Genomic DNA, 115,343 nt, shown 5'->3' on the forward strand with positions numbered 1-115,343 from the left:
ATTATCTGCGACTGTTAAACCTCTCTTATTACCTATGTTAGACAAACCGACAAAGCCTACTTTGCTATACCAAGCATATTGAACACAACAAAAAGTCCACAGATATATCTGTAACCCTTTGATACCTTTAGACAGCCTATTTTTTTAGTGGGTAGTTTCAGTGAGCAGTTATGAGAGCTCCGTCGCTTTTGAGCGATAAATTGTCTATATCTTAAAGACCAGATACGCTCTCAAATTCCAATATTTATATTATTGCAAATTTTATACGACCCATTGTCTCGCCTTTTTGGTAACGATATTTGCTTAATGTTACCGATAGCATGGGTGATTTTTAGACACACTATTTAAAAAACTGTTTTGGTATGACCATGATATATCTTGCACCTATTTGCTCTACCACATCTACTGTCATTAGACGCTGGGGACCGTCCTTATTAGCGGTGCCACTCTGTGTGCTATTGATAGGCTGTGATAGTGCCTCCTCGAATTCTGATCAAGACATGAGGACTAAAGCTTCATTTGTCGACGCATCAGCAGAGTCTGCTCCGCAGAGCACATCAGAAGAGATAGAAAGCAACAGTATGTCTGAGTCAAATTCTGATGACAGTTTGAATGAATCTACAGAAGGGCAATCACTTATTGCTGCTGCTCAATCCAGTAATGAGGGGCATATGCACCCTTCTACTATACACTCAGAATCGAACAGTAGTGCGCTACAAGCCACGCTAATAGGTGATTATGGCGGTATGGTGCCTTGTGAAGACTGCGATAGTATCGATGTCACTTTGAACCTATTTTCTGATGGCTCTGTACTAAAATCCAGCACCCATCACGATGCTGAACAACAGCGCGCACCGTTACTTGAGTCTGGCGTCTATCGTCAAGATAAAGACAAAATTACCATTGTATATGAAGACAAACATATTGAGTCTTATTATATTCAAGACAATCATCTGATTTTGATAGATGAGCAAAAAAACCTAAATAATGACTATACGTTGTCACGTAAATAGACAGCCAGTGCTTGGTATGCTGCCAAATAAGACAGCATTTATCAGCTAGATAACGCCTACTTGTTAGGCGTTTTTTGTTGGTCATCGACCAGCGTTTACTTTACAATGATCGCTTGTCTGCCAGACTACTGCCATGGCAATGACTGATTAAAACGTTAGTTACAATTGATAACAGCTCAGCACCCAAAACTTTATTTTTACTCTCTCTATTTCACTTATTCAAGCTCTTACGGAACGTCTATGCATATTCATATTCTTGGTATTTGTGGTACTTTTATGGGCTCGCTGGCATTATTAGCGCGTGAACTTGGGCATACCGTTACTGGCTCAGATACCAACGTATATCCTCCTATGTCTACCCAACTTGAAAATGCGGGAGTCACTATTGAAGAAGGCTATCTCGTAAAGCATTTGCAACCAGCGCCAGACTTGGTCGTTGTTGGTAATGCGATGAAGCGTGGCATGGATGTGATTGAATATATGCTAGATACGGGTCTGCGCTACACGTCAGGTCCGCAGTTTTTGTCAGAGCAAGTGCTGCAATCGCGCCACGTGATAGCGGTTGCTGGTACTCATGGTAAGACAACAACGACAACCATGCTTGCTTGGATACTGCATTACGCTGGTATCGATACAGGGTTTTTAATTGGCGGTGTGCCACTGGTCAATACCACTGATGAGCACTTACAGCAGGTATTTGCACACAGCAGCTATCTAGGGGCAGAAAAAACTGACGATGATACGACAGTCCCTTCTGGTTATTTTGTCATTGAAGCTGATGAGTACGATTCTGCGTTTTTTGATAAACGTTCAAAATTCGTTCATTATCGTCCGCGCACCGCTATCTTGAACAACCTAGAATTTGATCACGCCGATGTTTTTGCTGATTTGAATGCGATCCAAACGCAGTTTCATCATATGGTACGTATGATTCCAAGCACTGGAAAAATTATCATGCCTGCAGCAACAATCAGCTTAGAAGATACGTTAGCAAAAGGCGTTTGGACCCCTATCTGGCGTACTGCTGTCATCGATACGACCGCATCTAATACCAGTAAAAACGACCGTACGCTTAAAAACAATAGCGAGTGGCAAGCGGAACTCATTCGCGAAGATGGCAGTCAATTTCAAGTGAGCTTTGCTGCTGATAAAGAAGTAGCTGTCATCGACTGGGGCATGAGTGGTATTCATAACGTCAATAATGCCTTGGTTGCCGTCGCGGCCGCTTATGATGTCGGTGTCAGCATCTCTACCGCTTGCGCCGCATTATCGGCTTTTGCTGGTATCAAACGCCGGATGGAGTTGATCGGTGATGTAAACGATGTCTTAGTCTTTGATGACTTTGCCCATCACCCTACTGCGATTACCACAACATTAGACGGTGCCAAAAAGAAACTGGCTGGCAGACGTATTTGGGCGATTATTGAGCCGCGCAGTAATACCATGAAAATGGGTATTCACCAAGACAGCTTGGCTGAGTCAGCTGCCCTCGCTGACTATACATTGTGGTATGAGCCAGCGGGACTGGAATGGGGTTTGAGAGAAGTCATCGAACAAGCCACGGCTACAAGTGACTCCATCATTAACCAGCACGTAATGTCTAGTGTCGATACTATTATTGAGCATATCAGTAGTCATGCTCAAGCAGGTGATGCAATAGTCGTGATGTCTAACGGTGGTTTTGAGGGGATTCATCAGCGTCTATTAACGGCATTGCGTGATAAATAAACGATCGATTTAACCCTAAACCCTAAAATTAGTATCTAAAAAATTAGTATTAAACAAAAGCGTGGCCGTCTGATAAACGGGCTGCGCTTTTTTTTATTTAATTCCCTATCCTTATCAAATTCTTCTGTCGTGGCTAAATGATTGATACGCCATTCTGTTAGCACCATGGCTACCTTTGTAACCTTCCGTTTACCTATTGCACCTACGTAATAGCAAATCTGACTTTTTCCTCACATAGGCCCTACACAGGTAACATTTTTTGCTTACTCTTGCGTTTGAGGAATCTTTACAATGGAGTTATTAAATTAGCAACATATTATAAATATTCATAATTTAGGAGAATAACATGAGTTTTATTTGGATGATTATCGTCGGTTTGGTTGCAGGTTTATTGGCACGTGCTATTAAGCCAGGTAGTGACCCTATGGGCTGGATCATGACGATCGTATTGGGTATCGTCGGTGCCATGTTAGGTGGCTTCCTAGCGAGCTTAATTGGTATCAACGCAGATGGCGGTTTTACTGGTCTTATCTTCTCAGTTATCGGTGCGATCATCTTGCTATTCTTGTATGAAATGATTGTAAACAAACGCCGTGCATAATTACCGAATAGATAGAATATCTACAAAAAAGCCTTGCGTTAAGTGAGGCTTTTTTGTGTCCAGATACCTATAAAAATCTTTAATTTGTGAATGTATGAGACGTGATATAGACGGGAAAGTATTGATAAGCATTACTTTTGTCCCCATTTATCTTATAATATCAACCCTATTTTGTCCCTATCATTGAGGTGAGCGTTATGGCACTACTCCCTATCTTAAGTTACCCAGATCCCCGCTTGCGCACGATTGCCAAGCCAGTCAAGGAAGTGACTGCTGAAATCAAAACCTTAATCTCAGACATGATTGAGACAATGTATGATGCTCAGGGCATTGGCCTTGCTGCAAGCCAGGTCGATCGTCATATTCAGCTAATCGTGATGGATTTGTCTGAAGACAAAAATGCGCCAAGAGTGTTTATTAATCCAAAGGTCACGCCATTGGTAGAAGAAAAACAACCGTACGAAGAAGGCTGTCTTTCGGTCCCAGATGTCTACGACAAAGTCGAGCGCCCTAATAAAGTACGTATCGAAGCATTAGACGAGAACGGCGACGTCATTGACGAAGTGGTAGAAGGCTTGCTTGCCGTCTGCATCCAACACGAAATGGATCATCTCAACGGCGTGATATTCGTCGATTATCTGTCTCGTTTGAAACAGACACGTGCCCGTGATAAAGTTCGTAAAGTCCTTAAGATACGCGAAAAGCAAGGCGCCCAGTCCGCTGAGCAGCAGTCACAACCCATCAGTTCTTAATCTTTTATTCTGAATACAATGATGCTTACCGTGGATATTATGATCTAATATCCACGATTTGACGTTCACTTTTCTAGCAGATACTACTCTCACCAAAGGTTTACTACTATGACCATGATCAAAATTGACCAATATTTTGACCCTGCCAGCTGGCAGAAATTTACCAAAGCTGCTGAGGGTCGTGAGACCCCGTTTTTAGTGGTCGACCTAAGTCGTATCGAGACCAAATATCATGAAATGGTCAGCCTGTTCCCAAACGCCAAATTGCATTATGCGATGAAAGCCAGTCCTGCGGTTGAAGTTATCAATCTGCTGGCAAAGCTTGGCTCCAACTTTGACTGTGCCTCTATCTATGAGCTGGATCGTGTGCTGGATTGCGGTGTTGAGCCATCGCGCATTTCTTATGGTAACACCATCAAAAAAGCCGACCATGTTAAGTATGCTTTTGAAAAAGGTATCGATCTGTACGCGACCGACTCAGAAGCCGATCTTAAAAATATCGCCAAACATGCACCTGGTTCTAAAGTATTTGTGCGCATATTGGTACAAGGATCAGAGACAGCAGAATGGCCATTGTCACGTAAGTTTGGCTGTCACCCTAATATGGCCATTGATTTGCTTATTCAAGCACGCGAGCTTGGCTTGGTACCTTATGGTATCTCGTTCCATGTGGGTAGCCAGCAAAAAGACGTTGCGGCATGGGATGATGCATTAGCCAAAGTTAAATATATGTTTGACTGGATGAAGAACGAAGAAGGCATCAAGCTACAAATGATCAATCTAGGTGGCGGCTTCCCAACCAACTACATCAGCGAAGTCAATCCTATTAAGGTCTATGCAGAAGAGATTACCAGCTATTTGACTGATGACTATAATGATGATGAGATGCCTGAGATTATTTTAGAACCAGGTCGTTCACTCGTCGGTGGTTCAGGTGTCTTGGTTAGTGATGTGGTACTGATCTCTCGCAAATCAGACACAGATTTGGCGCGCTGGGTATATACGGATGTTGGTTTATTCCAAGGCTTAATCGAGACGCTAGGCGAAGCCATCAAATATCCTGTTTATACTCCCAAAATGGAAACGTCTACCAGTGAAGGGACGGTCGTACTGGCAGGACCAACCTGTGACTCAACCGATATTATGTACGAAGAAGCAGGTTATCAGTTGCCAGAAGAGCTTGAGATTGGTGACAAAATCTATTGGCTCACCACGGGTGCTTATACCAACTCGTATTCATCAGTAGAGTTTAACGGCTTCCCGCCGCTTGAAGTGGTTTATATTGACTAGTCTTTAGACCTATTATCTATAGAGAAGCGCGGTGCTATTAATAACAGCACCGCGCTTTTTTGTGTTTGGCTATTTTGCGTATTCGCTATTGAACCAGCAGAGCTATCGGTACACTATTAATGCTATTGGTCGTTCGACTGCCGCTGCTGGTTGAGCGTTGTGAAATCTCACCAATCGTCACCCACTGTCCGCGCGGCACAATGATTGTATTGTTCAGACTTTGACCTTGAATGCTATTATTGCTCGTGCCGTGCCTATTGTAGGATGAGTTGGATCGCGCCAGTCGCTCTTCAACTTGTGACAACCTCACTTCGACTTGACCATTCGGTAGTAGACGCGGTGTGACAGCAATGCCTTGCGTCGTTGGCAGTAGTACTTGCTGCTGAATAATAATCTGCGCGCTTGTCTGACGGTCAGCTGGATAGTGATAATTTGGTTGAATAGTGGCACGATAGCTTTGTGTCAATGAATAGAGCGTACCTGTACTGATACTAGCGGCACTACCAGACAGCGTTTGTACTTGATACAAGCTACTACCTTGTTGCTGGCGGTTATATTGATTGATTACGCCTGCACCTTGGATACCGCGATTGGTAATAATAACCTGACCCTGACGAATATTATCCTGAACACTGCTACTATTGCCAACACGCACAGCGACTGTGAGCGCTTGTGGCTGACGGTCAATCTGCGTGAGTAGCTGCTGTATCATTTGATAATTGCGGGGTGTTGTTATTAGTACTAGCTTACCTTGGTAGATGCTGACGGTGCCGCCATCAGCGCTATTATTGAGTTGTTGCCTTACCACTGGCAGTAGCGACACGCTGCCATAAGTGTCAATCACATAGGTTTGGACGTTACTGGCTTGTACGGTGATTGGTAGGACAGCCAGACTTAGGGCAAACGCGGGCAAGCTTATATTTTTGGTAATATTCACCTTAAGAATGGTACTAGCCAATTCGTGCTTTATACGACTCACCTGCATCTCCTCACCTTTTTTAAGTCATCGTCAATGCGCTCTAATCATTCAACCCCAGCACATCTTGCATATTGTATTGCCCAACGGCTTGCTCGGTCACCCAAGTTGCGGCACGTACAGCACCTGCGGCAAAAGTCATGCGCTCTCGTGCGCGGTGAGTAATCTCGACCACCTCGCCATCTGCGATGAACATCACCGTATGATCGCCTACGATCTCTCCACCGCGTACGGCATGAATACCAATCGTGCCCGACTCACGCTCACCCGTTTGTCCTTCGCGTCCGTAGATAGCGACGTCTTTTAGATTCTGTCCGCGCGCCTCTGCGACGGCTTCTGCCATCATATATGCCGTGCCAGATGGTGCATCGATTTTGTGTTTGTGATGCGCTTCGATGATCTCTACGTCAGCATCGTTACCAAATGCTTTGGCTGCCATACCAAGTAGTTTCAATGACAGGTTAACGCCTGTTGAATAGTTACCTGCATAGACGATAGCGATTTTTTCACTGGCTTTTGCCAATACCTGCTCTTGCGCCTCATTAAATCCTGTGGTGCCAATGACCATCGCGACATTATGCTCGGCACAAACTTGCATGTTTTTTTCGGTCGCATCAGGCAAGCTAAAGTCAATCAGCACATCGATGTCATTGATCACAGCTTCTAATTCGTCAACGATTTGCACCTCTAAACGTCCGATAGCTGCCACCTCGCCTGCATCCGCGCCGACGAGACTCGATCCTTGGCGCTCAATCGCTGCATTCAGGATGGTCTTAGGATTATTTTGTACCGCTTCGATAAGCATACGACCCATACGACCACCTGCACCGATCACACCAACTTTAATGGTTTGTTCTGTTGTTTGTTGACTCATATCGCTACCTTACATACTTTATATTTGGTGGGTTATTTTTGAATATCATTTATCGTCAGTTTAACAAATATCGTTAACTGAGTGGTTTTTTATCAGCACAAGAAAAAGCCCAAAGGTTTCATGTGAAACCTTTGGGCTTACTCTCAGTATGGCTATCTAGCAACAGTCTGTCTTAGTTAAATAATCAGTCAAACAAATCGCCAATCTTTTTAAAGAAGGATTTTTTATGTGGCGACTGCTGATGCTTACTGTCATCATCTAACGTATCTTGGAACTGACGCAATAGATCTTTTTGCTCACGAGTCAGATTGACAGGGGTTTCGATGACCACACGGCAGATCAAGTCGCCTTTCATCGTGGTGCGTACTGGCGTCACGCCTTTGCCGCGTACACGTAGCAGTTTGCCACTCTGCGTCCCTTCTGCCACTTTGATTTTTACTTTACCATCCAAGGTTGGAATTTCAACTTCTTTACCAAGTGCGGCATCCGTGATACTGACTGGTACATCCATATAGAGATCGGCGCCTTGACGAGTAAAGACGTTGTGTGGTTTGACACGTACTTCAACATACAAGTCGCCGTTCTGTACGCCTGCACCGCCAGCCTCGCCTTCACCTGCCAGACGGACGCGATCTCCATCGTCAACACCCGCTGGGATAGATACTTCTAGCGTGCGTGATTTGTCTTTGACGCCATTACCATGACAGTCAGGGCAAGGGTTTTTGATTTGCTTACCAGAGCCGCCACACTGCGGACAAGTCTGCTGCACGGCAAAGAAACCTTGCTGCATACGAACTTGACCCTGACCATGACACATCTCACAGGTCACGACATCAGAGGCATCTTTGGCACCTTTACCATCACAGGTATCACATGGCGCTGGCGCTGTGAAACTGATTTCTTTTTTGCAGCCGCGTACTGCTTCTTCTAATGTCAGCTCGATCACATAGCGCAAGTCAGAGCCGCGACGCGAACGTCCACCACCGCCGCCACGTGATTGGCCAAAGATATCACCAAAGTTACCAAAAATATCACCAAAGATGTCTTGGAAGTTGCCGCCGCCTGCACCGCCAAAGCCGCCGCCACCCATGCCATTTTCAAAGGCAGCATGACCCATGCGGTCATACGCTGAGCGCTTTTCTTCATCGCTCAGTACTTCATAAGCCATTGACGCTTCTTTGAATTTTTCATCGGCATCAGGGTCATCAGAGTTGCGATCTGGATGATATTTCATGGCAAGCTTGCGGTAGGCTCGCTTGATCTCCTTGCTATCAGCGGTTTTGCTGACACCCAATACTTCATAAAAATCGCGCTTACTCATGGTTTCTCCTATCATCTTCACAGTGCCACCGGCTCGTCAAATCATCAGCATTAAACATCGACAGTTTCAATTTCATACATAATCCTGCGATAAGGTTTCACATGAAACATATCAAAGGATGGACATACGCGATTGTAACGAGCAAATACGGTGAGGGCTGATTAGCCAAATCAATTATAAAAAGTTTGCGCTATTTATGGAGATGGTCTGCTGATTTATCAAGCGTTTAAGTCATGAAATTCAGAGTTGAGGTCTTGAGTCGGCGGTATACACGATTTATTAAGATTATTACAAAGCTTTTCATACCTGAATAATGACGAGTCGTGCTAGTATTTATCGCCATATCTACGGTCATTTATCCCTATAATGACAATGTTTGCGACAAGGTTCCCGTCTTATGAAAAAGCTGATTGTTTTATTGATTGTCATTGCCGTAGCCGTCTATGCAGGCTCTCCTTACTATAGTGCTTATCAGCTTAAAAATGCCTACGATGCCAGAGACGGGGCCAAGATCGCAGCCGCCATAGACTATGAGCAAGTGCGCCCAAGCATCCAACATCAGCTGACTGACCAATTTGCCACGACCATGACAAAGTACCCACTGATTGCTGAGCTGGGCGGAGACGCATTAACTCAAGCAGCCGATGGCTTTATTACAAAGGCCGTCGATGGTGCCATCACGCCGCAAAATATCGAAAAGGTCATTAACACTCAGGGTCAAGCCAATACAGCAACCAAAGAGCTGGCGGCGGCATGGGCCATCGCAAGCGATCAGGTCGATCTCAGAAACCTCATTCAAAGCTTGATCATTCAACGCGGCGACGTCGATGCGGTGGTCAAGAGCCAAATCCAGCAAGTCATGAAAAAACAAGCCGCGGAGCTTGAGCAACAAGCCGCACAAGGCAACGATAGCGATAAGCCAACACTGAGCTACTGCGGTATCAATTGCTTTGCTATCAGCGGTCAAATCAAAGGCTATCCGCTCACGATAGAGATGCAGCGCCAAGGCTTGATTGAGTGGAAGATCGTCGATATTGTCTTGCCATAGACGAATTGAGACCGCTTTTGGTATTCAACATTTTGATGAGTCAAACGATAAAAACCGCTTTATGAATCAGCTCATAAAGCGGTTTTTTGTGGCGTGATTTAAAATCTTTATTCACTAAAATGTGAACGACGCTAATGTGATTATTCGATACCTAAAAATTCTAAAAACTCAGGACTCTCAAAACTTGCCTGATACAGCACGCCATCCTCACGGTAGATAGCAGGTGTTGCTATCACCGCCAGTCCAGCGGCTTTTTCGCGATTGGGCGTCACGTGATCGACGTTACAGCTCGCTGGTGCAGGTGTCATCTCACCTTGCAGCATCGCCTTATCGAATGCCTGACGACGACTGCTCTCGCTACCTTGGCACCAGATACCACGCATTTGCTCAGGGGACTGCTCGTATATCGGATAGCCAATGATTTTTACCGTGACGCCTTTGGCATTGAGCATGGATATTTGCTGATGCAATCGACGGCAATACGGGCAGTTGACGTCATCAGCCACATAAATCACCGCCCTCTCAGGACTGGTCGCTGGATAAGTAATCAGTTGGCTTTCATCCAATGTCGCAAACACCGATTGATTTTTGCGTCGTTCAAACTTCTCATCGAGCCCGATAAACTGACCGTTTTTGATCACTGATATCTCACCGTCAGTGATGTACTGCGCATCGTCCGATAACAAGAAAGGCACCCCTTCTAGCGTTGCGCCCCAAATCACGCCCGGTACAGCCGTATAAAAGAACGGCGTTTTGGCGCTCATATTTTTGAGCGCACGCGTATTTTTGAGCAGCACCGATTTGACTGTTGCACTGACAGGCTTGCCTACCTGCGCACTCGTGCTGCGTACTGGTGTTTTGGTCACTACCCGCTTGCTTGGATTCTTTTTTAACTCACCTTGGATGACATAACGACCATCTTCGGTGATGTGCAATGGCGGCTGTTCAGCCAAATTTACCTGATACATATTGGGTAATTTGGACGGCGCAATGGAGGTAATCTGCGTTTTGATACCGGCTTGGGTCAGCACTTGGCGCAACCGCTTATCGACCGTTGCACTTACCGCTTTGCTCGTCTGCATGCTTTGATTGTTTTGGTTCAATTGGGTGCGTGTCGCATCCGCTGAGTTTGACTGAGCACAAGCCGTGGTTGCGAGTAGTACAAGGCTAATCAGGCTTACCGAATTAAAGGCAGATAGTTTCACAAAAGCAGTCCTCGTTAATGACTCATAAATTCTGTACTTGATAATATCTATCTTGATTGACCATCATAATATTATGTAAAAAAATAGATTGAGATATCAGACAGACTGTATCACAAGGAAGGTTTACACAAATGATTAGCGGCGCAATTTTGCAAAATTGCTACCCAGCTTTAAGAGATAGGCAACACAAGCAGACCGCAGAAATAGTGAAAGAGAATCACAAACATAAATAGCTGACAACAAAAAGCAGCACACGGTGTCGTGGCTGCTAATGAATTTAAAACGATGATTTAAACAGTAGTATGGATGCGCATACTACAGCAGTCAGAGACTAGAACTTGGCGACTTCTTCTGGCGTTAAGAAACGACTGTCGCCTTTCTCTAGGCCATCTAGATTGATATGACCGATACTGGCGCGGTGCAGCTCCGTCACTCGATTGCCAAAGTAACCCATCATGCGTTTGACTTGATGGTATTTGCCCTGCTCTAGTGTCAGACGGGCGTGTGTTTCATCGATGAACTCAAGCGTAGCAGGTTTGGTCGGCTCATAGTCGCCTTCTAACAAGATACCTTCAGCGACTTTTTTCACCGCCTTTTCTTGAGCATCGCTATCCATCGGCGATGCTAGGGTCAGCTCATAGACCTTGGCGTGCTCATGTTTAGGACTGGTGACACGGTGTAGCCAGCCGCCATCATCACTCATGAGTAGCGCGCCGGTGGTGTCGACATCGAGACGGCCAGCGATACGCAAGCTGCCCAGCTCTGGTACGGCAATCAGCTCAGTGACAATTGGGTATTCTTTGGCTTTTAGCGTACACTCAAAGCCTTCAGGTTTGTACAGCAAGATATAGCGATTGCCTGTTGCAACTGACAGCGGCTCGCCTGCCCACATCACCTCATCGTTGATGACATCGACATGTAGCCCTGGGTCTTTGACCACTTGATCGTTGACGGTGATCTCGCCGGCGTGCATGATCTTTTTTGATTCTTTACGCGACAGCTCGGTGGCTTTACTAATGAATTTATCTAAACGCATACTATTTACTACCATCGGTTTTATGATACCAGCCCTAAATCAGAAACTAACGACGCCAGCACTCAGCCATGAGCGCCTCGTTATCTTCGATGGTTAGAAATGGTACTATAATGAAAAATAAAATGAATACTGCGGCCAATATGGACGACAGTGACAGTTAGCTAAGTTTACCATATCCAACCTAAGCCTGATGAAATATGAGCTATCAAACCCTAAAACGCGCCGTCACCGCGCGCCTAGAAATTAAGAAATCTGAGTTTATTGCTTACGCGTATCCGGTGATCTCGCGTGAAGAGGCTATGTTTCACGTGGAACATCTGCGCGAACAATATCCAGATGCACGGCATTTTTGCTGGGGCTACATCATTGGTGACCCTGACAATACGACCAGTGCTGGTTTTGACGACGATGGCGAGCCAAGCGGCACCGCAGGCAGACCAATATTAAATGTCTTGCAACATAAGTCCATCGGCAACGTGATCATCGTCGTGGTGCGTTACTTTGGCGGTATCAAGCTAGGTGCTGGCGGTCTGACGCGCGCTTATGCAGGCGCGGCCCAAGCCGCGGTCGATCAGATGATATTGCAACCTTACGTGCCGATGACGCAAGTGCAAATACTAGCGGACTTTGCGACTGAAGCTCAGTGTCGCTATGTGGTCGAGAGCTTGAAAGGTGGTGTTGATGATGTCGCTTATAGTAAGCAAGTTACTTTGACTGTAACTATCGCAGAGGCCGATATTGAGACCTTAAAAACTGAACTAGCGATGGCAGGTAGAGTGATAGAACCCGCAGATTAGTATGTTCTAAAGAAGTAAACTGAGCTTAACTAAACAATACAGTAATCATCTGTTCACTGAGCCGTTCACCGAAAGCTGTTGGAAGCTTGCTGCGAGCTTAGTATGATGACAAATTCGTTAAATTAATGATTCATAGACTTAGTCTTATAAAACTGTTTTGTTTCACGTGAAACTAGCTATTTAAATCATACTCATATTTTCTATTTATACTTTTATTTTACAATTGTAGAAACCCTACTATGACGACCTTTACTTATACCCCCTTTAAGCCGCCCTTTTGGCTAACCAATCCACACTTGCAAAGCATCTTGCCCAAGTTTTTTGCGCCAAAAGCACCAACTTATCGCCGCGAAGTCGAAAAAGACTCTTTGGATGAAAGCGATATTGCCTACGATTTTTATGATGCGCATCCTATAGAACATTCAGAAAACTCAGAAAATTGTGAATTTGAACAAACGCCATTAATCGTTTTGTTCCACGGTATGGAAGGCAGTAGCGATAGCCATTATGCCCGCGCTCTGGCTTATCAGATGCACGCGCAAGGCTGGCACTTTGTGGTGGCACATTTTCGTAGTTGTGGTGGTATTCCTGCTAATGGCAGAGTTTTTTATAATGCGGGTGATACCGATGAAGTACATCACGCGCTGCAAAATCTAAAGCAGCAATACGCCAATATCTATGCGGTCGGTGTCTCTTTAGGTGGCAATGCACTGGCAAAATATATGGGCGAATACGGCGAGAAAGCGCTCTGTAAAGGCGCGGCTGTTATCTCTGCGCCAGTCGATATGTCATCAGCAGCGCTCAGTATGCATAGCTTTTTAAGTCATCGTATTTATACGCCTTATTTGCTTAATCCAATTATCAAAAAAGCCTTGGCAAACGACATTACTCAAGAGGAGATCGACTCGATCAAAGCGGTCAATCGCATCAGTGACTTTGATGATATCTTTACCGCGCCGCGTCATGGCTACCGCTCTAACAACCACTACTATCAAGCCTCGTCCGCCCTTCCCTATTTGATCAAAGTGACCAAGCCTTTATTACTCATCAGTGCAAAGGACGATCCGTTTATTGGCTTTACCGCGACACCAAACGATGTCTCTGATAGCGTCACTATCTTAGATACTGAGCACGGTGGACATATCGGCTATTTGCGTTATCGCTCAGATAAAGGTCGAGCAAAAAATAATACTAATGGCAAGTCTTCAAAATTTGATATCAACTGGATACCCGAAACGGTTAGTGCTTACTTCAATTGGATTGGGGTCGAGTCACGTAAAAAACAGGCCTAAGTAGCCCTGACAATAGCTCCTAATCTAACGATTTTTAATAATGCCCTTTAAACCTTCGAGACGACTTTATGTACCCATTTATCCGTTATGCCAGCACCATCGCTCATGCCGCCTTAAAAGCAAAAAAGGGCGATACCTTAACTCTAAAAGAGACCAGCGAGATTCAGTTTCGCTGTCGCCTGACGGATATCGATAACTTCTTGGAGATGAATAACGGTCGCGTATTCACGCTGTATGATTTGGGGCGTATGGATTTTGCGGTGCGTAGCGGACTTGGCACGCAGCTGCTAAAACAGCGTTGGGGTCTGGTCATCGCTGGCAGTACCATCCAATATCGCAAGCGTATTCGCGCCTTTGAAAAAGTCACGCTAAAAACCAAAATCGTCGGTATCGATGCGCGCTGGCTCTATATTGAGCAATCCATGTGGGTCAAAGGCAAACCTTGCTCCTCTGCGCTACTGCGTACAGGCGTGACCAAAGGTGGTCGGGTGATTGACACGGCACAAGTACTGGCCGCATTGGGCAAGTCTGACTGGGACCTACCGCCAGCGGGCTATGTTGCTGAATGGATAGAGAGCGATCGTGATCGTCCATGGCCACCGGAAGATTGATTTGGTTGAAGTTAAAAAGTCATAACTTAGTTTCTCAAACTAGATTATGACTTTTTTATATTCAAGCATATTTGACCCGAAACTCTTCAACCTTTTGTAGTATCTCATCCACTGTACTTTGTAGCTCTGGTCCCATACGTAAATACTCTTGCTGGCGTTCGTCTTTGAGTAATGAAACTGTAGCGTAGTAAATAGGTTTAAACTGTTCTTTAAGATGCTTGAATCTATTCATTAGCTCATAAATTATTTCTAATTGGTTTTTTTTAATCAAAAGTAACAGTAAATTTTCAAAAAAATCAAAAGACATTGAACTTTCTTCAAATATGAATCCTTGACTTCTCAAAACTTCCAAACTACTTCTAAAATCTTCAAACTCATCAAACCATAGCTGTATATATGCCTGAAAAACCATAAATATGGGGCTATCAAACCTTGCTTCTGACTTTGTTTCATTAACTATTATTCGACCAACGCTCTTAGCACTTGTGTATTCTATATCGATTATGTTTACTAATAACATTAAGCGACTCATAGAAGATTTTTTTGACTTCTGAAGAATGTTAGAAATAACTTTATTCTTTAAATATTCATCTTTATTAAGAAATTCATAGACAATTTCTAATACTATTAGATTTTCAGCAGTACCAACATCTAGTTTTAATATTTCTTCAATGTTATATTTTGCCTCTTCATATCTTTTAATTTCTATATTATAGAAGCAGTTCTCTAGGTTAGTTTTATAAGTCTCCCACTCTTCAGACTTAATTAAGTTATTATAGTATGGTTTTAAATAAATATTTACTCCAGCCTTTAAAGTCTCATCTATATGTTCGCTAGCTAATAAAGCATTAATATATACTTCTTTAGTTTTTTTCAATTTAAACCCATCAATTTCATCTATATCTATGTAAGGTATAGCTATTTCAACCAACTTTATATTTAGTTCATTCTTATCATACCAACTCTCTAAAAACCTCGTAAGCCATAATACTCGACGCTTATCTGTTTGACTCCCATAGCGCATCAAATACCAAATATTAAAAAATCGCTCCTTAACAATATAAAGATGGTTTTTAGTGCTTGTCTCAATCTTATCGACTATCCACTGTTGCTGTAGCTTGACCAACTGTGCAGATACGGTCTTACTTGGTAGGCGCGTTTGTTCTGCGATTTCTTTGGTACTCATCGCATCCCAATTCATAGCAATGGCGTGTACGATAGCTTTTTGCTGGCGTGATAAATCATCCATTCGATGCTTGTATAATGGTGTGGTCTTATCTATCGTTTCCTCTAAGTAAGCATAGCTGCTCTCTTTTGCCCCTTCCATAATGATTTGAAATAGCAAAACAATAGTGCGCGGTACACCATCCGTTAAACGTCTGACCGCTTCTATACGTTCAGGGTGCTCAGTAATGATTTCTTCAATCGTTTTGACTGCTTCTTCACCAGTTTGTTTCGCCAAAGAGCGCAGAAGCTCGTGCATTTCTGCTTCACTAATAGATTTTAGATTAACCAATTTAAAAAACTGATAAAAGGGCGCGGCACCATCAAAATGTGCTTCCAGCAATTGACTAGAACCACCAATCAAACGAATTTGTGGATGTAAGCTGAGCACTTCTCGCAGTTGTGCATGTTCAATCTCGTCAAATTCTTTAAATAGCTCTCCTAGGTTATCTACAAAGACAATGATCTTTTGATTATTATTCTCTAAATAAAAACGTATGGTTTCCCAAGCAACTTCAGCATTATCATCCAAACCTGAAAGTCGTTCAAACAGCTCAGTGTATAGCTCAGAGTCATATTCTGATAGTTTTTCAGCGATACGCAGCCAAAAGGTAAATAGAGATAATATTCCATACTCCTCTTCATTTAAAAGAATAGGGATTAGCCACTTGTTTAAGGTATCATCTTCAGCAACAGCATAAGCTATACGTGATAATAGCGTTGTCTTGCCAGCACCGCGCACACCTTGGATCAGATAGTGCGTTTCAGGGTTTTTCATTGACCCTTTTTGGATATCTTTCCAAATTCGTTGATATTCTTTTTTGCGTATACTGAACCCTGCTTTTAATAACTGTGCATCTATATTTTGCGTGTTATAAAGTAGGACTGAATGACTTTTTGTATTATTTTCCATAACGAACCCACCAGCGTTTGAGTAAGGGTGATGTGAATTGGTAAGTATCGTCTTCTGAGTGATAGAGGTAGCCTTCATGTTTAAGGCAGGTTAAGACATAACTGGCATTGATATGATCTTTATAGTCCTCATGTTGGCTCAAGTTAAAAATTTCGCTATAAGGCAATGCTCCACTATGATCAGAAACCAGGGTCAATGTTGATTCGGCAAATATCCTTTCTAGCTTTTCTAATCGATTTAAGCGTTCACGCCAATGAGAAAACTTCGTTTTGGTTTCTTGTTCAAACAACTGATCAATACAACTTACAATGTCTTGTTCTTCTAACAACTGCTCATCTTCATAGTTATCAAGTATTTCTTCACATACCAGTGCAAGATAGTACGGCATATTCCATCCTACTTGCTCAATGATAATATTTTTCAAGTCATCAGTTAAGACTCGTTCAGATGATTTTTTAAAATAGAAATCTATGAAATTCTTAGCTTCTAAAGCTGATAATGGATTGATCGTTGTATGGACAAAGACATTAATTAAATTGCTTAGATTGAGTTTTTTGGCAACAGTATCTAGTCCAATAGATCCTGTGAAGATAAAACGTACTTTTTTATTAAAATCGATATCTTGGCATATCTCTCTAATACCTGATAAAAACTTGATAGCCGCCATTTCACCATGCTGCTTGTAAATATTGATAAGCACATCAGGAAACTCATCAATAGCAATTATCAAAGTTATCTCTGTATCGCTCAAACTATCCATTAAAATTTGTCGAATGATGTCTGTATTGATGGCACAAGGTTCATCAGTATTCCTCTTGTCGGCTGCTACCTTTACACCAAATGCTTCTACCGAGAGATCAATATCAAGTTTACTGAACCAGCCTTTCACTTTTGTAGAAACACTAGCCGTATTGGTAACGAACTCTGACTGCGTAATAGATTTCAATAGCTTTCTATAAAACTCTTGCTCATCTATACAGTCTTGGACGTAGCTATAGATAAGAGCATAGCCTTCTTTAGGGTTATCCTTTAGATGGTGTATTAATGAAGACTTGCCTACTCGTCTTGGAGCAAGCAGCAACAAATGATCGCCCTGAGCAAGCTTGCGCCATATTACTCTTTCATCTTTTGGACGTGGAAAGTAGTTGTTGCCATAGACTACGTTACCTACACTCATCTTCATTCCTTATTATGACTACAGTACTATAGTCATAATACTTAACTACAAAATCGTAGTCAAATATTTTAACTACAAATCTGTAGTCACCCCCCCTTATTCAGCAACTAAATAAACACTATCCAACACGCGCACCGCCTACCTCTGCTACAGTAAGTCATGCAAATATCCTAATAAAAAGGAGCCATTCATGAGCTTACTCAATACGCTTAACCTCATCTATCCGATTATCCAAGCGCCAATGGCAGGCGGTGCTACTACCCCTGAGCTGATTGCAAGTGTCAGTAACTTTGGTGGACTGGGTTCATTAGGCGCTGGTATGACCGCGCCAGATGTTTTGGATAGCCAAATCAATACGATTAAGACCCTGACCGACCGTCCTTTTATGGTCAATCTGATGGTGCTATCTGAGCAGGAGTCGAGCAGCTTTGATACCGCCATGCCGAATTGGTTGATTAATTATTACCAAGAGCAGAATATAGAATTTACGCTACCCACGCGTCCAGCACAGAGCTTTGCTGAACAGTTGCAAGTCCTCTATGACAACCCTGTACCTGTCGCCAGTTTTACTTTTGGTATTATCAGTGCCGATCAAGTTGAGCGTCTACAAAGTGTTGGCACACACGTCATCGGTACGGCAAACCACCCATTGGAAGCCAAAGCATGGAGCGATATTGGCGCAGATGCGGTGTGCGCGCAAGGAGCAGAAGCTGGCGGTCATCGCGGTGGCTGGTTGCCGCAAAGCGAAACCGATCCATTAGGATTATTGACGCTGATTAGCCAAACGCACGCTTGCACAGATATTCCGTTGATTGCCGCAGGTGGCATTATGACGGGACAGGATATCAAGGCAGTACAAGCGGCAGGAGCCGAACTTGCGCAAATGGGAACGGCATTTTTGACCACAGATCAATGCGGTATTAATGATACGTATAAACAAGCGCTCATTGATGCCAGTCAAAGGTTACGCAGTACTGAGACGCGCTTAACACGACTGTTCTCAGGTAAGCTTGCTCGTGGTCTTTTAAACGATTATTTGCGTGATTTTGCTCAATTTGAGAGTGCAGATGCGCTACCGCCCTACCCGCAATTCAATGCCATGACTAAATTTATGCGAACGGATGCGGCCAAGCGTTTGGACGCCGAGCATCTGTCGTTATGGGCAGGGCAAGGCGTCACGTTAGTCAGAGACGAAAGTACAGACGCCTTACTGACACGATTAACAAAAGACTTGTGAATTACTGACCCTTCAGCGTTGCACGAAACCCTTTATAGTCATCAGCCGTCTTTGTGGCCGCCTCTATCATCGGTACGTGACCGATATCTTCCATCATAATGACTTGCGCTTGCGGGATGATGTCTTTGATCACATTGACCGTTTCAGGTTTGATGACTTGATCTTTATCACCCCAAACCACGAGCGTTGGGATATGATAGTTCGCGATGATTTGAGCGCGCTCCTCGACACTATCAGTGACGATTTGTTCAAGGATTTTGGCGTCCAACTCCTTATTATTGATACGCTCTTGCGCGAATACCGCTTTGACTGACTTGGGCAAATAAGGCGGCTTATACATGACAAAATCGTACATCTTATAGAAGTCTTCTTTGCTATTGATCAGCAATGGGTTGTTCTCAAGGGTTGCGCCCTCAAGCGATTTTGGCACGCCTGCTGACCAAAATCCTGCGCTATCGACAAGCCACAGACTCTTGACGTCTTTTGGGTACTTTGCGGCATAAGCGACACTGATCGCGCCGCCCATCGAGTTACCGCCGATGTGAATATTGCTTGCTAATCTCTTAGCTTGCAACAGCTCATGTAAGCGCGTGGCCTGTGCCTGTGAGCGATAGTCTGCGCTCATAGGTTTGCTCGACTCACCAAAACCCAGCAGATCAGGAATGATCAGATGATAGTCCTTTAATTCGTCAGCGATACGGGTGAAGTTGTCCTTATTACCGCCAAAACCGTGAATGAGGAGTAAGGGCTCGCCTGTTAGGTTGGCGTTTTCGGCATAAACTAACTTGTCGCCAGAAGCTAGCGTAAATGATTTGACATCCAGATCAGACTTATTGCGCTCATATTGGATAATTTTTTGAGTGGTGTTAACGGCAAGCGTATTGGGCGCTGTGGTACAGCCTACGATAGAGAGACTAAATAGTGCGGCAAGGCCTAAGCGTTTGAATAGCATGGAGGCATCCTTGTTTAGAATTAAGGTGGAAATAAAATCTAACTTTGATTTTAGCGCTAAACTTGTGCCTAGATTTTTTAATTTATAACTTTCTAGCCAAGATAGCTTAAGCATTGTCATTTATAATAGGAGCGCTTTATAGCAGTAGTGGTTATAACTACAACCCTAAGCTCACTATCTATTCTCAATTAAACCCAACTGACACTCATCAAAGCCCAATCAAAGTGGCATAGAAGGATGCACCTTGAGCGACACGAGTACGCCCTCCAGTAAATCGCGTGACCTTACCAAAGGGTCTATCGCCAAAACCATGCTCTTATTTGCCTTGCCAACCCTTGGATCGTCAGCGCTACAATCGTTGAACGGCTCCATCAACGCTGTCTGGGTTGGGCGCTTTTTAGGAGAAGAGGCGCTCGCTGCAACAGCGAACGGCAACATTTTGATGTTTATACTCATCTCCTTTGTCTTTGGTTTTGGTATGGCGTCTACTATTTTGATTGGTCAGGCCATGGGACGCCGTGATGAGACGATGGTCAAAAGGACCATGGGCACGGCGCTCGGCAGTATTATTCCGATCAGTATAGTGGTGTCAGCAGGAGGATGGATATTTGCGCCAATGCTGCTAGATTTGCTTGGCACGCCAGCCAGTGCGGTGGATCTGGCTCTGACCTATCTACGGATGATTTTTGCTGCGATGCCCATCACGCTCACGTTTACGCTGATCATGATGGCACTGCGCGGGACGGGCGATTCTACGACGCCGCTTTGGTTTATCATTATATCGGTGGTGATCGATCTGATTTTGACGCCGACGCTGATTTTGGGTCTAGGGCCTTTTCCTGAATGGGGTATATTTGGCTCGGCTTTTGCCACCGCCGCTGCAAACACGCTCGCGCTTATTGGTATGGTTATCACGATGTACATGCGCGGCTCTGTGTTGACACTCAGCATGCCAGAGCTGCGCTTTTTGCGCGCAGACCGAGATATTTTAAAATCGATGTTTTCAAAAGGCTTACCGATGGGCCTACAGATGATTGTCATCTCTTCGGCGGCATTGACGATGCTGTCATTAATCAACCGTGAAGGGGTACAGACTACCGCTGCCTATAGTGCTACCCAACAGCTGTGGACATACGTGCAGATGCCTGCAATGGCACTAAGTGCCGCAGCCAGCGCGATGGTTGCACAGAATATCGGTGCCAATCAATGGGCCAGAGTCTCAGATATCACCCGATGGGGACTCATCTTTAACGTGATATTGACAGGCGCAATTATCGCGGTGCTGACGATGTTTGATGGTACTATTTTGGGCTTTTTTCTGGGCAGTGATAGCGAGGCGTTGCCCATCGGAGAACACATTCAGCTCATGGCAACATGGGGTTTTATCTTTTTTGGAATAGCGCAAGTGCTGTTTGGCACCATGCGGGCGAACGGCTATGTGATTTGGCCATTGGTCGTTATGGCGATCTCCATGTACCCCGTGCGCCTTGGATTTGCGTTTGGGCTTTATCCCCTACTCGGTAAGGACGCGCTTTGGCTGTCATTTCCAGCAGGCATGGTAGCCACGGCTCTAATGGGGGCAGGACTATATCTGTATGGCGGATGGCGCAAGGGCAAGAACTTGGTCGCAGAAGAAGCGGCTCAAGGGAGCGAAGGATATCGTGTAAATGGCGGTACCTCTGCGTCGTGTCGTGACATCACCCCGACGACGGTATGGAAGCTGCTCCCTGTGCGCCGTATCACAAGGTTACACCGACGACTTCGTAAACGACTCTACAGGCACCGTATGATCAAGAACAGTAAAGGATCATAGCGTGGTTTATAGATACGATTAGCTCAAGCGCGCTTAATCATTACGGCTTTTGTTCGTTGGTATTTGGTATTTGATATTTGATATTTGGTATCACCTTGACTGAATAAAACGCACCGTATATAAAAACCTTTTCTGGGTTAAGCATTGGCTACTAACACATTACAATGCTATATCAGCCAATAAAAAATCTACCGCAGCGGCGGCATGAATCGCTGTGGTATCAAATACAGGGATTGGGCTGTCGTCTTGCGTGATCAACAGGCCAATCTCAGTACAGCCTAGTATCACCCCCTCTGCTCCTTGCTCAGCAAGCTTAGTTATGACATCGATATAATATTCGCGTGAGCTGTCTTTGAACTTACCGACGCACAGCTCTTTTTTGATGATACGGTGTATCTCTGCCCGCTCATCCTCGGCAGGTATCAACACTTCTAGCCCTGCATCAATCAGACACTGCTTATAAAAATCTTGAGTCATCGTAAACTGCGTACCCAGTAACACTATTTTGCCGATATTTTGTACTTTGATGGCATCGATAGTGGCATCTGCAATATGAATCAATGGCAGGTCTGTGGCTGATTGTACATCGTCGAATAATTTGTGCATGGTGTTAGAAGCGATCACAATTCCTTGTGCGCCAGCCGCTTGTAGACGCTTGCCGCTACTCGCCATCATCGCGCCCAGCTCGTCCCATTCACCCGTTTCTTGTAGCGTATTGATAGGACCAAAATCGACACTATGGATCAGTAAATCTGCTGAATGCAATCCACCCAATTCAGCTTTGATGCCTTCATTAATAATGCGATAGTAGCTTTCAGTACTCTCCCAACTCATACCGCCAATAATGCCGAGTGTTCGCTGTGCTTGGTCTGCCATTTTATTGTCCTATTTATCGTTTAGTCTTACTTATCATAGATTATCGTAGCAAAAGTTACTCTCTAGAAGAGCGCATTATCTAGAGATATTGTTTTTCTCAAGATAAAAAGATGGTTATGAATCTATAGCAAACCTGACGATTGATAATAACGATTTTACCAGTCCGTCATCACGGAGTATCATGAGCGCTGCTATCACTTGTAGGACAATCGAAACTATGGCCAACTTCCCCACCATCAGAATACGCACCCGCCGCAAATACTATCGCCTGATCTTTACCGGTCTTATGGCGATGATGATGTCACTGATTATCTCATCGGCGCTGATGCTCATTAAGGTGGGCTTTATTGATGGTTTTTTTACCGAGCTGATGCACTCATGGGGACTGGCCTTTATCGTGGCGTGGCCCAGCGCGTATTTTTGTGCTTATATGGTGCAGGAGCATATCCTTAGTCGCATTGAGTTTTATTAAGCCCCTATTTTATTAAGCCCCTATATAGTCAATCTCTTTTCATATAGCGCCGTGTCATTGACGGCTCAAGCACTATGTCTGTACATGATCAGTATGGCGACTGCTCATCTTTATCAAATGCAGCAATCCATATCTATGCTGTCAAGACAATGACTGAGCATTTAATCCACCTGAAACAAAACCATACATAACGTTATCATCTATTTACTAGACGACCAGTCTATTGTTATCTATAGTATGACCCATACTGATTATATTTAAACCAGATCACACAGTACGATAGCTACACCATAATGTGATGCTCTGGGTCCTACACACATAACAACAAATAATTGATTAAGGATAATTTATGCGCGCTGCTATTTATGATCACTTTGGCAAACCTTCCGACGTACTGAGCGTGGGCGAGCGTCCTATGCCGCAGCCTGCTGCCAACGAAGTCCGTATCAAAACCATCCTCTCACCCATTCATAACCACGACATGCTAACGGTCAGCGGGCAATACGGCTACAAGCCAGAAATGCCAGCGGTTGGCGGTAGTGAAGCGTTAGGAATTATTGATGCGGTCGGTGATGAGGTCACAGACCTAAGCGTCGGTCAGCGCGTGGCCTGTGCCAGTGTGCACGAAACATGGGCAGAGTATTTTGTCGCCCCTGCCAACATGGTATTTGTCATCCCTGATAGGATCGAAGACGAACTGGCCGCGCAGCTGATTGCTATGCCACTGTCTGCATTAATGCTGCTTGAATTCCTAGAAGTAGATAGTGGACAATGGATCATCCATAATGCGGCTAATGGTGCTGTTGGTAAAACACTAGCCATGCTGGCAGCGGCACGCGGTGTGAACACCATTAATCTCGTACGTAGCAAAGACTCGTTAGAAGAGCTGACCGCGCTAGATATCAAAAACAATGTCGTCACTGCTGATGATGACTGGCAAGACCAAGTCCGCGCTATCATTGGTGAAAACAAGATCACCGCTGCTGTGGACTCCGTCGGTGGTGAATCAAGCAATGAGCTGCTATCGCTACTCGGTAGCAACGGCACGTTGGTCTCGTTTGGTATTATGTCAGGTAAACCAATGCAACTAGACGCTGGCAGCCTGATCTTTAAGCAAGCTATCGTCAAAGGCTTCTGGGGCAGCAAAACCAGCCAAGAAATGGATCTGGACAACAAACAGCGTCTGATTGATGAACTACTAGAGCGCGCGACCAACGGCAATCTAAAATTACCAATTGAAGCGGTTTATGGGCTTGATGAGATTACCAAAGCCGTCTCAGGTGATGGGCAATCTGGCAAAAAAGGTAAGGTACTATTAAAACCTTAGTACCTTTAAAGTACTGTCAAAACTATAATTTACACACTAACCTTTCAATGACTATTATCATCAGAGGTAGCATAAAATAAGAAGAAGCCCGTTTGTATTTATCCTAAAGTACAGTGGGATTTTTTTGCTTTAGTGGCTTTGCAGTCATGAGATAATGATGCATGCGATAGTTAAGCCATGACTCATGAACATAAACAATAAAACGTAATAGGGATATCACTATGTCAAACGAGAAAACGTTTAAAGCCTTAGTCGTTGAAGAAACTAACGACGGCGAATTCAAAAAAAGCATTCAAGAGCGCAAAGTCATTGACTTACCAGAGAATGACTTGCTCATCGAAGTGCATTATTCATCATTGAACTTCAAAGATGCCATGTCAGCCACGGGCAATAAAAGAATCACCAGAAACTATCCGCATACCCCTGGTATTGACGCGGCAGGTGTCGTCGTCAGTGACAAATCAGGCACGTTTAGCGCAGGGCAAGAAGTGTTGGTATTCGGCTATGATCTCGGCATGGACACCGCAGGCGGGCTTGGCCAGATAATCTCGATACCCGCTGATTGGGCGATAGAATGTCCAAAATCATTAACATTAAAAGAAGCAATGATATACGGCACAGGCGGTTTGACAGCGGCTTTGAGCATTCAAAAATTAGAAAAAATGGGCGCAAAACCCAGTGATGGCCCAGTCGCGGTCACAGGAGCCACGGGCGGCGTGGGTAGTATCAGTATCGCGATATTAAGTCAATTGGGCTACGAGGTTATCGCCTTCTCAGGTAAGCCTGAACAAAGCGATTATCTAAAAGATCTTGGCGCAAGCGAAGTCCGTCATCGCGATACGATCAATGAAATCGGTAGCAAACCTATCGGCCGTGAGCTGTGGGCCAATGCCATTGATACGCTCGGTGGCGATTATCTAGCTAATTTGCTCAAGCAAACCAAAGCGGGCGGCGCAGTGACCAGTTGCGGCCTAGCGGGCGGTGCGGAGTTTTCGATGACGGTCATGCCATTTATCACCAGAGCAGTGTCATTATTGGGTATCGATTCGGTCTATATTCCATTGGACGATAAAAAGGCCATTTGGGAGCGCGTTTCAACCGATATGAAATTGCCTGACCTTGAGAGTTATGCTGAAGAAATTACCCTTGAGCAAACGCCTGAATACTTAGATCGCTTTGTTTCGAGTAAGGTGGTTGGGCGTTATGTGGTAAATGTGAAGGGTTAGGTAATATAGGATTTTATACAAAAACCACACCAAATTAAGGTTTAGTGTGGTTTTTTCATTTCGTGAATAGTAACCAAATAAGCGTACTAAATATTGCATTCGTAATTAAACCTCTTATTATTTCAGCTTTATTCTGGTTCCAATAATTGCTCATAAAAAGCATTGATCGTTCAACACTACTAACAAAAACAAAGCTCTTACTTGATAAATCTAAGTCTTCATCTAAATTTTTTTGAAGAAGGGATAATGAAACTATAAACTCTACTATAAAATAATCATAATATTCCGAAAAAGCTTTCTTTAATGATTTTTGGGTCTCTTCAGTTAGATCATTAAAGTCATCCACAGAAGATATTTCATCACTTATACTTGCATCTATATTTTTAGCTTCTACTATAAAACTTTCTGTTATCTCAGGTACTTCACCATAATCTTGTTGCCATATACTATCTTTTGGAAAATTCTTTAGTCTCGATATTGCCTTAAAAGACTCAAGATTACGCAAAGATTCAAACTGCTTAATAATACCAGCATATTCGGATATAGTTGATTCAGGAATAACTCTAGATGTCTGCAGCTCTCTCACAAGATTAGCAAACTCACTTCCATTAAATACCTTACCAACTGTATTGAGAGAATCTCTCAATGGCTCTATCGATTTTCTAAATTGACTGAATGATGCCATCATATCTTTATAGGAATCGGTCCCTCCCATACTTTGTATCACTCTATCTTTCATAGACAAAGTACTGTTGTAAGTACTTAATTCTTTTCTCGCTTCAAAAAACATATCTTGAAGCGATGCTGTATCTTGAAAACCTAAATCAGCAAATCTTTCCATCGTACTCTGATTTTCAAAGCTGGAAAAATCTAAGCCTGACTGTTGAAACGCTTTTCTAGCAATTTCTCCAACACTAGAAGTCGATCTTATATATTCATATTGACTAGCTACTGCCAACATATTTAATGAGTTTTTAGCTTTGTATAGAGGGTCTATCTGTTTTTGGATTTCATTAAAACTTTCCATTATTGACGGTTCAATCACACCCTCAAGCTGTTTCTTATCCATTTACGTATATCCTTTTTTCAGCTAACTATGAAAAACCATTAAAAGTAATTAGTATTTGAGGATTATTAATTACTTAATCAACTAAATTTCAGTTTTAAATATTCAAACTAAAAAAACACCCAACTAAGTTGAGTGCTTTTTTATTGACGACAAGCTGTATATCAATTCAAAAAATTACTTTGAAAAGCTTTTTAGATAAGTTTACGTAGTCTAAGATGGTAACAAGGCAACCGAGCGCAGATAGTACGTGTTTGTACGTCTAGCGAGGTTAACAAAGTTACCGTTTAAAATACTTAAACGGACTATTCCCACTCAATCGTCGCCGGCGGCTTGCTCGACACATCATACGTCACGCGTGAGACATCAGCGATTTCATTCATAATGCGATTCGATACTGTCTCAATCAAATCATACGGCAGATGGGCAAAGCGCGCAGTCATAAAGTCGACAGTTTCAACGGCACGTAGCGCGATGACCCACGCATAGCGGCGGCCATCACCGACCACGCCGACCGATTTGATTGGTTGGAAGACGGCAAAGGCTTGCGCGGTCTTATCATACCAGCCTGAACGCTCAAGCTCTTGCATAAAGATAGCATCTGCCAAACGCAAGACATCCGCGTATTCTTTTTTTACTTCACCAAGGATTCGTACGCCCAAACCTGGACCTGGGAATGGATGACGATAGATCATTTTGGCAGGTAAGCCTAAAGTAATACCAAGCTTGCGTACTTCATCTTTGAACAAATCACGTAGTGGCTCAATCAATTTAAAGCTTAAGTCATCTGGCAAACCGCCAACGTTATGATGGCTCTTAATGACGTGTGCTTTACCTTGATGTGACTTAGCAGATTCGATCACGTCTGGGTAAATCGTACCCTGTGCTAAGAACTCAACAACTTTACCATCGCTCTGCTCGCTCACTTGACGCGCACTATCAGCGAATACGTCGATGAAGGTTTTACCAATGATTTTGCGTTTTTTCTCTGGATCCGACTCGCCTGCTAGCGCATCTAAGAACAAATCTTCGGCATCAACACGGATGACTTTTACGCCCATGTTTTCTGCAAAAACTTGCATGACCTGATCGCCTTCATGCAGACGCAAGAGACCATTATCCACAAACACACAAGTCAGCTGATCGCCAATGGCTTTGTGCAATAGTGCTGCAACGACTGAGCTGTCCACTCCGCCCGATAGTCCGAGCAATACTTGCTTGTCACCGATTTGCTCTTTGAGCTGCGCAATACGCATATCGGCGATATTGTCTGGCGTCCACTCACCAGCACAATCGCAAATCTGATGGACAAAACGACCTAGCAGCGCTTGACCTTGTAGGGTGTGCGTCACTTCTGGGTGGAACTGTAGACCGTAGTATTGCTTGTCATCATTGGCCATAATCGCAATCGGGCAGCTTGGCGTACTAGCAATGATGTCAAAGCCTTCAGGCGCTTCGATGACTTTATCACCATGGCTCATCCAAACGTTTAGCTTGGCAGCCGCGCCGTCAGTCTTGCTGTCTTCAATACCGTCAGTCAGCTGCGAGTGACCATTTACTTCGATGGTCGCCGCACCAAACTCATGAATATCACTGGCATGAACCTGCCCGCCAAAACGATCTGCCATCGCTTGCATACCGTAGCAAATACCCAATACAGGCACGCCTAGGTCAAACACCGCGTCATTGATACGCGGGCTGTTATCTGCATGGACGCTCTCAGGGCCACCCGATAAGATGACGCCTTTTGCGCCAAAATCGATGATACGCTGAGTGTCGATGTCATAAGGGAACATCTCACAAAATACCCCAGAATCGCGCACACGGCGAGCGATTAACTGACTGTATTGCGAGCCAAAATCGAGGATTAAAATGCGGTCTTGCTTGATAGTTGGCGTCGATGATGCGGTCGTCATAAGGTGAGTATCCATCAATAAAAAATTGGTGCCCTATTTTAACAAGTTTAGCGCCATGAATGGCGGTTGATATGCGGTTTATTCTTAACTATTTTTTTCAAGCGTTGACGCACTCAACATAAGGACATGACTAAGACAGATTTTTGACGCCTATCGCTATAAACCTTCTATAAAACCTTATTCTATAGGTGTACATCTAGGCAATAACTAATGATTTTCTGTTTACGAGCAACCGCAGTAGGTTATTTGGCCAGTGCTACTGGTGTCCGTTCAACGGCGGTCCGTGAAGCAGCGATGGCAAGTGGCATGGGCTCGGTTTCTATGGGTAATGAATCCATGGCAAACGGTGTCAAATAGCTGGCCAATATCTTGATATTACCTGCGCTATTTTCCTTGTTTGCCTGCGATTTATCTCATTTTTATCACCATTTTTAAAATAGAGACACGCCCTAGCAAAACAATCTCGCTACGGCGGGATTTTTTTACGGTTATATTTCACTATTTTTCGCCAGTTATCCTTTTATACAAATTATACAAACTCCTCATCTCTATATTTTCGGTACTTCACTAAGTTTCTTAAGTTAATGACTGAAAAACTTACGTAACATTACGAGATAGCGCAGAAACTAACACTTAATAATCAATATGTTACCAAGCTTTGTATTACTATGAATTTGTTCTCTCAAGCGCCAATTAAATATTTCATTAAAACCAAAGCGCTATTTGTTGGCTCTGTTTCCATCGTCGACAGCACGATAACGATAAGAATAAAAGATTATGACTCCTTTAACGCCTGCGTCTCGTATGATGCAAAGTGTGCAAGATACTGTTTTTGCGCCCGTGTCATCTCAGTCGACTGCTGCCGCGATTACCTTTAGTTTTCAGCTAATGACACGAGCGGAGCCACCTGAGATTGTGATTGCAACCATTAAGTCGTTATTGGCTGTCAAACAGGCAGTGGATGAAATCTTAATTATTGATAATAACCATACGGATAAATCTCTTTATCAACCACTGGCCGCCTTTTGTGAATCGCTAGATGCCGCGCTCAACGTGCGCTTTTATCATATTGATGAGATTGCAGGCTACAAAGCGGGTGCGCTTAACTTGGCGCTGGCGTGGATGGACAGACGCTGTAGTCATATCGTGGTGGTGGATAGCGATTACGAAGCATTGCCGCATGCCCGTGAGGCGATGGTACAAGCCATTAACGACTATCCTGAGCACACACTATTACAGTTTCCGCAGTTTTATCGCAGCGCCCATCTTGAGGACATTCACAGCGAGCTGAATCATTACTTTAACCATCACCTATATCAGCCGCGCAATCGTATGCGCGCCTTATCGACAGGCACGTATGCGGTCATTCGCCGTCGTGATTTGCAGCAGCTGGGCGGCTGGTCGGGCGCATCAATCACCGAAGACGCACAGATGGGAGTGCTCATGCATCAGCATGATATGCGTAGCGCCTTTATTCCTACAGTGATTGCAACAGGACTGCTGCCCGCAACCTTGTGTGATTTATTGGCACAGCGTCAGCGCTGGGTATATGGCAATATGCAGATTTTTTGTCGCTATCTTGCCGCGCCATTGTTACGTCGTCTGCATCCTACGTATACTGCGAGTATGGCGACAACCAAACACAGCAAAGCTGAGCAGCGCCGTTATCAGCGCGCGCACTTGTCGCAGCTTAGTGCATGGGTCAATGGCACAGGGATTTTAATCCTGCTTCAGCTTATAACCGTGATGCTGATGGCGCTCACCTTGATAGTGGGGCACGACAGCACATGGGCGTTACCGATTTTGGCTGTCGTCTATGCAGGTTACGGCGTATTTTTACTACGTCGTCTGTGGGCATATTTACGCGACCAAGCGCCACTCACCCAGCAAATGCAGCGCGGCTATCGACACACCATCGCCAAACGCTTGCGCACATGGCTGATGCATTTAAACTTTTGGGAAGTGGGTGCGCTGTGCTGGTTGCCTGTATTGTGGGGACGGCAAAAACCCTTTGTGTGTACCCCAAAAATTGCTCCTGATGCCACGCAATCAGCGCTAAAGCACGCCAATCGCCGTGCCTTACCCAAATTACTATTGATGTTAAATGCGCTCACTGCCCTGTTGGTATCACCGCTGTCTGCGGCTTATTCACCGATATTATTTGCCTGCGCGCTCACCGTCTTTGGTTTAAAACTCATTGCCGCAAGACTTGCCTTAGCCAATTACAGCGCGGCCAGTGAGGCCGAGTACCTGCATTCTTTACCAGAACCATCAGCACCTTTTCCCTTATTAAATACAGAATATGTAAAACCATTAAACAGTCAAAAAATGCCCTTTATCGAGACGACTGATCGCGTACAAGATAAGCAGACCATTAACTTTTAACCTTTATTTTACTTTTTATTTTGCGCACATTTTTGTCCTGACTTTTACCTTTATTTTCAATAACAACAACCATAACAGCGGCGGCCATAACGATGATGAATAAACGCCGCCATAGGAAATATTATGACCCCTTTATCTTTACCCACTGCTTCTGCCACGCCGCAAAAGCGACCCTTAAGCATTGCTATCATTGCGCATTCTTTATACCCGATTGCTGAGCCTTACGCAGGTGGGCTTGAGATGATTACGCATCTGCTGTGTGACAAGCTGGTCGCGGCGGGGCACGAGGTGCTGCTTTATGCGCATGCTGACAGTCAGACGGAGGCGACCCTTGTACCGCTATTGTCGCGTCAAGAATTTGAGACGATGGTCTATCCAAACGAGCATGAGTCGGTGGCGATGGGCCGCGAGGAGATGTACCAATACCTCACCTATCAACATGCGCTACGCGATATTATCGAGCGTGACGGACGCGGCGAGATTGATGTGGTACACAATCACAGCTTGCATCACATTCCGATGATGATGGGTCAGGTCTTTGGCAAGCGCTTTTTTACCACTTTTCATACGCCGATTTTTCCGCATCTGCGTTTGGCATTATTGACCTTAAAATTGGGCACCGATACGCAATTTACCTCGATCAGTACCTGTCAGCAAAAACTGTTTGCCGAGTTTGTGCCATCTAAAGTGGTGTATAACGGTATTGATGTGGACTCTTTTGACGCGCAGCTGACACCTATTGATGACGAGGTGTATCTGTGGTATGGACGTATCTGCCCTGAAAAAGGCACGCATTTGGCAATGCAATATTGCTTGGCGGCGGGCAAACGCCTGATTATCGCAGGCCCCAAAAGCAATGCACAGTATTTTGAGCAGTTTGTCGCGCCGTTATTACTCCAAGACAAGCAGCAAGGCAGTGACTTGCTCGACTATGTCGGTCACAAAACCAAAGCAGAGATTAACCGTTATTTAGGTCAAGCGACGGCGATGCTGTTTACCAGTACGTGGGATGAGCCGTATGGGTTGATATTGGCAGAGAGTCTCGCCTGCGGCACGCCTGTGATTGGCTTTAATGTGGGTGCGTGCGCGGAGATTGTCACGTCTGAAACGGGCATTGTGGTCGCTAAAGAAGACAAAGCCGCCTTTATCAAAGCCTTTGATAATATCAAAACCATCTCGCGGGCGGCGTGCCGTGCGCGTGCCAAGTTATTTTGTGCTGATACCACGATGGTCGATGGCTATTTAGACTTGTATTATCAAACGCTGACACCAGAACAACAATCGCTATCCACAGCGCAAAAGCCCAATGCTGCCACGCCCAAGCATTTACCTTCGATGCCACCACCACAAGCGATGCCAAGTCTCGACACCTTGCCACAGCACGCCGAGGGTTAAGGGATGCGCATCGGCTATTACGCCCATCATCACGGCTCGGGGCATTGTCGGCAGGCGGACAAGCTGGCGGCGCTGTTGCCTGAGCCTGTGCGCGCGCAGTTCACGGTTTTTACTAGCGTGTCTGCGGCGGACTATAGCTTTAGCAATATCAGTGAAGCGCAAGTCGTCCGCCTCGCGCCTGAAGATGAGCGCGCAGACGATGTACTCAAAGGTCGCGCGGGACACTACTGGCAACCTGAGAGCTTACACTACTCCCCTGTGGGCAATCGCGATATCCAAGCGCGCAGCTATCAGCTGATACAGGCGCTAGACGCGCGGCAGATTGATCTGATGATCATCGATGTCAGCGTGGAAATTGCCATGCTGTGTCGCACAATCAGCATGCCGTATCTGTACGTGCGCCTGACTGGCGTGCGGGACGATACACCGCACGTAGAGGCTTTTAAAGGGGCGCTGGCAATGCTTGCACCGTATCCGCGCGCGCTTGAAGCGATAGACACGCCTGCATGGATGACGCAAAAAAGCCTATATTTGGACTTTATCGGTATAGCGCCCAGTACGGATTTAACCCGTTCCGAGTTTTTGACATTACTCAATGATTTAGCAGACGATGCTACGCCGTATCGTGAGGGCGCGCCTATTATCACGGTGATTAAAGGCTATGGCGGACACCAAGCCATCGATGCGCGCCTGCCCACATTGCGTGAGCTATTGCCCGATGCCTTTATCATCTCGCTCGGTCCTATTGCCGATGACATGCGCCACTTGGTCGATATTGCCACGCAGGTCAAAGACGTGCGCCCCTTTGTCATTCATAGCGATGCAATATTGATGGCGTGCGGGCTAAACAGCATCGCACAGGTCTATTACGAGCAGACGCCCATTATCGTACAGCCTGATGCGCGTCCACATGACGAGCAAGTCGCCACCGCCAATGCTTTGATTGCGCAAGGTCGGGCGCTCAGCTGGGATGATTTTTGTAAAACAATGCAAAATAATAACGGGCAGCTGCCTACGCCGACCGCTACCCTGCAAACAGTGTCTGATTTGGACACCTCGGCAGCCGCATTGATGCACAGCTTTGGCGACTACAGCGATACCAAGGCATGGTTTTACGAGTGGCTGTTGCCCAAACTTGCGCTGCGTCCTGAGCGTTAATATTCATTTAATAATAAGAAAAACTAAGCCTATGATGCATCACGACCCAATCTCCCCGAAGCGACCGACCGCCTCCCCGAAGCGACCGACCGCGCCTGTGAGCGTCATCACTACATGCTATGGACGCAACACGCACTTATACAATCTGCTTTCCGCCCTTGCCAACAGCAGTACGCCACCCGCCGAAGTCATCATCGTCAATGACGACGCCGACCCCAAGCGCCTAAACGAATATGCGCTGAACATCGTACAGATTCCAACCACGAATGATGGCAACGATAAGCAAGCGCGCTTTGATATCGGGCACAATCGCAATATCGGCGCCACGCACGCGAGCCATGATGCGCTGATATTCTTAGATGTCGATTGCTTGGTTGCGGTGGACAGCATCGCTGGACTGTATAGCAAGCTCATGGCGCACCCTGAGGCGCTGCTCATGGGACAGCCCAAATATCTGACGCGTCCGCTATCAGTCGCCGAATCTGCAGAACTTTCGGCTGGGTTATTAAACAATGCCACACTAGACACGCTCTCGGTATACAACCCCTACCGTCCCAACTTTGCGCCCACAGAATCACTTGCGCCCGCTGCGATGACGCAGACCGAGGACTTTGGCGCGTTCTGGAGCTTGTGCTTTGCCATCACGCGCCAGCAGTTTGAGGCGCTTGGCGGCTTTGACACCGCTTATGTCGGCTATGGCGCGGAGGACACCGATTTTGCGTTTCGCGCCCGCGCGTGCGGCATGCCGTTTTATCTGACTGCCGAAATCGTCTACCACCAGCAGCACAGCGTCTGCCGTCCGCCGCTGAACCACTTGGACAGCATCGTTATCAATGCCAATCGTTTTTATGATCAGTGGCAACATTGGCCTATGGGCGGCTGGCTGGGTGAGTTTGCCGAGCTTGGCTTGATTGAGTGGCAAGCGGCGCAGACAGCGCCGATTACGCTGCTACGTGCGCCTACGGAACAGGAGCTAGAAGAGTCGCATTATCCTGATGCGCCGTTTGTTTGAAGGTGGTTTTAGTGGTAGGTGGCGTGAAAGTGAAAGCGCTTAGATGATAGCTGCGCTTAAGCCTGCATGGCAAGCTATCTCCGATAGAGTAACTGTATAGATATTAAGGCTCAATGTTTATGACCGCTTGAGCTTTGGTGTGATAAGTATTTTTAGCTTTGTACAATTCAACATACATTCGCAGCTAGTTGTAGGAGAGTTGAAAAATTCCGAGGAAATGCACATCTTAAACTTTGTCCGAGTTTGCGACAAAGTAATTATAGTATTTTTGCGCCTCATCCTCTGAACCTAACGCAACGTCAATAAGCATTTGAAGACCCCATACTGGACCTGGAGTAACCTGCTCTAAATCTAGATCTTCAGGATAAGCCTCTGGGTCTATTGCCATATCTAGGTTTACAAACCACCAAATCTCTATCTTTCTCAATAAACCGACCATTTCTTCAAAAGTTTCTGTGACATCAAAGTCAATCCCAGACGAAGCAAATGTTAACATTTCATGAGCTAAGGTGTTGCGGCACCTTTTGATATACTCAAATTTCTCTAAATCTTCATCATCAATGGCACCCATGTCTCGTAGCCACATTAAAGATGCATAGAGTCGGCTTCTATTCAAGACAAGCACCTTTTCTTTATACTCAGCGCTAACAATCCTTCCATTTTCATCGAACCCATTAGTAAAAAAGCCTTTTATTTTTTCAACAATACTATTCTTGAGCATCTCGAAGCCCATCGAAAATATAGAGGCTGTAATGATATTTTTTTTAAGCGTCCTGGGGTGAAGTACACGCTCCCATGATGCTTTAACTTTTTCATCCATGTTTGATCTCGATTAATAGAATCAATAGTTTGCTTGTTTCACTAGGTCAGCAATAAGGCATTGCCCATTTTCTCAATAATGTCTTAATTTCCCAACCCCTTAAACGCCACCACTATCCGCGCCAAACCCGCTTCTAACAGCATGCGCGGACAGGCAACATTGATACGCATTTTGAGATGTCCTTCCTCACCATATTTTATTCCAGCATTGAGCTCCACTTTCGCAGCCCGCAGCGCGTCATACAGCTGCTCGTCGTCTTGACTATATGCTGAGCAATCCAGCCAAATCAGATAGGACGCTTCTGGTCGCATTACCTTGATATTGGGTAGATGTTCAGCGAAAAACTGCAAGGTAAACTCAATATTGTCCTCAATATAGGCAAGCAGTTGCGCCAGCCATTCACCGCCCTCACGATAGGCGCTTTGCATCGCCGCATAGGCGAACATATTGAGCTCATACTCATCGTTTAGATGCTGCTGGGCGTCAATTTTTTCTATCAGCGCGGCATCCTTAGCAAAAATCAGCGAGCCTTTGATCCCCGCGATATTAAAGGTCTTGGTCATCGAGGTCAGACTCACCACCTTGTGCTCATAACCTTGTGCCAGCGTTAAAAACGGTGTAAAGGTATGCCCACGCAAGGTCAAATCCTGATGAATCTCATCACTGACGATTGCCACATTATACTTTTTGCATAAGTCCAGCACCGCGCTCAGCTCATCCGCCGTCCATACACGCCCGCCTGGGTTTTGCGGATTGCACAGAAAGTACAGCTTGATATTGTGCTTGATGATTTTGGCTTCCATATCGTCCAAGTCCAGACGATATTTGCCGTCAGCCTCCACCAGCGCTGAGCGCACCAGCGTGCGCTTGTTTTGCGTGACTTTGCTCATAAATGGCGCATAGATAGGATCATTGACCAGTACCGCATCCCCTACCTCGGTAAAGACGTTCATCATCAGCGCTAAGCTTGGGACGACACCCGGGGAAAACAAAATATTTTCTTTAGCAAGCGGTAACTCATAGCGACTACCATGCCACTCGATAATGGCGTCATATAGCGCCTCAGTAGGTTTGGTATAGCCCAATATGCCATGCTGTACGGCTTGCTCAATCGCGTTTAAGATAGGCGGCGCTGCCTTAAAGTCCATATCCGCCACCCACAGCGGAATCGTATCATCGCTATAGTGCCATTTAAGCGACCCCGTACCACGTCTATCGATGACCTCATCAAAGTTATACAACACCCGCATTCCCCTTCATTTAAAATAATGGTTCAGGGTACAACAGGAATGGCGTCATCAACAATCGCTTTATACAGGATATATAAAGCCGCTATCTGATTATCAACATCACGCCTATCTCGTCCCTTTTAAAACCTGTTACTATTGGCTAATAGTGGTATACACTCAAAGCATCAATCAAGGAGACCGATGATGACGACACCAGAACAAAAGCCGCCTAAGGACACGCAAGCATACGTCTTGACCAAATCCGATATCGATAACACGCCTGAGACTAAGCATATCCACCAGTTCAATGAGCACGCTATCCGCCATACGGTGTCGCTCAGTGATATCGTGGGTCTGACCAAATTTGGCTTGCACCTTGTACGGGTGGAAGCGGGAGATGAGACGACGACGCATCACTATCATGAGGAGTCTGATGAGTTCATCTATGTGCTGTCAGGTGAGCTGTCGCTTCGCTATGGTGATGATCATTATCAGCTGAGTGCTGGAGACTTTGTCGGTTTCCCTGCGCATGGCGCGGCGCACTCGATGCGCAATGATAGCGATGCCGATGCCACTTACCTGATGGGCGGCATCCGACCACCGATCGATATTACCCTGTATCCAGAGATCGACCGTAAGATGTATAAGATTCATGGTAAAAAGGAATATGTGGATTTGAAGGATTTGGGTGAAGTATAGTTCGCACCTCATAAAAAACCTGCAATATCAGTAGTTGCTAGGAAAAATACTGTTACGGCAGGTTTAGATACCATATTACTAGGTGATGTACTTTTTATACCAATTAACGAGTTATAGCTACGTTAATCAATAGCTCTAACATATCCGCATCAAATGTTTCTTTAAATTTGAGCATCTTGGTATTGCCTTTGTTGGCACTTATATCAATACCACCTGTAAAAACTTCATACCCTACAAGTTGTGAAAAATTCAGCGTGAAATTTTTCTTTCCGCCTTTATAGACTAGCCTTTTGCTCGTTACGTAGAAGTCACCCTCGTCCACTATAACGATTCCCTTTTCGCTTATTGAGCGGCCTTTATGTTGTCCTACTTTAAAGCTTACACCTTTTGCTACTCTAATATTAACGCCTGACGACCCACCTTGATATTTTCTACTTACAACTCTTTCTTCAAGTAAATCTGCGCGCGCTCTAAAATGTACTTGCTCATCACCTTGTAGAATCAATCCAAAACTATTTACCGATGGAAGAATTCCTTTTTGAATATTTCTTAATTCTCGATGCTGACGTAAAACAGCAAGCTGTTTAGGTATTTGTTGGTCAGTCACCATCAAAATTTGTTGTGTTTCGATAATATCTATTTCTTCTTGATCTGTGATGACACCATCACTAATGATTGCTTTAAAGGCAGCCTCATATGCCGCAGAATTTACTTTCTTAAAATCCTCTTCTTCAATATGATATTCTTCGGCAAGACTGTTGATTAGCGCTAACTCTGACTCAGTAATTTTTCCATCTGAACATACTTCTATTAGCCTTTGCTTGAAATCTTTTTTATTAGATAAATCCTGCTTAACTGCACCTACCTTAGTAGTCAGTCTAGAAATTATGTTCATTACCATTTCCCTATGATATTAAATATGTTTTACAGATCATGTAACAACAGTAAAAAGAGCTGCTGAGAAATTGTTCCTAACGCCCCTTAAATTCAGCTTCCCTTCTCTCAACCATCGCCATTACGCCCTCTTTGGCATCTTCTGAATGAAAGAGCGGCGGTAGATAGCTATAGATATTAGCCAGTGCCGTCGCTGCTCCATTGCGGCTCGCATCTTGCGCGGATGACAGCGCGCCTTTGACACCCAGCGGTGCAGCTTTACAGATCTCTTGTGCCAGCGTTAATGCACGCTCGTATTCAGACCCATTTGCCACCACTTCACTGACTAAGTTCAGACGATCAGCCGTTTGCGCATCGAATGCTTTTCCCGTGAGCAGATACGGCATGGCTTTTTGCCAACCTGCCGCCGCGACAAACCGCACCGTCGCCCCACCAAAGGGCATGATGCCGCGCTGGACTTCCATTTGGGCAAAGTTACAGTTGTCACTGGCGATGACCACATCACAATTGAGCATCAGCTCGATAGCCACGGTAAAGCAAGTGCCTTTTACCGCCACGACCACAGGTTTGGTACGTAAGCGTCCGCTAATGCCCCACGGGTCAATTTGGTTGTCATCAAACTCAAACACACCATTGTTTAGCTTGTCTTGCAGCTCGACCAGATCGAGCCCAGCGGTAAAGTGATCGCCATGCGCAAAGATGAGCGCACAGCGTAAATGCTCATCGTCTTCATATTGAGTCAGTGCGTCCGATAGCTGGGTAATCATATGACTATCAAAGGCATTGCGTTTATTGGCACGGTTTAGCCCAATCAGGCAAATAGTGCCGTCTGTGTCATAAGTAATGCGGTTGTCTTGCGTAGTACTGTCCGTCGTCATGGTGATGTCCTTGTCAAAGTTATTTTTTATGAAGTGAGTAATTATATCGTCGAATCTTGATCGCTTATTTATAGCTTTATAGCGATTTGTCGATAGGACTATTTTTAATACTTCATTTAATATAGACAGCATATAACCATAACACAAGCGATAGCAATGACTCGAATGGCGCGATAATAGATAAAAGTTGACCTCATTTGTGATAAGTGCAACTATGATTCAGACTGGATAGGGTACAGAGGGTTTTATGGAGTTTTGGCACGGGTTTTTGCTAATCACTAGCGTTCACTTGCTGGCAGCCGCCTCACCAGGTCCTGACTTTGTGTTGGTCTCGCAGCAGACATTAGCCAAAGGTCGGCGTACTGGTTTGATTTGTAGTCTGGGTATTACCTTGGGGCTGTCTGTACACATTATCTATTCAGTGCTAGGACTGGCAACGGTGATTGCCCACTCGCAGCCGCTATTGACCGCGATTAAATGGCTTGGTGGCGGCTATTTGATCTATCTAGGGTGGCAAGGCATTCAGGCCAAACCTAAAAAGCCAGTAGAACTAACAGCGTCAGTAACGCAAGAGAACGCACCTATTGATCATTTACAAGCAAAGCAAGACGCCTCTACTCATACCAAATTTACAACGCCTAACGATACTTTTACCACATTGCGTCGCGGGTTTTTCTGCAATGTCTTCAACCCAAAAGCGCCTGTCTATTTTGTCGCGATTTTTACCCTTGTCCTATCGCCAGACATCCCACTTTGGCAATTGGCGATTTATGGCGTCTGGATGATGGTGCTACAGATGGCATGGTTTAGCACCGTGGTGATGCTACTCTCTGTCCCTGCAATTCATCGACGATTTCAGCGTTTTGAGCATTGGATCGACCGTGTGTTGGGGTCTGCGATGATCGTATTGGGGCTCAACCTGATCTTGCGTCATCGATAGGCCATCGATAACTCATTTGCGAGCGGTGAAATCTGCTACACTGCTGACTTATATCCATATATCGTAGCCTGACATTATGACAAGTAAGCCCATGACCCGTAATCCTGCCAATAGTAAACACAGAAACCGATCGCCTGCGACCGCCAAAAAACTCGGTCAATTGCATCCGCGCAATCCACATCAAGGTCGTTACGACTTTGCCGTATTGACTCGCGCGTTGCCTGAGCTTGCTGAGCATACCATCACCAATCCCAAAGGCGAGCCGACGATTAATTTCTCGGATCATCAGTCGGTTCGTGTGCTGAACAAAGCATTGTTGGCAAACTATTACGGCGTTAAGTTTTGGGATATTCCTGACGGCTATCTGTGTCCGCCAATTCCTGGGCGTGCCGATTATATTCACTATATTGCGGATTTACTCGCGCAGACCACGCACGTGAATGCCGACAACACACCGCCAACGGGTAAAGACATTCACGCCCTTGATATCGGTACTGGTGCCAGTGCGATCTATCCGATTGTCGGTAGCCAAAGCTATGGTTGGCGCTTTACCGCAAGCGATATTGATCCAGTTTCGGTCAATACTGCCGCCCTCATTTGTGACGCCAATCCTAAGCTAAAAAGCGCGGTAAAAGTAAAGCTACAGCCTGAGCCTAAGTTCATCTTTAAAAACATCATTGGTCGTCAAGATTACTTCGATGTGGTGGTGTGTAACCCACCGTTTCATGCGTCATTAGAAGAAGCGATGGAAGCCAACAGTCGTAAGCAGCACAACCTGCAACGTCATCGCGGTAAAAATGAAAGCGAGCAAATCAGCCGTCATTCAACCAAGTCAGGTAACGCGGCGCAAAACCTAAACTTCGGTGGTCAGCATAAAGAATTGTGGAGTGAAGGTGGCGAAATTGCGTTTTTGACCAAGATGGCAAAAGAAAGCCAAAGCTTTGCAGAGCATGTTGGCTGGTTCACGACGTTAGTATCAAAATCTGAAAACGTGAAACCTTTACAACTACTATTAAAGCAGCTTAATGTCGCGCAGATGCGTATCATTGAGATGAGCCAAGGTCAAAAGAGCACTCGTGTACTCGCGTGGCGCTTTGATACCGACGAAGAGTAGTCGTTGAATACATAATACGCCTAAGTTTCACGTGAAACAAAAAAACACCGCTTTGATACTCAAGGCGGTGCTTTTTGCATAAAGGCTAAGTGAAACTCTAAATAGATTAGCCAAAGAACATGACTTTGATACCAATCGCAATCAGTACCATACCGCCCAGTACTTCGGCTTTATCCTCTAGCCATGTGCCTGAGCGACGTCCCAAATAGACCCCGAGCCAGCCAAACACAGCCGTTACAACCGCGATAATCAAGCAGGCAAGCCATGCGTTTAACGCCAATAAATTGAGCGTAAATCCTGCTGCCATGGCGTCAATACTGGTAGCAATAGCAAGGGTAAACATGGTGCGATGATTGATGACACTACCGCCCACGTCAATATCTTCTTCGTCATCCTCACCACTGAGCACTTCGTACAGCATCTTGCCACCCAGCGCAATTAAGATGATACCGCCGATCCAAGGCGCGGCCACCGCCAACCATCCCAACAGCGCTGCACCCAATAAATACCCAATGAGCGGCATCACACCCTGCGCGATACCGAAATATAATGCGGCATAAATAGCGAGATGACGTGCATATTGCTGTCTTTGTTTCTGTGACTTTGCGCCCAGTCCTATCGATACGGCAAACGCATCCATCGCGAGTGCAATCGCGAGCAGCACTACTTCAATCATGGTATTTTCTCTTAACTCGAATAGTAGGTATGATTAGCTTTATAAAAAAGGTTTCATGTGAAACAAAAATACCGCTTCGATAGACGAAGCGGTATTTTTATACATTGTTATTGATCAGTATCAAAATTAGATATCTAGATTTGAGACGGTTAACGCATTTTCTTCGATGAAGACACGACGCGGCTCGACATGATCACCCATCAAGCAGGTAAACATATGATCAGCGGCAATCGCATCTTCGATAGTGACACGTAGCATACGACGGTTTTCTGGATCCATCGTGGTATCCCATAGCTGGTCGGCGTTCATCTCACCTAGACCTTTGTAGCGCTGGATAGCCAGACCACGACGCGCGTCGAGCATCATTTGCTGCCAGAGATAATCGAAGTCACGTACTGGAATATCTTTAGTCGTGCCCGCACTTGCTTCACGGCGGATAAAGGCATCACTCTCAAGCAGGGTGTTCCACTCGCTTGATAGACGTAACAGTTTGCCATACTCACTTGAGTTGATAAAACTAGCATCTAACAGATAATGGTGCGCCAGTTGATGCACATATACCGTGACGCGTGGTAGCCACTGCGCCTTAGTAGAGAAAGCCTCATTGTCTGATGCTTCGCCTTCTGCGGTGCTTGCGGCCTCAGTGCCAATTGCAGGTGTCATACCCAATAGATCGGCAGCAGCCGCATCCATATTTTTTGGCTGCGGTGCATGGATATTGACCAATTCAATCTCAGGACTTAGATCACTACCGAAATGATCTAGCTTAGTCTGCATCGCGGCTTTCCAGTCCTGCATCGCAGACTCATCATAAGTCATGTCAGTGCTAAGTTTCGGCGCATGCGTCAACGCGTCCAAGATGACCGCTGGGAAGCGAATCTGCAAACGGGCTTTGATCAATTGCGTTTGGTTATAATCATTCAGCAACGTCTCAAGTGCTTGCCCAGTAATAGCAGGCGCATCAGCACTGATGTGTAGTTTCGTATTATCAATCGTTGATGACAATAGATACGCCTTAAGCGCCTCGTCATCCTTTAGATATAGCTCTTGACGACCCTTTTTCACTTTGTATAGCGGTGGCTGAGCGATATAAATGTAACCACGCTCAATCAACTCAGGCGTTTGGCGGAAGAAGAAAGTCAGCAATAAAGTACGAATATGTGAACCATCCACATCGGCATCGGTCATGATAATGATTTTGTGATAGCGTACTTTATCTGGATTATATTCATCAGGGCCAATGCCACAACCCAATGCAGTAATCAGGTTACCCACTTCAGCAGAGGATAGCATCTTGTCAAAGCGCGCACGCTCAACGTTCAAAATTTTACCTTTTAGCGGCAAAATCGCTTGAGTCTTACGGCTACGACCTTGCTTCGCTGAGCCACCTGCAGAGTCACCCTCCACAATATATAGCTCAGATAGTACTGGATCTTTTTCTTGGCAGTCAGCCAACTTACCCGGCAGACCTGCAATATCCAGAGTCGTCTTGCGACGAGTCATTTCACGTGCTTTACGAGCGGCGTCACGCGCCCGTGCTGCTTCCATAATTTTATTGGCAATGGCTTTACCCGCCGCTGGATTCTCTAGCAGGTAGTCATTGAACTTATCATGCATCGCTGATTCGACAGCAGATTTCACTTCACTTGAGACCAGCTTGTCTTTGGTCTGGCTTGAGAACTTTGGATCTGGCACTTTCACCGAGACAATAGCCGTTAGACCTTCACGAGCATCATCGCCAGTCGCCGCGACTTTTTCTTTTTTGAATAAATTCTCACGATCCATGTAGCTGTTTAAGCCACGTGTCAGGGCTGAGCGGAAACCTGATAAATGCGTACCGCCATCTTTTTGCGGAATGTTATTGGTGAAACACAATACTTTTTCGTTATACGTATCGGTCCACTGGAGCGCGACTTCGACACTGATACCATCGTCTTGTTGACTGGTAAAATGAAAGACCTCATTGATACCGTCTTTGCCTGCATTGATATAGCTGACAAACTCTAGTAAGCCGCCTTTGTGCTCAAACTCATGACGCTTATCAATACGCTCATCGGTCAGAACGATACGCACACCGGAGTTCAAAAATGACAGCTCGCGTAGGCGTTTTGCCAAAATATCATATTCAAAAACCGTACCGGTGAATACGTCGCTGCTTGGATAAAAGCGGATTTGCGTACCGGTTTGATCGGTCGCTTCCATCTGCTGAATATCAGCGTCAGGTACGCCATCAGTATAGGTCTGATGGTAATGATAGCCTTCACGCCAGATATTCATCTCAAGCTTTTTAGACAACGCATTGACGACCGATACCCCAACACCATGCAGACCGCCTGAGACTTTATAGCTATTATCATCGAACTTACCGCCTGCATGCAGGACTGTCATGATGACCTGCGCCGCTGATACCCCTTCCTCTGGATGAATATCGACTGGTACACCGCGGCCATTATCCATCACACTGACAGACTCGTCTTCGTGAATGATGATATCAATCTGATCACAGTGACCGGCCAGCGCCTCATCGATAGAGTTATCCACGACCTCAAAGACCATATGATGCAAGCCTGTGCCATCGTCAGTGTCACCAATATACATACCAGGGCGCACGCGTACAGCCTCTAGCCCACGTAGTACACGGATATCCTTAGAACTATAATCAGAAGGTAATACTTCTGAAACTACAGTAGACACAGCGGCTTCAGTAGCACTGTCGTCTATCAATTGCTCGTGGTCAATAGGTAATGAATCACTCATGTACATTCCTTAATCTAGCCATAATCAGCCGTTTTTATCAGCGCACTTATAAAAATGCACCTCATGATGGCATCTTAAAACCAACTTCTATTATTCATCACTTAGAGTACATATCAGCGGCTAAACCACTAACCACTGCTAACCTCAAAAAGGCTGCATAGAGATAAAATTGGCAAATTACTTATTAGTAATAGTCTTTGTTTTTCTAGCCATTGTTAAAACTATTGAAATAAATAAAATATTTAATTATCAATTACTTATAAAGAAATAAAAAATAGAAATCTGTTATATGATGCTATCGAATAAATTGCTGAGAACAGGACAAAAATAAAGGGTTATTTTAGCATTTTTTTGTCTGTAAGTCACTGTTTACTGGGAGTTTTACGACTTATGAGTCAGTGTCTTTGCCTAATAGCTAGTATAAGTAATAGTCGTGACTGTGATACTCAGTAAAGGACGCATAAAAGGCGTTATAAGTAGGCAGGAAAATGCTTAAAGTGATGATAAGCGACTAAGAATTAATCAACAGCAATTAATCAACAGACAATATCTGGCCTTGTTTCACGTGAAACAATCTAGGTTTTGACCACAACTCATTAACCAGAGGTACGATATCATCCGTCAAGCTGGTCATGAACACCTGACAAGGCAGCTGCGCTAATGTTGATAAAAGAATACCTATCGCCCTATCGTCTAGCTCTGCGGTGATGTCATCTAGTAGCACGACAGGGGTCGCTCTCGATGTTGAGTTATTATCGAACGAAGCGCTATATTTATTATCATTGAGCAGTAATGGTAGTTGTGATAAGCGTAACGCAGTAATAAGCAGCTTCTTTTCACCGCGAGACAATACATTTGCTGCCTGCTCTTTTAGAGTTGGTAATTTAGCATTTACCTCATGGTTTGAGGACGCTGTATTTGTATTTGTCGCCTGACTATCTATAACATCATCAGACCGTACAGTATTATCAGAGCGCCAATGTACGTGGATATCAGCCCGATGATTGCCTATACGGGTATATCCTAACTGTAAATCCTGCTCTAATCGCTCATTAAGCTGTACATCAAGCGCGACATTAGTGTCATAGCCAGCGTTATAACTTAGGCTCAATTGCTCAGCATAAGACGGCAACAATTGCAGAACACTTTTGGCAAAATAAGGCTGCCACTCAGTAAATACTTGCTCACGATAATGATGTATCAATGCCGCATGATTACTTAGTCCTTTATCCCAAGACTTTAGCTCAGCTAGCTGGACTTGCGTCAATTGACCAGTCTTTTTTAGTAAACTATTGCGCTGTTTTAACAGGCGTTGATAGGCGACCCATTGTGGGTGAAAACCTTGTTTCATGTGAAACACCAACCAATCTAATAGCTGGCGACGACTGGCACTACCCTGCTCTAACATATCCATCGTTGAAGGATCTATCAGTAGCGTGGGCAGCTGCTCAGTCAATATACTTTGATTGTAGACAGTAGCTTGATTAAGACGCAGAATGGTTGTCGCATCTGTTTGTTTTTGAATGGCCAACGTACGACTATCATTGAGCCTAGCATATACGGTTGTATTATTCTGATGGTGCTGTATATAACGTTTTGGCTGGTGATGGCGAAAGCTCTTGCCTCTCGATAATAAGAATATCGCTTCAAGTAAAGAAGTTTTGCCGCTACCATTTGCACCGATGACAACGTTGCAAACGGTCGACTGCAAATTAACTTGTGTGAGGTTGCGCAGATTTGATACTTGTAGACGTTCAATCATGATATCGATAGCCGCCCATTATTTTCAGCTTTCAAAGCAAGCAAAAGTTTATTTAAATTTAAGCTGTCCGCGTAAATACTTAAAAGATGCTAGCGCGGTTCAATGCTGTATGATGTGCAAAAAATCAGACTATATACGCATCGGCATGATGACGTATTGATGGAACTCATCATTAAGCTGATTGACCAACACTGAAGCATTCGATTGGCTCATATGCATCTGCAAATCACCTTGAATAACACTTAGCACATCTTGTAGATACGCAGCATTGAATGATAGCTCCATTGGTTCGCCCTGATATTTAGCTTGTATCATCTCAACGGCTTCATCTTGCTCAGCATTGTTGGCACGTACTTCTACCATACCATCACTGGCAAAATTAAAGACCACACCGCGCGACTTCTCATTACTCAAAATCGCAACCCGGCGTAATACGTCAGTCATTTTTTCTTGATTAAATAACGCGAGCTTATCTGTATTGCTTGGCATGACGCGGCGATAATCAGGGAATTTGCCATCAATCAAACGGGCAGTAAACGTCACCATTAGGTTTTGGCTGACTTGTCCTGCACTATCTACATCGCCAAATGGTAAGCTCACTTGCAAAAACTCACGCCCAAAACTCAGCGTAACTGCATTGTCCTTGTCCCCTAGCATTTTGCCAAGCTCAGTCGCCAAACGCTCAAGCTCGATCACTGCCTTACGTGGCAAGATAGCCTGCATGCTCAGATCAGCACTCACATCTATAACGCTACGTGCCAAGGCCAATCTATGTCCGTCAGTCGCAACGGTCGTCAGCTGCTGCTGTGAAACATCAAACAGCATACCCGTCAAATAATAACGTACATCTTGAATTGCCATCGCAAACTGAGTTTTGTGAATCAAATCTGTCAAGCGACTACGGCTGATGTTCAACGGCGTGATATTTTCAGGATTGCCCAAGCTTGGATAATCTTCACTTGGTAAGGTGCCTAGCGTGAAACGGCTCTTGCCACTGGTAAGCAAACAACGCTCATTCGCTTGAGTCGCTAGGTTAACTTGGGCTTGTGCAGGTAAAGACTTACAAATATCTTTTAGTTTTGTTGCAGGTAGCGTCGTTGTTCCTGCTTCAACACAAGCACCAGCAGGCAATTTCAAGGTCGATGTCAGCTCCACTTCTAAATCTGAGGCTGTCAAGATAAGCTCGGACTCTGATAACTGCAGCTTAATATTACCCAATATCACCATATTATGGCGTTTATCAGCGGCTTTGGCGATCAAGTTGATAGCTTTTAGTAACGATTCTCGATTGATCGATAATTGCATGCTTAGTTACTCTTATTTGAATGATTTTTTATAAAAATTTGACGTAATCGTCTAATAATACCTTGTCTACCGACTATAATCTACAGAGCATCTATCTGCTTATATTTTCAATATTATAAACGATATTTTCTCCCTAAAATACAGTGAAGACTTACTCTACTAACCTGCCTGTAACATCAACGCTAGCGTCTTATAATCCTTGTCAAACGCTGGATCTGCTGCTCGTAATTCATTTACTTTATCGCAAGCATGCATCACTGTAGTATGGTCACGTCCACCAAATGATTGACCAATTTCAGGAAAACTATCACCTGTTAACTCACGCGATAAGGCCATCGCTATTTGGCGAGGTCTGGCGATGCTACGCGTACGCTTACGCCCCATAATGTCTTTCACCGTTACATCATAGTATTCAGCGACTATTTTGCGGATATTATCCATATTTACGGCTTGTACACGCATAGCGACAATGTCTTTGAGCGCGTATTGCACCATCTCAAGAGTAATCTGTGCACCTGTCAAATTAGCATTTGCAAAAACTTGATTGAGAGCACCCTCCAAACGTCTGACATTGGATACCACGTTTTGAGCGATAAACAATGCACACTCTTTAGGCAGCACCATGCCATAAGAAGCGGCTTTTTTCTGCAAAATTTGCACGCGAGTATCAATCTCAGGAGGGTCAACTGCGACTGTCAATCCCCAAGAAAATCGCGATCTAAAGCGTTCATCAAATTCCGTCATTTGTGATGGATGACGATCAGAAGCCAAAATCAGTTGTTTGTCACCACTAGTAAAATCTGCAAATAACGTCAAAAACTCATTACTACTTTTGGTCTTTCCTGCTAAGACGTGAATATCATCTACAATTAATAAATCTACTTTTTTTATTTTCTTCTTAAAATCTTCTATTTTATTATTTCTTAATGAATAAACTAATTGGTTTATAAATTTTTCAGAAGTAAAATAGTAAAAACTTTGATTATTTTTTAGATATCGATGTGCTACAGAATGCATTAAATGCGTTTTTCCTAATCCAGAAGGTCCATATATAAATAAAGGATTGTGTCGATTTTTTGATTGTTTTTTACCAAGCTCATAGCAGGCCTTGTAAGCGAGATTGTTTGACTTCCCAGTAACAAACGTCTCAAAAGTAAAATCAGGGTTGAGATAGCTTAATGACTTGGCATCCACTGAGTCGATCAGTTCTGCATGACGCATATTAGCGTCGATATCTGCTTTTGAATTATTATGATGGATAGATTCAAATTTATGCTCAGATGGAGTAGGGGAGGGCTTATCCTCCAAAAATAATGAGCCTGATTTTGTCTGCTGACTATCGTCTACCTCACGTCCAGCATTATCAACACGGACAACAACCTCCTTAATGCTACCTTGACTGTGCTTAGCAACCAATTGCTGAATATCTTGAAGATGGTTCTTTTTGATATACGTGACAAAATAATCATTAGGCGCAAGAATGATCAGAGTTTGTGCTTCTTGATAAGCTGATAGAGGCCTCAGCCACATGGTAAAAACGTTGTCTTTAACGTTATAGCGCAAATCGTTCAGACATTTATCCCAAATATTTGCTGTGTCTATCATGAAAAATACTAACCCTGTAATTTGAAATAATAGTTATATGTAGTGGTCTGAGCACTCTACTGACTCTAAGCTCTCATAGCAGTTATTTGTCTCAAGAACTAAGTAGAAATGACATACCAGACCACGTATTTAGATAGGGGCTAATCTAACACAGATACCCTGTGGATAAAACCTTGTTTTTTGGGGATAAAACTGTGGATAGTTTTGGGGATAACTCAATAAGGCAAGTTATCCATATTTAACCCACAGGTTATCCACAGCCTTACCCATAGCGTAGTAAGTTGATAATGAAAGAGAAAACCAAGTTAACCACAGATATATAGGCGCCCAATAACAACAATACTTATATATATTAATTAATAATTATTATAGAGCTCACTAAAAACTGTGGATAACTTTAAAATCTACGGTTATTTATCTGACAAGCTGTAACAGTAAAAAAGAGTGTTTATCAGCAATATGTATCAATCTGATAACAGAAGACTTAGTCTTTGAAGACAGCTAAAATTAGTTTATTGACCATAAGTATGCAGAATGGTATAATCCTCCGTTATTACGAATTTAGTCCATTATTTTGATAGGTGAGTTATGAAACGTACATTCCAACCAAGCGTGATCAAGCGTAAACGTACTCACGGTTTCCGTGCTCGTATGGCAACTAAAAAAGGCCGTCAGGTCTTAGCTCGTCGCCGCGCTAAAGGACGTCATCGTCTAACTGTATAATCAGTAAGTAGCGATAAGCATGGCTGATGGTGCTTGTTGTGTTCTTATTGTTTATAGATTGCAATAGTCAATCATCACAACTGACATTTAGCCATATATTAAAAGCGCCCACATCGGCGCTTTTTTTGTTTTTACATTTTGCTATTATCTTTAATATCGCCACTCCCTATCATATTAGGTCATACTATGCCCCAGTCTACTTCAGCGACACCTACAGCCAGCTTTACCAAAGAGCAGCGCTTGCTAACGCCACAAGCATTTCGTGAAGTGTTTGACGCCCCTGAGCGCAAGATACATCAGAGCCATTTGATGGCTTTTGTGAGACACAGTCCCTATGATAAGCCACGTATCGGTATGGCGATTACTAAGCGTAAAGTGCCTACTGCTGTCGTTCGAAATTTGATTAAACGACATATCCGTGAGCAGTTCCGTACAAAAGCTTTTAAATTAGAAAATAAAGATATTGTTTTTATAGTAAAAAAATCGATAAAGGATATTGATAATAAAGAATTGAGAAATGAAATAAATAGTATTTTTAAAAAAATAGAAAAAAAATAAAATGAAAAAATTATTAGTTCTAATAAATAAAATAATTTTTAGTTCTATATTAAATATAATAAAGTTTTACCAAAAAATAATTAGCCCTATTCTACCTGCTCGTTGTCGTTACTACCCTACTTGCTCAAACTATGGTAAGCACGCTTTGGCATGGCATGGCATCCGTGCCGGTGGCTGGTTGCTGTTAAAACGTCTTAGTAGATGCCATCCGTTTGGTGGCCACGGCATTGACTTTGTTCCACTCCCTTTGTCCTCTTATCATTATCAATATATACCTTCTACAGCGAGTAGCGATAGTAGAGGATGGGGTGTTTACCGAGATCGTCAGGGGTATGTGCCACATCTTAACTACTTAATGAAGACAACATGAAAGTCACAACTTTGGGCTTTAGATATTATCTTCAATGACTTACCCACAAGTTATCCACACTCTTGGTATCATTTGAAGCAGATTTTTAGTAAAATGATGCACATTTTATGTAAATGACTCTCAACGCAGTTATCGATCATGAAGATAACTATGCAGTACAGTCATGACACATGCCCTAATTTTTAATCTAGGAAAGGTTTATGCAAAAGATATTTCGGGTGATGATCATCATTGCGATGCTAATTACCGCTTATCTGCTGATTTTGGCATGGCGAGATGATTATGCCGATGCACCAGCTGTAGAAGCGGTGCCAGAAACTACAAGTTCAGTAGGTGCTGACATTCCTTCTACCACTGGTGCCGCAGGTGATATTCCGGTTCAGACCCTACCTGTGGATAACGCAGCTGTGACAGCGACCCCTGCAAAGGACACAGGATTAATCACGGTAACGACCGATCGCTATGATATTAAAATCAATCCAGAAGGCGGTGATATTGTCTATGCTGCGCTCAAGCAGTATGACGCGACGCTCGATAGCGATAAGCCTTTCGTATTGCTAGAAAACAACAGCAACCGTGTATACGTGGCTCAGTCTGGACTTATCGGCCAAAATGGTATTGATACGGCAGAAGGCCGTGCGATTTACAGTCACACCGCCAACAATTATGTAATGGAAGCAGGGCAACAGACATTGTCAGTACCGCTTACTTACAAGAAAGATGGTGTGACAATCACCAAGACCTTTACCTTTACTGAAAATAAATATCCGATCGATATTAGCTACAAAATTCAAAACGCCTCCACCAATGCGTGGCAAGGTCAGATGTTTGCGCAGCTAAAACGTGACGATAGTAAAGATCCTGGTATGTCTGATAAAGGCGCGCTGAGCATGGCGACTTATCTTGGTGGTGCTTGGGGTACGCCAGATGATCCATATAATAAACTGAAGTTTAAAGACTTCAGCAATGGCGAGCTAACGACGACCAGTGATAAAGGCTGGGTTGGCATCGTACAGCATTATTTTGTCTCTGCATGGACGCCTGAAAACTTCACTGGTAAATTCTTTACCCGCGAGACTGGTAACGACTACTTTATTGGCTTTAACAGTCAGCCAGTCAATGTCGCGCCAAACAAGCAAGTGACATTGGACGCCACACTGTACGCAGGTCCAAAAGTACAGTCTGAGCTAAAAGATGTGGCAGTGGGTCTGAATAAGACGGTTGATTACGGCTTATTGTGGCCAATCTCGAAGGTTTTATTTGCTATCTTAGAAGGTGTGCATAAAGTTGTGGGTAACTGGGGTTGGTCAATCATTATCCTCACCATTTTAGTCAAAATTGCTTTGATGTGGTTCTCTAATAAGAGCTACTACTCAATGGCTAAGATGCGCGCTATTGCACCGAGACTAAAAACGCTAAAAGAAGAGCATGGCGACGATCGTATGAAAATGTCGCAAGAAATGATGGCCATCTACAAAGAAGAGAATGTCAATCCGATGGCGGGTTGTCTACCTATCTTGATGCAGATGCCAATTTTCTTAGCTTTGTATTGGGTGCTCGTAGAGAGTGTCGAGCTGCGTCATGCGCCATGGATTCTGTGGATTCGCGATCTTTCAGCCATGGATCCTTGGTTCATCTTGCCGCTATTGATGGGTGCTTCTATGTTTATCCAGCAGCAGTTAAACCCGCAGCCAGCAGATCCAATGCAAGCAAAAGTCATGAAGTTCTTGCCGATTATCTTCACCGCGTTCATGCTGTTCTTCCCAGCAGGTTTGGTACTATATTGGACAGTCAACAACTTGTTTAGTATGACTCAGCAATATATCGTGAATAAGAAAGTTGAAGAAGAGCAAAAACGCCGCACGGTAAAAGTGGTTGACTAACTGACGCTCTATTAAACGTATGATTACAAAAACCATCGCGTAAGCGGTGGTTTTTTTATAAGTGCTACAAGGTTATCCACAGCTTATCAACATTAAAGAGAAAATATCAACGATTAGTCTGCGTTTCAAAGTTTGTTTTGTCACTATGAGCACAGGCGTCTATAATGGGGTTTTTAGCTATTGAGAGTCATTGTGGATTCCTTAGAGATGGCATTAGCCACACCGAATCATTCTGAAAAATCTAATACCTCTGGACTTGCGACGATTGCTGCGATTGCAACGCCCTTAGGGCGCGGTGGTGTTGGTGTTATACGCCTATCAGGCAGCCGTGCGTATGCCATGGCCTGTGCGCTCACGGGAAAATCGGCTTTTACGCCGCGTATGGCCAGTTTTTGCCGTTTTTATCAGGCGGATGGTACGGTTATTGATGAAGGGTTGGTATTGTACTTCAAAGGGCCACACTCATTTACTGGTGAAGATGTGATTGAGCTGCAAGGGCATGGCGGCGTTATTTTACAGAACCAATTGCTCGCACGCGTGTTTGAGCTGGGCGCCAAGCAAGCGAGTGCCGGAGAGTTTTCTTATCGCGCTTTTGATAACGATAAGTTGGATTTGGTGCAGGCAGAGGCGATCGCTGATGCGATTGATGCGACCAGTGCGGCGGCCGCGAGTAGTGCGATTCGTTCACTAAGTGGTGAGTTCTCCCAAAAAATAAACCAGCTATTAGAACAGTTGATTCATTTGCGCTTGCACGTTGAAGCTGCCATTGATTTCCCTGATGAAGAAGATGTCGATTTTTTATCTGACGGCGTGATACAGAGCAAACTTGAGCAAACGCAAGATAAGATACAGCAAGTCTTAGCCACAGCAAAGCAAGGTCAGCTCTTACGTGATGGTATCCATGTTGTCCTAGCAGGTAGGCCAAATGCTGGTAAATCAAGCCTGCTAAATCGTCTAGCAGGGCAAGAACGTGCTATCGTTACCGATGTCGCTGGCACCACGCGTGATACGTTACAAGAGACGGTCGTGCTCAATGGTTTGACACTTCACCTTACCGATACGGCAGGCCTACGTGATACAGAGGATACCGTAGAGCGTATCGGCATTGAACGTGCCCGTACCGTCATTACCCAAGCTGATATGCTGCTGATGGTTTACGATGTGACTCGCGATGTTGAAGAAGAAAGCACACCATTGCAATTGGCTGAGCAGTTATTCGGCGAGCTGCCAGATGCCAAAAGATTACTCATCATTGCCAATAAAAGTGATCTACTGAGCGATGATAGTAGCGAAAAATCTGCCTCTACGATGCAAGCCGAAATCAAAGATAGAGGCTACGAACAAGTTAATGTTTCATGTGAAACAGGCGCTGGTATCGATAATTTAGTCGAAGCACTATGCGCTAAGGTAGGTTTTCATCCACCAGAAAATAGCTTAATCGCTCGTACTCGTCATATAGATGCTCTCAGACGGACAGCCAACTGTTTAACAGAGGCGCATGAGCAGTTAACGGTATTCCAAGCAGGTGAGTTGGTTGCTGAAAGCTTGCGTCAGGCCCAGCAGAGTTTGGGTGAGATTACAGGTGAGTTTAGTGCTGATGATTTGCTTGGCAAGATATTTGGTAGTTTTTGTATTGGTAAATAACGGTTGAATAACTCTATCTATTACTCAATACATTTGTCTATCTCATAAGTTTTGCTTTTATTCTTAGTCGTAAAATAAGGAATTGCTATGCACTGCCCGTATTGTAATGCATCAGAGACAAAAGTGATTGACTCACGTCTTGCTGCAGAAGGTGCGCAAGTGCGTCGCCGCCGTTCATGCAACAGTTGCCAAGAGCGTTTTACAACGTTTGAGATGGTAGAAGTGGTGATGCCAAGGATTATCAAATCCAGCAACAAGATTGAACCTTACGACAATGAAAAACTGCGTCGGTCTATCTTGTTGCCTTTGCAAAAGCGCCCCATCACTATCGATGAGCAAGAAGCAATGATCAGCCGAGTTGAAAAACGCGTCAGACAGATGGGTGAGCGTGAAATCAGTAGTAAAGTCTTGGGCGAAATCATCATGAGTGAACTAAAAACTTTAGATGATGTTGCCTATGTGCGCTTTGCTAGCGTCTATCGCGACTTTCAAGATATTGATGCTTTTCATCAGGAAATTGCCAATATCCGTCCAAATGACAATTAAGCTGGTACATCAATAAATATGTCTAACTATTAAACTGATTTTGAGTTCAAAGCGCCTAGATTATTAAATAAAATTCTCCGTAATTATTACCAATCATTCATAAGCCTACTGTTATGCCAACTATAAATCACTCTCAAGATGCGCAAGATCGCTACTTTATGATGCTTGCTATCGAACAAGCTAAGCTCGGTTTATATACTACTAGGCCAAATCCTGTGGTAGGTTGTGTCATCGTCCAAGCTGAAGAAGTGGTCGGTCAAGGGTTTCATCCGAAAGCTGGTGAGCCACATGCAGAGGTATTTGCATTAAAAGAAGCAGGTGATCGAGCAGTGGGCGCAACGGCTTATGTGACTCTAGAGCCATGCAGCCATACAGGGCGTACACCGCCGTGTGCGTTGGTACTTATTAAAGCTAATGTAAAGCGTGTTGTGATTGCCGGTCTAGACCCCAATCCACAGGTGGCAGGTCGCGGGGTAAAGCTACTTGAGCAAGCTGGTATTGAAGTGACGGTTGGTATACTGACGGAGCAGGCAGAAGCATTAAATCGTGGGTTTTTAAAAGCCATGCGGACTCAGATGCCATATGTCAGATTAAAAATAGCGACTAGCCTAGACGGTCGCACCGCGATGGCATCTGGTGAGTCAAAATGGATTACATCAAACGCAGCCCGCGAAGATGTGCAAAAGATACGCGCACGAAGTGGGGCAATCATAACCGGTAGTGAGACAGTGATAGCTGATGATCCGCAGCTCAATGTGCGTTCAAATCAACTAGGCGTATTACCCGAAAAAATACCATCACCTCAGATTATAGTGCTCGATAGACGTCAGCGTTTAGAGCACAGTGCTCAGTCTGATTATCAATTGTGCCGCCGTACAGATACGATTTATTGGCGCACAGATGATCTCACTGATTTACTAGCAACATTAGTCAGAGACCATCAATGTTATGATGTCTTGGTGGAGGCGGGTGCTGGCGTTGCGGGAAGTTTTTTGAGTCAGCAGCTCGTCGATGAATTGATTGTTTATCAGGCGCCTTGTCTACTTGGTGATCAAGCGCGACCAATGGTCAATTTTAATCCTATCTCACTGGCTCAACAGTTGCGCTTCGATATTTATAATTATGAGAAACTTGGTTCTGACCTTAAATTAACGCTATTGCCTTTGTAGGTTTCTTATTTGTGATTTTGTTATCCGCAAAATGCTTATAATGTGAACTATATGTGGATAAGTACGTTACCATTTTTAATGTTCCACATGAAACTGTGTATAACTTTGTTCCACATGAAACATGAAAAGCTGATTATTTTTGAGTTTTCATGATAAATTATATATTAATCAATAACTTATGTTTTTTAAATCTTACGTTGCGAGCGCTAAACTAAATTTAGCATCATTGTGGATAACTCTATAATTAATAAAGTCTTTAAGAATATTCTATTGACTTATACTTACTTATCCACAATCTATCCTATGACCGCCTGCATTTCCCGTGTGTTTCACTGCGAAGTGTACTCAGAAAGACAGTACTAAGAAATTTGGTTAAGTATTTGATAAATAAAGTGATGTGTTTATAGCAGCATTATAATAACGAGATGAGGATGATATGTTTACTGGAATTATAGAAAGCGTTGGAACCGTAAAATCGATGCAACCAACGGGTGGTGATATACGCTTAACAATAGAGTCTAACGACCTGGATCTTAGCGACGTAAAGCTCGGTGATTCTATTGCATCGAACGGTATCTGTTTGACTGTTGTAGAGCTAGGTAATAACTATTACTCTGTTGATGTTTCACGTGAAACTATTGCTCGAACAGCGCTAGAAGCATTAAAAGCAGGTCATACGGTCAATTTAGAAAAAGCGATGCTACCAACGACTCGTTTTGGTGGCCATATTGTTGCCGGTCACGTGGATGGGGTAGGCGTCGTCAGTAAACTACAGCAAGACGCACGTTCTATTTATATTGAGATTGAGATACCACAAGAGTTGGCGCACTATACAGCGACCAAAGGTTCTATTACGGTAGATGGGATTAGTTTGACTACCAATCTGGTACGTGACAATATAGTTTCTTTAAATATTATCCCGCATACCGCTCAAGTGACCAATATCGCTAAGCATTGGTTGGTGGGTAACAAAGTCAATATCGAGGTGGATATCGTTGCACGCTATTTGGAGCGTTTGCTAAATAAATCACAATCTGGTGGTATGAATACTGCAAATCCTCAAAGCCAAATTACAGAAGCTTTTTTAGCAGATAATGGCTTTATGAAATAACGTTTGAGGCTGTACTTACCTGTTTAGATATTCACCCTGTCCATATTACGAAATCAAAGTATAGTCAATCCACTATAAAAGCGTTACAGCGTTAACCTCGCTTGAAGTATGACATATACATCTGCACTCGGTTGCCTTGTACCGCTCTTAAATTGGATCAACTATAATGTTGAGAGGGTGATTTTTTTATTAACGTTTAGGGTATAAAGCTTTGTAGAACGGTTTCTAGATCCTTTTTACGGATAGGCTTGGATAAAAACTCATCCATTCCCACTTGCATGCACGCCTTGCGATCCTCTTCTGTGTTATTCGCCGTTAGTGCGACAATAGGTATATCGTCGTCTTGTGCGCGGATTGCCTGAGTAGCTTGTAGACCATCCATGACTGGCATCCGGCAGTCCATCAAAATCAGGGAAATCTCCTCACGCTGGCTGGTTAATATATCAAGCGCTTGCTGACCATCTTCTGCAACGATACTTCGATAGCCAAGTTTACTCAGCATTTTGCAGGCTATTTTTTGATTGGTTGGACTATCTTCCACCACTAAGACAAGGGGTGATAATGGCTGTGAACTTTCTTCTTGAGCAGTTGTCTCGCTAATGTTCTCTTTAATATCTTGTGTTTGTGTTAGCTTTTTTCTAGCTGGCATTGTCAAGCGCAGGATTTCAGACAGTAATAGCGCACTATCTAAAGGTTTTGCCAAAAAGCCATCACATTGATCGAGTAACATAGAGGGTATACGGCGCTCAGGTTTCATACTAAATAGTATTTTAGGTAAGGATGTATTAGCGAGTAGGCTATTTAATGCCTGCCGTCTATCGATGCTAGTGACTATATGATTGCTGTGCGTTAAATGGGGTTTTGTGAGGTCAGCCTGCTCTTGTGATAATGAGTTTTGATATTTCGCTGAGCTGTCAGTATCGGGCTTATTACCAACTAAGATCGCGCTGGTATTATAGTACTCATAATCTAGTAGAAGTATGGGTGCCAAGCTTTGCTGCTCTCGACTTAGGCGTTCTGTTAATTGCTCTATAGTCGCTAGGTCTACAGCAGTATAAATAGTGCTAGATATCGCTAAGTGCTCACAAAGCCGCTGTAAATGTTGCGCGACAAGCGGCTGGTGGACGACCGCGATTAGGCAAATATGATTTAGGTGCTGACTAGGATGATATACCGACTGATAGTTTGGGCGTCGGCAAGGCAAATAAAGGTTGAACACGCTACCTTCATTCACGGTACTGGTTAGTTCTATAAAGCCGCCTAGTAATCGCGCAAAGCTATTGACGTTTTTTAGTCCCAACCCTGCATCGATAGCATTTTGCGCTACTGGGTTGATATCTTGGCTATGGGGTTTATTTAAGTACGACAAAAGCTGATGCTGTTTGGCAGATGTGATACCGATACCAGTGTCCTGCACACTAAAGCGCACCCAGCAACTCACTGCATCTGCGGTAAGGTTTTTATTGATAGACTGTAAGGTCTCTTTGTTAGCCTCTGACATTTGCTCGTAGTCAGTTTGTTCTATAATAAGTGCGACATGTCCGGAGGGGGTGAATTTTACGGCATTATGCAGTAGATTCAGCAAAATCTGCCGGAGACGCACGTCATCAGTACCAATAGAGCGTGGACAGTCTGGGGCAAAAAAGTAAATCAGCTCAAGCCCTCTTTGCCTCGTATCATTTATGATTAGCTCATTAACTTCCTGACCAAGCTTATAAATATCGACGGGCTCAATATTAAGACGGGTTTTTCTAACCTCGATATTTCCTATATGTAGCGTCTCGTTGAGTGCGGTGAGCATGTTCTGACTGGTGGTAATCAAAGTATCTAATGTTTTGTTTTGTCTTGCATTCAATGTGTTCGGATCGATTGGCTCAAGGATATCGATCATAGCTTCTAGCGGTATGCGCAACTTATGACCGATGACAAACCTAAGTTTATTGAACTCATCAACCTTTTGCTGTAGCTGTTTATTTTGCTGTTGCAACTGCTCGTTCTGATTAACCAGCTCATTGATATCATTAAGCATTACCGTAAAACCATGAACTTGTCCATGCTCACCGAACCATGGAGTGGCATGCAACTGGTAGTTTTGTTTGTTTTGTATTCCGTAGACGGTCAATGTACGCGAGACTTGTAAACCAGCTAGCGTTTGAAGTATGTGCTGAGTAGCCTCGTCTTTGCCCATGACGAAATCAGTGATTATATGCCTGTGTCCGTTTTTGGTAGAAGGTGTAAATATTGTTTCAAAGCGTTGGTTATAGAAACTAATCTGACCATGACGTAAGCTCATCAGCATTGGCAGTGGTGCCTGATCAACCAAGCGCTCCAAACGATGATTTAATGTTTTGATACGTCGATAGTCGTTGTGTAGCTGATAACTGATACGGCTCAGTGCATGACCTAGCAGCAAAAACTCAGTGGTGGACTTTTTTTGTAAAAAGGGCGGCGGCGTATAAGACTCTTTTGCATGAACACTCAAATTATCAGTGTAAGCTATTAGCTGCTCCCAGTTGGTTCGACGGTGGAGCATGTAAAATAAAGCAATAAAAAATAGTATCAGAGCCACCGTTAATGGTAGCCAATAACGGTACGAGGTCCATTCGACAGTCAAAGGCTCATAGCGCAACACAATATAAACCTGATGACCACTTTCGAGCTTTATCGTTCCTGTTAAAGCACTACTACTGACTGTATAAGCACTTTGATTGTCCTTAGAAAAAGTGGCGGCATTGACTGTTGGAAACGTTACTGTCGTAAAAGCTGATTCATTAGGTCGAGTCTTACGATGGATATAGGTTTGCCCAGATGGCATCATCAAAATAAGCTGATAACTGATATGGTCAAAAGCAGGCTGTTTTAGGATTTTTTCTATTTCTACATCGATAGGCGCGGCATGCTCAGTAATACTGTACTGTAATGCATGAAAAGTATCTATACTGTGTTGTTCGCTATGATGTCTCAACCCATCAAAAAACGTGACATAGTACAGCAATAGCATGACCAGCAAAGTCGATGCATAGAAGATCAATAATCGCTGTAAGGACTTAAACTGTTGCATGAGAGCATGGCCCTATATCGACACAAAAACATATAGTGAGATCATCATCGTTTGTTATAGTAATTGATTTATTCAAAACCTTGGTGCTGATACCTTTTTATTATCTATAGCAGAATAATAGTGTGTTATTTATAGAGTATTGCTGAAGAAGTATTTTTATTCTATAAGAAGGTCGATAACTAGAGCAATGACACTTTTTATATTATAAAGGCAAAAATCGTCATTAGTCATACTGGATTGAGACTACCACAATTATGGCACAACGTCGTAAACTCACCTATAATGGACAAATTAACCTTATATAATGCAAGACTATGACTACTGCCACTTTTGATCTGTCTAATACATCTATAAACAATAATAAACTATCCACCGAGCGACTAAGGGTGGTATTTGCAGGCACGCCTGAGTTTGCTGCCATTAGTCTAGAAGCGCTCATTCGCCAGCAAGACGCCCTTAATATCGATATTGTCGCGGTATATACCCAGCCAGATCGCAAAGCAGGACGCGGCCAAAAGCTATCAGCCTCTGCTGTCAAAGAAGTGGCATTAGCGAACGATATCGCGGTAGAACAGCCAGTCACCTTCAAAAAATCCAGCACAGAGGGCATGGCAGCACGACAGACGTTGCGTACGTATCAGCCAGATCTTATGATTGTCGCCGCTTACGGTCTGATTTTGCCTATCGGTGTATTGACCATACCCACGCATGGTTGTCTAAATATTCATGCCTCATTGTTGCCACGTTGGCGCGGTGCCGCACCTATTCATCGTGCATTATTAGCAGGTGATGATGAGACAGGTATCACCATCATGCAGATGGATAAAGGGCTTGATACTGGTGATATGCTCTATAAGGTGAGCGCTAGTATAGAGCCTGATGAGACGGCAGCGAGCCTACATGATAAGATGGCAGCGCTTGGTGCGACGGCTATCGCCACCGTACTAAAAGAGTTATCACATTACCAAGCACAGGCAATCACCCAAGATGGCAGTCAGGCAAATTATGCCGAAAAGCTCGTAAAAACTGAAGGTGAGGTTGACTGGACAAAGCCCGCTGCTACCATCGAGCGTCAAATTCGTGGATTGACCCCGTGGCCAGGTGCTTATACTTTTCTAGAAGGGCAGCGCGTCAAAATACTCGCGGCACTGCCCATCAATACCACACAAAAAACAGATAAGCCTGCGGGTACAGTCGTGAGTGTCGGGCGCAAGGCAATTTTGGTGGCTTGTGGCCAAGAGGCTGAACAACCAAATGATAATGCCGCTCATGACGTACAACTCAGCAACACATTGGCGATAACCAAATTACAGTTTGCTGGTGGTAAGCCGATGACCGCGGAACAGCTTTGTCATGGTAATCAGCTAAACGACGGTGATCAATTCACAGCAGAATCAAAATAGCTTTAACGACATTTAACCCTACCAGCACAAGACGCGATCAATCATACGTCAAGGAACTACAACTTCATGAGACAAACCAACAGCGCGTCTAAAAACAATGCACCTAGAAACAATGCACCTAGAAACAACAAGCTCAAGCCATCAAGCAATCTAATCATGAATGGCAGCGTTCGCGTTCGCGTGATTCGTACCTTGCTTGCTATTCAAAATGGTCATTCGCTCTCAAGCGTGCTTGACACATTATTAAACAGTCTGCACGATGGTGATAAAGGTTTTGCGCATGCTTTATTGCTCACGACACTGCGCCAATGGCATGCCCTTGCACGATTGCTCGACACGCTAGCGGACAACCCTATTGACGAAGTAGAAGTTCGTACCACAATTCAAGTGGGTTTGGTGCAGTTACTGTATTTGGAAGTGGCAGATCATGCCGCGATTCATGAAACGGTTGAAGCGGCAAAAGAGATTGAGTTTGCCCATGCAACTGGTTTAATCAACGCTATTTTGCGCAAAGTCGCCAAAAACCCGAGTAAATTTCGTAAAAAGTGCGATAAAAAACACAGCTTACCGAATTGGCTTGCCTATCAGCTTAAGCAAGATTGGAGTGAGCAGTACGATGCGCTGACCCAAGGCTTACGCCAAGTGGCACCGATGTTTCTGCGAGTCAACTCTGCAGTTACTTCAGTAGAGGATTATCAACAGTCGCTGTATGGCGCAGAAATTGATGCAGATATCGTTGAGCTAACGACTGGTATTAACGTAGCAAACTCGTCAGATACTACTACAATACTATCGACCAAAGGCTTAAGACTGCATCAGACTACCGCTGTCAATGCTTTGCCTCATTTTTCCGAAGGCATTGCCAGCGTGCAAGATATGCATGCTCAGCTTGCGGCACCTATCATCAATAAAGCGTTAATGGCAAAGCTCAACGCTGAAAAATCTGATACGGAAAATACCAATAACGAGATACATATTTTAGATGCTTGCGCGGCGCCTGGTGGCAAGCTTGCCCACTGGTTGGAGTTACTCAGCTCAAATGACTCTTCATCGTTGTTTCACGTGAAACAAGATGATGCGGAAGCAAAGCCTTTAGCTTCTAAACTCAAGCTGACCGCTATCGATAATGAAGCACCGCGTATTGAGCGTATTTATGACAACTTGCAGCGTCTTAATCTCAAACAGCAAGACTTAGAGCAAGCTGAAAAAAATATCGCCCTTAACGTTGTCTGCGCTGATGCCACTAGATGGCAGCATGGCAAAAATAAAAAAGCTGCGACAAATGAACCAGTATTCGATGCAATATTATTGGATTCTCCTTGTACCGCAACGGGCGTGATTCGCCGTCATCCTGATATTAGTATTTTGCGTACCGAAGAAGACATCGAGCAAACCGCCTTGCTGCAAGCCGATATTTTGCATAACCTATGGCCACAATTGAAAGCTGGCGGTTATTTGCTGTATGTCACGTGCTCTATCTTAAAGCAAGAAAACGTCGAGCAAATGCAGGACTTTATCACTCATCATAATGATGCGGCAGTGATTGAGTTTACCGAGGCTTGCAATTGGGGTATCGCGCAAACGATTGGTCGCCAGTGCTTGCCAATCGATAGCGAGAGTGGCGATGGTTTTTATTATGCGTTATTGCAAAAGACTGCTGAATAAACCGTTTTTAACTATTGAATAACATTATTGTAGACAGGACACTCTAATGAAATATATCAGTACCCGTGGTCAGACAGCGCCAATGGATTTTAGCGACGTACTATTGATGGGGCTTGCGCCAGATGGTGGCTTGATGCTGCCTGAGCATTACCCGACCGTTGACGGCGCTGTCCTTGATGAGTGGCGTACGCTGAGCTATCCACAGCTTGCAATGGCGATTATGCAGCGCTTTGCGACGGACATTCCTTACGCGGATCTAAATGACATCATCGAACGCACCTATACCGCTGACGTTTTTGGCAGTGACGATATCGTGCCTGTCCGTAAGCTCGAAGATGACTTATATATTTTAGGATTGTCAAATGGCCCAACGCTGGCATTCAAAGACGTGGCTATGCAGTTCTTGGGTAATGCCTTTGAATACGTCCTCAAAAGAAAAGAGGCACGTATCACTATTATCGGCGCGACCAGTGGCGACACGGGTAGTGCAGCGGAATATGCATTGCGCGGTAAAGAAAACGTCGAAGTCTTTATGCTGTCACCGCATGGCAAAATGAGTGAGTTTCAGCGCGCGCAAATGTATAGCTTAAGCGATGATAATATTCATAATATCGCCATCGACGGCATGTTTGATGATTGCCAAGACATTGTCAAAGCGCTGCAACAAGATGCTGATTTCAAAGCTCAGTACGACTTGGGCACGGTCAACTCTATCAACTGGGGTCGCATCCTCGCGCAGATCGTTTATTACTTTAAAGCGTATTTTGCGGTGACGACAAGCAATGATGAAAAAGTCAGCTTTAGCGTGCCGTCAGGTAATTTTGGTAATATTTGTGCCGGTCACATCGCTCGTGAAATGGGTCTGCCCGTTGAGCGTTTGATCGTCGCCACCAACGAAAACGACGTACTCAATGACTTTTTCAATCAAGGGGCTTATCAGCCGCGTCCTACTGACAAAACTTACGTGACTTCAAGTCCATCAATGGATATCTCAAAAGCCTCAAACTTTGAACGTTTTGTTTACTTGTTGCTGGATAAAGACAGCGCACGCGTTCATGAGTTATTTGACGGTGTAAAATCAGGTCAAGGGTTTGACTTGTCTGATTTGATGGAGGCGGTCAATACGCGTTATGGCTTTGCTGCTGGCAAATCAACCCATAGCGATCGCTTAAACACGATCAAAGCATTGTATGAACAGCATGGCGAACTTGTCGATCCACATACAGCTGATGGGATAAAGGTTGCCAAAGAGCTACAGCGTGAAGGCGAAGTCATTATCTGTGCAGAGACGGCCTTGCCTGTTAAGTTTGCAGACACTATCATCGAAGCAGTGGGGCAAATCGACATCGAGCGTCCGGCTCACACTGAAGGGTTAGAAAGCCTGCCACAACATGTCATAGTCTTGGACAATGACGCGGCATTGGTCGCTAAGCAAATTCGTCAACATATTGCGCCAAACCCCGCTTAGAGGGTCGAGGGTTTTAAGTTTCTTGCTGATCCTGAATAAGGTTCGTATAAAGGTTACACCATTGTAATAAAGTGTTTATGATTGTGTTATGGTATAGATAATTGTAGTATTAGAAACAGCGTCGGCGAGTCATCATGCTGCTAGACGCTTTTTTGGAATATTTCTAGCCAATTATACTGAACAGCTGCCCTATCGTTGTTATGATAAAATCACCTATAAACTACTGATAATCTAAGTTATTTTTATAAAATAAAATATAGATTTGGTAAAAAACGAGCGTGGTTTATTGTGACCGAAACAGTGGTACCTATTGTGGATATAACGATGAAGATGAGCTTAAAAAAGACAGCAAAAGCACTGGCAAAAGGATTATTAGTTACGACATTTAGCAGTGCCATGTTGATGACCACAGCCCACGCCAATAATCCACCACCTACCATAAAAGCAGATGCACCCAATCGCTATATCGTCAAAAAAGGCGATACGCTATGGGATATCTCAGGTCGCTACCTCGACAGTCCGTGGCGCTGGAAAGAGATCTGGGCCACCAACAAGCAAATCAAAAATCCAAACCTCATTTATCCCGATGACATTCTTATTCTGTGTGTCATTCAAGGCAAGACTTTGGTGGGGGTTGATACTGGTGAGGGCTGTGCAGGTATCGAAAAGCAGCTAACAGGTAATGTGGTTGCCAGCACCGTCGCGATCACCTCGACTGCTAATAGTATCCCGCCTGTACCATGGTCTGCTATTCAGCATTGGCTGGATAAAACCCTCATTGTAGATCCAGAAGATTTCAACACTACTCCTTATATTTTGGCATCCAAAAACCGCAATCTAATCACCGCAAGCGGGGATAAAGTCTATGCCAAAGGCGTCCCGCTTATCGTGGGTCAGCGCTACGGGGTATACCGTGAGGGTGACCTATATGTGGATCCCAAAACTCAAGAGGTTATCGGATTAGAGGTTACACAGGTAGCGACAGGTCTTGTCACATCGACAGAAACCAATGGCGTCACTAGCCTGCAGCTGACGGACAGCTACGACAAAGAAGTACGTGAAGGTGATCGCGTGTTTGTAGAGTTGGACAACGCTATTCCACCTGTCTTTTATCCAACCCCTGCCAACGTCAGCCGTGGTGGTATGATTGTGCGGGTGATGGACTCAATCAGCTCTGCCGCTAAAGGCAGCGTAGTAGCGATCAATTTAGGCAGCTTGCATGGTGCCAAGCCAGGCGATGTACTGACCGTTTATCAAAAAGGCCCGCTGGTCAGGGACGTAAGAGACAATGACATGCCGGTACGCTTGCCAAATGAGCCAAGCGGTATGGTGATGGTGTTTAATACCTTTGACAACATCAGCTATGCTTACGTACTTGACTCTGAACTACCACTCAATGTTGGCGATCAGCTATTACCGCCTCCTTACTTATAAATGTATCAGGCTCTTTAGAGCGTGCCACTAGCTTGATTCTGCGAGACAGACGACCATGACGGCAGTCACTAAGCCCCTATCTGATAATCAGCGCGCCATATTGGCGCTATGGTATGAGGTGAATGCATCATTGTCTGCTTATCATAAGCTCATAACGACTTATGGTGATGCGCAGCTTGCTTGGCAGGCTACAGTAGGCGCTTGGAAGCAGTTAGGACTTCATCATACCCATCTCAAACGCCATGAACAGCCAGAGCAAACACGTGCTGCTATTGATAAGATCCAGCAAGCACTTACAGACGGTCGCTATGGTTTATTGTTTGCCGGTCAGCCCGACTATCCTGCTCAGCTTCTTCATATTTATGATCCGCCGCCATTATTGTTCTTTCGAGGAAATAGCGCGCGTCTGCATCAGGCTCAAATTGCTATCGTGGGCAGCCGAAAACCAACAGCCCATGCTCAAAAAATCACGTTCGATATGGCGCAATATCTGGCACAGGCAGGGTATGTCATCACCAGTGGTCTGGCAATAGGCGTGGACAAACGGGCTCATCTAGGAGCTTTGGCGCAGACGGATCTTGACTATCAAGGTCGTACTATCGGCGTGATGGGGACAGGGATTGATGTGAATTATCCCAATCATCGTGACCAGTTATTTGCTCAAATCATCGAGCAAGGTGGCTGCATTATTAGTGAGCTACTACCGCATACTCAGCCGCACAAACATACCTTTCCGCGCCGTAACCGTCTGGTTGCTGGGCTGAGTCTAGCCACGATTGTGACCGAAGCGACGATCAAAAGTGGCTCGCTCATTACCTCCCGTCTAACCTCTGAGCAAGGCAAACAAGTCTTTGCCATTCCAAGTCATATTGATAATAGCAATGCCGAGGGTTGTCATCATCTGATACGTGAAGGCGCAACGCTGATTTATCATCCTCAGCAGGTGTTAGAGGACGTCAATGGTCAGCTTGATTATGGCAAGCGCTCGTATAGACCAACAGATATTATAAGCGCTGATAGCCACCAAGTGGAGGTCACTCAGTCATCTGTCGCATCAAATGTAAAGAGAAACTCTGTCACAATGGTCAGTCAGCCAGAACCTTCTCATATAAAATCCCCTCGTAGCGCGATCGTTGTTCCTGATCACTTAGCACATATTTATGAGCAGCTCGATTGGCATGGACAGGATTTAGATGCGCTTGTTATTGCCACTCAGCTTGCGCCGTCACAACTGATTGGACAGCTGATGGAACTTGAACTAATGGGCGTTATCAGTGTGCAAGGCGGACGCTATTTACGTGTATAGCGTATCGATACTCCTAACTGCCACATAAGAATAAGTAGAATGGGTTCTAAATATCGCTACCTTAGTCAGACTGTCTCTTGTGCTATTATTAGTGTCTCTATTCCAGCATGAAACATGTAAGCTATGAGCCAATCTATACCTTTTATCACTGACTCTGCCACACAAGCTGCAAACTGGCTTAAAGAAGCAAAGCTACTTGCATACCCAACAGAAAGCGTTTGGGGGATTGGTTGCGACCCTTATAACAAAGCCGCTGTGCAGCGTATCTTGGATATTAAACAACGTCCGCAAGCCAAAGGCATGATCGTCATTACCGATAGCGTAGAGCGTTTGTCACCTCTACTAGCGTCTTTAAATAATGCCCAGCGCCAGCAAATTATCGATAGCTGGCAGTCAGATGTTAATGACAGCGAGCTACACAATCGCCAAGCGCATACTTGGTTATTACCCATTCCTCAGACACTTTCGACCACGATGCCCTCATGGATAATGGGTGAGCATCAGACCATTGCAGTCAGGGTCATCGCCCATCCTATCATACGAGAACTGTGCCAACAGATGGTCAGCGCAAATAACCCATTTGGCTTCATTGTTTCGACTAGCTGCAACCCGTCAGGTCAAGCGCCTGCTAGCACCCTTGACACTGCCTATGGTTATTTCGGTGAGCAGATTGGCTACTTTCAGGCTGATACTCTAGGTTATATCTTACCCAGCCAAATCCGTGATGCAACGACAGGCTCAGTCATTCGTTAGTAGGCAATAAACGACCTTTCATACCATTATAGCCTAGTCTTTTGTACTGTCGTTTTTGTGCTGTCGCCATCGATAAACCATATTTCACTAGCTGAAGATTACTATGGTTATCGTGCTGTAGCCATAGCAAAATATACCGTCTCAGCGCTAGCTATCGCTAAACCCGCTTCCTTAGTTCCCGTTGCTTTACTAAAAGTATGTAAAAGTCATTTTGATAAAAACGACAGAAAAGTAGACGATAGTTACAAGGAGCTGATTTTTATTGAACGATGAATCTTTCAGCAATAGGTCATCGCTGCGATATTTGATACACATAGGGAGTAGGCTATGAAGGTTTTAATTAGTGGTGGCTCAGGGTTTTTGGGTAGTGCATTTAGCCAAGAGTTAATCGAACGGTATCGCACACAAGGTAAAGAGGTGATGATTACTTGGCTGACCAGAGATAGCAATCAAGCTCATCCTGATGACATTAATATGATGACTTATGACGAGCTTAAAAAGTCTGACATGAGCTTTGATGTCATAATGAACTTAGCTGGCGCAGGTATTGCTGACGCGCGTTGGAGCGATGAGCGCAAAGAGCAATTAATAGCCAGTCGTATTAAGCCTACTCAATCGATATTAAGCTTCATCGAACGTACGGCAACAAAGCCAAAACTACTAATAAGCGGCTCAGCAATCGGTTGGTACGGCACGCAAGGTGATAAGCCATTGACTGAACACAGCAGTTTTGAGACAGACTTTGCCCATCGCTTATGTGAGGAGTGGGAGAGCTTGGCGCTCAAAGCGACTGATTACGATGTCCCTGTCGCTATTGTACGAACAGGCGTTGTGATACATCCTGAAGGTGGTATGGTGGCAAAATTACTATTGCCATTTAAGTTTGGCGTTGGCGGGCAGTTGGGTGATGGTCAACAAATCATGAGCTGGATTAGCCGTGACGATTGGGTGGGGGCGGTGATTTTTATTATTGAGCAGCATCTTTTCAGTCAATTTGGTCATAAACAAAGAGTTTCAAATAACGATAATGTCATAGAGACAAGAAGTGATACGCCAGCCTTTGTCTATAATCTCACGGCACCCAATCCTGTGAGTAACCATACTTTTACTAAAACGCTTGGCTCATGGTTACATCGGCCGACACTTTTTACCTTGCCAGAGTTTTTACTCAAGCTCATGTTTGGTGAGATGTCGACGCTACTAATAGATGGTCAAAAGGTGCTGCCACAAGCGCTATCAGATGCAGGTTACGCATTCAAGCACGTGACACTCAAACAGGCATTAGAGGATCAGAAGTAGTTACATCATGATTGTTTCATGTGAAACATAAGAAGGTCGGCTTATATTAAATATTCACTAGATTGTATTTCTGTCTAAGGGCAATCCATGCGTTACGCATTTTTCATCATCATTTTTTTGCTCTTGCAGCTGTTTAGTGCGGGCGCTGCTCTAAGCTTACAGTGGTGGTTACAGCCTTGGATCACGCGAACGCTTCAGATCGCTATATGGTCTGCTATATTTATTATTACTAATGGATTGTTGATATTAAGTGTCAAAAGAGTATTTGCCAATAGCTACCGCTGGGTTAGCGGTTGGATGTTGGTTATGCATTTTATGCTGCTCACGGCATTGCTGATAGGTCTATTCTATGGTGGATACTGGCTAGTAACATCACTCTTAGGCGCCTCGTCATATGAATCTAATATGATTTTTATTGGCCTACGAGCGCTTGCATTGGTGATATTCTTAGGGTTGTTCGGTTTCGCATTATATAGTGCTTATGTGCCAGTCGTACGTAAGCTGTCCATTAGTATCAACAAACCGCTCGCTAAACCACTGCGCATTGCGGTCGCGAGTGACCTGCATCTAGGACGACTATTTGGCGTAGCAGCGATAGATAGGTTGAACCGTCTAATGATTGACTCGCAGGTTGATATGCTGCTTATGCCAGGCGATATTATGGATGACAATACAGACGCATTTAATAGCTATAATATGGCAAAAAACTTAGCTGAGCTATGCAGTAGCCTGCCATACGGCGTCTATGCAACATTGGGTAATCATGATTTGTATGGGCACGAACAGCCAATCAGCCAAGCGTTAGTCGATGCAGGCGTACATTTATTAAATGATGACGTGTTTGGTATCGAACATGAGGGTCAGCCTATATGGCTGGTTGGACGTTTTGATAATCATAAACGCCAACGTGTCGCGACAACTGACCTGCTCGCGAACGTTGATACTTCACAGCCAGTGATACTGCTGGATCATAGACCAAGCGATATTGATGAGCACAGCCAGTTACCAATCGATCTACAGGTATCAGGACACACTCACAATGGACAAGTATTTCCCGCCAACTTTATCGTGAGCGCCATCAACCGATTAGGCTATGGGTATGAGGCCATTGGCAGAGGACATTTTGTGGTGTCCTCGGGTTATGGCTTTTGGGGTATTCCGTTTCGATTGGGCTCACGCTCAGAGATTTGGTTAATTACCGTTTCTGATCATACTAATAAATAGCTAGTTCCAGCTAACCGCTATGCCACGAGCCGCGATTTTGTACTAATGATCTCACGGACGAAGCCGCCAAAACCATGAATAATATTTTTTGTTTCCTGCCCAAGTCCTTGATGCACGCTCATAAAATGAATAAAGCCGTGCGGTGCGCCCAACACAGTATGGGTCTCAACAGGGACTTTATAACTCTTTAGCTGTTTGGCATAAGCAAATGCCTCATCACGCAATACATCGAGTTCAGCGGCGACGATATAGGTGGGACATACTTTGCTGTTATCACCAAGCATTGGCGAATTGAGCATATGTATGCGTGGCAATGGACTATTCTCAAGACAAGCGGCATCAAATACGGCCACATCAGCATGATCCAATAGCAGGCCTTCACCATACAGCTCCCAACTCGGATAATCTGTCTCGATATCAGTCACAGGATACAGCGGCATCTGTGCTAGCGGCGCAGGTAGCTTCTTTAATAGATCAAACATTTTCTGACCATCTGCACCCAAATCTAACCAAGCGTTTTCGTTTGGTGCGGTGAGTTGCTGTGCAATCAAGGTAGAAAGGCCACCACCTGCGCTATCGCCTGCAAGAACGATGCGTGACGGTAAGGCACCTAAGGTATGGCAATGCTCAGCCAACCAAGCATAAGCGGTGATACAGTCTTTTAACGCTGCAGGTGCAGGACACTCAGGAGCCAAGCGATAATCCACACTGACCACAGGCCAACCAGTCTGCTCACAGACTGCGTGACAGAACTCGTGATGTGTATCGACATTACCGATACAAAACCCACCACCATGAAAAAACAACATGGCTGTTTGGTCAGGGTTATGAGCACGTCTTTTTTTAGCACCAATACTCTTGGTACCTGCCTGATAGCAGCGAATGGTCATATCGCCATCATCCGCGTTGGCTATGGTTTTATTTTCCCAATTGACAGGTGTTTGACCCTTTTTGATAAAAGGTTTGATGTTACTTAGCATACTGCCACCTGCTTGGTGCCATACGCTTGGTGCTTGCATCGCCACCGCATCCGCAGCAAATCTTTCACGGAGTTCATGCATGGGCGTCAGCTCTAATGGCGTCTTAAGATGGCTATTCACCGCGAGGATCAGGCGCAAATGAGCATTGGCGTGCAGATATTGTTTTGAGTGAGGCCCTTTTAAGTAACCAATCAAACCTTCTAATACTGGTGTTGGTAGATAGCCAAGACCTTTCATCGCATAGTGCAGAGTGTGTGGTTGGCAATGTGCCATTGGGTTATAACTGAGCATTTTTTCTTTCACGCTCAAACGCTTTTTTTGTACACCGTTGTCTTTCACTTCACTAACCATCTCACCGTTCGACGCCAAATGCAGCGCCATCAATGTTTTGTTCAGTAAGGTATTGATTGATGATACTGTTGAATTAGACATAATATCTCTCATAACTGTTTTTGGGTGTTTACTGTTACATCAGCGTACACTTTAAGATAAGGAATAATATTTGTAGCAATAATAAGGCAGTAGTGCGTAAAGCAGGGTGTTATTTAGTAATGGCGTGGGTAGCAACGGTAACCTGTTTAGAGTAATTGACGGTTTTTTGTACGTTTTGTTAACGTATATTGAGACCAGTTGACACAGCGGAAAAATGCTGAGTACTTGTTTTAAAGAAAGATCTAACCATATTTGTCGTAAATGCGAAAAATTCCTTTACTTCAGGCTTGAAATTTATACTTACTACCTTTATCAAGCAGCTATTAGAGCGTATTAATAAAAAAAATGAGTGATAACCGTTAAGTATCTGATAAAGGCATGATACAGCCAGCGATTGGCTGATTTATTGTGTCTTATCTCAATTATTATTGACATTCCAAGGAGCTATCATGAGCGAGCAAAATACCAACCAAGAAAACTTTGATAAAACAGTGGCACATGACAATGTTGAACACAAAGACAGTATCTTAGAAGAAACCATGAACGAGTTTGATCCACAGAACAACTCAGGTGAAGAAGCCACCATCGAAAATGAGATCGATCTTGATACGTTCAAAGCGCGTATCGCTGAGTTAGAAGGTGAAGTGAAGCAAGCCAAAGAAAGCACTGCTCGCGCCAACGCTGAAGCTTACAACGCACAAAAGCGCGCCGAGCAAGAAGCGGATAAGAGCAAAAAATTCGCTCTTCAAAAATTTGCAAAAGAGCTACTCGATATCGTCGATAACTTAGAGCGCGCTATCGAAAACGCAGACGCGAATGACCCAGTCGCTGAAGGGGTGCAATTAACTCACAAAGCATTGGTCTCTGTACTTACACGTCACGGCGTAGAAGTGGTCGATCCAGAAGGTGAGAAATTCAACGCTGATTTCCATGAAGCAGTGGGTATCGATCCAGAAGCAGAAGCTGACACCGTCGGTACAGTCCTACAAAAAGGCTATAGCTTAAATGGTCGTCTACTACGTCCAGCCATGGTACGTGTTGGTCAGTAATATTTTTGGGGCTAAACCCTACTAATATGAAGGTTTTTCACAAAAAATCACATGAAAGACTGTTTTTGCTTGATTATCGCCTTGAAAAATACAACAAGCAAACCGATATATAGCAACAAGTGACCGACTACGGTCTGGATAAATAAGTATTTATAGTTAAAAATAAATTAGGAGCAATTGATTATGGGTAAAGTAATTGGTATTGATTTAGGTACGACTAACTCGTGTGTAGCAGTAATGGAAGGTGACAAGGTTAAAGTCATCGAAAATGCTGAAGGTACGCGTACTACACCATCAATCGTCGCTTATAAAGATGACGAAACATTGGTTGGTCAGTCAGCTAAGCGTCAAGCGGTCACCAATCCAAGCAACACTTTGTTTGCGATTAAGCGTTTGATCGGTCGTCGTTTTGATGACAAAGTCGTGCAAAAAGATATCGGTATGGTACCTTACAAAATCGCTAAAGCAGACAACGGCGATGCGTGGGTAGAAATCAACGGTAAAAAGCTTGCACCACCACAGGTTTCTGCTGAAATCTTGAAAAAAATGAAAAAAACAGCAGAAGACTATCTTGGTGAGAGCGTGACTGAGGCAGTTGTAACCGTACCTGCTTACTTCAATGACTCACAGCGTCAAGCAACCAAAGATGCGGGTAAAATTGCAGGTCTTGATGTAAAACGCATCATCAATGAGCCAACTGCTGCGGCACTTGCTTATGGTATGGACAAAAAGCAAGGCGATAGCACCGTTGCTGTATATGATTTGGGTGGTGGTACTTTCGATATCTCAATCATTGAAATTGCAGACGTCGATGGCGAGCAACAGTTCGAAGTACTAGCAACCAACGGTGATACGTTCCTAGGTGGTGAAGACTTTGATTCAGCATTGATCGATTTCTTAGTGGCTGAATTCAAAAAAGAGCAAGACGTTAACCTAAAAGGTGACTCTCTTGCGATGCAGCGTCTAAAAGAAGCAGCTGAAAAAGCGAAGATTGAGCTATCAAGTGCACAAAGCACTGAAGTGAACTTGCCTTATATTACTGCTGATAGCAGTGGTCCTAAGCATTTGGTTGTGACCATCAGTCGCTCAAAACTAGAGAGCTTAACGGAAGAGTTAGTACAGCGCACCATGGGCCCTTGTAAAATTGCCCTTGAAGATGCTGGCCTAAAAATTGGCGATATCAACGATGTAATCTTGGTTGGTGGTCAGACTCGTATGCCACTAGTACAACAAAAAGTACAAGAGTTCTTTGGTCAAGAGCCACGTAAAGACGTGAACCCTGATGAAGCTGTGGCAGCTGGTGCAGCAATCCAAGGCGCGGTATTGTCTGGTGATAAAACTGACGTATTGCTACTTGATGTAACGCCATTGACGCTAGGTATCGAAACGATGGGCGGTGTTATGACGCCAGTTATCGAGAAAAACACCATGATTCCTACCAAGAAATCACAGGTATTCTCAACCGCTGAAGACAACCAGCCAGCAGTAACGATTCAGGTATATCAAGGTGAGCGTAAAATCGCTAACCAAAACAAACTGCTTGGTCGTTTTGACTTGACGGATATCCCACCAGCACCACGTGGCTTACCACAAATCGAAGTGTCTTTTGACATCAACGCTGATGGTATCATGAACATCTCAGCAACTGATAAAGGTACTGGTAAAGCACAAAGCATCCAGATCAAGGCGGATTCTGGCCTGTCGGACGAAGAAGTTGAGCAAATGGTTCGTGATGCAGAGGCTAATGCTGCTGAAGATGAGAAGTTCGCTAATCTAGCGCAAGTTCGTAACGAAGCAGATGGTCGTATCCATGCCGTACAAAAAGCGCTGAAAGAAGCAGAAGATAAAGTCACTGACGAAGAAAAATCAACAGTAGAGTCTGCGATCACTGAGCTTGAAGCGGCGGCGAAAGAAGATGACCATGACGAAATCAAAGCCAAGCTTGAAGCGCTAGACAATGCATTCTTGCCAGTTAGCCAGAAGATTTATGCTGACAGCGGCGCAGGTAGCGAGGGTATGGATCCAAGCCAGTTCCAACAAGGTGCTGACGCTACTGGTAGCAACCAAGCGGATGACGATGTCGTTGATGCTGAGTTTACTGAAGTAGACGAAGACAAAAAGTAAGCAATTACTTGATGTTCAAGGCTGCTTTAATCGTTAATTAGATTAAATTAGCTAGATCAAAAAAACGCATCTTTCGAGATGCGTTTTTTTATGCCTGATATTTAAGTATATATTTTCAAGCGTGCCATTATGGTAAATGCGCATCAACGATTAGTACGTCGTAAGTCAGATATACGCAAGGTTGACCGTCCTCATCTATGCCCGAAAATTGCTGCCAATAGTCGCGCTCGAATGCTTGCAAGCGGGTTTTGGTCCAGACAAAAGGCTGTGTGTTAGACGTTTGCTTACCAATCGTTTGTCTGCTATCTATTTGATTGGTCGATACACCTGTCGTCTTCATATGTTTGAGCACATCATAAGGCTGGGCAAATGGCACATTGAAACGCTGTGTTGATAGCTTTATGTGTTGAAATCCCGCTTGATCTAGCGCTGATTGCCATTCACTAATATCTGGATAATGCAGTCCTTGTCCTGTTAGGGTTTTTATTTGCAAGAAATTATCTGGAGTAAAGGTGCTTAGTAATAATTGTCCATTAGGTTTTAGCCGTGAGGCTGACTGTGCGATAAAGCTAAGTGGATTGTCAAACCACTGAATCGCATTGGCACTGATGACTAAGCTATGCTCACCGCCTAAATCCGTGGTTTCCGCATCGCTAATAAGGATTTGTGCTTGTGGCAACAATTCCTGTAAATGAGTGGCTTGCTGCTCACATAACTCGTTGATAGACCATCGCTCACTTTGTACATATTTTGCCAGTAGCTGCGTTAGTTGTCCCGTGCCTGCACCGACCTCAAGCACACTGTCTTGATTGGTATTATCGATAGCCATTAATAAGTGCTGACAAACCTGCTGCTGAATATAAGCATGTTTATCGTACTGACTGGCTTGAGAAAAATGCCGCGCAATGGTCTGCTTGCGGGCACTTAGCTCGGAAGTAGTGAGGGGATGTTCCATAATCGCTCTTTCACATAAAAGTTTATAACGAGCATCAAAAACTGCTGCCGTCATATGGATAATTGCATGATTAGGCGCTCGCACTCAGCATGGGTAATGGCTGCGTTGAGTACCAAGCGAATACGTGACGTATTAGTAGGAACGGTCGGTGGCCTGATAGGCAGCGCATAAAATCCAGCGTCTTGGAGTTGTTTTGCCTTTGTCATCGTACGAGCATTATCACCTAAAATATAAGGCACAATGGGTGACTCGTAAATAGGATTTTTTGCTGCCGATGCCACGCGATATTCAGGGCTAATGGCTTGGCTCAGTTGTAATGAAATCTGCGCCAAATGCTGTCGCCGCGTCTGTAGATGTGGCATTTTTGCCAAAATAAACCGTGACCAAGCATGATTGATTGGTGGCAACGCGGTACTAAAAATCAGCGGACGCATCTGATTGATGAGCCATGATTTGACCACCTCATCACATAGAATATAAGCGCCAACCGAGGCAAACGCTTTACCAAACGTACCCACTAGGTAGTCAATCTCAGTGAGCGTATCTGTTTCTTCGGCTAACCCTAATCCTTGCGCGCCAAGGACACCGACGGCATGGGCTTCATCGACATACAGCTCAATACGACTGTCAGTGGCTTTTAGCTTAACTAAAGCGGGTAGATCAGCACGATCACCATCCATACTGAAGATACTTTCGGTGACGATGATGATGCGCTCTACGTCCTCTTCAACCTGTGCGAGCATAGTAGCCAAATGCGCATAATCATTGTGTCGATAGCGGCGATACAGACAGCGTTTGCTTTCGCTGAGTTTAATACCATCAATCATACTGGCGTGTACCAGCTTGTCTGCCAAAATAACCGTCTTCACTGGTAGTGCAGTCAATGCAGGTAAGATCCCGATATTGGCGTGGTAGCCACTATTTAATACCAACGCAGATTTCGTCGCGGTTTGATTTATTCCAGCTGCGGTTTCATACCACGCTTGTAGCTCATCCTCTAACGCCTGTAGCTGTGTATCATTGCCAGTTAATAGACGCGATGATGTTGCGCTCATTTTGGGCAAACAGTCCATTGATTGCTGAATAAATTCAAAAAACTCACGCTGCAACTCAGCATCACTGCCCAAACCTAGGTAATCATTGCTAGCGATATTCAGTAGAGTATTGCCTTCACTAACGACATATCGTCCCTGATGCTCGATATTGGGCAGCTTGCGATATTGTTGTTTGTCTTTGAGCTGCGCTAGCTTGTCTTGTAATTTTGCATTGATAAAAGCTGACATACAGTATTGGCCTTATATTTTTATGCAGTTACCAGTCTATATAGAAAAAAATGAGTAGGGATTATTGCACAAAAACGGGATGTGTAACAAAAAGTTTCATATATCAGCCTTTGTAACCCGAGCACTGACAAATGCTTTCAAATCTTAACTCTCATACCATTAAACACTGACAGAGTGTCTGAAATAGTTTGTTACTATGTACCCATCGTTAGCAAACAAGGCGATACGGCCAAATGGTCAATACAACTAAATAACTTGTTTGTCCAAATTTACTTGAAGGAGCTAATAATGAAAACTCTACAAAAAACTATACTTGCACTAGCAACTGGTTCTTTACTTACTGTAGGTGCAAACGCCGCTGTTAATTATGGTAACGGCTACACTGGTCAGCCATATGTTGGTGCCAAGATCGGTCAATTTGACAATGATGTAGACGGTGACGATCCAACTGCTTATGGTGTATATGCTGGTTACAACTTTGATCCTAACTTTGGTATGGAAGTTGAGTACGTTGGTTCAGATGATGCTGACCTAGATAACAATGCTGGCGATTATGACACCAAAACTTATGGTGCGTACGGTACTTATCGTTATATGTTCCCAAATACTGCACTATATGCCAAAGGTAAACTTGGTATCGCTAAAACAGAGTTAGAAGCTGATTTTGATAATGGCAGCAGCGATTCAGTGAGTGATACTGGTATTGCTGGTGGTATCGGTCTTGGTTACGCAGTGAATCCTAACTTCAATGTCGAAACAGAGTATGCAATGATGGATAGTGATGCAGATACTAAGCTGCTTACTGTAGGCGCTAACTTAAAGTTCTAAGATAACATAGCGTACTTGTACCTATAGTCAAAAACGAAGAAACGACCATTTTATATGGTCGTTTTTTTATGCCTGTAAAATATTTTTGCAACACATGTTTACTTTGACAAATAATTTGGTATGATACCGCCACTACTAATAACAAGTAGAAAATAGTTGAGTAGTGTTTGATATTAAACAAATTATTTGTTTATTGAATCCAAGGTTGAAAATACTTTATGAAAAATCTACAAAAAGCGTTACTTGCAGTAATCGCAGGCTCAGTAATGACAATGAGCGCACAAGCAGCCATTTCTTATGGTGCTGGCCAATCATACGTTGGTATTAAAGCTGGTCAATTCATGGTAGATGCTGATGATTTAGATGATCCAACCGCATATGGCGTTTATGCTGGTTATAACTTCGATCCTAACTTTGGTGCTGAGATTGAGTATGTAGGTTCTAATGACGCTGATGTTGATACAGGTAACAGTGGCATTGACGCTGAATTTGATCTAAAAACTTATGGTGCTTATGGTACTTACCGTTATGCGTTCCCAAATACTGGCTTATATGCAAAAGGTAAACTAGGCTTTGCTAAAGCTGAGATTGAAGTTTCTGCTGAGGACTTTCTTGGAAACTCTGGAAGTGACAGCGATAGCGACAGTGGTGTAGCTGGCGGTATTGGCTTGGGTTATAACTTCAATCCTAATATGAGTGTTGAAGCTGAATATGACTATGTTGCTGAAGACCTTACGCTATTAACTCTTGGTGCACATTACAAATTCTAAGCTTTGATTTGTGTGGATGACTAAAAGCGATCACTTTAAGTGGTCGTTTTTTTGTGTCAATTTTAGCATTCATTGTACTTGTTTTATCAAAGTACCACACCATAAATAATAATAGGTAATTGATTTTTAAGATAATATTATCTGCAAAACTGTGCTACATTGGAAGGTAGGCAGATACAGGAGTAGACAGCGATGATTGAGACTATCTGGATGATTGAACCTTGGCATTGGTTGGTGTTGGGCTTCTCTTTGATGATTGCTGAGATATTTATTCCAACTTTTGCAAGTCTTTGGTTTGGCGCGGCCGCCGTGATCGTTGCCGCTTTAGCGTGGTTGCTCCCCATTCCATTATTATTTCAGGTACTGATCTGGCTTACGCTATCGGTTTTGTTTATGTTTGCTTGGGTCAAATACATCAAGCCGCTGTCAATGAGCCGTAAAAAGATGGGACAAAGTAGCGATCTGATTATTGGTGAGACGGGCATGATCGTGGTCAAACCGCAAAAAGGCATTTCAGGTATGGTGCGCTTTAACGTGCCTATTTGGGGTGCAGATGAGTGGCCATGTCGCACAGCAGGCGTGAATGTCGAGACAGGTGATCGTGTGGTGGTTATAAAGGTGGTCGGCGATGAGATGGTGGTTGCACCCACGCAGCGCCTCCAAGCACCCAAAACCATACGGCCAAACATTACTCCGACGATTAACAGTCAAGTGCCTGCCAAACAATCTAAAGCGGGTAGACTGAGTTTGCACAAACCCGATCTCAAAGAGACAGGTACTAGCAAATAAACGTTATCAGGTACTAAAAATTTTTAAATTAAGAAAAAAAGGACATGAATCACGTCGCTGGCAAATAAAGCAAGGGTCAAGGAGAATCACATGGGTAGTATCTTGAGTAGTTTAAATGGCGTCGGTATCGTGATGCTGGTGTTGGCAGCATTGGTGATTTTTACCGTTTTTAAAGGCGTTTGTATTGTCCCGCAAGGGTACAAGTGGGTCGTGCAACGGCTGGGTAAATATCAGCAAACTCTAGAGCCTGGCTTTAGTATCATCATTCCTTTTGTAGATAGAGTCGCTTATAAAGTCACCACAAAGGACATCGTACTAGATATCCCATCTCAAGAAGTCATCACCCGTGATAACGTGGTCATCATCGCTAATGCTGTGGCTTATATCAACATCTTGCGCCCAGACAAAGCGGTCTACGGTATTGAAGATTATGAACATGGTATCCGTAATTTGGTACAAACCTCCTTGCGCTCTATTATTGGTGAGATGGATTTGGATAATGCCTTATCGAGTCGTGATGAGATTAAAGCCTTGCTCAAACATGCGATCTCAGAAGACATCGCCGATTGGGGTATTACGCTTAAAACCGTAGAGATTCAAGACATTAATCCCTCGCAAACCATGCAAGCCTCTATGGAAGAGCAGGCAGCGGCAGAGCGTCTACGCCGAGCGACCGTTACTCGTGCCGATGGTCAAAAACAAGCTGCTATTTTGGAAGCAGATGGACGTCTGGAAGCCTCACGCCGCGATGCCGAAGCGCAAGTGGTACTGGCTAAAGGCTCAGAGGAATCAATTCGTCTTATCACAGCGGCGATGGGTGATGAAGAGATGCCGATTGTCTACTTACTTGGCGAGCAGTACATCAAGTCCATTCGTCAACTAGCGGAGTCTGACAATTCAAAAATGGTGGTGTTGCCAGCCGATATTTTGAGCACTGTTAAAGGGATGGTAGGCGATAAATTAAAGCTGTAAATATTTCAAAAAATATCTAAAAAAGACCTCGTTTGAGGTCTTTTTAATGGCTAATAATTAGCTGCCAAGTCGTTATGTCAGATAACTTTTGAGAAGCGGTTTTTGTGTTTTTTTTCTAGATATTCATCAAATACCATGGCGACATTGCGACCAAGCAAGCGGCCCCTAGGTAAGACACGAATGCCTGCTGCGTCCATATCAATCAGTCTATCTGCTTGCATCTCGCCCAGCTGTTGAATCTCATCAATAAAATAGGTAATCGCATCGATACCGAATTTTTGATTCACATCTTTAAAATCGAGATAGTCGTGGCAGAGCAGGTTCATGATGACATATTCACGTAAGCGATCTTTGATGGACGTTTTAATATATTTTACCGCGGGCATGACCGTAGGATTGGTTTTGGCAGCATCAATCTTAGCTTGGTAGTTTTGCAAATCAGTATCATTTTGCAGGATATAGCGCGTATTGCTATTGGCAATTTGACTGATGGATGAGACACCAAAGCCCAATAAATCACAATCGCCCATGATGGTGTAGCCCTGAAAATTACGATGTAATTTTCCTTCGCGCTGTGCAATCGCTAGCTCATCGTCAGGCTTAGCAAAATGATCGATACCGATATATTGATAGCCCGCTTCGGTTAGCGTGTTGACGGTGTTGCCGAGCATAGCGAGCTTAGCTGCTGGGCTAGGTAGGTCTTCATCTTTGATCTGACGTTGGGCTTTGAAACGCTCAGGTAGATGCGCATAGTTAAAGACAGACAGACGATCTGGTGACATCTCAATGATACGGTGTACGGTTTTGTCTAACGTGTCAGGCGTTTGATGCGGCAAACCATAAATCAGATCGATATTGATGGAGTGAAAACCAAGCCCTCGCGCCTCTGTTAATACATTCTCAATAAGCTCTACTGAGTGCACACGATTGACCGCGATTTGTACCGTTTCATCTAAGTCTTGCACGCCTAAGCTGATACGATTAAAACCAAGGTTTCGTAATATCTTTAGCGTATTATCACTCAGCTCACGCGGGTCGATTTCGATAGAGTAGTCGCCTTCATTTTCTGGCAAAAACTCAAACTGCGTCTGCAAAAACTCCCACAGCTTAACCATCTCTTCATCACGCAAAAACGTTGGCGTACCACCGCCCAAGTGTAGCTGCTTGACCAAGGGTTTATCGCTACCTTCTGGCACAGACAGCAAGCGGCGTTTAAGGGCAATCTCAGCCATTAAATACTGCAGATAATCACCAGAGTCGCTATTTTTTTTGGTAATGATCTTATTGCAGGCGCAGTAATAGCAAAGGTGACGGCAAAACGGAATATGAAAATATAGCGAGAGGGGAGCACGCGATTCGCGATTTTGCAAGATTTTCGTCTCAAGACTAGCTACCTCAAAACCATTTACTCCAATATTCTCAGGTATCGGCGTGAACTCTAGAGCAGTTGGATAAGAGGTATAACGTGGTCCTGAACGATTGTACTTATTGATGATGGCCTCATCAAATGCTGGTAGCTGCTTATTGGTGATACTGCCGCGGGTACTGGCATAAGGGTTGTCTGGTTGCATAACAGGGCGTACAGTGGTTGGCGGCTCGTCCGCACGATTGTAAGGCTGCTGAGTGTTCTGTTCTGAATAGTCTGTCATGCGGTATTCCTCGTTTTGACCCATAGTGGCTATAGCATCGCTTTTTTGTGCTGCCAGATGATAACGTTTGCAGTAACAGCTTGGCTATTATAGCAACTATCTTAAAATATGGTCATTATTATACCAAATCCCTACTTTTAGTATGGTATATCGTGATGGTTTTTAGCATTAATATTGACGGCTTTGGTTTGAGATGATTGTTTTAATGTCCTACCTATATTTTTTATAAAACACGACATTTGCACGCTGATAAATAATACTTTATCATCGATTAATCTCTAATATTAGGAAACGCTGATGTCGTTTGCTCAAGTCTATACTCGCTCAGTTGTCGGCCTGCACGCCCCCAAGGTCATCATTGAGGTACATCTATCGCAAGGGTTACCAGCACTAACCATCGTTGGTCTACCAGAAGCCGCTGTACGCGAGAGTAAAGACAGGGTACGCTCTGCCATTCTTAATTCAGGTTTTCAGTTTCCTAATCGGCGTCTAACGATTAATTTAGCACCCGCTGATTTACCTAAAGATGGCGCGCGTCTTGACTTGCCAATCGCTATTGGGATATTGGCGGCAAGCGGACAACTTGAGCCAGAAGTATTATCGGGGTTTGAATTCATTGGCGAGTTGGCACTCAACGGTGAGCTGCGCCAAGTAACCGGTAGTTTGGCAGTTGCCCGCGCGATTAAAGCGGAAGGATTGGCATCAACGTTGTCGAAAACGTTGTCAAAGGCGAGTGACTCTGCAAAAAATGAGCAACGTGTTACCTTACAGAGCGCACCACAATTAATCGTACCGATTGACAATGGTCGTGAGGCCAGTCGCGTTGATGGTGTGACGATATTGGCAGCGAAGAGTCTAAAAGCAGTATGTAACCACTTGCAGTCTCTGGCGGATCCAAGCGGATCTTATGACTGCTTGGAGGTGGTAACGCCCAGTCCAGCACCGCAGCATGTAGGCTATCAAGTGGATCTAGCCGATGTCAAAGGACAGCACCATGCCCGCCGCGCGCTAGAGATAGCAGCAGCTGGCGGTCATTCGTTATTGTTTACAGGGCCACCGGGTTCTGGCAAAACGCTCATGGCCTCACGTTTGCCGACGATATTGCCTGATCTCAGTGATGAGGATGCGCTCGAGGTAGCTAGTACGTATTCAGTGGCAGACAGTGATTACGATTACGGCACACGGCCCTTTAGGCAAGTGCATCACACCATATCAGCCGTGGCGTTGGTTGGCGGCGGTTCACGGCCCAAACCGGGCGAGATTACGCTTGCCAACAAAGGTGTATTGTTCCTTGATGAATTGCCAGAGTTTGATCGGAGCGTGCTTGAGGTATTGCGCCAGCCATTAGAAGCCAAGCAAATCACTATTAGCCGTGCTAACTCGCAAATGACCTTTCCAGCCAACTTTCAATTAGTCGCTGCTATGAATCCGTGCCCGTGTGGTTATGATGGTGATACTTCAGGTCGCTGCCGCTGTCGACCTGAGCAAATCAAACGCTATCAAGACAAACTCTCAGGGCCACTATTAGATCGTATTGATTTGCATATTACCGTACCAGCATTGCCGATTGCTGACTTACAAAGCGCGCAGGCAGGAGAAACATCCAAACAAGTACGCGAGCGAGTAGCAGCCGCGCACCAGCATCAATTAAAACGACAACAAAAAGTCAATAATGAGCTAAGCCCGAGCGAAATCGATGAATATATCAAATTAGGCGATAGCGAAAAGCAACTATTGCAACTTGCTCAGCAGCGCTTGAATTTATCCGCACGCGGCTACCATCGAGTGTTACGAGTCGCGCGTACTATCGCGGACTTGGCCAACAGTACAGATATTAACAGCGCCCATGTGTCAGAGGCGCTCAGCTATCGTAGTAAGGAGTAGTCTTCGTTTAAGCCAACTATCACATCCGTTTGATAGATGCTTTTATGGGTTAGATGTTATCTTTCATAATCCAAGTAACCAAATCCGCAAAATTATCAAACGCCTCGGTTGGATTTAGCTCACGAATGTCTTGGCCGTAGTTATAGCCATAGGATAGTCCAAGCGTGTCCATATTGGCGTTTTGACCCGCCAAGATGTCGTTTCTAGAATCGCCAATCATCACTGACTGCGCGACACTAACATTGAGAGCGTCGCAAACGTGCAATAGGGGCGCTGGATCTGGCTTTTTGGTGGATAGACTGTCGCCGCCCATCACTTCACTAAACAGGTCTTGCCAGCCGAATGTTTGCAATATTTTGGGGACAAAACGAATGGGTTTGTTAGTGACTAGAGCGAGTGTGTAGCCAGCCGCGTGAAGTTGTTTAAGGCCACTATCGACACCGGGATAGGCGACAGTTTTACTATCGCTGAGGTTCTTATAAGCTTCAAAAAATATCTGCTCTGCGTGATCGGCCTCGGCTTTGGTCAGTGCGCCCTCTGGGACAGTGATATCACCGATTAAAGCACGCTCTACGAGCATTCTTGAACCATTGCCTATCCAATTGCGTATCGTCTCGATTGGATGGGTTTCTTTACCAAGCGTGGTCAGCATTGCATTGGTGGCATCGGCCAAATCGGGCACGCTATCAATGAGTGTGCCATCAAAATCAAAAATTAAAAGTTGCTTATTCATTGTTCCTCACTATTAAAAGTCATTATATTTATTGTATTAGATATTCCGTGTTATACCTTGGCACGGTAGTATTTTAAGACTGGTCAATTTAGTGTTGTTATATTCTCAAGGTGATGAGCATTAGCAATTACTCGACATCTTTATAACGCGCGCGGTGTTCTTTCTTCATTCTTAGATACTCTTCGTTCTCACGGCACTGGTCCCATTTTTGCTTAAAAATACGTGCTGATTCTGCCTTGATCGGGTCTTCGGTTTGTCGTGGTAACTCTTCGCGACCATGGGCGCCGCTTTGGCCTTTTTTGTCATCAGGTACTGGCCCTTTATATTTTTTACCGCCCTTGTGATTAGCGTAGCGACGCGCGCGGGTATAGCCCATTTGAATAAATTTACGCGCCATATCTGCACCGACAAAATCATCGTCAGCCAAGTAATCTAGAAACATCTGATAAATCGTCTCACTGCTCTCGCGGGCGATATCAGGAGTCGCAAAACGCCAATGCGGAAGGATTTCAGACTTGTAAGGCTCTACAAGTAACACGCCTTGCTCACCGCGACCGACGCGATATAGCTCAGGATGCGCGCGCAGATCAAGATTTTTATAATCCAAGTCGTAATCGAATTCTCTCATATCTGCCACCTAGGCTCTGTACTATGATGGGTATCTATTCATTCATAGTTACTGAGTATACTGAGCCAAGCGGTGTAGAAAAAAGCACAAAAATGTTATGCAACCGTGAGTAAAGCGAGCGATGAGTATAAATAACAGACATAAAAAAAGCCCCAAACATTGCTGTTCGGGGCTTTTTAGAATCTATTAACGAATGGTGGCTCGAGGCAGGATCGAACTGCCGACACACGGATTTTCAATCCGTTGCTCTACCTACTGAGCTATCGAGCCGTCTTCGTTGAGGCGCTATTAAACTAAATATAGGCTCGGCTGTCAAGTGATTTTTGCGTTATATCTCATAAAAGTCGATAAATAATCAAATATTGGCGAAATAAACCCTATTTACTCTATATTTAGTCTTTTACGCGCAGGAGTTCGTACTCGCTCATGATTCGGTGAATATCAGCATCAGCAGGGACAAATTCACGCACGCCTTTTTTGACCTCGGCATCATAGACCAGTTTAATAAATTTGGCATCGATGGCGCGTTTACGGTTTTCTGGATGTACCGTCAGATACTGCAAACGCTTGGCATCGGTCTGCCCATCATCAAAACAGCCAACCGCAGCGATAGGCTTATCATTGAACATACCAACATAAAGATATTGTCCACGTTTGAATCCTTGCGCCACTATGCTTAACACCTCAGCACCATCAGGCTGCGCATCATCACTATCGTACAATGCCTGCAAGCGTTCTGCTAGCTCATTATCGCGAGCAGGTTTTTTGATAAGTGGCGCATCCAAGCTATTAATAGCGATCGCTTCTAAAGGCATAGCAGTTCCTATAAACAGAGGGTTTTCATAGTATAAAGTCAGTATGACACCGCACTATGTCATGGAGAGTAGTGCCATAAAGGTGAGACTGTCAACGTTCGAGCCAGTCATGACTGATAATGCTGAACACACTATTTTAGCAGAATGAGGTAAATTTGTGCGTGGTTTGGCGCTTGGTCGTGGCAGTAAATGTTAGGGTTTGCTATGATGAGGCTAAATCATATGTGATACACATCAACCCTAATATATTGATATCTTTTGTATATATCATTTTTTCATACATTTTTTGCTGGCGCTGATGGCAGCGTTAGCGGTGATGTAATGGACAGTAATGGGTACTTTTTTGCCCTATTTATAATTGACCGCTTTTCACTGATAAAAAACCGATAGAGAATAGCCATGACAGCCAATGCAACTGAGCAAAATCAAGCAACAAACCTAAATCTATACGGTCGCCCTGAGCGCATCGCGACCGTTGAGCGTATCACTGCCGAAACGCAAATCACTTGTACCGTCAACCTCGATGGGACGGGTAAAGGTGTGGTAGACACAGGCGTGCCATTTTTGGATCATATGATCGATCAGATCAAGCGTCATGGTTTATTTGACTTAGATATCAAATGCGTCGGCGATACTTATATCGATGATCACCATAGTGTCGAGGATACCGGTATTACTTTGGGCCAAGCGTTTAACAAAGCTTTGGGCGATAAAAAAGGCATCCGTCGTTATGGGCACTTTTATGCGCCATTAGATGAGTCGTTGACACGCGCTGTGGTGGATTTGTCAGGTCGTCCGGGTCTACACATGGATATTCCATTTACGCGCTCGCACGTTGGCCGCTTCGATGTTGACTTATTCAGTGAGTTCTTTTATGGCTTCGTCAATCACTCGTGGATGACCGTGCATTTAGACAATCTCAAAGGCAAAAATAGCCATCACCAGATTGAATCAACCTTTAAAGCCTTTGCTCGTGCGCTGCGTATGGCCTGCGAATATGATGAGCGTGCGCTGAATACCTTGCCATCGACCAAAGAGGCTTTCTAAGGCGCATATAAGGCTGTTCTACAAGGTTACTCAAGAGGGTCAGTTAAGCTTGGCGTACTGGTTGTACAGCCTGCGCTTAACTTCCTTGTAGCAAAACCTTATCTAAACCTTAGTAACAGAAAATAGTATACATAGTATAGTAGTCAAAATATTTAAAAACGAGAACCAATTGATGACCAAAGTAGCGCTATTAGATTATGGCATGGGCAATTTGCATTCAGCTGGCAAAGCCTTGTCGGTAGTCGGGGCAGATGTCTCTATCACCAATGATCCAAAAGTTGTCGCGGCAGCAGATAAAATTGTCTTCCCAGGCGTTGGCGCGATGCGTGATTGTATCGCTGGTATGCATGAGGCAGGAATTGATGACGTGGTACGCGATGCAGTGTTTAACAAGCCCGTGATGGCCATCTGTGTGGGGATGCAAGCGTTGTTTGAGCAATCGGCTGAAAATGGTGGTACAGATTGCCTTGGCATCTTAAACGGTACGGTAGAAGCGTTTGACCCTACGTGGAAAGATAAACAAGGCGCAACGATAAAAGTACCACATATGGGCTGGAATACGATTAGTGGTATGGATTTTGACCATCCGCTTTGGCACGGTATCGAGGACAACGCGCACTTTTACTTTGTGCACAGCTACTACTGCGCACCTAGCGACCGCAAGCAAGTGGCGGCGGTATGTGACTATGGTCAACCGTTCTGTGCCAGTATCATCAAAGACAACCTATTTGCCACTCAGTTCCATCCAGAAAAGAGCCATACCGCTGGCTTGCAACTGCTAAAGAATTTTGTCGAGTGGAATGTGTAGATAGGCAGTAAACGCAAATTGCACATTTGCTTCAGAATAGGGTAGATTATCGCTTGTATAATCTACCTTTTTTATTCTCCACTATTATCATTCTTAACTATCAATTTTTAGTTATTATTGTTTAGTGATACGTTCAATCATTTTCTGCTCGCTTATATTTGGAATACTCTAGTGGACTTTAACACCTTTAAAATAAACGTTGTTGAGACGACGGGTCTTGCCAAAGACGCGTTACACATTTACGTCGGCGTCGGCGTCTATCTGCTCAGCATGTTTATCTTACGCCCTATCATTAAGAATCAGACTATCAGAGCCTTTTTAGCATTATTAGTCGTCATTAGCGTAGCACTGCTAGGTGAATATTTCGACAATCGTCACATCATTGTGCCAAAAGGCCTTCTGGCTCTAAAAGGTACAGATATCAAAGCAAGTATTCATGATCTCATTAATACCTGCCTGCTGCCTTTCGTGCTGTTTGCTTTAAATAAGGGGACAAGGATTTTTCAAGCGAGCAGCTCACCAAGTAAGCTACTAAAGAAAACCCGTTAAAACAGTTTTTCAATCCTACTTTACAAAGCTTACGAAACATAAAAATTCTCATCTATTTAATGCTGTCTTCATTTGTTACCTTAGATTGATCATTTCTAGCTACTTAATAAATAGCTACTCAATAAATATAAATCATAAAAAGGAAGCCACTATGAATATGCAAGAGCTATTAGACAAAGCCAAAGACACCTTAGACAACGCCAAAAATACTCTAGGCTTAGAGCCGCAAGAAACTGAAGCAGGCATTTATATTCCCTCCACATCATCGCTAAAGATAGCTGCGCCGAATAAAACCAACTACGATCATACTAATTACGATAATCTCTATACGGGCGATAAGAAAATCATGATGGTCTGTACCGAAGAGCAGTACATGACTATGGAGAACGGCAATAAATTTGATACCGGTAATCATCCGGTGGAGATGATGGTGCCGTTATTACATTTTGAAAAAGCAGGCTTTGATGTCGATGTGTTTACGCCAACAGGCGAGGCGGTCAAGGTCGAGCAGTGGGCGATGCCAAAGGACGATGACGACGTTAAACAAATTTATAGTGAGTATGAGTCCAAGTTTAACAATCCCAATAGTATCGCTGACTTTGTCAAAAATGACATGGCCAAGAGCGACGACTATGCAGCGATTTTTATCCCGGGTGGTCATGGCGCGATGCTAGGCTTGCCTGAGGACAAGAACCTCGGTGCATTGCTACGCTGGGGCCACGAAAATGGCTTGTTTACCTTGGCAATTTGCCATGGACCTGCCGCGTTATTGGCGGCTGACCTTAATAGTCCTGACAGTTCTGATGAAGCCAATTCCGAGCGTGACTTTATCTTTAAAGGTTATGAGATGGTCGCATTCCCCACTGCTATGGATAAGCAAATGCCAAAAATTGGCTATTTGCCTGGTACGATGCCATGGTACTTTGGTGAAAAGCTTGAAGACCTAGGTGTCACTATTAGCAATAAACTGGTCACCGGTAGCACTCATCAAGACAGAAAACTGATCTCAGGTGATGGGCCACTAGCAGCGAATGACTTTGGTAAAATGAGTGCTAAAGCTTTACTAAAAGAGTTTGGTTAGATCGTTTTCATAAAGTCATCATATAAAAAAACGGACTATTTATTAGTCCGTTTTTATTCTTCGATTTGCAGCTAGGGTTATTTGTTCTTTGCCTCATCGTACAGCTCACGTACCACCTTACCAATCACTCTAATACCATCCGTCAGCGTCTGCTCATCGGCGGCGATGCTCATACGGATACACTCGTGTGCGTGCTGGTAATCGCTGACATCCACACCGGGGAAGAAGTATTCACTCGGCACGATAAGCGTCCCTTTTTCTTTAAGGCGCTCGTATAGATCAAGCGTGCTAATCGGCAAGTCTTTAAACCATAACCACAAGAATATCGCGCCTTCAGGCTTATGAATCATGAGTGGATAATCGCCCAATGCTTCTTTCAATAGCGTCACCGTGAGTTTCGCCTGCTTTTGATAAAATGGCTTAATCTCATTATCAGATAATTGCTTGATACGGTCATTTTCGACCAGTGGCGTGGCAATCGCTGCGCCAAAACGTGTCGGCGCTAGGTTGACTACCGCATTCATCGCACTGACCGCTTTGATCACTTCCGCATCAGCGACGATAATACCCGTACGCATACCGGGCAAGCCAATTTTCGATAGGCTAAAGCACAGAATCGTATTGTTATCCCAGTTCAAATTGACATCAGAGTAGATGATATTCGGGAAGGGCATACCGTAGGCGTTATCGATAATCAGCGGAATGTCATAACGCTTAGCAATCTCGGACAAATGCGCCATTTCGTCATCGGTCAGCACGTTGCCAGTCGGGTTGGTCGGGCGTGAGCAGCAAATCGCGCCGATACGACCTTCCTTTAACGCGGGCAAGTTTTCTAACGCGTCAAAATCGACACGATATTTAAAGAAGCCTGCTTCGCCATCATGCGTCACTTCATCGATATGCGGCAATACGGCAGTGAAATGCTGACCTTCGACATGCACATCGCTATAGCCGATATACTCAGGGGTCAATGGCAGTAGAATGGATTTGTCGACAGATTCGTTCTGCTCATCAGTGAAAGCACCGCCAAACAGATTAAACAGGTAGAAAAACGCATTCTGTGAGCCATTGGTCAGGGCAATGTTTTCTGAAGTCAGATTCCAATCATAATGACGGTTAAAAAAGCCTACCAAGGCATCGATAAAGCCTGCATCCCCTTGCGGATTGGAGTAGTTCGCCATGCTGATAATCGCGCTACTGTTGGGCACGCCTGCATCGTTGTCAACGCCCAGCGCCTTATAGGTCTCTAAAAACAACTCATTGACGGCATCAATTTTGGCAGGGTTACCACCGCCCAGCATGTTGACTGGCTGATCGCTTTTTAGCGCATCGCCCAGATCATCCATCAATTGTGAGATGCCAGTGGGCTGGGTAAATTTTTGACCGAACTTTGAGAATTTCATAAGGCTACCATGCTGTTTGGGAGGGTGTTATAAGTGGGTATTTAACCGATAAAGTTGGGCTAGTATAGCAAATGAGGGCTATAAAATAAGCAAAGTGCGGGGCAGATATTGACTTGTATGTCTATACACTTTGTGAAGTAAAAAAGCCCTCTAGGTGAGTAGAAGGCGTTCTTTTTGGAGGGTTTGTAGCCAATATACCGTTTCAATCAGAGTTAAAAAGCATGGTTAATCAAAATCTTAACCTGGGTTTGGATATGGATTGCGTTCCACGCATTTATAGATCAAACAATTATAAACTTAAACATATTACATCAAGGTTTTTAGTGAGTGCTGGACTAACAATGAAAAAATATTATATGGAAATTTAAGTTAGGCTTGTTAATTTATCCAGCACTTGCTGGATATGCTGCTATGTAAATGAATGATATACAATTTATAAAAATTAAGTTAATATTGTTTAAAACTAGTTTTTTGGTCAATTTAGACCAAAGATAGCTAATAAAATAGCAAGAGAGGTGCCTTATGCTGATTGAATTCACTATCAAGAATTTTCGCTCTTTTAAAGATAGTACCACTTTTTCTATGGTTAAGTCACAAGGTAGCGAGCTGGAAGCAAATAATACATTTTCACCTAAAGTACCTAAAGCGCCTGATCTGCTAAGATCGGCTGTTATTTATGGCTCTAACTCCTCTGGAAAGTCGAATATAGTTAAAGCTTTAGGTTACTTGAGGTTTCTGGTTCTTAATTCTACAGAGTTCAAACCTAATCAGAAAATACCTACAGATGTTTTCATTTTTAATGATGAAAATTCTGATTTGCCTACTGAAATTAATATTTCATTTGTAGCTAAAGCTTCATCGAAAGTTGAAACATCTCTACCTGATGATGCCTCTAAAGACAAAAGGCTAATTCGTTATGACTATGGGATTATATTCAATAGAGATTATGTCATAGAAGAGTGGTTACATTCTTATCCTAAAGGGAAAGTACAAGAATGGTTTTATCGTAAAAGGAATGAAACGGTTGAAAGTAAATATGAATACTCCTTTAGTAGTTTATTTAAAGGAAGTAAAACAAACTGGGAAAGTAATACACGTTCTAATGTTCTTTTCTTATCTAACGCTGTAAACCTTAATAGTGAACAATTGAAACCTGTATATGATTGGTTTGATAATGTAATACATGTAGGTACAGATACAAAAACGTATTTTGGTGAAGGCTATACTAGGTCTGTATGTGATGATAACTCTTATAAACAAGGAATTTTAGGCTTTTTAAAGTCTGCTGATATAGGTATCGATGACTTTTCTGTTGAAAAGGAAGAAATAGATATAAATAAGCTTACTCTACCAACTGATATGCCAGACTCATTCAAAGAGAAAATTATTGAACAGATTTCTGGGCAAAATATAATTGATTTAAAGTCTGCTAGGAATGTTGAAGGTACATTAAGGTATCTAGATTTTGATGAAGAGTCTGAAGGTACAAAAAAGCTTTTTGCATTAGCTGGACCAGTGATTGATACTCTTGAAGATGGAAGTATATTAGTACTTGATGAACTGCATAATCATTTACATCCTAAGTTGGTTGAGTTCATCATTAAAAGCTTTCACAACCCAGAAGTAAATAAAAATAATGCACAACTGATTTTCACTACCCACGATACTTACTTAATGAAAAAGAAGTTCTTTAGACGTGACCAAATCTGGTTCGTTGAAAAGGGTATGGATTATTCATCTCATGTCTATTCCTTATATGATTTCAATATAAGGAAAGACAGAGGGTCTGAGTATGAAAATCAATATCTAGAAGGTATTTTTGGCGCAACTCCCTTTATTAACGAGGATCATTTCTTTCAACTGGGAGAAAAGTGATGGCTAGGAAAAAATCAGAAAGACACTTAAGACGCCAATCTAAGGGGCTTAAACTTAGAGCTAAAGTGTTAATAGTATGCGAAGGACAAAAAACTGAAGAAGAGTATTTTGGATATTTAAGGAAAAAATATCGTTTAAGTACAACAGAAGTTATCATAAAGGAAGACGGAGGATCTTCTCCTAATAGCGTATTTAAAGATGCTTTAGATTTATATAATAGGAGTCTTAAAAGGGATCAAGTTTCATATGATATAGTTTATTGTGTCTATGACCGTGATGAGTTTAGTCAACATGCGGACGTGAAAAATAAAATAGAGCAACAAGCTAACTTTAATCTAATTTTTTCTGATCCTTGTTTTGAAGTCTGGTATTTATTTCATTATGACGCTTTAACTAAACCATTTATGAAGAAAGGGAGTAAAACTGCGAGTCAACAAGTCAAATCGCAAGCCAATAAACTACTAAGCAGTACTGGTAGTAATTATCTTGAATATCTCTTTAATAATACAGAAGAGGCTATTCAAAATGCTAAGCGTAATGCAAAACAAAATATTTCTAACCCATACACAAATGTGTATGAACTAGTTGAAAAGTTGAAAGAAATAGGTGAGATGAGTTTTTAATTGTATACGGTAATTGTAGTAGATATGAAATTAACGCAAAGCTAACCATGACTATGCTGATATCTAATAAGGTTTCAAAAATCCCCATTAGGGGATTTTTCCTTTGCAAATCCAAAATCAAATAGAATGATTTAATATTCCTTAAGAATTCGCTATAACCATTAAATCATCGCCCTTACCCTTGCCATAATCCCGCGTCCAATCACCAGTCTCACATAAATAATGGCAATAGCAAACAGCAATACGATTAACGCCGCACCGCCAATAGCCAGACTTGTCCACGGCACACTAAACTGTAGATTAAACCATTGCGTGATGGCCGCCCATGCGCCAACGCTGGCGATAACAACGGCAAAGGTCGCCGCGCTAATACCAAGCACACCCAGCTCTAATATATTGAGCATATACAAGTCACGCTTTTGCATACCGAGCAGTCTAAATGACGCGCTGTCCTTCATACGATCTTGCGAGGTAGACAGCAGCGAGCTGATCAGCACCATGACCCCAGTGAGTAGGGCAAGCAAGGTGAACACATAGACCAAGCGGCTCATTTGTACCACCAGCTCTTGAATTTGCTTGGCAATAGCCGTGCCATCGATGGTCGTGACCGCAGGGAACTGGCGTACCAGTTTGCCTTGTAGCTCTGGAATCGTATCTTCTGATACGTGCGCGGTGGCAAACTGAATCTGCGGGGCAGCGGACAGTACAGACGGCTCAAACAAGAAGTAAAAATACGGGCTTGGACCGCGCTCATAGCGCGTACGAATACTGGTGATCTGCCCGACGATTTCGATACCTTGAATGTTAAAGCGCACCTGATCGCCCATGCCGACATTGAGCATACTGGCGGCAGTGTCCAAGATAGATAGGGGGTTGACTTGCTGATCGGCATCATCGATAGGGGTATATAGCGCATCGTCTGTGAGTGATTCAGTGATGTATTCGGTATCCATGACCGTATCGGCGTAGCTTAAGTTAAACACCCGCGTAGGGTCATCAAAGCCATCCTCAGGCTCGATATCTTTTGCCGGTACGTCATTGGCTGTCTCTACACGCGCGCGAATGACGGGGTAATAGGTGACAGGCGCCTCAATGATCGCATCAATATCGTCATGCTGATCGCTCTGCACATCCAGCAAAAACAGATTGGGCGCGTCTTCAGGATAGGCATTGATAAACTGCGCATTGATACTGTGATTGAGTGTGGTGATGAGCGTCAGCACCGCAACCGATAGCGATAGCGTGACGAAGAATAATGCGGATTGATTGCCCTTGCGCGCCAGATTATGAATGGCGATACGCTGCATCCAACTGACCTTGGCATTGCTCGCCAACTTATTAAGCAGCCATAGCCACCCACGCGCCAGTAGCCAAAATATCGCCACAAAGCCGATCAAGCCGCCCAATAGCTGCGCGCCTAATGACAATGAGCCCACTTCATAAGCAAAGAAGGCATACAGCCCTGTCATCACCAAGCCATACCACAGTAATGGCACGCGTCGATACCAAGGCAAGTTTTGCGACTGCGTGCTTGCCCCTTGATTGAGTAGGGTCGCGGGTTTGGTGGTGTTAAGCGCGCTTAAACCACGCTGCGCAATCAGCAACGTGAGGGCTAAGGCAATCACAATGGTCTTAATCGCGCTAATTGGATTGATAGATAGACCCACGTCAGCAGGTAAGATAGCCGCGAGATACGGCTGACCAATTTTAAGCAAGCCCAGACTAAGGACAATCGCGGCAATACAAGCAATGACAGTCGTGACGATAAGCAATTGATAATAGCTACGTTTGAGTGAACCAAGCGGCTCGCCGAGCGCCAAACGAATGGCATTATTGGACTGCTGCTTGCTGACGAACGCGCTAATGACGCCGTACATGGCGACCGCAGAGAGTAGCAGTACGGCAATGACCAGTAGCTTTAAAAACATCAATACATTATCAGAGATACGTGAGACGGAAGTATCTGCTGACTCGGCATCAGAGAGCTCGATATCAGGATAACTGGTCAGTATGCCTGTGAGCTTTTTGCGCTGCGTGCTTATCAGTTCAGGATCACCGGCTATCTCGATACGGTAATTGATGCGGCTGCGCTGACCGAGTAGATTGGTCGCCTCTAACGCATCTTGTTTCATCAAGACTCGCCCACCAAAACCAAAGGCGGTCAGCGGACGGTCAGGCTCTTTGGTCAGCACATCACTGATCGTAAACTGCGCATCGCCAATGTCGATACGGTCGCCGACACTAGCATTTAGGCTACTGAGCACTTCTGGGGCGACGATGACACTGTCAGACGTCAGCTGATCCCATAGCGGCTTTCCTGAGGCAAGCTCAGCAGTACCGTACAAAGGGTAAGACGGTGTGACGGCTTTGACGCTGGCAAGCAAAGTTTGCTCATCGGTGACGAGCATGGCGCTAAACTGATAATCATATACGATCTGCGTATCGGGAATCGTTTCTACTTGCGCCAATACCTCGCTTGGCCAGTCTTGCTTACTGTTTAAGATCAAATCCCCACCAACGAGTGCGCGCTGATTGTCATTGATGTAGCTATCGACAGACTGCTGCACAGAGTCGAGGGTCAGGTAGGTTGCAAGTGACAAGGTCAATGTGAGTAGAAACAACACTGGATACACCCAGCGCTGCCACCAACTACGGCTGAGTGCTTGCGAGCCTAGTGTTTTGGTGAAAAGTTGATTGAGGATACCGCTAGAATAACTGGTCTCTTGACGCATACTGGTATCAGTCTTTTTTATATCAGTTGATGTGTTGTCTGTCAGCTTTTTATTCATGTCGGTACAATCCGGCCGTCATGCATGGTAATGACGCGATCTGCCATCTCGGCAAGCGCAGGATCGTGAGTCACGACCACCAGTGCCGAGCCAACTTGCTGGCGTAAGTCCAATAATAACTGCATGACTTGATCGGCATTTTGCTCATCGAGGTTCCCTGTCGGCTCATCGGCAAAGACAATTTTTGGATGCGATACTAGCGCTCGTGCCACCGCTGTACGCTGCTGCTCACCACCAGATAACTGATTGGGTAAGCTGTGACGGCGATGACCCAAATCAACCGCATCAATCAGCTCGTTGACTCGTTCTGGGTTTGGACGCCTTGCAATATCAAGAGGAAAGGCGATGTTTTCGGCGACAGTTAGGGTCGGCAGTAGATGAAATGACTGAAAGACAAAACCCATGTCCTGTTGACGAATGACCGCAAGTGAGTCTTCATCAAGACTGCTGAGCGTTTGATCTGCCAGCGACACCGTACCACTATCGGGATAGTCTAGTGCTGCGAGCAATCCTAGTAAGGTCGATTTACCCGAGCCTGATTTGCCCATAATGACCACAAACTCGCCAGCGTTGACGTATATATCGACGTCCTTAATGATAGACAATTTTTGCTCACCGACTTGCACAGTTTTGTTTAACTGGGAGGCGGTGAGTAGGGCAGATTTTTCAGTATCTACTGGCGGTATTGATGTGGCAGTCGAAGGTGATGTCATTACAGTATCTCGTTAAGTGGACTCGTTTGTCATATTTTTGGTTGTGTCGGCCTGAGAGGTTTCGGCTGCTGTGACTTCTTGTAGCGTGGGCTCTAAGATAGGTAAGATATTGTCATTGACGATGATCGTGTATCCTTCTTTGGTTGGGTGAATGGCATCTGCTTGGTTGAGCTCAGCCTCACCGCCAACACCCTCTAAGAAGAACGGAATAAGCGTTACGTTCATGTCTTTCGCGACGCGAGGATAAATGTCTGAGAACGCGGCAACGTAGTCATCGCCCAAGTTATCATAGATCGACATCCCGCCCAAGATGACGACACTGCCATTGTCTTGCAAACGTTTAACAGCCGTACGAATATTGGCTTCAATCGTCGCCACGTCGATACCGCGTATGGCGTCGTTAGCCCCAATGGTCAAAATCGTCACATCAGGTTTGGTTTGTAATACCCAATCTAAGCGATTGACCAGACCCGTGCTGGTTTCACCGCTCAGCCCTGAGTTGATCACTTCGGTATTCTTATAACCCATTGCTTGCAGACGATCTTCTAACTGCGCAGGGTAGTTATCATTTTTATCCACCCCAAGACCTTCCGTCAGTGAGTCGCCAAGCGCTAAAATAGTGATTGGGGCGTCGTTGACTTGCATATCGGTGGGTGCATCAGCATTGGCGTCTACGGACGTTGTATTGGCTTGGTTGGCTGTCATTTCAGTATCTGAGCGTTGGGTGTCAGTCGGTTGACTCGGTGTGGTCGGCTCAGTCTCTTTTTGACAACCACTGATCGCCATGACAGCAGCGAGCATGGCAATAGCAGGCAGGCGCTGAGCGAGCCGAGAAGGGGTATTTAGCATGGGTGTTATGTCCTATAAGCAATCAAGCTGATGTAGAGTCAGCTCAAGATTTAAATCATCTTGCACTGACTATAGCAAAATAAGACAGCCACCAATATTGCCCTAAGGTTAATTTCAAGACAGCTTTATTGCGCTTTAGAAATCAAGGACTTATAGAAAGCAGTATGTAGATATTTTGATAAGCTAATATCAAATGTATTTGCCATCGACCATCACTGGACGACTGACGAGCCAAGCAATTGCCACGTTTGCAATCATCAGTACCAGCATGATAAAAAGCGGAAGACTCCAGCTATCAGTCGCTTCATGGAGCCAGCCTGTACCGAGTGGGCCAAAAAACGCAATTAAATAACCCACCGCTTGTGCCATACCAGACAGCTCGCTTGATTGATTGGTGGTATACGTCCGCAATGAGAATAGCATCATACTCAAGGTAAAAATCGCTGAACAACCAATTCCCATCATGGCTGACCATAGCCACGCCAACTCAGTGGACAGATAGCTGATACCCAATACGCCAATGACGTTGAGCACAGCGGCACACACAGCGAGCGCCTGAATAGGACGACCACGATTAATCAGCCATGTCAGACTCAAAATAGAGATGGGTGCCATAAACTGAAACACAGAACCCATTTGTCCAGCGCTCACCGCTGATAATCCTTTGCTGACCAAAATAGAGGGCAAAAAACTGGCAACGGTATAAAACAGTAATGATTGTAGCCCCATAAAGACAGCAATTTGCCAAGCAAACGTCGTTCGCCAAATAGAGATATCAAAGGCATCTGAGTCGGTTGAGAGGACGGGTTGGTGGTTGGATGAGCCCAAACGCACACGCAAAAATAACCAAATCAATAACGCAAAAATACCTAAAACCGTCCAACCACCCAACGCCCACTGCCAGCCTACTTGCTCAGACAAAGGGAGGACGATGCCTGAGACTATCCCAGCGGTCACCGTCATTGTTAAACTAAACAAACCCGTAATCAGCGGAATATGTTGCGGAGTACGTTGCTTGATGACAGGCGCGGCCAGTGTATTAGCAAAGCCAATGGCTAGAGTCAGCAATAAAGTACCGATTAAAAACCCAGTCCACGTCGGGATAACGGTACGCAGAATCATGCCAGTGGTTAATAGCGCGATCATGGCAATCAGCGTATTTTCAAGTCCAAAACGCTTGCCAATGGCTGGTGAGATCAGCGCCCCAAGGGCAAAACCCAGCATCGGCACAGCGCCCAACCAGCCAATCTGTATCTCCGAGATATTGAGTGCTTCTTTCACCACTGGCGCGATAGCGCCCAGCGCAACGATGGGAGCGCGCATGTTGGTTGCCAGCAGAATCATGGCGCATAATACTAACCAAAAGGTGAAACGTGATGAAGGCAGATTGGATGAGGTAGACATAGCAGCACAACGATAACAGGGAAAAAGGACACGTTATAAGACAGCGCCGAAAAATCGTCGCTTGTAAAACAACACCAAAGATCATTTACTCAGACACGTACCTAAACGGTAATCAATAACGTCAAACAGAACTAAAAATTTGCAGAGGGCAAAACAGATATGTTTGCTAGCCAATTTTTCAAATAGAAAGTATCTAAATAGAGAGTGTCTAAATAGGAATAATAAGAGATGAAGATATAAAATAGCGCCAAGTCACTTTGAATGATTTGACGCTATTATACGAACAGATGTTAGGTAAATACTACCCGCGTATGGTAACCAATGAGTTTTTACACAGATTTGCCGAGTTGGGCAGCTCTTAACGCGTTTTCTTGTTGTTCTGCCATCAATGAGTCGCACTTGTTGGGATCATCGCCACAAAATGAGCACTGCTCATCACCCATCAATTTGGCAACACCACCACAAGAGCCTTTGAGCGGCTTTTTTTTGACCATATAACCGATGCCCATAAAAACGAAAAATAGGATAAACACTGTAAAGGTAATGGCAAGCATAGGAAGCAATTGGCTAAGCATAGAGGAAACCTCATTGTCAAAAGTGGGGCAGTTGCTGTTAATGATGTACTTTTAATGGCAACTAACTAATAGTATAGCAAATTTTGGTGTTGCTCGTTGCGCGTTATCGTATTCTCTTGTGCCAGTGCCAGTGCCAGTGCCAGTGCCAGTGCCAGTGCCAGTGCCAGTGCCAGTGCCAGTGCCAGTGCCAGTGCCAGTGCCAGTGCCAGTGCCAGTGTCTTATGAGGGCTTTTTATCGGTACGTAGGGCTTTCATTGCAGGTGTTTGAACCACTTGCCAATCGTCAATATCGTCATCGGAGATGCTATCGCTAGCACCTTTATCATCAGAACGGTCTGTTTTGACATCATCAGCCAACACCACAAACATAGCAGCCAAGTTTTGAGCTTTAGCGACATCTAGTGCTTTATGATAGGGCATCGCTGTCAGCGCTGTCGCCCATGCATCAGCTAATGCAACTGAATCAGCTGCTACCGTGACTGAGGGCGCACCGCCCGCAATAGGTTTGCCAGTGGTCGGATCGATGGTATGGCTATAGCGTTTGCCATCAAATATGACGGAGTTGCGATAATTTCCAGAGGTTGCCAGATGCATTTGGCTAGCCGTATTTTTTGGTTGACGGATGGCAGAGATTGTTTGACGCTCGCTGACAGTGCTGCCTTCAATAGGGGCGTCAATCGCAATTTGCCATGGCTGCTGTTGGTTGTTAACGCCAGATGTCGAAATTTCACCGCCAATCTCAACCATATAATTGCGAATTTGATAATCCTCTCTCAGCACATCGGCGATGACATCAACCCCATACCCTTTGGCAACGGCAGAAAAATCAAGCTCGACGCCGTCTTTAGTTTTGGATATCGTTTGGTCTTTTTTTATAATACTCTCAAAGTCTACCAGTGCTTTTGCTTGGGCAATCTCGAGCGCTGTAGGCGGACTTTGTAGACGCTCGACTGTCATGGTGCTGCCAAAACCCCAGGTCTCTACCAAAGGCATAACGGTAGGATCAAACGCACCACCAGATTGCTCGTAGACAATCTTTGACACATCCAGCACCCGACTAAAATCAGCGTCAATGGCAATCGGTGTGCCTTTGCCCAGCTGATTGAATTTGGTTATGGTTGAGTCGCTTTGATAGGTCGACATGCTGTCATTGATTTGCTTTAGGCGCTCATCAATCGATGCCTGTATGGCTGCCTCATCCACATCTTCAGGCAACTGATAACTGATATGGTAACTGGTTCCCATGGTCTCACCAGTCAGATAATTATAGTCTGGTGTTTGCTGGCAGGCGCTGAGGCTTAAGATGCTGGTAAGGCTCATTGTGCCAAACAGCGTGTTTTTGATCGTTTTCTTAGAAAGTAAACGGTACATTGTATTTTTCATAATATCTTCGGTATAACGCAGAAATGAGTTGGGGTATAAAATAAGTCAGGCCTATTTTACACCCCTTGACCCTACAAATACCAATGATGGCAATGTTCGGTGACAATCTACTGCATACCAAGCCACTGCATACTAATCTAATGCATACTAATCTAATGCATACTAATCTAATGCATACTAATCTAATGCATACCAAGCTATTTTACTTGCGACTCGCGTATGAGCTTATAAAGTTTGGGCGGTGAGACACGATTGACCCGTGTTGCCAGCTTTTCTTTACTGCCAGCGACCACGATATATTCTTCACCTTTTGAGAGTGCCTTCACCACTTGCTTTGCAAACTCAGTTGCCGTGAGACCGTTACTGGTTGCTTCATCCATGGTGCCCTGAGCGCTGCCATCACCTGTCAAGGCATTGATAGAGATGTTGGTCTGAATAAATCCTGGGAATATCGTCGCAACCTCTATACCTTCGTCATGCAACTCTGCCCGTAAACTGTTTGCCCACATATGCAATGCGGCTTTGGCTGCGCCATAAGCACCGCGATATTGTGTCCCTAGTAATCCTGCGACACTTGATACCATGACGATTTTGCCGCCACCTTGTGCGATCATATCAGGCAGTATCAGTCTGGTTAGTCGCGTCTGAGCAAAGTAATCTACCTCCATAATCTGACGCTCGACGTCTTCGTCAGTTTCCATGATGAGTGAGCGCTGGCTAATACCGGCGTTATTGATGAGCCAATCAATGTTTCCAGCCTGAGCTTTGGCATTGTCATAGGCGGCTTTTGCTTGAGCAGCGTCACTGATATCAAACGGAATGACAATATGCCTATTCGCACGCTTGCAGCTTTTCTTGACGGATTCTAGTTTTTGGTTATCACGGCCACTGAGAATAATTCTAGCACCACGCTTGGCAAAGGCAATCGCCAATGCTTGCCCAATACCACTAGAGGCACCCGTGATCCAAATGGTCAGATCTTTGTATTTGGTTTTCATAAGCGTCCTTTCTTAATATTTAGAGCGTTCATGATATAGGATAGCAATGCTGATCTACCAGTTAGATTTGTAGTCTCAACAACCACAATGATTGCTAAAAATCACACAAAAAAAGAGCCTCAATTGAGACTCTTTTTATATACACTTTTAAGTTTATCTGGCGGGGTTATTTAACCACCGAAATCATCAAGCATGATGTTTTCGTCTTCTACGCCCAAGCTGTGTAGCATATCGATCACAGCAGCGTTCATCATCGGTGGCCCACACATGTAGTATTCACAGTCTTCTGGGTTTGGATGATCTTTCAGATAGTTTTCGAGCAACACGTTATGGATAAAGCCTGTTGGACCTTCCCAGTTATCTTCTGGTAATGGGTCAGACAGAGCCACATGCCATTCAAAATTGTCAAATTCTTCTTCTAGCTGATCGTAATCTTCAACATAGAACATTTCACGGATCGAGCGAGCACCATACCAGAAACTGATCTTACGATCTGTTTTCAAGCGCTTGAGCTGATCAAAGATATGCGAGCGCATGGGAGCCATACCAGCACCACCACCGACAAAGATCATTTCAGCTTCAGTCTTCTTGGCAAAGAATTCACCATAAGGACCTGAAACCGTCACTTTGTCGCCAGGGACCAGACTAAACACCCATGAAGACATTTTGCCCGGTGGAATGCCGTCAGGACCACGTGGCGGTGGACTTGCGATACGGATGTTGAATTTGATGAGGCCTTTTTCTTCAGGGTAGTTGGCCATTGAGTAAGCACGGATAACGGGCTCATCAACTTTCGAGACATAGTTGAAGATACCGAATTTTTCCCAGTCTTCTCTATACTCTTCGTCAATCACAAAGTCTTTATAATGTACTTCATGCGGTGGCGCTTCAAGCTGCACATAACCACCAGCGCGGAAGTTTACTTCTTCGCCTTCTGGGATTTTTAGCACCAGCTCTTTAATGAAAGTCGCAACGTTATCGTTTGAGATAACCTCACATTCCCATTTTTGTACATCAAAGAATTCAGGATCAATCTCAATTTTCATATCTTGCTTGACAGCTACCTGACAGGCTAAACGCATGTGATTGCGGATCTCGCCTTGAGTAAAATAGCCTTCTTCGGTGGGCAAAATAGAACCACCACCTTCAATAACGCGGCAACGACACTGCGCACAGGTACCACCGCCACCACACGCTGAAGATAGAAATATACCTTCGCCTGCTAGCGTTTGCAGTAGTTTACCGCCTGCTGGTGTCACCACGTCATTATCGGGATTATCATTAATATGGATAGTGACATCGCCTGAACTGACCAGTCTTGAGCGCGCCGCCAAAATAATAGCGACGAGGCCCATGATGATCAAGGTAAACATAGCAACGCCACCAATCGCCGTAGCGTAATCCATGGTAGGTATCCTTAATCTATGGGGTAGGGGTGCGAAGACATTTTTTATGCTGTGTCCGAACCCTTACCGAATAAATGAATTAAATAGATCAAATAGCTAATAGAAGCTTTGAGCTTAGTAGTTTAGATGGACATACCACCGAACGACATAAAGCCGAGCGACATAAGACCAACCGTGAGAAAGGTAATACCAAGACCGCGCAATGGCGCTGGAATGTCTGAGTATTTGAGCTTTTCACGGATACCTGCCAATGCGGTAATAGCAAGTGCCCAACCGAAGCCTGCGCCCACACCATAGACGACAGATTCACCAAAGTTATAATCACGCTCGACCATAAATAGTACACCACCTAAGATGGCACAGTTTACGGTGATTAGTGGTAAGAATACCCCAAGCGCGTTGTATAAACTTGGTACAAACTTGTCCAAGAACATCTCTAGAATCTGTACGGTGGCAGCAATCAAACCAATATAACTAAGCAACCCTAAGAAGCTCAAGTTGATATCAGGAAAGCCTGCCCAAGCCAGCGCACCATCTTTTAGGATGAACTGGAAAAGTAAATTGTTTAGCGGAACGGTGATGGCCATCACGACAATCACAGCAACCCCTAGACCAATCGCTGTCGAGACTTTTTTGGATACGGCCAAAAAAGTACACATGCCTAAGAAGTAGGCAAGTGCCATGTTCTCGATAAAGACTGAGGTTATAAATAAACTAATATAATGTCCCATTAGTGACCGCCTCCATGTGCCATGCCTTTAGACTGCGGCTTCATTACAAACTCAGCTTCTTCTACTTGCTCTGGCTTCCAGATACGGACGATGGCAATGAACAAACCAATGATAAAGAATGCCGATGGGGGTAACAGTAATAAACCGTTTGGTATATACCAGCCGCCATCAGTGACGGGTTGTAGGATGGTAATACCAAACCAAGTACCTGCGCCTAACAGCTCACGAACAGTCGCAACAAATAACAATACTGCCGAGTAACCAAGACCGTTACCGATACCATCTAAGAAGCTTGGGATTGGTGGGTTGCTCATGGCAAATGCTTCAGCACGGCCCATGACGATACAGTTGGTAATGATCAAGCCAACAAATACCGACAGACCTTTACTCACATCATAAGCGACGGCCTTTAGGACCTGATCTACCAAGATAACCAATGAAGCAATAATGGTCATCTGTACGATGATACGAATGCTCGATGGAATCTGCTTACGAATAATAGAGATAAAGAAGCTTGAAAATGCCGTCACCAAGGTGAGTGCCACACACATGACCATAGCATTGGCCATACTCGTTGTGACTGCCAGTGCCGAACAGATACCAAGAATCTGTAGGGCAATGGGGTTATTATCAAAGATAGGCGTGGTTAAAATACTTTTAGTGTCAGCCATTTTATGCCTCCTTGCCATTAGCTATTGGTAGCGCGGCTGCCAATTCGGTGTTAGGTTGAGCGGCCGACATTGACTGATTTGCTTGCGTATCTGCATCATCAAGGGTCTGACCACTCTCTTTACGTAGCATATCTAGATAAGGTTTATAGCCTTGCTCGCCTAACCAGAACTGAATCATGTTGCTGACGCCGCGGCTTGTTAGTGTTGCGCCGCTGATACCATCGACCCAATTGTCTTTTGGATTACCCGCTTTGGTCACACCAGTAGCAACGTCGCCATTGTCATCATAAGAATGGATGCCATTCCACTGTGCGCGCCACTCTGGCTCTTCAATACGAGCGCCAAGACCTGGGGTCTCTTTATGCTCATAAAAACTGATACCTTTGATGGTATTCATGTCACTTTCAAGCGTTAAGAAACCATAAATCGTACCCCATAGCCCGTAGCCTTGAATAGGCAATACAACCAGTTCAGGTTTGCCTGCGTCATCTTCTTTGACATAGACTTTGGCGTATTTTGGTTTACGGCCAATACCAGCAGGATCATTGTCGCCCAAGTCTTCGCTTAAGGCTTGGTTTTTGGTCGCTTGACTGGCGTCATAAGCATTACGGTCAGGAATACCAGCCGTTTTTAACTCATCATCATCAAGGTAGTTGCCTTTATTGAGATCAATGATTTTGACATCAAAATCTTTAAAACGTTCGGCGACATCATCTGCTGTATCAGACTCAGTATTGTACATGTCAGCGGCGACCAAGATGTTTTTATTGCGATCCAAGCGTGCATTTTCGATTTGTGCAGGTTTTAGGCCAACAGCGACAGCTGAAACCAATACTGAACACACCAAGCACAGCGTCAAAGCCACACTGATGGTTTTGGCATTATTACTTTTGGGCTTGGACATAACGAACCCTCCGAGCAGTTTGGCGTTTGATATTTGCTTGGGTCACAAAATAATCAAACAGTGGAGCAAATAAGTTGGCAAACAAGATAGCCAGCATGATGCCTTCTGGGAAAGCTGGGTTAATAACACGAATCAGAACGGTCATAAAACCGATCAAGATACCATAAGCCCAGCGGCCCTTATTGGTGTGGGCAGCAGAAACGGGGTCGGTTGCCATGAATACTGCACCGAACGCAAAACCACCGATAACCAAGTGCCAGTAGAATGGCAAGCTCATCATCATATTGTCATCAGAGCCAATCAGGTTGAACACCAATGAAGTGGCAATCAAACCAACCACACAGCCTGCCATGATGCGCCAAGAAGCGATACGCGTCCATAACAATACGGCAGCACCCATCAAGATAGCCAGGGTTGATACTTCACCGATACTACCTTGCATGTTGCCTAAGAATGCATCACTCCAAGTGATGGCATTGCCATAGACATCAACAAAGTCTTGAGGAACCACACCAAGCGCGGCAAGCCCAAGCGGGGTCGCACCTGAGAAGCCATCTACAGCTGTCCATACTGAGTCGCCAGACATATAGGCTGGATAGGCAAAGTATAAGAACGCACGGCCTGATAGGGCAGGGTTCAAGAAGTTTTTACCAGTACCACCGAACACTTCTTTTGCGACCACCACACCAAAGATAATACCGAGGGCAACTTGCCATAAAGGAATATCAGGTGGTAAACATAGTGCAAACAGGACTGACGTCACAAAGAAACCTTCGTTAACTTCGTGTCCGCGGACGACCGCAAAGATAATCTCACAGAGAATACCGACGGCAAACGTCACGATATAAATCGGCAAAAACTGCATGGCCCCATAAACAAAGCTTGCCCAGATACTGTCAGGGTTGTAGCCTGCCATACTAGTGATGAGGGTACGCCAGCCTTCAGGTTGCAGACCGAGCTGAGCGATAGCGGTTAGTGCTTGATGACCGATGTTGTACATACCCCAAAACATTGCTGGGAAAGTACATAGCCATACCGTAATCATAATACGCTTTAAGTCGATACCGTCACGAACGTGTGATGAAGCGTACGTTGTGGTGCCTGGCTGACGAAGAAACGTATCAAACATCTCAAAAATAGCATAATACTTTTCGTGTTTGCCGCCTTTGGTAAAGGATGGCTCCATACGATCGAACATATTGTGTAAAAATTTCATCGTGGTTAGCCCTCCAGCTCAATGCGCGTTAAGTTATCACGCAAAATATCACCGAACTCATATTTGCCAGGAGATACAAAGGTGCATAGTGCCAAGTCTTCTTCATCCAACTCAAGTGCACCCAAATCAGTGGCACTGATGATGTCTTCGACAATCAAAGCACGTAACAATTGAGTGGGTAGATAATCTTGAGGCATGACTTCTTCAAAGACACCAATCGGTACCATTGCTCGTGGTGAGCCATTACTTGTTGTGGTGAAATTGTACTTTTTGCCACCAAAAAACTGCGAAATATAGATAGGCAGTTTTGAGAAGCGGTTTTTACCGGGGCTAAAGAAGTGAAACGCAGGACGCTCACGACCTTCAGGCAGTGCACTGATCTGATTATGAAAACGACCAAGATAAGCGATATTGTCAAATACTCTGCGACCAGACAATACTGAACCTGAGATGATACGGTTCTCGCCTGCCGCCAGTTGACCTTTGGTTAATGCCGTAATATCAGCACCACGCTCGGTTGCAATCAGATGCGGATTGGTAACCGCAGGGCCAGCCAAGCTTAGCATACGACGTGTATATAGATGTCCAGTTGTGAACAGCTTACCAATCGCAATCACATCTTGATAACCAATCGTCCATACGGTCACGCCGCGGCTGATAGGGTGCAAGAAATGAATGTGCGTACCTGCAAGACCTGCTGGATGTTTACCCGCAAAAGCATGATACTCAGTGACATTGTTCGTTGCAGTGTTTGCAACTGGCGTCAACTGGGCATCACCATGGTGGCAGACAAAGGTCTTGAGCGTGAGTGTTGAGAGTACTGCTAGGCCATCATTGAACGATTGTAGCTGCTCATTGATCACCAGCATTGGATCAAGGGCGAGTGGATTGGTGTCCATTGCTGTCACAAAGATAGCATGTGGACGAGCGCCGATTTCGGGTGCACGGCTATAGGGACGTGTGCGAAACGCAGTCCATTCGCCAGAGGCAATCAGTTGGGTTTCAACGACTTCAGAGTCTAGGTCAGCAAGCTGCTGTGAGTCATAGCGCTCAAAGTCTACTTCTTCACCATTCGGGTTGACCTCAATTACAAGACTCTCAAACACTCGGCGCTCACCGCGTTTAACAGCGACGACCTTACCAGCAGCAGGGGCAGTATAGATGACGCCAACACGCTTTTTGTCTTCAAAAACGGGCTGACCTTTGGCTACAATGTCACCTTCTTTGACATTCATCGTAGGCTTCATGCCCACGTAATCATAGCCAATAAGTGCTACATGTGTCGGTTGGTGCTCAGATATCTCGCGGGAGGGTTCACCGGTGATGGGCAAATCCAAACCTTTTTTGATGGTAATCATAAGCGAAAACTTAGTCCATAGTCTAAAACGATACCAGACATCCTGTTTGGTACATCGGTAGCTTGAACATTTATCTCACTCAATAAAGCCTTCAATCATCTATTTCTATACTGAAATAAGGATGAAAGCTCTCTGAAGATAATACATGATCATAACTACTATTAAGAGTATTAACGCTGACCTTAGACTCCTTAACAACACGTTAATGTCTTATTCGAATTACCAAAGTGGCGACTGGCTACCAAGGTGTATGCTAAAACTATTGAATCAAAATCAATCGCCAAAAGCACATTGCCAACAGAGATTACTTTGAAAATAACAGCCTTATCATACGTTTCATTGAAATTAAAAACTTGTAATACCAGTATGATGGGCCACTTTTATCCAATCAGCATCATTCAAAAATACGCAATTTTTTAGAGGTGTGACTAAAAACGATCTATTGAAGTAGATGATCAACTGGCTAAAAGACAACCTAGATAAGCAAGCATCACATCATTTTTGTGAGCTGCCAAACTCTAGTCATAACTGTTTTATATTGTTAGCTAGTAATAGGGTTTTAAACGGCATCCAATGGGGCTTTATACTGCAGAATCGGTGGTATACAGACTACCAGATTAGATTTCTATTATAACCCTTTTTGGCAATATATCAGTTAATATCATACGGATATATTGAGCCATTGCTCATTGTCTTTGAGGCATTATGAAGTGCGATTAAGCAATACCGTCTCAACAAAAAGCGTAACGCATGGTTACTATCACATAGAAACAAATAAAAATTTACCTAGGATTATACGCTAAATTGACCTAAAATTGCCAGTCAGTAATAGAATTTAACGAATGTTGGTGCCGATTCTACATATTACAACTTATGGTTATGATTGTTTGGTTTCGATTGTATCCTATCTCTATTTGAGCAGATTTCTGACCTATTTTATTTGGTTTTTCGAATCTGTCTATAATTTATGCCGCGTTTGCGTGGTGTTTTCTATCGTGGTCTGATGCTTCGATTTCGTTTTATTCTCAACAATGTAATTGTCTAAATTTATTGCCAATATTATGCTTTATAAGGAATGCTATATGTGTGCTGTGCCTGTCATTATCCCGGCTATTGATTTAAAAGATGGTAAGTGCGTACGTTTAAAACAAGGCCGTATGGAAGATGATACGGTGTTTTCTGATGACCCAGTCGCTATGGCTGCACGTTGGGTAGATGAGGGCGCACGCCGTCTGCATTTGGTCGATTTGAATGGTGCTTTTGATGGCGTGCCAGTACACAGACAAGTGGTCAATGATATTACCAAAGCCTATCCTAATTTGCCTATTCAATTGGGTGGCGGCGTGCGTAATATGAATACTATTGAGCAATACATTACTGCCGGTCTGACCTACATTATTATTGGTACAAAAGCTGTTGAAGATCCGGATTTTGTTGCTAAAGCTTGCCGTGAATTTGCAGGACACATTATCGTTGGTATCGATGCCAAAGACGGTATGGTCGCCACTCATGGCTGGGCCAATGTTACCGATACCAAGGCGACCGAGCTTGCCAAGCGCTTCGCTGATGTAGGTGTTTCTTCTATTGTGTATACTGATATTGCCCGCGATGGCATGATGCAAGGCGTGAATGTTGAACAAACCGTTAATTTGGCGCGTGAAGGCGGATTACCTGTGATTGCATCAGGCGGCGTTACTGATATGAAAGACATCGAGCTGTTAAAGCCTTATGGTGATTGTATCGAAGGTATTATTACTGGTCGTGCCATCTATGAAGGCACGTTGAATTTGAGCGAAGCGCAGCTTTACTTAGATAGCTAAATAAATCAAAAATTAGTCGGTTAAAATCAGACAGCTAATTATCAGCAATCAGCTAAGCGAGAAAAATCCGTAAAAATAAAGGATGCTTATGGCCAGTTATTTTGACCGTCCAATGATACGCCGTTTTATAAAAGCGTGGGGTCAAATGTTGTTGCTGTTAAGCATCGTTTGTACGTGGCCCACCTATGCTGCTGGTGAAGAACTCTCTGGCATTGCAACCGTACTTGGCGTGGAAAGTACACAAGAGGCAACACCTGATAGTGATCCTGCGCCAGACGAGGAAGCATCAGACCCCGCCACCTCATCACCGACACCTGCCCAGCCCCCCGTCATCAGCGGCGAGAGCACCAATAACGGTCAAATTGAAACCACACCCACTCCGCAAAAAGACAATGACATACGTCAGCGTATCAATGGTATTTTCTCTGAAATCGAAGGCCTACAAGCTGTTACTGTCAGTGTGAGCCAAGGCGTGGTCACCTTGGCAGGAGAGACTGCCAACGAAAAAAAAGCGCAGCAGGCCATCAATCTGACCAACCGTTTGACTGATGTAGTCACCGTTGATGACAATATCAATCGCACATTAGATGTCCAAGAAAATGTCTCGACAGTTTATGAAGGACTAAAAGCGCAACTGGAAAATTTAGTGAAGGCGCTGCCTTTGCTATTGGTCGGCGTTGTTATATTTGCATTGGTCACATGGTTTGGCAGTTGGTTATCTAATCGTAAGAGAATGTGGCAGCGCTTAACGCCCAATCCTTTTGTCGCCGAGTTGTTATCGCAGACCGTCAAAGTCATTTTTATCATCTTTGGTCTGATCTTGGGACTGAGCCTTATCGGGGCAGAAACCATCTTAGGTACTTTGCTTGGCGGCGCAGGTGTCATCGGTATTGCCGTTGGTTTTGCGGTCAAGGATACCATCGAAAACTATATTGCCTCACTAATGCTCAGTATCCGCCAGCCATTTCGCGCCCGTGATCAGGTGGTTATCAATGGTCAAGAAGGTATCGTGGTTCGCCTTACTTCGCGAGCCACGATCTTGATGACGCTAGATGGTAACCAGCTGCGTATTCCCAATGCTGAGGTGTTTAAAGGCACCATTCTCAACTACACTAAAAATCCCGAGCGCCGCTTTACTTTTGAATTAGGTGTTGATGCGAATGATGATCCGCTAGCAGCTATCAAAGTAGGACTGGATGCGATCGATACGCTCGCATTTGTGTTGGAGGAGCCCAAAGCCATCGCGGTGATTACCAATGTGGGTGATTCCAATATTGTGCTAGAGTTTCAGGTTTGGGTAGATCAATCAGAAACCGACTTTGCTAAAGCGCGTAGTATTACCATCAGAGAGACCAAACATGCACTAGAAAACGAAGGCTTTAGCTTGCCTGAACCCATTTATCGTTTGCGGTTTAACGACAAATTAGAGAAAGCCATTGAACATATGCAGAACAGTACGGGCAGCGCTAAATCTGACATGACGATTACCTCAACCACGCCTGAGCCTACTTTTACCCATCAAGATAATGAGAATCCTGTTGATGATAAAGATAAAAAGCAAGCGAAGGCGCGAGCCAAAGTTATTTTGCAAGGCCGTAATGCTGATGAGGTCCTCGATGCTCGCCCTGATGACAAGCTGATGGAAAAGGTCGAGCAAGAGATTGCTCAAAGCTCAGATGAAACGGATTTACTCAATAATGATAGTCCGCAAGAATAGTAAGAGATAGTAGGTTTAAAAGTAGGCACAAAAAGTGCAATGGAACTCGTATTTGGTAATTAATCAAAGTCGAGATTTTTTATGGAAATGAAGCATCTAATCATATTTGCCGTAATCGGCATCGTAGCATTGCTTGGTTTTAACATCATCAATGGCAATAGTCGTGAGGAAAACAGAGAGGTTGCCGTTAGCAGTACTGTTTCTGAACAGCCTACAGCAGCTGTATCTGATGCAGATAGCTCTAAGAATAGCTCTGCAAATATCGCCAGCAAACCACTTGGCGAACAGCCCAAAGCCATAATAGACGATGCAACCAATAAAATCGATCAAGCACAGCAATCTGAGCAAGATCGTTTGGAACAGATGAGTAATGCACAGTAAAAAAATATTTAACCTAAAACTATAAATAACAAAGCATAAAAAAGGGCCAACGTTATCGTTAGCCCTTTTTATTTATGGTACTACAGTTTCAGATTAGCTTTTTTTGCTAGATCCTCTACGGTTATTACTTCTCTTTGCTGGACCTTTCTTAGACGGCTCTTTTTTGGCAGGCTGCTTTTTTGTCTGATTCATGGCACTAGACTGCAATTTTTCTTTCAAATCAAAATCAATTTGCAGTAGGTCCATATTAACGCCAGCAACCTGTACCTTGACCAAGTCACCAAGTCCAAAGAGCGTGCCCTTGTCTTTGCCGATGAGCTGTTGCTGCTGCTCATCATAAACAAAGAAATCATCGCCCACATTGGAGATATGTACTAGACCATCAATGTATAAGTCAGTCAACGTAACGAATAGGCCGAAGTTGGTCACGGTCGTCACAACCCCTTCGAACTCTTCACCGACATGATCCGTCATATAATGACACTTGAGCCAAGACTCTACAAAGCGAGATGCTTTTTCTGCACGGCGCTCTGTATCAGACGTCTGTGTACCCGCGCCGTCAAGTGAAAAATCCATGACAGGTTGCTTGCTGTTTGTTACTTTTGCTTTGATCGCACGATGCAGCATTAGATCTGGATAACGGCGAATCGGCGAGGTAAAGTGGCTATATTCATCATAAGCCAAGCCGAAGTGACCAATATTGTCAGGGGCATAATTTGCCTGCATCATCGAACGCAGCAACATGCTATGAATGCTAATCGCATCTGGTCTGTCTTTGGTTGCTTCAATAATACGCTGATAATCGGCTTGCGTTGGATTCTCTTCTGGGAAGGGTAGGCCAAAGTTTTTTGCATATTCGTGAATACGCATTGATTTTTCATTATCAGGCTTATCGTGGTTACGATATAAGACTGGCAGCTCATGTTTGAGTGCAAAGTTTGCCGCGCAGGTATTAGCGAGGAGCATACACTCTTCAATCAGCTTCTGAGAGTCACCGCGAGTACGCGGTAATATAGCGTCAATCCCGCCTTTTTCATTAAATTTGATGTAGGTTTCAACCGTCTCAAACTCCATGGCATGACGTTCTTCACGTTTTTTGAGCAGTAACTCATAAAGCTGATGCAATGTATCAATCGATTTTTTGACGTCTTTATTGCCCGTTAATGATTTAGGAAGTCTTTTATCAGTCGGATTGACAAAATAGTCGTTCACTTGGTTATACGTGAGACGCGCTTGTGAGTGCATCACTGATGGATAAAACTCATATCCTGTGACCTTACCTGCACGTGATATTTTAATATCAGCCACCATGCATAGACGATCAAGGTTAGGGTTCAATGAACACAGACCATTAGAGAGGACTTCAGGGAGCATCGGAATCACACGATGTGGGAAGTATACAGACGTACCGCGCTCGTAAGCATCTTGATCTAGTGGTGAGTTTGGCGTGACATAGTAGCTGACATCCGCAATTGCGACCACGACGCGGTAGTTGCCGCCTGAGCGCTTCTCAGCAAATACGGCATCATCAAAGTCACGAGCATCTTCACCATCGATAGTAACGAGTGGCAGATGACGCAAATCTGTGCGACCTTTTATGTCTTTCTCAGTTGGTTCTTGATATTCAGCAGCTTGTTTGAGCGCCGCTTCACTGAAATCTGATGGGATATCATAGTTGAGTAAAGTGGTCTCAATAATCAGCTCTCGATCGTTATCATCAGACAATACCTCAGTGATTTTGCCAGTGGCAAATTCATGTTGGTTCGGCCAGTCGATGATATCGACTTTGACAGGCGCGCCTTGTTTGATATTGAGGGCTTGGACATTATCATCAGTGACAGTGATTGGTTGATGACTGTTTGGACTACCAAGCTCAACACAAAAGCCCTCTTCATCACGCGCAAGTGTACCGATAAAGTTGTTCTGGCGGCGCTCGACTACATCCACAATACGGCCTTCGGTACGACCGCGATTGTCTGTTGACGTGCCAACTGCTGCTACTGTATCGCCATTGAATACCCAGCGCATTTGTTTTTCATGCAAAAATAAATCTGGCATATCACTCAATACCACAAAGCCAAAGCCTTTTGGATGTGCAGATACGGTGCCTGTAACGATATCTTGCTTAGTGACTGTGCGATAGCGATAGGGACGGCCTTCGC

98 protein-coding genes and 1 tRNA gene (1 of these 99 running past the window's edge) are annotated in these 115,343 nt (G+C 44.3%); 55 read left to right on the top strand and 44 right to left on the bottom strand.

Annotation, left to right across the window (positions count from 1 at the left end; translation table 11 throughout):
• Positions 1 to 368: 368 nt before the first annotated feature.
• The 5 genes from AC58CZ_RS09425 to AC58CZ_RS09445 all read left to right on the top strand — a co-directional run bounded on the left by AC58CZ_RS09425 (position 369) and on the right by AC58CZ_RS09445 (position 5,384).
• Positions 369 to 1,013, top strand: coding sequence for a copper resistance protein NlpE N-terminal domain-containing protein (locus tag AC58CZ_RS09425; protein ID WP_494224210.1), 645 nt, complete (start codon positions 369 to 371; stop codon positions 1,011 to 1,013).
• Positions 1,014 to 1,253: 240 nt separating this feature from the next.
• Positions 1,254 to 2,741, top strand: coding sequence for a UDP-N-acetylmuramate:L-alanyl-gamma-D-glutamyl-meso-diaminopimelate ligase (gene mpl, locus AC58CZ_RS09430; protein WP_494224209.1), 1,488 nt, complete (start codon positions 1,254 to 1,256; stop codon positions 2,739 to 2,741).
• A 346-nt stretch (positions 2,742 to 3,087) separates the two neighbouring features.
• Complete coding sequence (locus AC58CZ_RS09435; RefSeq protein WP_058024727.1) at positions 3,088 to 3,342, top strand: GlsB/YeaQ/YmgE family stress response membrane protein; 255 nt, start codon at positions 3,088 to 3,090, stop codon at positions 3,340 to 3,342.
• 197 nt (positions 3,343 to 3,539) lie between these two features.
• Positions 3,540 to 4,094 carry a peptide deformylase gene (gene def, locus AC58CZ_RS09440; RefSeq protein ID WP_058024728.1) on the top strand — a complete coding sequence of 185 codons (555 nt, stop codon included), beginning with the start codon at positions 3,540 to 3,542 and terminating at the stop codon, positions 4,092 to 4,094.
• A gap of 114 nt (positions 4,095 to 4,208) precedes the next feature.
• Positions 4,209 to 5,384 (top strand): type III PLP-dependent enzyme, encoded by a 1,176-nt coding sequence (locus tag AC58CZ_RS09445; protein ID WP_058024748.1) that lies wholly within the window; start codon positions 4,209 to 4,211, stop codon positions 5,382 to 5,384.
• 85 nt (positions 5,385 to 5,469) lie between these two features.
• On the opposite strand, the gene AC58CZ_RS09450 is transcribed toward AC58CZ_RS09445, so the two are convergent.
• From AC58CZ_RS09450 to dnaJ, 3 genes are all read right to left on the bottom strand, one after another.
• Positions 5,470 to 6,363: a secretin GspD/PilQ domain-containing protein gene (locus tag AC58CZ_RS09450; RefSeq protein WP_494224208.1), complete on the bottom strand. Its 894-nt coding sequence runs from the start codon at positions 6,361 to 6,363 to the stop codon at positions 5,470 to 5,472.
• Between the two features lie 40 nt (positions 6,364 to 6,403).
• A complete protein-coding gene (gene dapB, locus AC58CZ_RS09455) occupies positions 6,404 to 7,234 on the bottom strand; it encodes a 4-hydroxy-tetrahydrodipicolinate reductase (protein WP_494224207.1) in 831 nt (276 codons plus the stop codon).
• Positions 7,235 to 7,418: 184 nt separating this feature from the next.
• Positions 7,419 to 8,555 carry a molecular chaperone DnaJ gene (gene dnaJ, locus AC58CZ_RS09460; RefSeq protein WP_494224206.1) on the bottom strand — a complete coding sequence of 379 codons (1,137 nt, stop codon included), beginning with the start codon at positions 8,553 to 8,555 and terminating at the stop codon, positions 7,419 to 7,421.
• Positions 8,556 to 8,952: 397 nt separating this feature from the next.
• Here dnaJ and AC58CZ_RS09465 point away from each other — a divergent pair, with 397 nt between their 5' ends.
• Positions 8,953 to 9,603, top strand: coding sequence for a DUF2939 domain-containing protein (locus AC58CZ_RS09465; protein WP_494224205.1), 651 nt, complete (start codon positions 8,953 to 8,955; stop codon positions 9,601 to 9,603).
• A gap of 140 nt (positions 9,604 to 9,743) precedes the next feature.
• Here the strand turns inward: AC58CZ_RS09465 and AC58CZ_RS09470 are convergent, their stop codons facing one another.
• Complete coding sequence (locus AC58CZ_RS09470) at positions 9,744 to 10,808, bottom strand: disulfide isomerase DsbC N-terminal domain-containing protein (protein ID WP_494224204.1); 1,065 nt, start codon at positions 10,806 to 10,808, stop codon at positions 9,744 to 9,746.
• Between the two features lie 331 nt (positions 10,809 to 11,139).
• Positions 11,140 to 11,844, bottom strand: a complete 705-nt coding sequence (locus tag AC58CZ_RS09475) for a pseudouridine synthase (RefSeq protein WP_427643817.1) — start codon at positions 11,842 to 11,844, stop codon at positions 11,140 to 11,142.
• Between the two features lie 197 nt (positions 11,845 to 12,041).
• Between AC58CZ_RS09475 and AC58CZ_RS09480 the strand changes: the two genes are divergently transcribed.
• From AC58CZ_RS09480 to AC58CZ_RS09490, 3 genes are all read left to right on the top strand, one after another.
• Positions 12,042 to 12,641, top strand: a complete 600-nt coding sequence (locus tag AC58CZ_RS09480; RefSeq protein WP_494224203.1) for a YigZ family protein — start codon at positions 12,042 to 12,044, stop codon at positions 12,639 to 12,641.
• Between the two features lie 239 nt (positions 12,642 to 12,880).
• Positions 12,881 to 13,933, top strand: coding sequence for an alpha/beta fold hydrolase (locus tag AC58CZ_RS09485; RefSeq protein WP_494224202.1), 1,053 nt, complete (start codon positions 12,881 to 12,883; stop codon positions 13,931 to 13,933).
• Between the two features lie 68 nt (positions 13,934 to 14,001).
• Positions 14,002 to 14,544 (top strand): thioesterase family protein, encoded by a 543-nt coding sequence (locus AC58CZ_RS09490; protein WP_494224201.1) that lies wholly within the window; start codon positions 14,002 to 14,004, stop codon positions 14,542 to 14,544.
• Positions 14,545 to 14,605: 61 nt separating this feature from the next.
• On the opposite strand, the gene AC58CZ_RS09495 is transcribed toward AC58CZ_RS09490, so the two are convergent.
• Together AC58CZ_RS09495 and AC58CZ_RS09500 are read right to left on the bottom strand one after the other, a co-directional pair.
• Positions 14,606 to 16,681 (bottom strand): MarR family transcriptional regulator, encoded by a 2,076-nt coding sequence (locus AC58CZ_RS09495; RefSeq protein WP_494224200.1) that lies wholly within the window; start codon positions 16,679 to 16,681, stop codon positions 14,606 to 14,608.
• Positions 16,671 to 17,858 carry an ATP-binding protein gene (locus tag AC58CZ_RS09500; RefSeq protein WP_494224199.1) on the bottom strand — a complete coding sequence of 396 codons (1,188 nt, stop codon included), beginning with the start codon at positions 17,856 to 17,858 and terminating at the stop codon, positions 16,671 to 16,673. Before AC58CZ_RS09500 ends, AC58CZ_RS09495 begins: the two co-directional genes overlap by 11 nt.
• Before the next feature lie 190 nt (positions 17,859 to 18,048).
• Here AC58CZ_RS09500 and AC58CZ_RS09505 point away from each other — a divergent pair, with 190 nt between their 5' ends.
• Complete coding sequence (locus AC58CZ_RS09505) at positions 18,049 to 19,095, top strand: nitronate monooxygenase (RefSeq protein ID WP_494224198.1); 1,047 nt, start codon at positions 18,049 to 18,051, stop codon at positions 19,093 to 19,095.
• A gap of 1 nt (position 19,096) precedes the next feature.
• On the opposite strand, the gene AC58CZ_RS09510 is transcribed toward AC58CZ_RS09505, so the two are convergent.
• Complete coding sequence (locus AC58CZ_RS09510; protein WP_494224197.1) at positions 19,097 to 20,047, bottom strand: alpha/beta fold hydrolase; 951 nt, start codon at positions 20,045 to 20,047, stop codon at positions 19,097 to 19,099.
• A 244-nt stretch (positions 20,048 to 20,291) separates the two neighbouring features.
• On the opposite strand from AC58CZ_RS09510, the gene AC58CZ_RS09515 reads away from it, so the two are divergent.
• Positions 20,292 to 21,860 carry an MATE family efflux transporter gene (locus AC58CZ_RS09515; RefSeq protein WP_494224196.1) on the top strand — a complete coding sequence of 523 codons (1,569 nt, stop codon included), beginning with the start codon at positions 20,292 to 20,294 and terminating at the stop codon, positions 21,858 to 21,860.
• Positions 21,861 to 22,019: 159 nt separating this feature from the next.
• Here the strand turns inward: AC58CZ_RS09515 and AC58CZ_RS09520 are convergent, their stop codons facing one another.
• Positions 22,020 to 22,736, bottom strand: coding sequence for an amino acid racemase (locus AC58CZ_RS09520; protein ID WP_494224195.1), 717 nt, complete (start codon positions 22,734 to 22,736; stop codon positions 22,020 to 22,022).
• Between the two features lie 217 nt (positions 22,737 to 22,953).
• On the opposite strand from AC58CZ_RS09520, the gene AC58CZ_RS09525 reads away from it, so the two are divergent.
• The 3 genes from AC58CZ_RS09525 (at position 22,954) to AC58CZ_RS09535 (ending at position 25,761) form a co-directional block, all read left to right on the top strand.
• On the top strand, positions 22,954 to 23,208 hold the full coding sequence (locus AC58CZ_RS09525; protein WP_494224318.1) for a DUF2798 domain-containing protein: 255 nt from the start codon (positions 22,954 to 22,956) through the stop codon (positions 23,206 to 23,208).
• Between the two features lie 349 nt (positions 23,209 to 23,557).
• Positions 23,558 to 24,535: a zinc-binding dehydrogenase gene (locus AC58CZ_RS09530; protein ID WP_494224194.1), complete on the top strand. Its 978-nt coding sequence runs from the start codon at positions 23,558 to 23,560 to the stop codon at positions 24,533 to 24,535.
• Between the two features lie 221 nt (positions 24,536 to 24,756).
• Complete coding sequence (locus AC58CZ_RS09535; RefSeq protein ID WP_494224193.1) at positions 24,757 to 25,761, top strand: acrylyl-CoA reductase family protein; 1,005 nt, start codon at positions 24,757 to 24,759, stop codon at positions 25,759 to 25,761.
• A 55-nt stretch (positions 25,762 to 25,816) separates the two neighbouring features.
• Here the strand turns inward: AC58CZ_RS09535 and AC58CZ_RS09540 are convergent, their stop codons facing one another.
• On the bottom strand, positions 25,817 to 26,830 hold the full coding sequence (locus AC58CZ_RS09540; RefSeq protein ID WP_494224192.1) for a hypothetical protein: 1,014 nt from the start codon (positions 26,828 to 26,830) through the stop codon (positions 25,817 to 25,819).
• A 302-nt stretch (positions 26,831 to 27,132) separates the two neighbouring features.
• Positions 27,133 to 28,743: a glutamine-hydrolyzing GMP synthase gene (gene guaA / locus AC58CZ_RS09545; RefSeq protein ID WP_494224191.1), complete on the bottom strand. Its 1,611-nt coding sequence runs from the start codon at positions 28,741 to 28,743 to the stop codon at positions 27,133 to 27,135.
• A gap of 210 nt (positions 28,744 to 28,953) precedes the next feature.
• Between guaA and AC58CZ_RS09550 the strand changes: the two genes are divergently transcribed.
• From AC58CZ_RS09550 to AC58CZ_RS09570, 5 genes are all read left to right on the top strand, one after another.
• Positions 28,954 to 29,100 carry a hypothetical protein gene (locus AC58CZ_RS09550; protein WP_494224190.1) on the top strand — a complete coding sequence of 49 codons (147 nt, stop codon included), beginning with the start codon at positions 28,954 to 28,956 and terminating at the stop codon, positions 29,098 to 29,100.
• 420 nt (positions 29,101 to 29,520) lie between these two features.
• A complete protein-coding gene (locus AC58CZ_RS09555; RefSeq protein ID WP_494224189.1) occupies positions 29,521 to 31,128 on the top strand; it encodes a glycosyltransferase family 2 protein in 1,608 nt (535 codons plus the stop codon).
• Between the two features lie 123 nt (positions 31,129 to 31,251).
• The gene (locus AC58CZ_RS09560) at positions 31,252 to 32,523 is read left to right on the top strand and encodes a glycosyltransferase (RefSeq protein WP_494224188.1); all 1,272 of its coding nucleotides are present in this window, start codon (positions 31,252 to 31,254) and stop codon (positions 32,521 to 32,523) included.
• A 3-nt stretch (positions 32,524 to 32,526) separates the two neighbouring features.
• Positions 32,527 to 33,681: a hypothetical protein gene (locus tag AC58CZ_RS09565; protein WP_494224187.1), complete on the top strand. Its 1,155-nt coding sequence runs from the start codon at positions 32,527 to 32,529 to the stop codon at positions 33,679 to 33,681.
• Positions 33,682 to 33,712: 31 nt separating this feature from the next.
• Complete coding sequence (locus AC58CZ_RS09570; protein ID WP_494224186.1) at positions 33,713 to 34,693, top strand: glycosyltransferase; 981 nt, start codon at positions 33,713 to 33,715, stop codon at positions 34,691 to 34,693.
• Positions 34,694 to 34,919: 226 nt separating this feature from the next.
• Here the strand turns inward: AC58CZ_RS09570 and AC58CZ_RS09575 are convergent, their stop codons facing one another.
• Entirely contained in the window at positions 34,920 to 35,513 is a 594-nt protein-coding gene (locus AC58CZ_RS09575; RefSeq protein ID WP_494224185.1) for a hypothetical protein, read from the bottom strand.
• 83 nt (positions 35,514 to 35,596) lie between these two features.
• Positions 35,597 to 36,763, bottom strand: coding sequence for a PatB family C-S lyase (locus AC58CZ_RS09580; protein WP_494224184.1), 1,167 nt, complete (start codon positions 36,761 to 36,763; stop codon positions 35,597 to 35,599).
• Positions 36,764 to 36,946: 183 nt separating this feature from the next.
• On the opposite strand from AC58CZ_RS09580, the gene AC58CZ_RS09585 reads away from it, so the two are divergent.
• Complete coding sequence (locus tag AC58CZ_RS09585; protein ID WP_494224183.1) at positions 36,947 to 37,441, top strand: cupin domain-containing protein; 495 nt, start codon at positions 36,947 to 36,949, stop codon at positions 37,439 to 37,441.
• 103 nt (positions 37,442 to 37,544) lie between these two features.
• Here the strand turns inward: AC58CZ_RS09585 and AC58CZ_RS09590 are convergent, their stop codons facing one another.
• Positions 37,545 to 38,336 (bottom strand): hypothetical protein, encoded by a 792-nt coding sequence (locus AC58CZ_RS09590; RefSeq protein ID WP_494224182.1) that lies wholly within the window; start codon positions 38,334 to 38,336, stop codon positions 37,545 to 37,547.
• A gap of 76 nt (positions 38,337 to 38,412) precedes the next feature.
• Positions 38,413 to 39,213 (bottom strand): crotonase/enoyl-CoA hydratase family protein, encoded by an 801-nt coding sequence (locus tag AC58CZ_RS09595; protein ID WP_494224181.1) that lies wholly within the window; start codon positions 39,211 to 39,213, stop codon positions 38,413 to 38,415.
• 247 nt (positions 39,214 to 39,460) lie between these two features.
• Between AC58CZ_RS09595 and AC58CZ_RS09600 the strand changes: the two genes are divergently transcribed.
• Complete coding sequence (locus AC58CZ_RS09600; RefSeq protein ID WP_093070230.1) at positions 39,461 to 40,153, top strand: LysE family translocator; 693 nt, start codon at positions 39,461 to 39,463, stop codon at positions 40,151 to 40,153.
• A gap of 76 nt (positions 40,154 to 40,229) precedes the next feature.
• Positions 40,230 to 41,267 carry a 23S rRNA (adenine(1618)-N(6))-methyltransferase RlmF gene (rlmF, locus tag AC58CZ_RS09605; RefSeq protein WP_494224180.1) on the top strand — a complete coding sequence of 346 codons (1,038 nt, stop codon included), beginning with the start codon at positions 40,230 to 40,232 and terminating at the stop codon, positions 41,265 to 41,267.
• Positions 41,268 to 41,373: 106 nt separating this feature from the next.
• On the opposite strand, the gene AC58CZ_RS09610 is transcribed toward rlmF, so the two are convergent.
• The 5 genes from AC58CZ_RS09610 to dnaA form a co-directional block, all read right to left on the bottom strand.
• Positions 41,374 to 41,943, bottom strand: a complete 570-nt coding sequence (locus AC58CZ_RS09610) for a manganese efflux pump (RefSeq protein ID WP_494224179.1) — start codon at positions 41,941 to 41,943, stop codon at positions 41,374 to 41,376.
• A gap of 126 nt (positions 41,944 to 42,069) precedes the next feature.
• The gene (gene gyrB / locus AC58CZ_RS09615; RefSeq protein WP_494224178.1) at positions 42,070 to 44,700 is read right to left on the bottom strand and encodes a DNA topoisomerase (ATP-hydrolyzing) subunit B; all 2,631 of its coding nucleotides are present in this window, start codon (positions 44,698 to 44,700) and stop codon (positions 42,070 to 42,072) included.
• A 532-nt stretch (positions 44,701 to 45,232) separates the two neighbouring features.
• On the bottom strand, positions 45,233 to 46,462 hold the full coding sequence (recF, locus tag AC58CZ_RS09620) for a DNA replication/repair protein RecF (RefSeq protein ID WP_494224177.1): 1,230 nt from the start codon (positions 46,460 to 46,462) through the stop codon (positions 45,233 to 45,235).
• A 129-nt stretch (positions 46,463 to 46,591) separates the two neighbouring features.
• The gene (gene dnaN / locus AC58CZ_RS09625; RefSeq protein WP_186475341.1) at positions 46,592 to 47,767 is read right to left on the bottom strand and encodes a DNA polymerase III subunit beta; all 1,176 of its coding nucleotides are present in this window, start codon (positions 47,765 to 47,767) and stop codon (positions 46,592 to 46,594) included.
• Between the two features lie 159 nt (positions 47,768 to 47,926).
• Positions 47,927 to 49,372, bottom strand: a complete 1,446-nt coding sequence (gene dnaA, locus AC58CZ_RS09630) for a chromosomal replication initiator protein DnaA (RefSeq protein WP_494224176.1) — start codon at positions 49,370 to 49,372, stop codon at positions 47,927 to 47,929.
• Positions 49,373 to 49,960: 588 nt separating this feature from the next.
• Here dnaA and rpmH point away from each other — a divergent pair.
• The 8 genes from rpmH (at position 49,961) to AC58CZ_RS09670 (ending at position 57,376) form a co-directional block, all read left to right on the top strand.
• Positions 49,961 to 50,095 (top strand): 50S ribosomal protein L34, encoded by a 135-nt coding sequence (rpmH, locus tag AC58CZ_RS09635; protein WP_007394757.1) that lies wholly within the window; start codon positions 49,961 to 49,963, stop codon positions 50,093 to 50,095.
• A gap of 186 nt (positions 50,096 to 50,281) precedes the next feature.
• Positions 50,282 to 50,653, top strand: a complete 372-nt coding sequence (gene rnpA, locus AC58CZ_RS09640; RefSeq protein WP_494224175.1) for a ribonuclease P protein component — start codon at positions 50,282 to 50,284, stop codon at positions 50,651 to 50,653.
• A 1-nt stretch (position 50,654) separates the two neighbouring features.
• Positions 50,655 to 51,023, top strand: coding sequence for a membrane protein insertion efficiency factor YidD (gene yidD, locus AC58CZ_RS09645; RefSeq protein ID WP_494224174.1), 369 nt, complete (start codon positions 50,655 to 50,657; stop codon positions 51,021 to 51,023).
• Between the two features lie 200 nt (positions 51,024 to 51,223).
• Positions 51,224 to 52,906 (top strand): membrane protein insertase YidC, encoded by a 1,683-nt coding sequence (gene yidC, locus AC58CZ_RS09650; RefSeq protein WP_494224173.1) that lies wholly within the window; start codon positions 51,224 to 51,226, stop codon positions 52,904 to 52,906.
• A 207-nt stretch (positions 52,907 to 53,113) separates the two neighbouring features.
• Positions 53,114 to 54,550: a tRNA uridine-5-carboxymethylaminomethyl(34) synthesis GTPase MnmE gene (mnmE, locus tag AC58CZ_RS09655; protein ID WP_494224317.1), complete on the top strand. Its 1,437-nt coding sequence runs from the start codon at positions 53,114 to 53,116 to the stop codon at positions 54,548 to 54,550.
• Positions 54,551 to 54,637: 87 nt separating this feature from the next.
• Positions 54,638 to 55,096, top strand: a complete 459-nt coding sequence (gene nrdR / locus AC58CZ_RS09660) for a transcriptional regulator NrdR (protein WP_058025224.1) — start codon at positions 54,638 to 54,640, stop codon at positions 55,094 to 55,096.
• Between the two features lie 113 nt (positions 55,097 to 55,209).
• Positions 55,210 to 56,265, top strand: coding sequence for a bifunctional diaminohydroxyphosphoribosylaminopyrimidine deaminase/5-amino-6-(5-phosphoribosylamino)uracil reductase RibD (ribD, locus tag AC58CZ_RS09665; RefSeq protein ID WP_494224172.1), 1,056 nt, complete (start codon positions 55,210 to 55,212; stop codon positions 56,263 to 56,265).
• Positions 56,266 to 56,701: 436 nt separating this feature from the next.
• Positions 56,702 to 57,376 (top strand): riboflavin synthase, encoded by a 675-nt coding sequence (locus AC58CZ_RS09670; RefSeq protein WP_494224171.1) that lies wholly within the window; start codon positions 56,702 to 56,704, stop codon positions 57,374 to 57,376.
• Positions 57,377 to 57,572: 196 nt separating this feature from the next.
• On the opposite strand, the gene AC58CZ_RS09675 is transcribed toward AC58CZ_RS09670, so the two are convergent.
• Positions 57,573 to 60,437 (bottom strand): response regulator, encoded by a 2,865-nt coding sequence (locus tag AC58CZ_RS09675; RefSeq protein ID WP_494224170.1) that lies wholly within the window; start codon positions 60,435 to 60,437, stop codon positions 57,573 to 57,575.
• Positions 60,438 to 60,751: 314 nt separating this feature from the next.
• Between AC58CZ_RS09675 and fmt the strand changes: the two genes are divergently transcribed.
• The 8 genes from fmt to AC58CZ_RS09715 all read left to right on the top strand — a co-directional run bounded on the left by fmt (position 60,752) and on the right by AC58CZ_RS09715 (position 70,989).
• Positions 60,752 to 61,840, top strand: a complete 1,089-nt coding sequence (gene fmt / locus AC58CZ_RS09680) for a methionyl-tRNA formyltransferase (protein WP_494224169.1) — start codon at positions 60,752 to 60,754, stop codon at positions 61,838 to 61,840.
• Positions 61,841 to 61,906: 66 nt separating this feature from the next.
• Positions 61,907 to 63,505, top strand: a complete 1,599-nt coding sequence (locus tag AC58CZ_RS09685; RefSeq protein WP_494224168.1) for a transcription antitermination factor NusB — start codon at positions 61,907 to 61,909, stop codon at positions 63,503 to 63,505.
• A 46-nt stretch (positions 63,506 to 63,551) separates the two neighbouring features.
• On the top strand, positions 63,552 to 64,973 hold the full coding sequence (gene thrC / locus AC58CZ_RS09690; RefSeq protein ID WP_494224167.1) for a threonine synthase: 1,422 nt from the start codon (positions 63,552 to 63,554) through the stop codon (positions 64,971 to 64,973).
• 324 nt (positions 64,974 to 65,297) lie between these two features.
• A complete protein-coding gene (locus AC58CZ_RS09695; RefSeq protein ID WP_494224166.1) occupies positions 65,298 to 66,407 on the top strand; it encodes a LysM peptidoglycan-binding domain-containing protein in 1,110 nt (369 codons plus the stop codon).
• Between the two features lie 55 nt (positions 66,408 to 66,462).
• A complete protein-coding gene (gene dprA, locus AC58CZ_RS09700) occupies positions 66,463 to 67,713 on the top strand; it encodes a DNA-processing protein DprA (RefSeq protein WP_494224165.1) in 1,251 nt (416 codons plus the stop codon).
• 123 nt (positions 67,714 to 67,836) lie between these two features.
• Positions 67,837 to 68,466: a Sua5/YciO/YrdC/YwlC family protein gene (locus AC58CZ_RS09705; protein WP_494224164.1), complete on the top strand. Its 630-nt coding sequence runs from the start codon at positions 67,837 to 67,839 to the stop codon at positions 68,464 to 68,466.
• A 327-nt stretch (positions 68,467 to 68,793) separates the two neighbouring features.
• Complete coding sequence (locus AC58CZ_RS09710; RefSeq protein WP_494224163.1) at positions 68,794 to 69,765, top strand: TIGR01777 family oxidoreductase; 972 nt, start codon at positions 68,794 to 68,796, stop codon at positions 69,763 to 69,765.
• 87 nt (positions 69,766 to 69,852) lie between these two features.
• Positions 69,853 to 70,989: a metallophosphoesterase gene (locus AC58CZ_RS09715; protein ID WP_494224162.1), complete on the top strand. Its 1,137-nt coding sequence runs from the start codon at positions 69,853 to 69,855 to the stop codon at positions 70,987 to 70,989.
• 17 nt (positions 70,990 to 71,006) lie between these two features.
• Here AC58CZ_RS09715 and AC58CZ_RS09720 read toward each other — a convergent pair whose 3' ends face one another.
• A complete protein-coding gene (locus tag AC58CZ_RS09720; protein WP_494224161.1) occupies positions 71,007 to 72,401 on the bottom strand; it encodes an alpha/beta hydrolase fold domain-containing protein in 1,395 nt (464 codons plus the stop codon).
• A gap of 449 nt (positions 72,402 to 72,850) precedes the next feature.
• Here AC58CZ_RS09720 and grpE point away from each other — a divergent pair, with 449 nt between their 5' ends.
• Positions 72,851 to 73,450, top strand: a complete 600-nt coding sequence (grpE, locus tag AC58CZ_RS09725; protein WP_494224160.1) for a nucleotide exchange factor GrpE — start codon at positions 72,851 to 72,853, stop codon at positions 73,448 to 73,450.
• 183 nt (positions 73,451 to 73,633) lie between these two features.
• Positions 73,634 to 75,574 (top strand): molecular chaperone DnaK, encoded by a 1,941-nt coding sequence (gene dnaK, locus AC58CZ_RS09730; protein ID WP_075107267.1) that lies wholly within the window; start codon positions 73,634 to 73,636, stop codon positions 75,572 to 75,574.
• A gap of 127 nt (positions 75,575 to 75,701) precedes the next feature.
• On the opposite strand, the gene AC58CZ_RS09735 is transcribed toward dnaK, so the two are convergent.
• Together AC58CZ_RS09735 and AC58CZ_RS09740 are read right to left on the bottom strand one after the other, a co-directional pair.
• Positions 75,702 to 76,529, bottom strand: a complete 828-nt coding sequence (locus tag AC58CZ_RS09735) for a methyltransferase domain-containing protein (RefSeq protein WP_494224159.1) — start codon at positions 76,527 to 76,529, stop codon at positions 75,702 to 75,704.
• Between the two features lie 50 nt (positions 76,530 to 76,579).
• Positions 76,580 to 77,812, bottom strand: a complete 1,233-nt coding sequence (locus tag AC58CZ_RS09740) for an aminotransferase class I/II-fold pyridoxal phosphate-dependent enzyme (protein ID WP_494224158.1) — start codon at positions 77,810 to 77,812, stop codon at positions 76,580 to 76,582.
• A gap of 288 nt (positions 77,813 to 78,100) precedes the next feature.
• On the opposite strand from AC58CZ_RS09740, the gene AC58CZ_RS09745 reads away from it, so the two are divergent.
• The 4 genes from AC58CZ_RS09745 to AC58CZ_RS09760 all read left to right on the top strand — a co-directional run bounded on the left by AC58CZ_RS09745 (position 78,101) and on the right by AC58CZ_RS09760 (position 81,171).
• The gene (locus tag AC58CZ_RS09745) at positions 78,101 to 78,640 is read left to right on the top strand and encodes an outer membrane beta-barrel protein (protein ID WP_494224157.1); all 540 of its coding nucleotides are present in this window, start codon (positions 78,101 to 78,103) and stop codon (positions 78,638 to 78,640) included.
• A gap of 218 nt (positions 78,641 to 78,858) precedes the next feature.
• A complete protein-coding gene (locus tag AC58CZ_RS09750) occupies positions 78,859 to 79,410 on the top strand; it encodes a porin family protein (RefSeq protein ID WP_223334985.1) in 552 nt (183 codons plus the stop codon).
• 192 nt (positions 79,411 to 79,602) lie between these two features.
• A complete protein-coding gene (locus AC58CZ_RS09755) occupies positions 79,603 to 80,199 on the top strand; it encodes an NfeD family protein (protein WP_494224156.1) in 597 nt (198 codons plus the stop codon).
• 90 nt (positions 80,200 to 80,289) lie between these two features.
• Complete coding sequence (locus AC58CZ_RS09760; protein ID WP_071002686.1) at positions 80,290 to 81,171, top strand: SPFH domain-containing protein; 882 nt, start codon at positions 80,290 to 80,292, stop codon at positions 81,169 to 81,171.
• A 77-nt stretch (positions 81,172 to 81,248) separates the two neighbouring features.
• Here AC58CZ_RS09760 and hemN read toward each other — a convergent pair whose 3' ends face one another.
• A complete protein-coding gene (gene hemN, locus AC58CZ_RS09765) occupies positions 81,249 to 82,742 on the bottom strand; it encodes an oxygen-independent coproporphyrinogen III oxidase (protein ID WP_494224316.1) in 1,494 nt (497 codons plus the stop codon).
• A 375-nt stretch (positions 82,743 to 83,117) separates the two neighbouring features.
• On the opposite strand from hemN, the gene AC58CZ_RS09770 reads away from it, so the two are divergent.
• Positions 83,118 to 84,704, top strand: coding sequence for a YifB family Mg chelatase-like AAA ATPase (locus AC58CZ_RS09770; RefSeq protein ID WP_423609596.1), 1,587 nt, complete (start codon positions 83,118 to 83,120; stop codon positions 84,702 to 84,704).
• A gap of 49 nt (positions 84,705 to 84,753) precedes the next feature.
• Here the strand turns inward: AC58CZ_RS09770 and AC58CZ_RS09775 are convergent, their stop codons facing one another.
• The 4 genes from AC58CZ_RS09775 to AC58CZ_RS09790 form a co-directional block, all read right to left on the bottom strand.
• Positions 84,754 to 85,437, bottom strand: coding sequence for a phosphoglycolate phosphatase (locus AC58CZ_RS09775; RefSeq protein ID WP_494224155.1), 684 nt, complete (start codon positions 85,435 to 85,437; stop codon positions 84,754 to 84,756).
• A 127-nt stretch (positions 85,438 to 85,564) separates the two neighbouring features.
• Complete coding sequence (locus AC58CZ_RS09780) at positions 85,565 to 86,065, bottom strand: DUF4385 family protein (protein WP_494224154.1); 501 nt, start codon at positions 86,063 to 86,065, stop codon at positions 85,565 to 85,567.
• Positions 86,066 to 86,259: 194 nt separating this feature from the next.
• Positions 86,260 to 86,335 (bottom strand) — tRNA-Phe (locus AC58CZ_RS09785).
• A gap of 122 nt (positions 86,336 to 86,457) precedes the next feature.
• The gene (locus tag AC58CZ_RS09790) at positions 86,458 to 86,880 is read right to left on the bottom strand and encodes a hypothetical protein (RefSeq protein ID WP_494224153.1); all 423 of its coding nucleotides are present in this window, start codon (positions 86,878 to 86,880) and stop codon (positions 86,458 to 86,460) included.
• A gap of 399 nt (positions 86,881 to 87,279) precedes the next feature.
• On the opposite strand from AC58CZ_RS09790, the gene hisB reads away from it, so the two are divergent.
• From hisB to AC58CZ_RS09810, 4 genes are all read left to right on the top strand, one after another.
• Positions 87,280 to 87,927, top strand: coding sequence for an imidazoleglycerol-phosphate dehydratase HisB (hisB, locus tag AC58CZ_RS09795; RefSeq protein ID WP_212564071.1), 648 nt, complete (start codon positions 87,280 to 87,282; stop codon positions 87,925 to 87,927).
• 172 nt (positions 87,928 to 88,099) lie between these two features.
• Positions 88,100 to 88,735, top strand: coding sequence for an imidazole glycerol phosphate synthase subunit HisH (gene hisH / locus AC58CZ_RS09800; RefSeq protein ID WP_494224315.1), 636 nt, complete (start codon positions 88,100 to 88,102; stop codon positions 88,733 to 88,735).
• Positions 88,736 to 88,906: 171 nt separating this feature from the next.
• Positions 88,907 to 89,284: a hypothetical protein gene (locus AC58CZ_RS09805; RefSeq protein WP_494224152.1), complete on the top strand. Its 378-nt coding sequence runs from the start codon at positions 88,907 to 88,909 to the stop codon at positions 89,282 to 89,284.
• Positions 89,285 to 89,435: 151 nt separating this feature from the next.
• Entirely contained in the window at positions 89,436 to 90,365 is a 930-nt protein-coding gene (locus AC58CZ_RS09810; protein ID WP_494224151.1) for a DJ-1/PfpI family protein, read from the top strand.
• 77 nt (positions 90,366 to 90,442) lie between these two features.
• Here the strand turns inward: AC58CZ_RS09810 and AC58CZ_RS09815 are convergent, their stop codons facing one another.
• Positions 90,443 to 91,768, bottom strand: coding sequence for a valine--pyruvate transaminase (locus AC58CZ_RS09815; protein ID WP_494224150.1), 1,326 nt, complete (start codon positions 91,766 to 91,768; stop codon positions 90,443 to 90,445).
• Between the two features lie 522 nt (positions 91,769 to 92,290).
• Between AC58CZ_RS09815 and AC58CZ_RS09820 the strand changes: the two genes are divergently transcribed.
• Both AC58CZ_RS09820 and AC58CZ_RS09825 read left to right on the top strand, forming a co-directional pair.
• Positions 92,291 to 93,643, top strand: a complete 1,353-nt coding sequence (locus AC58CZ_RS09820) for an AAA family ATPase (RefSeq protein ID WP_494224149.1) — start codon at positions 92,291 to 92,293, stop codon at positions 93,641 to 93,643.
• Positions 93,643 to 94,266: an RloB domain-containing protein gene (locus AC58CZ_RS09825; protein ID WP_494224148.1), complete on the top strand. Its 624-nt coding sequence runs from the start codon at positions 93,643 to 93,645 to the stop codon at positions 94,264 to 94,266. Before AC58CZ_RS09820 ends, AC58CZ_RS09825 begins: the two co-directional genes overlap by 1 nt.
• 161 nt (positions 94,267 to 94,427) lie before the next feature.
• On the opposite strand, the gene AC58CZ_RS09830 is transcribed toward AC58CZ_RS09825, so the two are convergent.
• The 5 genes from AC58CZ_RS09830 to nqrM all read right to left on the bottom strand — a co-directional run bounded on the left by AC58CZ_RS09830 (position 94,428) and on the right by nqrM (position 100,596).
• Positions 94,428 to 97,055, bottom strand: coding sequence for an FtsX-like permease family protein (locus AC58CZ_RS09830; RefSeq protein ID WP_494224147.1), 2,628 nt, complete (start codon positions 97,053 to 97,055; stop codon positions 94,428 to 94,430).
• On the bottom strand, positions 97,052 to 97,768 hold the full coding sequence (locus AC58CZ_RS09835; RefSeq protein ID WP_494224146.1) for an ATP-binding cassette domain-containing protein: 717 nt from the start codon (positions 97,766 to 97,768) through the stop codon (positions 97,052 to 97,054). The genes AC58CZ_RS09830 and AC58CZ_RS09835 overlap by 4 nt, the downstream gene beginning before the upstream one ends.
• A 12-nt stretch (positions 97,769 to 97,780) precedes the next feature.
• A complete protein-coding gene (locus tag AC58CZ_RS09840) occupies positions 97,781 to 98,617 on the bottom strand; it encodes a GDSL-type esterase/lipase family protein (protein WP_494224145.1) in 837 nt (278 codons plus the stop codon).
• A gap of 189 nt (positions 98,618 to 98,806) precedes the next feature.
• Positions 98,807 to 100,021 carry an MFS transporter gene (locus AC58CZ_RS09845; RefSeq protein ID WP_494224144.1) on the bottom strand — a complete coding sequence of 405 codons (1,215 nt, stop codon included), beginning with the start codon at positions 100,019 to 100,021 and terminating at the stop codon, positions 98,807 to 98,809.
• A 329-nt stretch (positions 100,022 to 100,350) separates the two neighbouring features.
• Complete coding sequence (nqrM, locus tag AC58CZ_RS09850) at positions 100,351 to 100,596, bottom strand: (Na+)-NQR maturation NqrM (RefSeq protein WP_058025258.1); 246 nt, start codon at positions 100,594 to 100,596, stop codon at positions 100,351 to 100,353.
• Between the two features lie 96 nt (positions 100,597 to 100,692).
• Here nqrM and AC58CZ_RS09855 point away from each other — a divergent pair, with 96 nt between their 5' ends.
• A complete protein-coding gene (locus AC58CZ_RS09855) occupies positions 100,693 to 100,821 on the top strand; it encodes a hypothetical protein (protein WP_497413147.1) in 129 nt (42 codons plus the stop codon).
• Here the strand turns inward: AC58CZ_RS09855 and AC58CZ_RS09860 are convergent.
• The 8 genes from AC58CZ_RS09860 to AC58CZ_RS09895 form a co-directional block, all read right to left on the bottom strand.
• Entirely contained in the window at positions 100,816 to 101,916 is a 1,101-nt protein-coding gene (locus AC58CZ_RS09860) for an FAD:protein FMN transferase (protein WP_494224314.1), read from the bottom strand. The genes AC58CZ_RS09855 and AC58CZ_RS09860 overlap by 6 nt on opposite strands.
• Before the next feature lie 260 nt (positions 101,917 to 102,176).
• The gene (locus AC58CZ_RS09865; RefSeq protein ID WP_423726468.1) at positions 102,177 to 102,977 is read right to left on the bottom strand and encodes an SDR family oxidoreductase; all 801 of its coding nucleotides are present in this window, start codon (positions 102,975 to 102,977) and stop codon (positions 102,177 to 102,179) included.
• Positions 102,978 to 103,147: 170 nt separating this feature from the next.
• A complete protein-coding gene (gene nqrF, locus AC58CZ_RS09870) occupies positions 103,148 to 104,383 on the bottom strand; it encodes an NADH:ubiquinone reductase (Na(+)-transporting) subunit F (RefSeq protein ID WP_058025261.1) in 1,236 nt (411 codons plus the stop codon).
• 122 nt (positions 104,384 to 104,505) lie between these two features.
• Positions 104,506 to 105,114: an NADH:ubiquinone reductase (Na(+)-transporting) subunit E gene (gene nqrE, locus AC58CZ_RS09875; protein WP_058025262.1), complete on the bottom strand. Its 609-nt coding sequence runs from the start codon at positions 105,112 to 105,114 to the stop codon at positions 104,506 to 104,508.
• A complete protein-coding gene (locus tag AC58CZ_RS09880; protein ID WP_301450270.1) occupies positions 105,114 to 105,785 on the bottom strand; it encodes an NADH:ubiquinone reductase (Na(+)-transporting) subunit D in 672 nt (223 codons plus the stop codon). The genes nqrE and AC58CZ_RS09880 overlap by 1 nt, the downstream gene beginning before the upstream one ends.
• Before the next feature lies 1 nt (position 105,786).
• Entirely contained in the window at positions 105,787 to 106,689 is a 903-nt protein-coding gene (locus AC58CZ_RS09885; protein WP_494224143.1) for a Na(+)-translocating NADH-quinone reductase subunit C, read from the bottom strand.
• Positions 106,670 to 107,905: an NADH:ubiquinone reductase (Na(+)-transporting) subunit B gene (locus tag AC58CZ_RS09890; RefSeq protein ID WP_494224142.1), complete on the bottom strand. Its 1,236-nt coding sequence runs from the start codon at positions 107,903 to 107,905 to the stop codon at positions 106,670 to 106,672. Before AC58CZ_RS09890 ends, AC58CZ_RS09885 begins: the two co-directional genes overlap by 20 nt.
• 5 nt (positions 107,906 to 107,910) lie before the next feature.
• Positions 107,911 to 109,263, bottom strand: a complete 1,353-nt coding sequence (locus AC58CZ_RS09895) for a Na(+)-translocating NADH-quinone reductase subunit A (RefSeq protein ID WP_494224141.1) — start codon at positions 109,261 to 109,263, stop codon at positions 107,911 to 107,913.
• Between the two features lie 1,082 nt (positions 109,264 to 110,345).
• On the opposite strand from AC58CZ_RS09895, the gene hisA reads away from it, so the two are divergent.
• The 3 genes from hisA (at position 110,346) to AC58CZ_RS09910 (ending at position 113,181) form a co-directional block, all read left to right on the top strand.
• Positions 110,346 to 111,083 (top strand): 1-(5-phosphoribosyl)-5-[(5-phosphoribosylamino)methylideneamino]imidazole-4-carboxamide isomerase, encoded by a 738-nt coding sequence (gene hisA / locus AC58CZ_RS09900; protein ID WP_075107225.1) that lies wholly within the window; start codon positions 110,346 to 110,348, stop codon positions 111,081 to 111,083.
• A gap of 88 nt (positions 111,084 to 111,171) precedes the next feature.
• A complete protein-coding gene (locus AC58CZ_RS09905) occupies positions 111,172 to 112,800 on the top strand; it encodes a mechanosensitive ion channel domain-containing protein (protein ID WP_494224140.1) in 1,629 nt (542 codons plus the stop codon).
• Positions 112,801 to 112,881: 81 nt separating this feature from the next.
• Entirely contained in the window at positions 112,882 to 113,181 is a 300-nt protein-coding gene (locus AC58CZ_RS09910; protein ID WP_494224139.1) for a hypothetical protein, read from the top strand.
• A 93-nt stretch (positions 113,182 to 113,274) separates the two neighbouring features.
• Here the strand turns inward: AC58CZ_RS09910 and rnr are convergent, their stop codons facing one another.
• Positions 113,275 to 115,343, bottom strand: the 3' portion of a protein-coding gene (rnr, locus tag AC58CZ_RS09915; RefSeq protein ID WP_494224138.1) for a ribonuclease R. 208 nt of this gene lie beyond the right edge of the window; the window shows 2,069 of its 2,277 coding nt (coding positions 209–2,277); the start codon falls outside the window, past its right edge; it ends in the stop codon at positions 113,275 to 113,277.

It is taken from the genome of Psychrobacter sp. CR212, from assembly GCF_059693765.1.

What these genes read in the sequence shown, in the direction of transcription:
- AC58CZ_RS09445 (WP_058024748.1), top strand. Translation starts at nt 4,209, where the DNA reads ATGATCAAAATTGACCAATATTTTGACCCTGCCAGCTGGCAGAAATTT.
- yidD (WP_494224174.1), top strand. Translation starts at nt 50,655, where the DNA reads ATGAAAAAATTATTAGTTCTAATAAATAAAATAATTTTTAGTTCTATA.
- ribD (WP_494224172.1), top strand. Translation starts at nt 55,210, where the DNA reads ATGCCAACTATAAATCACTCTCAAGATGCGCAAGATCGCTACTTTATG.
- AC58CZ_RS09525 (WP_494224318.1), top strand. Translation starts at nt 22,954, where the DNA reads ATGGCCAACTTCCCCACCATCAGAATACGCACCCGCCGCAAATACTAT.
- AC58CZ_RS09880 (WP_301450270.1), bottom strand. Translation starts at nt 105,785, where the DNA reads ATGGCTGACACTAAAAGTATTTTAACCACGCCTATCTTTGATAATAAC.
- AC58CZ_RS09790 (WP_494224153.1), bottom strand. Translation starts at nt 86,880, where the DNA reads ATGCCTTTAGAAGCGATCGCTATTAATAGCTTGGATGCGCCACTTATC.
- AC58CZ_RS09890 (WP_494224142.1), bottom strand. Translation starts at nt 107,905, where the DNA reads ATGAAATTTTTACACAATATGTTCGATCGTATGGAGCCATCCTTTACC.
- AC58CZ_RS09685 (WP_494224168.1), top strand. Translation starts at nt 61,907, where the DNA reads ATGAGACAAACCAACAGCGCGTCTAAAAACAATGCACCTAGAAACAAT.
- guaA (WP_494224191.1), bottom strand. Translation starts at nt 28,743, where the DNA reads ATGACGACCGCATCATCGACGCCAACTATCAAGCAAGACCGCATTTTA.
- AC58CZ_RS09885 (WP_494224143.1), bottom strand. Translation starts at nt 106,689, where the DNA reads ATGTCCAAGCCCAAAAGTAATAATGCCAAAACCATCAGTGTGGCTTTG.
- nqrF (WP_058025261.1), bottom strand. Translation starts at nt 104,383, where the DNA reads ATGGATTACGCTACGGCGATTGGTGGCGTTGCTATGTTTACCTTGATC.
- AC58CZ_RS09705 (WP_494224164.1), top strand. Translation starts at nt 67,837, where the DNA reads ATGAGCCAATCTATACCTTTTATCACTGACTCTGCCACACAAGCTGCA.
- AC58CZ_RS09760 (WP_071002686.1), top strand. Translation starts at nt 80,290, where the DNA reads ATGGGTAGTATCTTGAGTAGTTTAAATGGCGTCGGTATCGTGATGCTG.
- yidC (WP_494224173.1), top strand. Translation starts at nt 51,224, where the DNA reads ATGCAAAAGATATTTCGGGTGATGATCATCATTGCGATGCTAATTACC.
- rnpA (WP_494224175.1), top strand. Translation starts at nt 50,282, where the DNA reads ATGCCCCAGTCTACTTCAGCGACACCTACAGCCAGCTTTACCAAAGAG.
- grpE (WP_494224160.1), top strand. Translation starts at nt 72,851, where the DNA reads ATGAGCGAGCAAAATACCAACCAAGAAAACTTTGATAAAACAGTGGCA.
- fmt (WP_494224169.1), top strand. Translation starts at nt 60,752, where the DNA reads ATGACTACTGCCACTTTTGATCTGTCTAATACATCTATAAACAATAAT.
- AC58CZ_RS09895 (WP_494224141.1), bottom strand. Translation starts at nt 109,263, where the DNA reads ATGATTACCATCAAAAAAGGTTTGGATTTGCCCATCACCGGTGAACCC.
- rpmH (WP_007394757.1), top strand. Translation starts at nt 49,961, where the DNA reads ATGAAACGTACATTCCAACCAAGCGTGATCAAGCGTAAACGTACTCAC.
- AC58CZ_RS09865 (WP_423726468.1), bottom strand. Translation starts at nt 102,977, where the DNA reads ATGAAAACCAAATACAAAGATCTGACCATTTGGATCACGGGTGCCTCT.
- AC58CZ_RS09550 (WP_494224190.1), top strand. Translation starts at nt 28,954, where the DNA reads ATGATTTTCTGTTTACGAGCAACCGCAGTAGGTTATTTGGCCAGTGCT.
- dnaK (WP_075107267.1), top strand. Translation starts at nt 73,634, where the DNA reads ATGGGTAAAGTAATTGGTATTGATTTAGGTACGACTAACTCGTGTGTA.
- AC58CZ_RS09745 (WP_494224157.1), top strand. Translation starts at nt 78,101, where the DNA reads ATGAAAACTCTACAAAAAACTATACTTGCACTAGCAACTGGTTCTTTA.
- AC58CZ_RS09570 (WP_494224186.1), top strand. Translation starts at nt 33,713, where the DNA reads ATGATGCATCACGACCCAATCTCCCCGAAGCGACCGACCGCCTCCCCG.
- AC58CZ_RS09595 (WP_494224181.1), bottom strand. Translation starts at nt 39,213, where the DNA reads ATGACGACGGACAGTACTACGCAAGACAACCGCATTACTTATGACACA.
- AC58CZ_RS09520 (WP_494224195.1), bottom strand. Translation starts at nt 22,736, where the DNA reads ATGGCAGACCAAGCACAGCGAACACTCGGCATTATTGGCGGTATGAGT.
- AC58CZ_RS09585 (WP_494224183.1), top strand. Translation starts at nt 36,947, where the DNA reads ATGACGACACCAGAACAAAAGCCGCCTAAGGACACGCAAGCATACGTC.
- AC58CZ_RS09830 (WP_494224147.1), bottom strand. Translation starts at nt 97,055, where the DNA reads ATGAATAAAAAGCTGACAGACAACACATCAACTGATATAAAAAAGACT.
- AC58CZ_RS09485 (WP_494224202.1), top strand. Translation starts at nt 12,881, where the DNA reads ATGACGACCTTTACTTATACCCCCTTTAAGCCGCCCTTTTGGCTAACC.
- AC58CZ_RS09565 (WP_494224187.1), top strand. Translation starts at nt 32,527, where the DNA reads ATGCGCATCGGCTATTACGCCCATCATCACGGCTCGGGGCATTGTCGG.
- AC58CZ_RS09845 (WP_494224144.1), bottom strand. Translation starts at nt 100,021, where the DNA reads ATGTCTACCTCATCCAATCTGCCTTCATCACGTTTCACCTTTTGGTTA.
- AC58CZ_RS09720 (WP_494224161.1), bottom strand. Translation starts at nt 72,401, where the DNA reads ATGTCTAATTCAACAGTATCATCAATCAATACCTTACTGAACAAAACA.
- AC58CZ_RS09480 (WP_494224203.1), top strand. Translation starts at nt 12,042, where the DNA reads ATGAGCTATCAAACCCTAAAACGCGCCGTCACCGCGCGCCTAGAAATT.
- dapB (WP_494224207.1), bottom strand. Translation starts at nt 7,234, where the DNA reads ATGAGTCAACAAACAACAGAACAAACCATTAAAGTTGGTGTGATCGGT.
- AC58CZ_RS09580 (WP_494224184.1), bottom strand. Translation starts at nt 36,763, where the DNA reads ATGCGGGTGTTGTATAACTTTGATGAGGTCATCGATAGACGTGGTACG.
- AC58CZ_RS09735 (WP_494224159.1), bottom strand. Translation starts at nt 76,529, where the DNA reads ATGGAACATCCCCTCACTACTTCCGAGCTAAGTGCCCGCAAGCAGACC.
- AC58CZ_RS09435 (WP_058024727.1), top strand. Translation starts at nt 3,088, where the DNA reads ATGAGTTTTATTTGGATGATTATCGTCGGTTTGGTTGCAGGTTTATTG.
- AC58CZ_RS09670 (WP_494224171.1), top strand. Translation starts at nt 56,702, where the DNA reads ATGTTTACTGGAATTATAGAAAGCGTTGGAACCGTAAAATCGATGCAA.
- hisH (WP_494224315.1), top strand. Translation starts at nt 88,100, where the DNA reads ATGACCAAAGTAGCGCTATTAGATTATGGCATGGGCAATTTGCATTCA.
- AC58CZ_RS09905 (WP_494224140.1), top strand. Translation starts at nt 111,172, where the DNA reads ATGGCCAGTTATTTTGACCGTCCAATGATACGCCGTTTTATAAAAGCG.
- AC58CZ_RS09475 (WP_427643817.1), bottom strand. Translation starts at nt 11,844, where the DNA reads ATGCGTTTAGATAAATTCATTAGTAAAGCCACCGAGCTGTCGCGTAAA.
- AC58CZ_RS09695 (WP_494224166.1), top strand. Translation starts at nt 65,298, where the DNA reads ATGAAGATGAGCTTAAAAAAGACAGCAAAAGCACTGGCAAAAGGATTA.
- AC58CZ_RS09835 (WP_494224146.1), bottom strand. Translation starts at nt 97,768, where the DNA reads ATGACATCACCTTCGACTGCCACATCAATACCGCCAGTAGATACTGAA.
- AC58CZ_RS09530 (WP_494224194.1), top strand. Translation starts at nt 23,558, where the DNA reads ATGCGCGCTGCTATTTATGATCACTTTGGCAAACCTTCCGACGTACTG.
- AC58CZ_RS09820 (WP_494224149.1), top strand. Translation starts at nt 92,291, where the DNA reads ATGCTGATTGAATTCACTATCAAGAATTTTCGCTCTTTTAAAGATAGT.
- AC58CZ_RS09750 (WP_223334985.1), top strand. Translation starts at nt 78,859, where the DNA reads ATGAAAAATCTACAAAAAGCGTTACTTGCAGTAATCGCAGGCTCAGTA.
- AC58CZ_RS09600 (WP_093070230.1), top strand. Translation starts at nt 39,461, where the DNA reads ATGGAGTTTTGGCACGGGTTTTTGCTAATCACTAGCGTTCACTTGCTG.
- AC58CZ_RS09555 (WP_494224189.1), top strand. Translation starts at nt 29,521, where the DNA reads ATGACTCCTTTAACGCCTGCGTCTCGTATGATGCAAAGTGTGCAAGAT.
- hisA (WP_075107225.1), top strand. Translation starts at nt 110,346, where the DNA reads ATGTGTGCTGTGCCTGTCATTATCCCGGCTATTGATTTAAAAGATGGT.
- AC58CZ_RS09740 (WP_494224158.1), bottom strand. Translation starts at nt 77,812, where the DNA reads ATGTCAGCTTTTATCAATGCAAAATTACAAGACAAGCTAGCGCAGCTC.
- AC58CZ_RS09815 (WP_494224150.1), bottom strand. Translation starts at nt 91,768, where the DNA reads ATGAAATTCTCAAAGTTCGGTCAAAAATTTACCCAGCCCACTGGCATC.
- mnmE (WP_494224317.1), top strand. Translation starts at nt 53,114, where the DNA reads ATGGCATTAGCCACACCGAATCATTCTGAAAAATCTAATACCTCTGGA.
- AC58CZ_RS09840 (WP_494224145.1), bottom strand. Translation starts at nt 98,617, where the DNA reads ATGCTAAATACCCCTTCTCGGCTCGCTCAGCGCCTGCCTGCTATTGCC.
- AC58CZ_RS09495 (WP_494224200.1), bottom strand. Translation starts at nt 16,681, where the DNA reads ATGGAAAATAATACAAAAAGTCATTCAGTCCTACTTTATAACACGCAA.
- AC58CZ_RS09490 (WP_494224201.1), top strand. Translation starts at nt 14,002, where the DNA reads ATGTACCCATTTATCCGTTATGCCAGCACCATCGCTCATGCCGCCTTA.
- AC58CZ_RS09610 (WP_494224179.1), bottom strand. Translation starts at nt 41,943, where the DNA reads ATGATTGAAGTAGTGCTGCTCGCGATTGCACTCGCGATGGATGCGTTT.
- mpl (WP_494224209.1), top strand. Translation starts at nt 1,254, where the DNA reads ATGCATATTCATATTCTTGGTATTTGTGGTACTTTTATGGGCTCGCTG.
- AC58CZ_RS09770 (WP_423609596.1), top strand. Translation starts at nt 83,118, where the DNA reads ATGTCGTTTGCTCAAGTCTATACTCGCTCAGTTGTCGGCCTGCACGCC.
- nrdR (WP_058025224.1), top strand. Translation starts at nt 54,638, where the DNA reads ATGCACTGCCCGTATTGTAATGCATCAGAGACAAAAGTGATTGACTCA.
- dnaN (WP_186475341.1), bottom strand. Translation starts at nt 47,767, where the DNA reads ATGCAATTATCGATCAATCGAGAATCGTTACTAAAAGCTATCAACTTG.
- AC58CZ_RS09590 (WP_494224182.1), bottom strand. Translation starts at nt 38,336, where the DNA reads ATGAACATAATTTCTAGACTGACTACTAAGGTAGGTGCAGTTAAGCAG.
- def (WP_058024728.1), top strand. Translation starts at nt 3,540, where the DNA reads ATGGCACTACTCCCTATCTTAAGTTACCCAGATCCCCGCTTGCGCACG.
- AC58CZ_RS09425 (WP_494224210.1), top strand. Translation starts at nt 369, where the DNA reads ATGATATATCTTGCACCTATTTGCTCTACCACATCTACTGTCATTAGA.
- dnaJ (WP_494224206.1), bottom strand. Translation starts at nt 8,555, where the DNA reads ATGAGTAAGCGCGATTTTTATGAAGTATTGGGTGTCAGCAAAACCGCT.
- nqrE (WP_058025262.1), bottom strand. Translation starts at nt 105,114, where the DNA reads ATGGGACATTATATTAGTTTATTTATAACCTCAGTCTTTATCGAGAAC.
- AC58CZ_RS09910 (WP_494224139.1), top strand. Translation starts at nt 112,882, where the DNA reads ATGGAAATGAAGCATCTAATCATATTTGCCGTAATCGGCATCGTAGCA.
- AC58CZ_RS09560 (WP_494224188.1), top strand. Translation starts at nt 31,252, where the DNA reads ATGACCCCTTTATCTTTACCCACTGCTTCTGCCACGCCGCAAAAGCGA.
- AC58CZ_RS09510 (WP_494224197.1), bottom strand. Translation starts at nt 20,047, where the DNA reads ATGCTATTCAAACGCTTAGGCCTTGCCGCACTATTTAGTCTCTCTATC.
- AC58CZ_RS09505 (WP_494224198.1), top strand. Translation starts at nt 18,049, where the DNA reads ATGAGCTTACTCAATACGCTTAACCTCATCTATCCGATTATCCAAGCG.
- AC58CZ_RS09710 (WP_494224163.1), top strand. Translation starts at nt 68,794, where the DNA reads ATGAAGGTTTTAATTAGTGGTGGCTCAGGGTTTTTGGGTAGTGCATTT.
- AC58CZ_RS09860 (WP_494224314.1), bottom strand. Translation starts at nt 101,916, where the DNA reads ATGAGCCTTACCAGCATCTTAAGCCTCAGCGCCTGCCAGCAAACACCA.
- rlmF (WP_494224180.1), top strand. Translation starts at nt 40,230, where the DNA reads ATGACAAGTAAGCCCATGACCCGTAATCCTGCCAATAGTAAACACAGA.
- gyrB (WP_494224178.1), bottom strand. Translation starts at nt 44,700, where the DNA reads ATGAGTGATTCATTACCTATTGACCACGAGCAATTGATAGACGACAGT.
- hisB (WP_212564071.1), top strand. Translation starts at nt 87,280, where the DNA reads ATGACAGCCAATGCAACTGAGCAAAATCAAGCAACAAACCTAAATCTA.
- AC58CZ_RS09715 (WP_494224162.1), top strand. Translation starts at nt 69,853, where the DNA reads ATGCGTTACGCATTTTTCATCATCATTTTTTTGCTCTTGCAGCTGTTT.
- AC58CZ_RS09540 (WP_494224192.1), bottom strand. Translation starts at nt 26,830, where the DNA reads ATGGATAAGAAACAGCTTGAGGGTGTGATTGAACCGTCAATAATGGAA.
- AC58CZ_RS09775 (WP_494224155.1), bottom strand. Translation starts at nt 85,437, where the DNA reads ATGAATAAGCAACTTTTAATTTTTGATTTTGATGGCACACTCATTGAT.
- AC58CZ_RS09500 (WP_494224199.1), bottom strand. Translation starts at nt 17,858, where the DNA reads ATGAGTGTAGGTAACGTAGTCTATGGCAACAACTACTTTCCACGTCCA.
- AC58CZ_RS09575 (WP_494224185.1), bottom strand. Translation starts at nt 35,513, where the DNA reads ATGGATGAAAAAGTTAAAGCATCATGGGAGCGTGTACTTCACCCCAGG.
- dprA (WP_494224165.1), top strand. Translation starts at nt 66,463, where the DNA reads ATGACGGCAGTCACTAAGCCCCTATCTGATAATCAGCGCGCCATATTG.
- AC58CZ_RS09675 (WP_494224170.1), bottom strand. Translation starts at nt 60,437, where the DNA reads ATGCAACAGTTTAAGTCCTTACAGCGATTATTGATCTTCTATGCATCG.
- AC58CZ_RS09755 (WP_494224156.1), top strand. Translation starts at nt 79,603, where the DNA reads ATGATTGAGACTATCTGGATGATTGAACCTTGGCATTGGTTGGTGTTG.
- dnaA (WP_494224176.1), bottom strand. Translation starts at nt 49,372, where the DNA reads ATGATAGACACAGCAAATATTTGGGATAAATGTCTGAACGATTTGCGC.
- nqrM (WP_058025258.1), bottom strand. Translation starts at nt 100,596, where the DNA reads ATGCTTAGCCAATTGCTTCCTATGCTTGCCATTACCTTTACAGTGTTT.
- AC58CZ_RS09465 (WP_494224205.1), top strand. Translation starts at nt 8,953, where the DNA reads ATGAAAAAGCTGATTGTTTTATTGATTGTCATTGCCGTAGCCGTCTAT.
- thrC (WP_494224167.1), top strand. Translation starts at nt 63,552, where the DNA reads ATGAAATATATCAGTACCCGTGGTCAGACAGCGCCAATGGATTTTAGC.
- hemN (WP_494224316.1), bottom strand. Translation starts at nt 82,742, where the DNA reads ATGCAACCAGACAACCCTTATGCCAGTACCCGCGGCAGTATCACCAAT.
- AC58CZ_RS09810 (WP_494224151.1), top strand. Translation starts at nt 89,436, where the DNA reads ATGAATATGCAAGAGCTATTAGACAAAGCCAAAGACACCTTAGACAAC.
- recF (WP_494224177.1), bottom strand. Translation starts at nt 46,462, where the DNA reads ATGATTGAACGTCTACAAGTATCAAATCTGCGCAACCTCACACAAGTT.
- AC58CZ_RS09825 (WP_494224148.1), top strand. Translation starts at nt 93,643, where the DNA reads ATGGCTAGGAAAAAATCAGAAAGACACTTAAGACGCCAATCTAAGGGG.
- AC58CZ_RS09780 (WP_494224154.1), bottom strand. Translation starts at nt 86,065, where the DNA reads ATGAGAGAATTCGATTACGACTTGGATTATAAAAATCTTGATCTGCGC.
- AC58CZ_RS09535 (WP_494224193.1), top strand. Translation starts at nt 24,757, where the DNA reads ATGTCAAACGAGAAAACGTTTAAAGCCTTAGTCGTTGAAGAAACTAAC.